Source organism: Flavobacterium johnsoniae UW101 (assembly GCF_000016645.1).
Taxonomy (GTDB): Bacteria; Bacteroidota; Bacteroidia; order Flavobacteriales; family Flavobacteriaceae; genus Flavobacterium; species Flavobacterium johnsoniae.
The window spans coordinates 5,073,631-5,188,973 of record NC_009441.1 but is presented as its reverse complement, the minus strand read 5'-3'; the positions used below and the strand labels follow the sequence as shown (position 1 = coordinate 5,188,973).

Annotated in this window: 75 protein-coding genes, 2 tRNA genes and 3 rRNA genes (1 of these 80 running past the window's edge); 51 read left to right on the top strand and 29 right to left on the bottom strand. The window is 35.2% G+C overall.

The window, feature by feature from the left end; translation table 11 throughout:
* The 5 genes from FJOH_RS22210 to FJOH_RS22190 all read right to left on the bottom strand — a co-directional run.
* On the bottom strand, positions 1–454 hold the start of the coding sequence (locus FJOH_RS22210; RefSeq protein ID WP_012026269.1) for an efflux RND transporter permease subunit. It extends 2,651 nt beyond the left edge of the window; the window shows 454 of its 3,105 coding nt (coding positions 1–454); the start codon lies at positions 452–454; its stop codon lies off the left edge, out of view.
* A 34-nt stretch (positions 455–488) separates the two neighbouring features.
* Positions 489–1,574 carry an efflux RND transporter periplasmic adaptor subunit gene (locus tag FJOH_RS22205; RefSeq protein WP_012026268.1) on the bottom strand — a complete coding sequence of 362 codons (1,086 nt, stop codon included), beginning with the start codon at positions 1,572–1,574 and terminating at the stop codon, positions 489–491.
* Between the two features lie 28 nt (positions 1,575–1,602).
* Entirely contained in the window at positions 1,603–2,841 is a 1,239-nt protein-coding gene (locus FJOH_RS22200) for a TolC family protein (protein WP_012026267.1), read from the bottom strand.
* 144 nt (positions 2,842–2,985) lie between these two features.
* Entirely contained in the window at positions 2,986–4,341 is a 1,356-nt protein-coding gene (locus FJOH_RS22195) for a sensor histidine kinase (protein ID WP_012026266.1), read from the bottom strand.
* Between the two features lie 2 nt (positions 4,342–4,343).
* Complete coding sequence (locus FJOH_RS22190) at positions 4,344–5,015, bottom strand: response regulator transcription factor (protein ID WP_012026265.1); 672 nt, start codon at positions 5,013–5,015, stop codon at positions 4,344–4,346.
* 591 nt (positions 5,016–5,606) lie between these two features.
* Here FJOH_RS22190 and FJOH_RS22185 point away from each other — a divergent pair.
* Both FJOH_RS22185 and FJOH_RS22180 read left to right on the top strand, forming a co-directional pair.
* Complete coding sequence (locus FJOH_RS22185; protein ID WP_012026264.1) at positions 5,607–6,155, top strand: type 1 glutamine amidotransferase domain-containing protein; 549 nt, start codon at positions 5,607–5,609, stop codon at positions 6,153–6,155.
* Positions 6,156–6,676: 521 nt separating this feature from the next.
* Positions 6,677–6,910 (top strand): hypothetical protein, encoded by a 234-nt coding sequence (locus FJOH_RS22180; protein WP_012026263.1) that lies wholly within the window; start codon positions 6,677–6,679, stop codon positions 6,908–6,910.
* 79 nt (positions 6,911–6,989) lie between these two features.
* Here FJOH_RS22180 and FJOH_RS22175 read toward each other — a convergent pair whose 3' ends face one another.
* The 5 genes from FJOH_RS22175 to FJOH_RS22150 form a co-directional block, all read right to left on the bottom strand.
* Complete coding sequence (locus tag FJOH_RS22175; RefSeq protein ID WP_123875779.1) at positions 6,990–7,676, bottom strand: hypothetical protein; 687 nt, start codon at positions 7,674–7,676, stop codon at positions 6,990–6,992.
* 101 nt (positions 7,677–7,777) lie between these two features.
* Entirely contained in the window at positions 7,778–8,596 is an 819-nt protein-coding gene (locus tag FJOH_RS22170) for a hypothetical protein (RefSeq protein WP_012026261.1), read from the bottom strand.
* Positions 8,597–8,921: 325 nt separating this feature from the next.
* Positions 8,922–10,007, bottom strand: coding sequence for an efflux RND transporter periplasmic adaptor subunit (locus tag FJOH_RS22160; protein ID WP_012026260.1), 1,086 nt, complete (start codon positions 10,005–10,007; stop codon positions 8,922–8,924).
* A 108-nt stretch (positions 10,008–10,115) separates the two neighbouring features.
* Entirely contained in the window at positions 10,116–13,403 is a 3,288-nt protein-coding gene (locus FJOH_RS22155; protein WP_012026259.1) for an efflux RND transporter permease subunit, read from the bottom strand.
* A gap of 12 nt (positions 13,404–13,415) precedes the next feature.
* Positions 13,416–14,801, bottom strand: a complete 1,386-nt coding sequence (locus FJOH_RS22150; protein ID WP_044048008.1) for a TolC family protein — start codon at positions 14,799–14,801, stop codon at positions 13,416–13,418.
* A gap of 162 nt (positions 14,802–14,963) precedes the next feature.
* Here FJOH_RS22150 and FJOH_RS22145 point away from each other — a divergent pair, with 162 nt between their 5' ends.
* The 3 genes from FJOH_RS22145 to FJOH_RS22135 all read left to right on the top strand — a co-directional run bounded on the left by FJOH_RS22145 (position 14,964) and on the right by FJOH_RS22135 (position 17,248).
* Positions 14,964–16,013: a sensor histidine kinase gene (locus FJOH_RS22145; RefSeq protein WP_012026257.1), complete on the top strand. Its 1,050-nt coding sequence runs from the start codon at positions 14,964–14,966 to the stop codon at positions 16,011–16,013.
* Positions 16,000–16,698 carry a LytR/AlgR family response regulator transcription factor gene (locus FJOH_RS22140; RefSeq protein WP_012026256.1) on the top strand — a complete coding sequence of 233 codons (699 nt, stop codon included), beginning with the start codon at positions 16,000–16,002 and terminating at the stop codon, positions 16,696–16,698. Before FJOH_RS22145 ends, FJOH_RS22140 begins: the two co-directional genes overlap by 14 nt.
* 91 nt (positions 16,699–16,789) lie before the next feature.
* On the top strand, positions 16,790–17,248 hold the full coding sequence (locus FJOH_RS22135; protein WP_012026255.1) for a hypothetical protein: 459 nt from the start codon (positions 16,790–16,792) through the stop codon (positions 17,246–17,248).
* 233 nt (positions 17,249–17,481) lie between these two features.
* Here the strand turns inward: FJOH_RS22135 and FJOH_RS22130 are convergent, their stop codons facing one another.
* The 10 genes from FJOH_RS22130 to FJOH_RS22080 all read right to left on the bottom strand — a co-directional run bounded on the left by FJOH_RS22130 (position 17,482) and on the right by FJOH_RS22080 (position 29,340).
* The gene (locus FJOH_RS22130; RefSeq protein ID WP_012026254.1) at positions 17,482–18,246 is read right to left on the bottom strand and encodes an SDR family oxidoreductase; all 765 of its coding nucleotides are present in this window, start codon (positions 18,244–18,246) and stop codon (positions 17,482–17,484) included.
* 293 nt (positions 18,247–18,539) lie between these two features.
* Positions 18,540–19,265 (bottom strand): SDR family oxidoreductase, encoded by a 726-nt coding sequence (locus FJOH_RS22125; protein WP_012026253.1) that lies wholly within the window; start codon positions 19,263–19,265, stop codon positions 18,540–18,542.
* 302 nt (positions 19,266–19,567) lie between these two features.
* Entirely contained in the window at positions 19,568–20,491 is a 924-nt protein-coding gene (locus FJOH_RS22120; protein WP_012026252.1) for a helix-turn-helix domain-containing protein, read from the bottom strand.
* A 123-nt stretch (positions 20,492–20,614) separates the two neighbouring features.
* Complete coding sequence (locus FJOH_RS22115) at positions 20,615–21,532, bottom strand: hypothetical protein (RefSeq protein WP_012026251.1); 918 nt, start codon at positions 21,530–21,532, stop codon at positions 20,615–20,617.
* A 180-nt stretch (positions 21,533–21,712) separates the two neighbouring features.
* On the bottom strand, positions 21,713–22,270 hold the full coding sequence (locus FJOH_RS22110; protein WP_012026250.1) for a 2'-5' RNA ligase family protein: 558 nt from the start codon (positions 22,268–22,270) through the stop codon (positions 21,713–21,715).
* 335 nt (positions 22,271–22,605) lie between these two features.
* Entirely contained in the window at positions 22,606–23,973 is a 1,368-nt protein-coding gene (locus tag FJOH_RS22105) for an alginate export family protein (protein WP_012026249.1), read from the bottom strand.
* A 6-nt stretch (positions 23,974–23,979) separates the two neighbouring features.
* A complete protein-coding gene (locus tag FJOH_RS22100) occupies positions 23,980–25,767 on the bottom strand; it encodes an amidohydrolase (RefSeq protein ID WP_012026248.1) in 1,788 nt (595 codons plus the stop codon).
* A 213-nt stretch (positions 25,768–25,980) separates the two neighbouring features.
* The gene (locus FJOH_RS22095; protein WP_012026247.1) at positions 25,981–26,670 is read right to left on the bottom strand and encodes a hydrolase; all 690 of its coding nucleotides are present in this window, start codon (positions 26,668–26,670) and stop codon (positions 25,981–25,983) included.
* A gap of 227 nt (positions 26,671–26,897) precedes the next feature.
* The gene (locus FJOH_RS22090; protein ID WP_012026246.1) at positions 26,898–27,212 is read right to left on the bottom strand and encodes a hypothetical protein; all 315 of its coding nucleotides are present in this window, start codon (positions 27,210–27,212) and stop codon (positions 26,898–26,900) included.
* Between the two features lie 1,096 nt (positions 27,213–28,308).
* Positions 28,309–29,340: a helix-turn-helix domain-containing protein gene (locus tag FJOH_RS22080; RefSeq protein WP_012026244.1), complete on the bottom strand. Its 1,032-nt coding sequence runs from the start codon at positions 29,338–29,340 to the stop codon at positions 28,309–28,311.
* A gap of 107 nt (positions 29,341–29,447) precedes the next feature.
* Between FJOH_RS22080 and FJOH_RS22075 the strand changes: the two genes are divergently transcribed.
* The 3 genes from FJOH_RS22075 to FJOH_RS22065 all read left to right on the top strand — a co-directional run bounded on the left by FJOH_RS22075 (position 29,448) and on the right by FJOH_RS22065 (position 34,624).
* A complete protein-coding gene (locus FJOH_RS22075; protein WP_012026243.1) occupies positions 29,448–31,841 on the top strand; it encodes a TonB-dependent receptor in 2,394 nt (797 codons plus the stop codon).
* 22 nt (positions 31,842–31,863) lie between these two features.
* Entirely contained in the window at positions 31,864–33,102 is a 1,239-nt protein-coding gene (locus FJOH_RS22070) for a DUF4374 domain-containing protein (RefSeq protein ID WP_012026242.1), read from the top strand.
* A 73-nt stretch (positions 33,103–33,175) separates the two neighbouring features.
* Complete coding sequence (locus FJOH_RS22065) at positions 33,176–34,624, top strand: PepSY-associated TM helix domain-containing protein (protein WP_012026241.1); 1,449 nt, start codon at positions 33,176–33,178, stop codon at positions 34,622–34,624.
* An 86-nt stretch (positions 34,625–34,710) separates the two neighbouring features.
* Here FJOH_RS22065 and FJOH_RS22060 read toward each other — a convergent pair whose 3' ends face one another.
* Positions 34,711–35,640: an alpha/beta hydrolase gene (locus FJOH_RS22060; protein ID WP_012026240.1), complete on the bottom strand. Its 930-nt coding sequence runs from the start codon at positions 35,638–35,640 to the stop codon at positions 34,711–34,713.
* A 396-nt stretch (positions 35,641–36,036) separates the two neighbouring features.
* Here FJOH_RS22060 and FJOH_RS22055 point away from each other — a divergent pair, with 396 nt between their 5' ends.
* The 8 genes from FJOH_RS22055 (at position 36,037) to FJOH_RS22020 (ending at position 45,868) form a co-directional block, all read left to right on the top strand.
* On the top strand, positions 36,037–37,506 hold the full coding sequence (locus FJOH_RS22055) for an MFS transporter (protein WP_012026239.1): 1,470 nt from the start codon (positions 36,037–36,039) through the stop codon (positions 37,504–37,506).
* Positions 37,507–37,604: 98 nt separating this feature from the next.
* Positions 37,605–38,444: a 5-dehydro-4-deoxy-D-glucuronate isomerase gene (kduI, locus tag FJOH_RS22050; RefSeq protein WP_012026238.1), complete on the top strand. Its 840-nt coding sequence runs from the start codon at positions 37,605–37,607 to the stop codon at positions 38,442–38,444.
* Between the two features lie 4 nt (positions 38,445–38,448).
* Positions 38,449–39,240, top strand: a complete 792-nt coding sequence (locus tag FJOH_RS22045) for a gluconate 5-dehydrogenase (protein WP_012026237.1) — start codon at positions 38,449–38,451, stop codon at positions 39,238–39,240.
* Positions 39,241–39,264: 24 nt separating this feature from the next.
* Positions 39,265–40,668 carry a glucuronate isomerase gene (uxaC, locus tag FJOH_RS22040; protein WP_012026236.1) on the top strand — a complete coding sequence of 468 codons (1,404 nt, stop codon included), beginning with the start codon at positions 39,265–39,267 and terminating at the stop codon, positions 40,666–40,668.
* Between the two features lie 177 nt (positions 40,669–40,845).
* Positions 40,846–41,868: a sugar kinase gene (locus FJOH_RS22035; protein WP_044048511.1), complete on the top strand. Its 1,023-nt coding sequence runs from the start codon at positions 40,846–40,848 to the stop codon at positions 41,866–41,868.
* A gap of 12 nt (positions 41,869–41,880) precedes the next feature.
* A complete protein-coding gene (locus tag FJOH_RS22030) occupies positions 41,881–42,549 on the top strand; it encodes a bifunctional 4-hydroxy-2-oxoglutarate aldolase/2-dehydro-3-deoxy-phosphogluconate aldolase (RefSeq protein WP_012026234.1) in 669 nt (222 codons plus the stop codon).
* Between the two features lie 209 nt (positions 42,550–42,758).
* On the top strand, positions 42,759–44,207 hold the full coding sequence (locus FJOH_RS22025; protein ID WP_012026233.1) for a tagaturonate reductase: 1,449 nt from the start codon (positions 42,759–42,761) through the stop codon (positions 44,205–44,207).
* Between the two features lie 38 nt (positions 44,208–44,245).
* On the top strand, positions 44,246–45,868 hold the full coding sequence (locus FJOH_RS22020) for a UxaA family hydrolase (RefSeq protein WP_012026232.1): 1,623 nt from the start codon (positions 44,246–44,248) through the stop codon (positions 45,866–45,868).
* Positions 45,869–46,108: 240 nt separating this feature from the next.
* Here the strand turns inward: FJOH_RS22020 and FJOH_RS22015 are convergent, their stop codons facing one another.
* Positions 46,109–47,137, bottom strand: coding sequence for a LacI family DNA-binding transcriptional regulator (locus FJOH_RS22015; RefSeq protein WP_012026231.1), 1,029 nt, complete (start codon positions 47,135–47,137; stop codon positions 46,109–46,111).
* Positions 47,138–47,427: 290 nt separating this feature from the next.
* Between FJOH_RS22015 and FJOH_RS22010 the strand changes: the two genes are divergently transcribed.
* From FJOH_RS22010 to FJOH_RS21925, 18 genes are all read left to right on the top strand, one after another.
* Positions 47,428–48,855: a glycoside hydrolase family 28 protein gene (locus FJOH_RS22010; protein ID WP_012026230.1), complete on the top strand. Its 1,428-nt coding sequence runs from the start codon at positions 47,428–47,430 to the stop codon at positions 48,853–48,855.
* A 45-nt stretch (positions 48,856–48,900) separates the two neighbouring features.
* Entirely contained in the window at positions 48,901–52,005 is a 3,105-nt protein-coding gene (locus FJOH_RS22005) for a SusC/RagA family TonB-linked outer membrane protein (protein ID WP_012026229.1), read from the top strand.
* 12 nt (positions 52,006–52,017) lie between these two features.
* Positions 52,018–53,691, top strand: coding sequence for a RagB/SusD family nutrient uptake outer membrane protein (locus tag FJOH_RS22000; RefSeq protein ID WP_012026228.1), 1,674 nt, complete (start codon positions 52,018–52,020; stop codon positions 53,689–53,691).
* 104 nt (positions 53,692–53,795) lie between these two features.
* Positions 53,796–54,752: an alpha/beta hydrolase gene (locus tag FJOH_RS21995; protein ID WP_012026227.1), complete on the top strand. Its 957-nt coding sequence runs from the start codon at positions 53,796–53,798 to the stop codon at positions 54,750–54,752.
* A 41-nt stretch (positions 54,753–54,793) separates the two neighbouring features.
* A complete protein-coding gene (locus FJOH_RS21990; protein WP_012026226.1) occupies positions 54,794–55,993 on the top strand; it encodes a glycoside hydrolase family 88/105 protein in 1,200 nt (399 codons plus the stop codon).
* Positions 55,994–56,005: 12 nt separating this feature from the next.
* The gene (locus tag FJOH_RS21985) at positions 56,006–57,211 is read left to right on the top strand and encodes a glycoside hydrolase family 88/105 protein (RefSeq protein WP_012026225.1); all 1,206 of its coding nucleotides are present in this window, start codon (positions 56,006–56,008) and stop codon (positions 57,209–57,211) included.
* A 22-nt stretch (positions 57,212–57,233) separates the two neighbouring features.
* On the top strand, positions 57,234–58,454 hold the full coding sequence (locus FJOH_RS21980; protein ID WP_044048002.1) for a glycoside hydrolase family 88/105 protein: 1,221 nt from the start codon (positions 57,234–57,236) through the stop codon (positions 58,452–58,454).
* A gap of 170 nt (positions 58,455–58,624) precedes the next feature.
* Positions 58,625–60,223 carry a glycoside hydrolase family 43 protein gene (locus tag FJOH_RS21975; protein WP_012026223.1) on the top strand — a complete coding sequence of 533 codons (1,599 nt, stop codon included), beginning with the start codon at positions 58,625–58,627 and terminating at the stop codon, positions 60,221–60,223.
* Positions 60,224–60,232: 9 nt separating this feature from the next.
* Positions 60,233–62,233 (top strand): pectate lyase, encoded by a 2,001-nt coding sequence (pelA, locus tag FJOH_RS21970; RefSeq protein WP_012026222.1) that lies wholly within the window; start codon positions 60,233–60,235, stop codon positions 62,231–62,233.
* Positions 62,234–62,358: 125 nt separating this feature from the next.
* On the top strand, positions 62,359–63,705 hold the full coding sequence (locus tag FJOH_RS21965) for a glycoside hydrolase family 28 protein (RefSeq protein WP_012026221.1): 1,347 nt from the start codon (positions 62,359–62,361) through the stop codon (positions 63,703–63,705).
* 100 nt (positions 63,706–63,805) lie between these two features.
* Complete coding sequence (locus FJOH_RS21960; RefSeq protein WP_012026220.1) at positions 63,806–64,462, top strand: rhamnogalacturonan acetylesterase; 657 nt, start codon at positions 63,806–63,808, stop codon at positions 64,460–64,462.
* A gap of 696 nt (positions 64,463–65,158) precedes the next feature.
* Positions 65,159–66,672: ribosomal RNA gene (locus FJOH_RS21955) — 16S ribosomal RNA — on the top strand.
* Positions 66,673–66,797: 125 nt separating this feature from the next.
* Positions 66,798–66,871, top strand: a tRNA-Ile gene (locus tag FJOH_RS21950).
* 140 nt (positions 66,872–67,011) lie between these two features.
* Positions 67,012–67,085 (top strand) — tRNA-Ala (locus FJOH_RS21945).
* 187 nt (positions 67,086–67,272) lie between these two features.
* Positions 67,273–70,156, top strand: a 23S ribosomal RNA gene (locus FJOH_RS21940).
* 152 nt (positions 70,157–70,308) lie between these two features.
* Positions 70,309–70,418: ribosomal RNA gene (gene rrf, locus FJOH_RS21935) — 5S ribosomal RNA — on the top strand.
* The 16S, 23S and 5S rRNA genes sit together here with 2 tRNA genes alongside, the layout of an rRNA operon.
* Before the next feature lie 289 nt (positions 70,419–70,707).
* Positions 70,708–71,865 carry a tetratricopeptide repeat protein gene (locus FJOH_RS21930; protein ID WP_044047999.1) on the top strand — a complete coding sequence of 386 codons (1,158 nt, stop codon included), beginning with the start codon at positions 70,708–70,710 and terminating at the stop codon, positions 71,863–71,865.
* A 99-nt stretch (positions 71,866–71,964) separates the two neighbouring features.
* Positions 71,965–73,323, top strand: a complete 1,359-nt coding sequence (locus FJOH_RS21925; protein ID WP_012026218.1) for an NAD-dependent succinate-semialdehyde dehydrogenase — start codon at positions 71,965–71,967, stop codon at positions 73,321–73,323.
* A 66-nt stretch (positions 73,324–73,389) separates the two neighbouring features.
* On the opposite strand, the gene FJOH_RS21920 is transcribed toward FJOH_RS21925, so the two are convergent.
* Positions 73,390–75,351 (bottom strand): GAF domain-containing hybrid sensor histidine kinase/response regulator, encoded by a 1,962-nt coding sequence (locus FJOH_RS21920; RefSeq protein ID WP_012026217.1) that lies wholly within the window; start codon positions 75,349–75,351, stop codon positions 73,390–73,392.
* 134 nt (positions 75,352–75,485) lie between these two features.
* Positions 75,486–78,197 (bottom strand): S8 family serine peptidase, encoded by a 2,712-nt coding sequence (locus FJOH_RS21915; RefSeq protein ID WP_012026216.1) that lies wholly within the window; start codon positions 78,195–78,197, stop codon positions 75,486–75,488.
* A 511-nt stretch (positions 78,198–78,708) separates the two neighbouring features.
* On the opposite strand from FJOH_RS21915, the gene FJOH_RS21905 reads away from it, so the two are divergent.
* From FJOH_RS21905 to FJOH_RS21885, 5 genes are all read left to right on the top strand, one after another.
* On the top strand, positions 78,709–79,539 hold the full coding sequence (locus FJOH_RS21905) for a M57 family metalloprotease (protein ID WP_012026215.1): 831 nt from the start codon (positions 78,709–78,711) through the stop codon (positions 79,537–79,539).
* A gap of 289 nt (positions 79,540–79,828) precedes the next feature.
* On the top strand, positions 79,829–81,451 hold the full coding sequence (locus FJOH_RS21900; protein WP_012026214.1) for a patatin-like phospholipase family protein: 1,623 nt from the start codon (positions 79,829–79,831) through the stop codon (positions 81,449–81,451).
* 340 nt (positions 81,452–81,791) lie between these two features.
* Positions 81,792–82,124: an ArsR/SmtB family transcription factor gene (locus FJOH_RS21895; protein WP_012026213.1), complete on the top strand. Its 333-nt coding sequence runs from the start codon at positions 81,792–81,794 to the stop codon at positions 82,122–82,124.
* A 16-nt stretch (positions 82,125–82,140) separates the two neighbouring features.
* Positions 82,141–82,614 carry a DUF6428 family protein gene (locus FJOH_RS21890; RefSeq protein ID WP_012026212.1) on the top strand — a complete coding sequence of 158 codons (474 nt, stop codon included), beginning with the start codon at positions 82,141–82,143 and terminating at the stop codon, positions 82,612–82,614.
* A 31-nt stretch (positions 82,615–82,645) separates the two neighbouring features.
* Positions 82,646–83,266, top strand: coding sequence for a hypothetical protein (locus tag FJOH_RS21885; RefSeq protein ID WP_012026211.1), 621 nt, complete (start codon positions 82,646–82,648; stop codon positions 83,264–83,266).
* 66 nt (positions 83,267–83,332) lie between these two features.
* Here FJOH_RS21885 and FJOH_RS21880 read toward each other — a convergent pair whose 3' ends face one another.
* Together FJOH_RS21880 and FJOH_RS21875 are read right to left on the bottom strand one after the other, a co-directional pair.
* Entirely contained in the window at positions 83,333–84,457 is a 1,125-nt protein-coding gene (locus FJOH_RS21880; protein WP_012026210.1) for a glycoside hydrolase family 88/105 protein, read from the bottom strand.
* Between the two features lie 17 nt (positions 84,458–84,474).
* Positions 84,475–87,270 (bottom strand): glycosyl hydrolase, encoded by a 2,796-nt coding sequence (locus FJOH_RS21875; RefSeq protein ID WP_012026209.1) that lies wholly within the window; start codon positions 87,268–87,270, stop codon positions 84,475–84,477.
* Positions 87,271–87,713: 443 nt separating this feature from the next.
* Between FJOH_RS21875 and FJOH_RS21870 the strand changes: the two genes are divergently transcribed.
* The 8 genes from FJOH_RS21870 to FJOH_RS21835 all read left to right on the top strand — a co-directional run bounded on the left by FJOH_RS21870 (position 87,714) and on the right by FJOH_RS21835 (position 98,856).
* Complete coding sequence (locus FJOH_RS21870) at positions 87,714–90,857, top strand: SusC/RagA family TonB-linked outer membrane protein (protein ID WP_012026208.1); 3,144 nt, start codon at positions 87,714–87,716, stop codon at positions 90,855–90,857.
* A 6-nt stretch (positions 90,858–90,863) separates the two neighbouring features.
* Positions 90,864–92,399, top strand: a complete 1,536-nt coding sequence (locus FJOH_RS21865) for a RagB/SusD family nutrient uptake outer membrane protein (protein WP_012026207.1) — start codon at positions 90,864–90,866, stop codon at positions 92,397–92,399.
* 158 nt (positions 92,400–92,557) lie between these two features.
* Positions 92,558–94,087, top strand: coding sequence for a sialate O-acetylesterase (locus FJOH_RS21860; RefSeq protein ID WP_044047995.1), 1,530 nt, complete (start codon positions 92,558–92,560; stop codon positions 94,085–94,087).
* 143 nt (positions 94,088–94,230) lie between these two features.
* Positions 94,231–95,301 carry a glycoside hydrolase family protein gene (locus tag FJOH_RS21855; RefSeq protein WP_044048508.1) on the top strand — a complete coding sequence of 357 codons (1,071 nt, stop codon included), beginning with the start codon at positions 94,231–94,233 and terminating at the stop codon, positions 95,299–95,301.
* Positions 95,302–95,311: 10 nt separating this feature from the next.
* Positions 95,312–95,635 (top strand): L-rhamnose mutarotase, encoded by a 324-nt coding sequence (gene rhaM, locus FJOH_RS21850; protein WP_012026204.1) that lies wholly within the window; start codon positions 95,312–95,314, stop codon positions 95,633–95,635.
* Positions 95,636–95,672: 37 nt separating this feature from the next.
* Complete coding sequence (locus tag FJOH_RS21845; RefSeq protein ID WP_012026203.1) at positions 95,673–96,962, top strand: DUF4861 domain-containing protein; 1,290 nt, start codon at positions 95,673–95,675, stop codon at positions 96,960–96,962.
* A gap of 81 nt (positions 96,963–97,043) precedes the next feature.
* Entirely contained in the window at positions 97,044–98,372 is a 1,329-nt protein-coding gene (locus FJOH_RS21840; RefSeq protein ID WP_012026202.1) for a rhamnogalacturonidase, read from the top strand.
* A 307-nt stretch (positions 98,373–98,679) separates the two neighbouring features.
* Positions 98,680–98,856, top strand: a complete 177-nt coding sequence (locus FJOH_RS21835) for a histone H1 (RefSeq protein ID WP_012026201.1) — start codon at positions 98,680–98,682, stop codon at positions 98,854–98,856.
* 179 nt (positions 98,857–99,035) lie between these two features.
* Here the strand turns inward: FJOH_RS21835 and FJOH_RS21830 are convergent, their stop codons facing one another.
* Both FJOH_RS21830 and FJOH_RS21825 read right to left on the bottom strand, forming a co-directional pair.
* Positions 99,036–100,511: a rhamnogalacturonan acetylesterase gene (locus FJOH_RS21830; RefSeq protein ID WP_012026200.1), complete on the bottom strand. Its 1,476-nt coding sequence runs from the start codon at positions 100,509–100,511 to the stop codon at positions 99,036–99,038.
* A gap of 178 nt (positions 100,512–100,689) precedes the next feature.
* Positions 100,690–103,545 (bottom strand): glycoside hydrolase family 2 protein, encoded by a 2,856-nt coding sequence (locus tag FJOH_RS21825; RefSeq protein ID WP_012026199.1) that lies wholly within the window; start codon positions 103,543–103,545, stop codon positions 100,690–100,692.
* Between the two features lie 330 nt (positions 103,546–103,875).
* On the opposite strand from FJOH_RS21825, the gene FJOH_RS21820 reads away from it, so the two are divergent.
* From FJOH_RS21820 to FJOH_RS21805, 4 genes are all read left to right on the top strand, one after another.
* Entirely contained in the window at positions 103,876–107,286 is a 3,411-nt protein-coding gene (locus FJOH_RS21820) for a DUF4450 domain-containing protein (protein WP_012026198.1), read from the top strand.
* A 216-nt stretch (positions 107,287–107,502) separates the two neighbouring features.
* Positions 107,503–109,629, top strand: a complete 2,127-nt coding sequence (locus tag FJOH_RS21815) for a hypothetical protein (protein WP_012026197.1) — start codon at positions 107,503–107,505, stop codon at positions 109,627–109,629.
* 154 nt (positions 109,630–109,783) lie between these two features.
* Positions 109,784–111,634 (top strand): rhamnogalacturonan lyase, encoded by a 1,851-nt coding sequence (locus FJOH_RS21810; protein WP_012026196.1) that lies wholly within the window; start codon positions 109,784–109,786, stop codon positions 111,632–111,634.
* Positions 111,635–111,887: 253 nt separating this feature from the next.
* Positions 111,888–114,275 (top strand): TonB-dependent receptor, encoded by a 2,388-nt coding sequence (locus tag FJOH_RS21805; RefSeq protein ID WP_012026195.1) that lies wholly within the window; start codon positions 111,888–111,890, stop codon positions 114,273–114,275.
* Between the two features lie 117 nt (positions 114,276–114,392).
* Here FJOH_RS21805 and FJOH_RS21800 read toward each other — a convergent pair whose 3' ends face one another.
* Entirely contained in the window at positions 114,393–115,148 is a 756-nt protein-coding gene (locus tag FJOH_RS21800) for a response regulator transcription factor (RefSeq protein ID WP_012026194.1), read from the bottom strand.
* Positions 115,149–115,343 lie beyond the last annotated feature (195 nt).

Genomic DNA, 115,343 nt, shown 5'->3' with positions numbered 1-115,343 from the left:
TGATAGGAAGATCACTTTTTATAACGTATCTAAAGATTTCTCCCGTTGCTCCAGACGGCGGATCGATCTCAACATCGGCACCTTCTGGAAGATCCAGTCCGTTAAGACGGTTTGAAGCATATTGCTGTGCGTAGAAATCCTCAACTCCGTCATCAAATAAAACGGTTACTACTGATAATCCAAAAAGGGAAATAGAACGTACTTCTGCCTTTTTTGGAATGGTATTCATTTGTTTGGATATCGGAAGCGTGATGAATTTTTCGACTTCTTCGGCACTTCGTCCAGGCCACTGTGTAATAATTCTGGCCCTTGTATTGGTTACATCGGGAAATGCTTCTATTGGCGTATGAATGTAACTCACAATTCCTGCAGCCAGTAAAATGGCTGTAAAAAAGAATATAATAAGCGAGTTTTTCAAGGAAAAAGCAACCAGACCTTGTACAAATTTTTTCATGTCTTGTATTGTGTTTATCCGTTTTTAAGGATGCTTAGTTTTTTAATCTTTCGTAAATCAGGAGCTGGTTTTTGGTAATTACCTTTTCGCCTTCATTTACACCTTTATCAAAATAAAGCCAGCTGTTGTTTTTTAAAACGGGGTTTATTTCTCTGGTTTCGATTGTGCAATCGTTTTTGTAGATTAAAATATAATCGCGGTTGTTGTCGAAAATAGCTGCTTTTGCAGGAATAGCTGCCAGTTCTTCACCGCCTTTGCTTTTATCGATTGTAATATCGGCTGTCATTCCCGGTTTTAATTTCATGTTTCGGTTGTCCATTACAATTCGTGCTTTTAAAACGTGTTCATCGGCATCAAAAACTTTAGACATCATATTGATTTTTCCTTTAAAAATTTCTCCAGGATAAGCAGGTGTCGTTACATCGACCTGCATGTTTTCGCTGATGTTTTTAAGATTACTGGTATAAACATTTACCAAAACCCAGATTTCTTTTAAATCAGAAATGGTGAACAATGGATCGCTTTCGTTTGTAATCTGCATTCCCGGGCTGATATTTTTATCTACAATAAAACCTTCAGTCGGCGCTTTGATCTGAAAAACAGCTCTTTCACTGCTTGCGCTGAACATTGCCAGATTGGCTCTTACGTTTTCTAAAGAAGATTTTAAAACATCCAGTTCGCTTTGTGCCTGCAATAAGTCTTTTTGAGAAGAAATTCCGTCTTCAAACATTGATTTTGTGGCTTGTAAATTGCGCTGTGCTACCGTTATCTGCGACTGCAATGATTTACTTTCAGACTGCATGCTGTTTAGTTCTGTACTTTTTATCTCTGCCAGAACTTGTCCTTTTTTTACATAATCGCCTAGTGAAAATGTAGTTTTGGTAATAATTCCTTCAACAAGGCTGTTAAACTGAACCACGTGATCGCCGTTGTAAGTAATATTTCCGGTAAGGTTAATAGATTCGCTCACGGCACGTTTCTGTACAGGTTCTATTGTAATTTTTTCTTTTAAATCTTTATCGATGCAGAATTTTTCATCCTGAGCTTTTTTTACTTCTTCTTTCTTGCCGCATCCGTAAACGAGCATTAACCCAAGTATTGGGATTATAAGTTTCTTCATTATCTTTTTGTTTTGAGAAATTGATGTTTTAATTGATTTCCTGCCCCGTGATATAGCGCAGTTCTTCGAAATTTTTATTCAGGTCTTTTTTCGAATTGAGCAATATCGATTTGTTGTCTAAATACGCATCTACAAAATCCAGATATTCGAGCATGCTGGTATTTCTCTGCAGGAAGTTTTTACGATAGCTTTCCAAAAGTTTATCAAGGTCGCCTTCAAAACTGGCATCGGCGCTTTCGTATAATTTTTTGGTGGTGATAAAATCCTGATAAGCCTGTAATACCTCAGATTGTACGCTTAATGTTTTTTCTTCAGTAAGAAGTTTACCTTGATTGATCGCAATTTTAGCAGCTTTTACATTTCCCTGATTTCGATTAAAAAACGGAAGGTCAAGGGAGAAACCAACACCCACGAAATCGTTCATTAAACTTGCTCCGCGGTCGTAACTAATGCCCAGCGTTACATCTGGTGTGCGCATGGCTCTTTCGTATTTGTATTTGTTGTCGTTGTATTCGTTTCCGAGTTTCAGGACTTTCATATCAGGACGATTTTCAATTGCTGATTCCATCAGGTTTGCCAGATTGATACCTTCGATATTTTTATTAACCGGAACAAAACCTTCGTCAGTCAGTTTGATAAAACTTGCCGCAGGAAGATTCATTAAAACTTTGAGTTCTTTCTGCAATGCATTATTTTCCTTTTGCAGATCGTTGATTTCTTTTAAATACTGTAATTCAGAAGCTTTTAAACGAACATATTCGCCTTTGCCGATATTTCCCTGTTTTACCTGATTTGCGTAAGCTTTTAGTAAAGTCTGCATCGAAGAAAGCTGTTTTTGGTAAACCGCTTCCTGCGCCTGATTGTATTGCAGATCAGTAAGGTTGTCTCTAAATTCGATTTTTAAACTGCGTAAAAAAGTCTTGAAATATTCTTTAGCGATCTCTGCATTTACTTTTTCCATCGCAATCAGTTTTTTGCGTTTTCCCGCTGTCTGAATCAGCTGCTCCAGTTCTGCATTGACTTGCTGTGTTTTTCCGTAATTTCCCCATAACGGAGGCAGTTGTTGTGCGGTAGCATTACTCCAAAGGTTGATTTCGCCGACGGTTAAAGTTGGATTCGGCCATAATTTTGCCTGAATGACTTGTGCATCGGCAATGTCGATATTTAGTTTTTCAGAAATAAGAGAAATATTCTTATCCAGAAACAAAGCCTCGGCCTGATTTCGCGAAAGAACAATTGTATCTGTAATGGCTGTAATCTGGGCCATACTTTTGAGTGATACAATTAAAAACAGAGTTATAAATAAACGTTTCAAATTAAGTAGATTTAATGAAGTGCAAAGCTATCTGCCGCGTATTAAACCGTAATTTGATGTCTGTTAGAAACCAGTAAGAGTTAGATTAGAAAACGATTAGAGTTTAGGAAAAACCAGCGTTACAGTAGTTCCAGCATCTTTTTTGGAAGCAATCGTAAACTCAATATTATTTTGTTTAAAAATGACATTTGCCAACGGAAGTCCAATGCCGCTTCCTTTTATATCGCTCACATTTTTGCCTCTGTAAAAAGTTTGTTTTATGAATTGCAGGTCTTCTTCGCTAATGCCTTTTCCCTGATCTTCGATGACAATTTTTAACTGCTGATTGTGTTCTGATAAACTGATTTTTATTGGATTTCCTGCTGAATACTTAACCGCATTTTCGATAATATTAAACAACGCAATTTTGATTTCGTTAGAATTTCCTTTTATCGAAAGCAGTTTGTCATTTAGAACTTCTAATGCAATTTGAATCTGGCCTTTTAAGTGGTAACTGGCAGATAATTGATCGTTAATGTCCCAGACCAACTCGTCGACTCTAAAAATCTCGTTGAGTTCCATATTTTCGCGAAGGCCCGAAAGCATCATTAAAGTATTCATTGTGTCTTCGATTTGATAGACATTTTCTAATACTTTTTCAGACATTTCTTTGTACTCGGCACTTGATCTGTCTTTTTGGGCAAAAACTTCAAGGTTTCCCGAAATAGCCGTTAAAGGAGTTTTAAACTCATGCGAAACATAATTGATGAAGTTTTTCTGAATGATAAAAGTATCAGAAAGACGTTTCAGCAGGTTATTATAACTTTCTATAAGTTCCTGAATATCATCTTTTGAATTTGGAGAAACAATCTGCCTGTCTAATGAAGTAGCCTGGATTTCGTTTACCTGATTGATAATATTTTTAATAGGAGCATAAGCGAGATTAGAAAGTACCCGGCTGACAATATAAATACTGATTAAACCTGAAACTAAAACCAAAATCATAATAATCAAAAGTCGATCGGTCATGGTTTTAAAATCGGTATCATTTTTTTTAACGAAAACCACAAAATCTCCCTGATTGTCATGATAATAACTCCCAAAGTAAAAGTGATGCTTGGACTTGAAACTTAATTTTCTGTTTTTTCGAACGTAATCCAGCTTTAACTGATTGATATTGTTATCTAAAGTTTTGTCGCCATACACAATTTGATTTTTCTCATCATAAACACGCGTGATAATTTCGAGTGAATTTTCTCGGAATTGCTGGCCAATTATTAAATGCTGGTTTTCTGGTAATTCATCTTTTTCGAGATAAAAAATTCCCGTAAGTAAACAGGTTTTCTGCAATTCGTTGTAAACAATTTTTTCTGAATAACTGTAGAAAGAAAAATAGGTAATAAGCGAAGCAATGACAAACACAACACTGAAAGTCAGAGAAGAAATTAAGGTAAAACGATCACGAATTTTCATACTTATTCTTTTAACATATAACCAATTCCTTTTATGGTGTGAATGAACTTATGATTGTGTTCGATTTTGTTTCTTAAATACGAAATATACACATCGACAACATTGGTGTTATTGTCGTAGTTAATTCCCCAGACAGCGGTTAAAATCTGAGTTCTCGACATTACTTTGTTTCTGTTTTCTAGTAAATATAAAAGCAGTTTGTATTCTCTTGGCGAAAGATCAATTAGTTTGTCATTTTCTGTTACTTTATGCTCGTCTGGATTAATGGTTAAAGTACCGCAGGTATATAAAGTTTCAGGTTCATTATAATTGAATTTTGTTCTTCGCGTAAGCGCGTTGACTCTCGAAATGAGTTCTTTAAAATGAAAAGGTTTTACAAGATAATCATCGGCGCCAGAATCTAAGGCTGTGACTTTATCATCAGTATTACTCAATGCACTGAGGATTAAAATAGGAGTATGAATCTTTTTAAAACGCATTAATTTCACAAGCTGAATACCGTCGATTCCCGGAAGCATGATATCCATCAAAATAATATCCCAGGTATTTTCTTGTACAAGGTCGCGCGCCATCTCTCCAGTTTCGGCCAGATGCACGGTAAAGTTGTTTTCTTCTAAACCTTTTATAATAAATTCGCTGATGCGTTTATCATCTTCAATGAGTAAAACATTCATAGATGCTATGTTAAGTGTTGCTGTTTAGATAAAAGCTGATATGCTTAAATCCAATAATCTGATAAAGTGCTTTTGAAAAGATTATCAAAAATAACATTTATTTTTTGAACCCTATAGGAACAAATAAGTGATTGAAGATTTTTAAGGTATTTTTAAAGTAAGTTGTCATTTCGACTGAAGGGAGAAATCTTCGCAAGCAGCTCTACAAAGATTGGCAATGAATAGATTTGATAAGAATTCTGGAGGAATGAAATATTTATAGATTCATAAAACATACCGTACCAAAAGCTCCATCGTAGCGATATATTGTTGACAATATTTCACCCCGCTGGGGCTCTTTTTGAATAGAATGAATTGTTCTATAAATATTTTGTCCCTCTGGGACTTTTTCTTAAACTTTATTGCTATAAAATAATAATCGCAATTGACCACAATCTTATATAATTTCAGTTTAATTTTTAATAAAAATTTGATTTTCAATTAATTAACTTTTATTAAAGAAAGCTTTAACAGGAACTGTTTCTGCTGGCTGTTTGAAATAACTAATTTTAACTTAAATCAAAATTAATAACGTTTTAAACATTTAAAATCATGAAAAAGAATATAGCAATATTAGCCACAAACGGTTTTGAAGAATCAGAATTAGCATCACCTAAAGCCTATCTTGAAGAGCAAGGCTGGAATGCAGATATCGTCAGTTTGAAATCTGGAACTATCAAATCTTGGAAAGACGGAAATTGGAGCAAAGAATATAATGTTGATGTCGTATTAGATCAGGCAAATGAAGCAGATTACGATGCTTTGGTTCTGCCGGGAGGAGTTATAAACCCTGATTTATTGAGAAGAGAAGAAACTGCAGTAAATTTTGTACGTTCTTTTTTTGAAAGTAAAAAACCTGTAGCCGCTATTTGTCACGGACCTCAAATTCTGGTAGATGCCGATGTTTTAGAAGGTCGAAAAGTAACTTCGTTCTTTTCTGTTAAAAACGATTTGAAAAATGCCGGAGCACAATGGGAAGATTCAGAAGTTGTCGTAGACAATGGATTAGTGACCAGCCGAAACCCAAATGATTTACCCGCTTTTAATAAAAAAATGGTGGAAGAAATTAAAGAGGGAATACACGAACGCCAGAGAGTCTAAAAAAGAATTTTCTATTTAGATTTGTCAAATTATAAAAATGCAGGATCATATTTTGGTTCTGCATTTTTTTGTGGTTTTTAAATCTGCTAATAAAGTTCCGGAGGAATGAAATATTTATAGATTCAAATAACGCACCGACCAAAAGCTCCAGCGGAGCGGCATATTGTAGATAAGATTTCACCCCGCTGGGGTTCTTTTAAAATGGGGAAATTATTTTCTATAAATATTTTGTCCCGCTGGGACTTTCTCAAGACAATTGATATAATTTTAAAAATGATTATTTCTAATAACGATTTTATACATTTGGTATATTGGAAAGTTGATAAATATAGAAACATTATTGAAAGAAAAATCTTTCTTTTTTAAAAAGTTTTCTTACATTTGAAGTTCTTAAATCTTCACATTAAGACAATATAAAATTTGCCCTCGTGCTATGTAGTAAAGCTCCGAAAGGACTTTGACGCCGTGAAGAAGCGTAAGACTACTAAGGTATGAGGGTTTTTTCTTAAATTCTTCACTTTATGAAAACAAACACCCTTTCCAAAGAAGCCGAAACAAGGCTGATTGATTTTTTTAACCATATTATAGATCCCGAAGATATGGCTAAAATTTTAAGACAAGTAAACTGCATTTTAGCGCTCGCCGTAATGCGACAACACGACACCCTGCAAATAGGACTATCAAATTTTGAAGACAATTATTATTGGCTCAATGAATTGGCGGAGATTTTGAATCCTTATTTAAGTGAGGAGTAGGGATTTACTAAAGTAAAAACCTCGATTTTATGATCGAGGTTTTTTGTAATTATTTTTATGAATTAGTAAAAAATAGTAATTATATTTCATCTAATTCCTGCCTCATCAAAGCAATTAGCTCATCGTTATATTTTTTAACAAGCGCCCCGCATTCTTCTAGCTTAATCTGATTTTCTTGCATTTTTTGTTGATCATTATGAAGCATAAGTGTTGGTAAATCATTCATAGTCTTATTACTTTGTTCTATTGTCTTCTCAAAAGCAAGATTTAACATATCTAATTTCTTAATAACTTTATCACTTGCAGTCATCCTAATTGTATTGGTTTGTTGTTTAATTTTCATAAGGTCTTGACTGCCTTCAAAAGTAAATTTTTGAATTTCTGTGCTAAATGTTGTAATTGCTTTTGTCTGAGCTTCTTGATCTGGCGCATTTAAATAATTTGTCGAAAATTCTCCTATTAAAGGTGTTAATCTTTCATTGACTTTAATGGAATTATCTTTAGTAAATTGATCTAAAAGTTGAAAAAATGAAACATATTGATCTCTCTTGCTCTCATATTTATATTTTCTTTTCGCGATATCTAATTGATGTTCTTTTTTAAGTTCTTCTAATTTTTTGCTGTATTTTGATTTTATTTTTTCTGTTTGATCAATTAATCTTTTATTCTCAGATTTTAAAGCATCAATTTTTGCTTTTTCTTGAATGTAAGTTTTTATGTACAAAGATAATAAAGTAATAATAACTCCGACTAAATATATTTCCATTGTTTTAATTAATATTAGGTGAGATATCTGTGTTAAGTTTTTGATAATCATTTTGATAGGTGAGGTTTTTAATTGAAATATTTTAAATTAATAAGATATTTCTAACCAATTTTCGTATTTAATTCATTCATTGTATAATGAACAAAATTTTGCCCTAGACTAGTAAGAACATATTGTTCTTGATCATCAAAAGCAGATTTTAAAGTTCCTGATGATGGAGCCTTTGTTCTCTTTTGCTTTACAAAATTTCCGTAATAATCAGTTGGTCTATATTGACGAATTACTCCTCCTGTACTTAAATCTCTAATTAACATTTTAAATAAATCTGCTTCCATGGAATCTTCTCTGACATAAGTTCCATTTAATTCTTGCCATATTTCACCTCTGGTAGCACTTTGGTTCTGGTAAATTACCTTTATAACTGAAAAATGAATTTCATGATAAAGATTTAACCAATCTAAGAAAAGTCTAATTATGTCATCGTCAACAATTTTTTGCCCTCCTGCATTTGTAATTAACTTTCTTATTAATTCTCGTTTTTCAAAGGTATCGGCATTGTCCCAAGTTCTAAATGATTTACGTACAATTTGTAAATATTCTTCACTTTCAAGTCTTTCGTTAATATCTTCTGAAAATTCGTTTAGTTTTTTTACAACTTCAAACAACGTTTCACCAAGTAATCTCATTTTATTTTGATGCTCTTCAAGCCATTTTTCATAAAGAATATTGTTTTTGGATTGATCATCAAAATGTAAATCTGTCAAGATGCTTAAAAATCCACCAACCCATGGAATACCACCTAAAGCTGCGCTGAAAAATTTTGAAAAAATTTTATCTCGTTCACTTCCTGGTTTTGGTTTTAATTCTCTTTTAATTTTTTCTTCAATTGAAGTGTCGGTAATTTTTAGTTCGTTTTTCATTTCTTAATACTTGAAAATTTGACTTTAAATTTACATATAACTTCAATTAAAATAATTTAAATTTATTAACATAAAAATATTTATTTGACCTACAAGTAAAGTATTTTTTCTTCTCAGAAGAGAATAAAAAGGTGGTTCAGATACAATTTTTCTGAAATTAAGAAGAATCAGAAAAATGATTCGAAACTCACTTTGTTTTATTAAAAATAAAAAAAAGGACAGTCCCTCCAATTAAAGAGGAACTGCCCTTTAGGCAAATTAAATTTGCACTCCTAAGAATGCGTACAGTAATTGGTAATCTACTAAAAAGAAGACTAAACGCAGGTTATTCGTTTATGACATCGCCTTCCTTAGTTTCTTCGCTGGCAATTTTTACCAGTTTATCGTTTGGAGTCAAATCGCCGAAAATTTCAATTTTATCTTCGATTTCTCTTCCTTTTTTAATGTCAACTCTTGTCGCTTTGTGGTTTACTACTTTCACTACATATAAACCTTCTGCAGAATTCACTACTGCAGTTTTTGGCACTACATAAGTGCTGTCTTTCGCGTTAAGCGGTAAAAGAACTTCGGCAACCATTCCAGGTAATAAATTTCCTTTTGTGTTGTGAACGTCCATTTCGACTCTTTCAGAACGTAATTTTAAATCTAAAGCACCAGACATTCTGGTAATTTTAGCTGTAAAAGTTTCTGGTAGCGATTTTACATTAAAACTCATTTCGTCACCTGGGTGCAAATATCCTGTGTACAATTCTGGAACAGAAACCGCCAAACGTAATTTGCTTTGCTCCTGAATCGTTAATAAAGGCAAATCAGATCCTTTTCCTGCCGGGCCTACAAATGTTCCTAAATTGACATTTCTAGCTGCTACAACACCGTCAAAAGGAGCACGAATTTCTAAGTAGCCTCTCATAATCGAGATTTCTTTGTGTGCTGCAATTGCTGCCTGATATTGTGCGTAATCAGAATTCTTTTTTCCGCTTGCCATTTCTAAATCGTTTTTAGAAATCGTTCCTTCAACCTTGCTTGTTTCATACAAACGGTTGTAAGTACTTTTGCTGGTTGCGTAAATCGCTTCCATAGATTTTAGTCTAGATTCGGCTGCAGCCAATTGCGAACTGATTTCTGGTGCTTCTAAAACAATTAAAAGCTGTCCTTTTTTTACTTTCGTACCAATATCAACTTTTAAGGTTTTTACGAAACTGCTCACTTTTGCATACAAATCAACTTGTTGAAAACCGGTTAATTCAGCTGGCAAACGCAATTCTGTTGTTAGTTTTTCTTTCGATAAAAGGAAAGTTTCAACTTTTGGTTCGATTTCTGCTTTCGCAGTTTCTTCTTTTTTCTTTTCACAGCTTAGTACAACTAAAGCTGTAAATAGTATCGCTGTAGATTTTATAATGTTATTTTTCATTTTTTGGTTTTATATATGTTTTATAAGTATTCAGAAAGTATAAAAGTTTATAGAAGTATTTCGCGACGATCGTAACTTTCGACTTTTGACTTTCGACTTTCAACTTTATTACTTTCCAACTTTCGACTTACTTATTGATGAAATATAATGGATGCTTTCTTCGTCTTCAGGATCTAAAGAAACAGATTGTGTCGATGTTTTTTCTTGTGCCCACGCAAATATCTGCGGAAGGATTAATAATACGGCAAAAGTAGAAAATAATAATCCGCCAATAACCGCTCTTCCTAACGGAGAAACCTGATCGCCTCCTTCGCCGTGACCAATTGCCATCGGCAGCATTCCCGCAATCATCGCAACAGATGTCATGATAATTGGACGAAGACGCAACGCAGCCGCTTCACGCGCAGATTGTAAGGCATTTCCGTTTATTTTTCGAAGCTGTTCGGCATTCGTGACCAAAAGTACGGCGTTTGCAATAGAAACCCCAACCGACATGATGATTCCCATGTAAGACTGTAAATTTAATGTAGAACCTGTAATAGTAAGCATTAATAATGCTCCTAAAACTACCGCAGGAACTGTTGTTAAGATTACTAACGAAACTTTGAAAGACTGGAAATTAGCGGCCAACATTAAGAAGATTACGAAAACGGCAACCAATAATCCTGTTTGTAAACTGCTTAATGTTTCGGTCAATACAGTACTTAGTCCAATTGGTGTAATAAATAAACCACGCGGCAATTCTCCTAATGAACTAATTGTTTTGCTTACATCTTTTGATGCCGTACCTAAATCGGTTTGGTAGATGTTTGCTGTAACGGTAATGTATGGCATGGCCCCTAAATTGTCATTTTCACCACTTACAAATCCCGGTGTAATTTTGGCAACGTCACTTAAAACAGGACGAAGCGAATTTTTCAATACCGGAATTTCTCCAATATCGGTTTTGCTTTTCATTTTATTTAATGGCACCTGAACCTGAACAGAATATGATAATCCTGCTTTTTCGTCTACCCAGTTATTTTTTTCGGTATAACGAGAAGATGAGGTCGAAGCCACAAGTGAACGCGAAATGTCATTCATATCAACTCCTAATTCGGCAGCACGAGTTCTGTCAATATCAATATTCATTGCTGGATAATGTATTGGCTGACCAATTTGTACGTCTCTGAAATAAGAAATCGCTTTTAGTTTGTCTACAATTTGAGTAGCGTATAATTCGTTTCTTTTTTTGTCTTTTCCGGCAACTCGAATCTCAATTGGAGTAGGAGAACCCTGACTTAAAACTTTATCTGTCAATTCGATTGGCTCAAAAGAAAGCTTAGTATCCGGCAGTACTTTTTTAAGTCTTGCTCTAAACTCATCTTTAAAGTCGTCCATATCTTCGTGATAGTCTTTCAAACTCACTTGGAAAACCGCTTCGTGAGAACCTGCCATAAAAAGATAAATTGGGTTGATCGAGAATAGAGAAGGGTGCTGACCGACATAAACAGAAGAAATTCCGATATGATCTTTGCCCACCATTTTTTCCAGTTCTTTTAAAACAATTCTGGCTTGTTCTTCGGTTCTCTCTAAACGTGTTCCATCAACTGCGCGCATTCTCAGCTGAAATTGGCTTGAATTGGTTCTCGGGAAAACGTCTTTTCCAATTAAACTAATAAATATTACAGCAAGAATTATTGAACCTGTTAAATAAACAATTGTTGTAATTTTTTTATGAACAAACAAACGATCTAAAGTTCGCATGAAACGAATTTTGAAACGTTCGAAAACACTTATCTTTCCGTTGTTATTTGTATCTTCTCTTTCTACATAACCCTTTTTCTGAGTGATTAGATTTTGTTCAGATTCTGGAGTTATACCGCTGTCATTAAATTCGGCTTCGTCATCAGTAATTTCTGGTCCATGTGCATGTTTTTCATGTCCTTTCATCATCCAGTTTGCCATTACAGGTACAAAAGTTTGAGATAATAAGAATGAAATAACCATTGAGAATCCAATTGCTAAAGCCAGAGGAAGGAACAATGCTCCCGGAATACCAACCATTGTAAATGCTGGTGCAAATACGGCTAGAATACAAAGTAAGATCAATAATTTTGGTAGAGCAATTTCCTGACAGGCATCCCAAATAGCGAGTGCTTTTGGTTTTCCCATGTCGAGATGCTGGTGAATATTTTCGATCGTTACCGTACTTTCATCCACCAAAATACCAATTGCAAGAGCTAATCCTGATAATGACATTAAGTTGATCGTCTGCCCAAATAATTTCAGGAATAAAACCCCGGAAATAATCGAAATTGGAATCGTCATAATTACGATTAAAGCTGCACGACGGTCACCAAGGAATAATAAAACCATTAATCCGGTTAAAACCGCACCAATAATTCCCTCAGTAATCAAACTTTTTACGGAGTTGATTACATAAACTGACTGGTCAAATTCGTATGATAATTTTACGTCTTCCGGAAGTGTGCTTTGAATTTTAGGCAATTCTGATTTTAATTTCTGAACTACATCCCAAGTCGAAGCATCTCCCGCTTTTGCAATACTAATGTAAACCGAACGTTTTCCGTTTACCAAAGCATAACCTGCTGTAATGTCGGCACCGTCTTTTACAGACGCAACATCGCCTAATTTTAAGTTTTGAACACCGCCTTTAAATAAAGGAATCTGCTCAAAATCTTTAATTTCTTTAATCGTATTGTTAGTTGGCGTAATATAGTTTTTGTCGCCCATACGCACGTTTCCAGAAGGAGCCGTTTGGTTATTCAAACGAATCGCTTCTACGATTTGGTCTGGCGTCATATTATGAGAACGAAGTAAATCCGGGTCAACGTTTACCTCAATTGTTCTTGGACTTCCTCCAAAAGGAGCCGGAGATAATAAACCAGGAATCGAAGTAAATGAAGCACGAACATAAACGTTGGCTAAATCCTGTAATTCGTTGTTTGAACGTATTTTACTGCTCAAAACCAATTGACCAATTGGCAGAGAAGAGGCATCAAAACGAATGATAAACGGAGGCTGCGTTCCCGGAGGGAAAACCGCCTGGATTCTGTTTGAAAGCGCACTTAACTCGGCAGCAGCCTGAGCCATGTTCGTTCCTTCATAATAGGTTAATTTCATAATCATTAACCCCTGAATGTTTTTGGTTTCTACAGATTTGATACCGTTCGAGAAAGGTAAAACGTTTACGTAGTTTTTGGCAAAATAGGCCTCCATCTGGTCTGGTGTGTAACCTCCAAACGGGTGCGCGATATAGATAACCGGCAAATTCATTTTTGGTAAAATATCTACCTTAATGTCTTTGATGGCACCAATTCCGAAGAAAAATAGACCCGCAACCAATACTAAAATGGAAATGGGTTTGCGGAGTGCAAAACGTATTAAATTCATTAGGATTTATAATTAAAATTCATTTATAAATAAGTCAAAATTTCCTGTTGCAGCGACTTTTAATAAGTACGACTGCCACACGTTATTATTGACAATATCTCGATCGATTTCAGCACGATTTAAAACATACATTGTTTGTGTTAAATCGGTTAGATCAGTTAAACCGTTTTTGTATAAAGTCGATTTTTGTATGTAAGCTCTTTTAGCTGCTTCAACCTGAATCGGTGCTTCGGCATAATTTTCCAAAGTAATTTTGATTTTATCTTCGGCAAAATTCAACTGCGATTTTAATTCTCTGTCTGCCTGATTGTATTCTTCCTGCATGGCCTGAGAAACAAATTTCTGAGCGCTTACTTGTTTGCTGGATCTAAAAGGCGTAGTTAAATTCCAGGTAATTCCAACTCCAATTAAGTAGTTAGTACGATCCGGATTTACACCATCCCAGTAATTTCTTGTAAAAGCGTTTTGATTGGTTGCATACGAAGAATCAAATCCCGAAGCTCTGGTTTGTAAAACCCCAAAAGCACTCATTGTAGGATAGTAGAATCTTTTATACAATTTAACCTGCTGGTTGCTGTAATCGATTTTCGTTTTATAGAATTGTAATAATGGGTGAAGACTGTCTCCTGCGGTTTCTTTGGTAACTAATTCTTTTGGAATCTGTGTTACAAAAAGAGTATCAGCGACAAAATCCTGAGGTGCAACTCCCATTAAATCGACTAATTTGTTGTTTTGTTCCTTAACGAAATTTTTGGCAAGGTTTAAAGCAATTTTAGCTTTAGAAACTTCTGCAGTTGCCAAAGTCGAATCGACTCCTGCCAATAATCCGTTTTTAACTCTCGCAGCAGCGGTCTTTTTAAAAACTTCTGCGCAGTCTAAGTTCTTTTGCTGTGAAATCAGTAATCTTTGGCTTGCTAACAGATTTAAATAGGCAGCCGAAATTTTGATTTCCTGCTGAAATTTTTCCTGTTGTAAATCTTTTTCTTTAGCCAGAACATCAATTTTAGATAAATTGATTTTTTCCTGTGTTTTTCCAAAAGTGAAAAAATCCCAGTTCATGTTGACTAAATAAAGTGCGCCAAAAGCCGAATTCCAGTTTTGTTCCGGAAGTGGTAACCCGGAAGAAGCAACTCCGAGACCTCCAAAACCATACAATGGCCCGTTTTGTCCGTTTACAGTTCCGTAATCCTGCTGTGCCGATAAGTTAAGATTCGGCAGGTAATCACGGCGAGACTGTTTTAAAGTCTCCTTTGATGCATTGGTGTAATTGTTTTTTGCTTTGATAGAACCGTAATTCTCAAGCCCGGTTTTTATTGCTTCTTTTAAAGACAGGGTTTGACAATAACTGGCTGAGGCAAAAATCAAGAAAAATAAAATGGTAATTTTTTTGAAGTACATAAACTCAAGTGTGAAATTATAGAACAAATTTATTTGTCTTGTGCTGATAAAAGTCATGATAAGTGATGTGCTGCACTAATAAATGACCAATTCAATTGGTCATTTATTGGAAAAAATAATTAAATATTTGTCCGTACTTTGTACTCTATTTAAGTTTTAAAAATGAGCAGAAAATTTGATAACATACTGGATAATAAGTGGTGGCAGGAGATTGCCGTCGTCGCGTTTTCCTTTACCATATACACATTAAAAAACGACTGGATGTTATTTAGTTCTTTAACTTCCGTTTTAATGGGCATTTTTTTCTACTTCATTCTTTACATGCACGCCCAGTTTAATCGTTTTTTTCTTCTTCCCATTTTATTTAAAACCCGCCGTCCGGCAACTTATATTTTCTTAACCATTTTTGGAGTTCTTGTTTTCTCGATTGTTTTGTATGAGATCACCATGCTCGATATGTTCAGCAATTGTCATTTGTATCAAAATTCGCATCAGCGAAGTTATATGTATCAATTGGCGAGCGTTTTAGGAACTTTGGTTTGTATTTTAAGCCCTATTATTGTTTTTAAATTCTACAGAATTCACAGAAAACGTACTGAAGAAGCTTTGCTTTTCAACCAAATGCAGCTGAATTCTTTGAAAGGACAGTTGAATCCGCATTTTTTATTTAATACCTTTAATACGCTTTACGGAATTAGTTTAGAATTTCCGGACAGAACACCGGATTTAATCATGAAGGTTTCGCAGCTAATGCGTTATCAGCTGGAAAGCAACAGCAAACAATGCGTATCTTTAGAAGATGAATTAGAATTCATTAACAGTTACGTTCAGCTTGAAAAAGAGCGTGTCGGCTATCGATGCGATATAACTTTTGATTATAAAGTAGACAATCAAAATGCTTATAAAATTTCGCCGATGCTTTTAATTGCTTTTATTGAAAATGCTTTTAAACACGGAACCTGCGCTATAGAAAAGTGTTTTGTTCAAATTTTTATTACGGTTCAGGAAGGACAGCTTCATCTTCATGTTGTAAATTCAATTCCAAAGAAAACCGATGCTGTGGTTTCAACTAAAATTGGTTTAAAAAATACAATCGAAAGATTGAATTTAATTTTTGGAAAGAATTATAATCTGGATATTCAGGATAATAAAAATACTTATATTGTTGATTTGAAACTGCAATTGAAAAGATTTGCTAATGAGAGATCCTAAAAAATGCATAATTGTAGATGATGAGCCTGCTGCGCATTATGTTTTAGCTAATTATATAAAACAAAATCCAAAGTTAGAGTTGGTTTTTCAGGGCTATAACGGCATTGAAGCAATGGATTATCTTAGAGAAAATAAAGTCGATTTGATGTTTCTGGATATTAATATGCCTGAGATTTCTGGAATGGAATTGTTAAAAATTATTCCCAATCATCCTAAAACAATCCTAACAACGGCTTATTCTGAATTTGCCCTTGAAAGTTATGATTACGGTGTAATTGATTATTTATTAAAACCAATTTATTTTCCGAGGTTTCTAAAAGCTATTGATCGTTTCTTTTCGACGGAAACTACAAAAGCGAAAGAAGAAGAAATTGCCATAAATACGGTTAATGTAAAAGTTGACGGTTATTTTATCGAAATAGAATTAGACCAGCTTTTGTTTGCACAGAGTTTTGGAAATTATGTGAAACTGCATACTACAAAACGCACTTATCTGGCATCTATAACCACAACTGAGTTAGAAAAATGCCTTCCGGAGAAGAATTTTATGCGTATTCATAAATCTTATATAGTGGCTCTGGATAAAATTGAAGCGACTGAAAAAGATTTTGTTGTTATTAAAAATGAAAAACTGCCTATTGGAATAACCTATAAAAGGGAATTAACCGACAGGTTAAAAAAGTAATATTATTTTTAATAAAAAATATTTGAAATTTATTTTAAAAGTAATACTTTTAGTATAAGGTTTTCGATTTTTCAATTTAAATATTCAGGTCATGAAAAACGTATTCTTACTTATAGTTTTATTATGGAGCGGGTTTATTATCGGACAAAATAATGTTGTAACACCGCCAGAAAAAGTGAGGTTTACATTTGAAAAAGAATATCCTAATAAAGTTCCCGTATGGTCTGTAAGATATGTTGGAGATGACGACGACGAAATTAGGTACGAAGCCAAATTTAATACCGATAAAAATACTAAAGCTCTTGCGGTTTATGACAATTTAGGAGTTTTAAAAGCATACGAATTACAAATTCCGTTAAGTCAGCTTCCTGTTAAAGCACAGACTTATTTGAAGAAAAATTATGCAGCCAAAGCGATAAAAGAAGTTTCGGTTGTAGTAGATGATAAAAATCAAACCACTTATGAAGTAGGAGTAGAAAAAGATTCAAAATTCTATGATGTTGTTTTTGATAAAAACGGCGGATTTGATGTCTCAATTCAAAAAGACTAAATAAAGAATACTTACTAATTCAATTATATTTGAAACGGCAAACCCGATAAGTTTTTTAAAGCTTATCGGGTTTTGTTTTTTTAAGAGTTATGAATTATGAATTATGAATTATGAATTATGAATTATGTTGATGAACTATAAACAATTAACCATTAACCATTAGCAATAAAACATCAACTATCAACCATCAACAATAAACCATCAACCATTAACCATTAACCATAAACCATTCATTAAAGCATCATTCCCCCAGAAGCTTCGATTCTTTGTGCGTTTATCCAGCGAGCCTCTTCGGTACATAAAAAGGCAACAACACCGCCAATATCATCTGGTAAACCAACTCTTCCAAGAGCAGTTACTGAAGCAATCTGCTGGTTCATCTGCTCATTGTCGCGAACCACTCCGCCTCCAAAATCTGTTTCGATAGCGCCTGGAGCCACGACATTAACTCTGATTTTTCTTGCTCCAAGTTCTTTTGCCTGATATTTAGTTAAAGTTTCAATGGCACCTTTCATAGAAGCATAAGCAGCATAACCCGGAAATGAGAATCTGGCTAAACCTGTAGAAATATTTACGATTCCGCCGCCATCATTCATTACGTTTAAACCTTTTTGAGTTAAGAAGAACGGACCTTTAAACTGAATGTTAGTTAATTGATCAAATTCAGCTTCAGTTGTTCCAATGAAAGAATTGTGAATTCCAATTCCGGCATTGTTGATTAAAAAGTCAAATTTGTCTGTTTTAAAAGTGTTTTTTAAAGTTGATTCTACTTCTTTGTAGAAAGCATCAAAAGTATTTGATTCAGCAACATTTAATTGAAGTGCAGCCGCTTTTTGACCTAAACTTTCGATTTCTTTTACTACTAAATCAGCTTCTTCTTTTTTGCTGTTGTACGTAATAATTACGTCGATTCCTTTCTTTGCAATCGCAATTGCCATATTTTTTCCTAAACCTCTGCTTCCTCCTGTAACCAGAGCTGTTTTTGTATTTACTGCCATATTTATTTAATTATGAATTGTGAGTTGTTAATTGTGAATTATTTGTTGTTGTTTTTCTGTCAGTCTGAGCGAAGTCGAAGACCTTTATGATATGATTATTTTTAAACACATAGAAACATAGATTTTATTTTGATTTGAAAAGATTGTAAAAAGAAACTAGTTTCTAACACATAACAATGTGAGATTTAGATAAATTAAGTTTCTTTTTAGCTGCATTTCTATGTTTGTTTTAATAAATGAAATGCCTTTTATGCGTTTACAATAGCTATGTTTCTATGTGTTTAAAATTAATTTCAGTTATCGTGTAATGCGTTAAATGACGCTTTTAATTCTGGAACGCTTGCATTTAATCTCGTTTCGCTGGTTCCAAAAGTAAGTTCTTGTCTTCCTTCTTTCAACTGTTCAAAAATTGATTCTATAAAACTGCTTACGCTTGGATGTGCGTCGTGAAGACCAATTCCACCCAAATCTGTGTTTAATGCCGGCGGAATAATTTCGATTACTTCGATGTTTTTTTCTTTTAATAAATGACGAAGTGAAAGTGTAAACGATCTAAAAAACGCTTTTGTAGCCGAATAAACCGGAACTTTTGCAAATGGTGAAAATGCCAATCCAGAAGTTACATTCATTACCGTTTTTAGAGATTGTAACTGAATAAATAGTGAAGTTAAATGCAGTGGAGCTTCAATGTTGGTAGTCAGCTCATTTTTCATGTTTGCATAAAAATCAGTATCCGTAATCGACATCCAGTTTTGAATTCCGGCATTGTTGATTAATACGTTTAAATCAGGATGATTAGCTGCAATCCATTCATAAAGTGCGGTGCGGTCTTCTTCTTTAGAAAGGTCGCATACTTTTGTAATTACTGAAGGGAATTTTGCTTTAACGTCATTTAAAACTGATTCTCTTCTGCCGCAAATAATCACGGTATTGTTTTCCTGAATAAATCGTTCGGTAAGTCCAAGTCCGATACCGCTTGCACCTCCCGTAATTAAAATTTTGTTGTTTGATAAATTCATCTTTTCGATCTTTTAATTTGATTAGACAAAGGTAGGAGCGAAGCAGACTTGGGGAATTGTAAATATCAAACCGATGTTTGCGAAATTCAAATCACAAGTGATAAATCCCAATTTTTAGAAGTTTCAAATTCCAAGCTTCAGGCTTAACCGCAAAGAACGCTAGGGATTACGCAAGGTTCGCAAAGTTTTTTATGTAAAGCTTTGCGAACTTTATGTTTATATAACATAAAGCTTAGAAAAAACCTTGCGCTCTTTGCGGTTAAAACACACAAAGAATATCAACTTGAAACTTGCAACAAAATTTAAGCTCTAAAAGCAATCGGCGTGTAAGAAGTTTGTTTTTTAAAGAAGTTTGAAAAATGTGCTAATTCTTCAAAACCAAGCGAATAGGCGATTTCAGAAATATTCCAGTCTGTCTGCTTTAAAAGTATTTTTGCTTCGTTTGTTAATCTGGTACTGATTAATTCGGTTGTGGTTTTTCCAGTGTTTTCTTTTAAAACTTTATTTAAATGATTGACGTGAACCGATAATCGTTCTGCAAAATCCTTCGCAGTTCTTAGTTCTAAACGTTGATTTGGCGATTCTATAGGAAATTGTCTTTCTAATAATTCGGCAAATAAAGACGAAACTCTTGCTGCCGAATTGTGTTTAGAATAAAGTGCTGTTATAGGCTGCAATTTTTGTCCGAAATGAATTAATTCAGCGACATAATTTCGGATTAAATCGTATTTATAAATATAATCAGAATTGATTTCTTTTTGTATCTTTTTGAAAATCAAAGCAACTTCTTCGACTTCTTCATCTGATAACTGAAAAATAGGATAACCGTCTGAAGCAAAAATTGGAAGTTCGTCTAAATCAATACCGCTTTTACTTTTAGATAAAAACTCGCTTGTAAATACACAAAACTGTCCGCCCTGATTGGTATCCTGCGGTAAATAATTGTAGGGAATTTTTGGAGTTGCAAATAACAATCCCTGTTTTTCAATGTCGATTATTTTATCAGCATATTCGGCTCTGTTTTTCCCTCTAATCAAACTTATTTTGTAATAAGCTCTTCTGTCATAAGGCATTCCAGGCTTTCCTTTCATACGTTCCAGAAGTTCTTTAATATCAAAAACATTAAAATGGCCAATCTCTTTTTGAATGTCGTTTGGTAATAGGGAAGTGGGCTCTACTGTTGAACCTTCGGTAATATCCTGGTAAAATGAATCTAAAGATTTCATAATTCGTGAATTGTAAAATTCAAATATACGGAAAAATATGCTTCGTGAGTTTAACTGCGAATAGCGCAAAGATTTTACGCAAGGTTCGCAAAGTTTTTTGGATTGGCTTAGAATGTTTGCTATTTACCATTCACGCCATTCTTCTGTTAGATCAAAATTGGCTTCAAATTCAAGTCCAGTGTTCCTTATAATATCATTGATAAATTGGCAAAGTTCTTCTCTTTCCATTGTTTCAATGAAATAATCATATTTAGGATTAATTTTATTAATTGCAAGGACTAGTTTTTTTATTGAATTAAAGATAGAGGAAGCCTTTTTTTCTTTTGTAAGTTTTATTAATGTATTTATATAATCTTTTAATAAAGTTTCAATTAGACCGATTTTCTCTTTGGTAAATTCTTTATCTCCATTTTTTCTTCTCTTTTCCCATTCAATAGTTGGTAATTTGTACAAGAAACTTAAAATTAAATCTGCATTATCAGGATTAATATTTTTACTTTGCTGATTTAGAAATTTTTTAAGCCTTATTTTTTCTTTTTCTTGTAGTGTTAATTTTTTAATTCTAATCCAAATGAGTATTTCCAAATCTTTATCAAAGGCCGTTAAAATTCGATAGTCATCAAATTCTGTCCAATAATATTTACCATAAGAAGAAACGCCTTTTTTATTTGGTTTTTTACCAATCTTATTTACCACTGTTTTATAATCATCACCTTGTATTAAGCCAAAAGGGAATTTAATAATAGATGGTATTTTATTGTTAGTATAGTCGTTTTCAAGACTTATCTCGGTCAAGAAAAGGCTTTTGTCAGGATTTTTAATAATTTCAGCAGGTTCTCCATATCCATATTTAAATCTTTTATAGCCTTCAAAAGTCATATAAATTCCAGATTTTTCATTTGCTGACTTACTTTCAAAAATATCACCTAAATAATCCAATTCTATCTTTGGATTAGCGGGTAAGTTATATTGACGTATAAATGAAAGTATTTCTTTTGATTTAAGAGATTTTCCTAATAAGGGAATAATTAAATTTTCCATGCTTAATTAATTTTAATCAGCAAAAATATTAAAAAGTAAGTAAAAACCTTCTTTTTTAAATATTGAATTGTGAAAAATGATTATTCAAAAGATTATAGACTTGGTACTCCAATGGTTAAAGTTATTGGCTATGTTCAATATGGTTTGCTAACCTTGCGTAAATCTTTGCGCTCTTTGCGGTTAAAAAAGTCTTCCCTGAACAAACTCAGGTTCTGGATTACTTCCAAATTTAAAAGAATCAATTACAAAAAACTGTTTTACTAGGGGATCAAATTCTCTTAAAACAATTTCATTGCACTCAAATTGAAGGTCAATTGTGGTAAAAAGTTCAGAAGCAATTTTAAGGTTTTCAGGAGTTAATTTTCGTCCAATTGACAGATGTGGATTATCACTTTTATGCTTTAAAGGTTTTAAAGTTTCGTGAGTCTTTTTCATGATGGGTACAAGATTATTTTTTGAATCGTCATTTACACCAATAAAAAAAGCACCGGCTTTTGGAAAGGAATCAAAATGATCTAAATTTACTTGAAAAGGTGTAAAAGTATCTGAAATTTTGGCAAGCTTTTGTTTGATGGAATCAAGCTTTGATTCATCAATTGTAAATTCACAAATCGTAATATGTGCTTCAGAATTACAGCTGTTGTACCATTTAATTTTGCTTCTTAAAAAGTCTTTCAATTTTTTAACAGGCTCAACCAATGTTTTAGAATAAAATACAACCGAATATGTTTTCTCCATTTTTAGGATTTTGAATTACACAAATTTAAAATTTAAATTGTGCTTTCAGCGCCGCATAAAAATATTCTTGATTTATGGACGGATTAAAATCCATCCCTACAAGATGTGCCGAACCTACGGTTCTTTATTAAAATTTAAATTGTGCCGTCAACGCCGCATAAAAATAATCTTTTCCTAATTGGACGGATTTTAATCCGTCCCTAAAAGATGTACCGAACCTACGGTTCTTTATTAAAATTTAAATTGTGCCGTCAATGCTGCATAAAAATAATCTTTTCCTAATTGGACGGATTAAAATCCATCCCTACAAGATGTACCGAACCTACGGTTCTTTATTAAAATTTAAATTGTGCCGTCAATGCTGCATAAAAATAATCTTTTCCTGAACCGACTTCTTTTAAAAATGAACCTGCATTAAACCAGCCAGTTTCTAATGTAAAACCTAAATGATTATTCATATCGTAGTTTACATTTGATATTAACTGTGAACCTATAAAACGTTCCGTTGTATCTTTTCCTGAATATAAAAGCTGCATGTTTGGTGCGTATATACCATCACTTATGGTTTGTCTCCAGAAAATATCATAATCAATTCCGAGTCCCCATTTTTCAGATAAACTAAAATTAATTGAAGGATGAACGTCAACTAAATTTGATGGACCTATAAGGGCAACTAATCCAAAATAAGCGCCTCTTGGATATAACGGATTGAAAGTTTGTAAATAGCCATCGCCAGAATTTTTATCTCCTGAAATGATTTCTGTTTTTAATCCAATTTCCGGAGTGTATTTTATGTTTTCGAAAGTATAACAAGCAAAAGAAGAAATGGTCCAGGCTGAAATTGTCCTTTGATTGATGTTCCCGAACTGGTAAACACCTTCAAAATCGTATTTCCAGTTTCCTTTGTTTTTCCAGATTCGTGTTCCAATCGATTGTCTGTTTTCTGCACCAACGGCATCATCAAAAACAGCTCGGCTTTTCCATAAACCCAAATAATATAAATCGATGTTTTGAATAAACGGCACTTTATGAATTACCGTATAACTTCCCCAAAATTTGGCATTTTCATTAAAACTATCATTAAAAGTTCCTTGTTTATTGGCAATAGGATGTGTAAAAAAAGCATCTGACTGCCAATTGTTTTTTTTATAAAATAGTTTCAATCCGTCAAAAGCAAGCCGGCTGTTTGGACCTTCTCGTACAGCAACCAAACGCTGGGAACCGTATGACATTTCTTGTCTTCCGAAACGCAGGGTTAACTGTTCATTTTCTTTTCGGATAAAATCTATATCCAAAAAAGCCTGATGTATATCTAACTGATTTTCATCAACCGGACTTGGATCTGTTTTGCCGTTTGCTAAACTGCTTTGCAATTGAAAAAATGTTCTAAAAACGCCCAGTTGAACATTTGCATGAAGCAGATAACGAGAAAGTAAATACCCATCATCGTCAGATTCGTCTCCCCATTTATTGTTAACGGTGTAAGTATACTGCAGTCTTGCTTCTCCGCCAATTGAAGCATAATATTTATCGTTTTTTCCTAACGGAATATATTTGATTTTCTCGTATGGAGTTTTCGTCGAATCAGCTTTTAGATAAGTGAAATCATCCTCATATCGCAGCTTTTGGAAAACTGGTTTTTGTTGTGCGTTTGCATAAAAAAAGATTCCCAAAAGCAACAATAAGAAGAATGTGTTTTTCATTTTGAATTAATTTTTTTGATAACCTCCAAAGTAATTTACCGGACTCCAGTCTGGAATTGCTTTTGGTTTTTCGTTTACAAAAGTTCTAAAGTCATTATCAGCATAAACTGCTTTACCGTTTACAACTGTAAGTTTTGATTCGATGTTTAAGATATTTTCTTCAGAAGTAGTAAAATAATCATCAGAAAGGATTGAGAAATCAGCTAGTTTATCTGCAGTCAGCATTCCTCTGTCTTTTTCAATATTGATTAATTGTGCGCTTCCGTAAGTGAACAATTTTAAAGCTGTTGTTCGGTCTACAATATTCTCGTCGTTCATGTATTTTAAACCTCCTAAAGTTTTTCCGGTTGTAAGCCAGTATAAACCAACCCACGGATTGTAACTTGCTACACGGGTTCCGTCTGTTCCCATTCCTACTTTAATTCCTAATTCGAACATTTTCTTTAGCGGAACTGTGTTTGCAGCAGCTGTTTTTCCATATCTTTTAATGAAACTTTCACCTTGATACGCCATTCTGTGCTGAATTGCAATACCGCCGTTTAAAGCTTTAATACGTTTTAAATTTTCTGTAGAAACTGTTTCGGCGTGATCAAAGAACCATAAAAGTCCGTTTAAAGGTGTTTCTTTATTAATGTCTTCAATTACATTTAAAAATCTTGTAATGCTTTCGTTATAAGTTGCGTGAATTCTAAACGGCCATCTGTTTTTTACTAATAAGGATAAAACTTCTTTTAACTGACCTTCCATCGCTGGGCTTAATTCTGGTCTTGGTTTGTCGAAGTTTTCAAAATCTCCGGCACTCATAACTAAATTTTCTCCTGCACCCTGAACGTGATATTCTACTTTATCTGAATGATGATCGTCGTCACAGCCTTCGCCAATTTCGACTGTCTGCATCCATTTTGTGTAATCATTTAATTCTGTTCCTGCTTTTTGAGCAAACAAATAATAAGGCATTCTGATCGTTAAATCGCTGTCTTTGCACAAACCGTTTGTTACGCCGTAATCGTCTGGAAAGTTTTGGAATCCGCCTCCTGCATCCATAATAGCGGTTACGCCAAGACGGTTCATTTCGGTCATAAATTGTTTGGTCGAATTGAATTTTTCTTCTTGCGTCAATTCTGGAAGTTTGGCAAGGGTAGAGTATAAAATAAAAGCATTTGGTTCTGCAGCTAACAATCCGGTTGGATTTCCGTTTGAATCTTTTTCAATCAATCCCGCATTTGGATTTGGTGTATTGGCATCAATTTTCAAAGTTTCTAAACCTGCTTTGTTCAAATAGGCGTGTCCATATAAATGAAGAATAAAAGCTGGAACATCGCCAGTTGCTTCGTTGATTTCGGCTAAGGTAGGAAGTCTTTTTTCTTCAAACTGATAAGCATTCCATCCGCCTACCACACGAACCCATTGTCCTTTTGGAGTTCTTTGTGCTTGTTCTTTCAGCATGGCCAAAGCTCTTTTTAAGGAACGAACGCCGTCCCAGCGTAATTCGGTATTGTAAAATCTTCCTCCACGGATGATGTGCATATGAGAATCGAATATTCCGGGAATAATGGTTTTCCCTTTAGCATCGATTAGGGTTGTTTTTTTGTCTTTTAATTTTAAGATTTCGCTGTTTTTCCCTGTTTTTAGGATTCTTCCATCGGCGACAGCCATGGCTTCAACGATTGTATTTTTATTGTCTAAAGTATGAATTACAGCATGATGAACGATTAGAGTTGCTTTTTTGCTTTGCCCGAAAATAGGAAGGGAGATAATTAAAAGGAAAGCTGCTATTTTAAAAGAGAGTTTCATGGTTGTGGTATTTTAATTGGTTTTGGAGAAAAAAAAGACTGTGCGGTTACACAGCCTTTCTTTGTTTTTCTGGAAATATTTTGGCCCGCGGATTTTACTGATTTGCTTTGCAAAGACGCGGATTTGCGCAGGTTTTTATTTATGAATTTTAAAATCCGTTCTTATCCGTTTTTTCGCGATAGCGAATCCGTTTCATCTGTGTTCCATCTAAAATTAGTGTTTCAACATTTCGTGAGCGTATTGAACACCTACACCATAAGCGCCGCCGTATTTTTTAACTAAATCAGTCACAGGAACATAAGTTTCCTGACGAGCCCAGTCACGTTGTAATTCTAATAAATACTGTAATGAAGTAATTGGGTGCGCACCAGCCTGAACCATACGGGTTACAGCCATTTCGTGAGCTTCTTTAGAAATGTCGCCGCTTGCATCTGTAATTACATAAACATCATATCCTTCGTTGATTGCTGATAAAGCTGGCCCTACGATACAAACACTTGTCCATAAACCGCCAAGAACGATTTTCTTTTTACCTTTTGCAACTATAGCTTTGTGAGCCGGAATGTCTTCCCAGGTATTCATTGAAGTACGGTCGATATAGTTTGATGTTTTTTGTGGATAGAATTCTTCAATTTCTTTAAAAACGGGTCCGCTGAACGATTTTTCGGCTACTGTTGTTACAATAGTTGGAACTTTGAATATTTTTGATGCGCCTGCTACTAAAGCAGTGTTGTTTCTAAGCTGATCGATTGGAATGTTGTTTACTGCAAAGGCCATCTGGCTTTCGTAATCGATTAAAACTAAAGTATGGTTGGTTGGATCTAACTGCGCCGGACTTGGTTTTTGAGCGAATCCGATAAAAGTTACTAAAGATAAAACTGCTGTAAGGATTAATTTTTTCATGATAATTTGATTTTGTTGTTAAATAAAGGTTTTAAAATATTTTGTATTTGATTTTCAGTGTTTTGCATTCAAAATAAATGCCTTGTTTTTAATGTCTTGTTTTTAAAAGGTTTTTCAGAAAAGGCAATAGTGATCCTGACGATATATCGTCGATTTAGCGACGAATATTCGTTAATAGATTATTCTTTAAGCTTTTAATGAATTTTTAAAAGAGAAAAATGCGGCGCCTAGATTTTTCCTTTTAGATGTAAACGGTGGAGAATTTCTGATTTTAATAATCCGCTTCCGCCTCCAAAATGTTCAATTACTTCTACGTCTGGCTGTTGTTTTAAGCAAAATAAAGTAAACTCTTTTTCGACATGGTCTTCGATTCCGGAGCTCAATAGAACAACGTCGATTTTGTGATTCTGAAAATAGTCCTGAGCTTCTGTTTCGCTGCTAAATGCGACTGCGTTCCAGTCTTCATAAGCATTTACAAGGCGAAGTAAAATGGCCAGGATCGCTTCGTTTTTTCCGAGTAATAAGAATTCAAGTGTTTTCATTTTTTCTTTAGTTTCTAAGATTCTATCCCAAGCTTCGTGACTGAGGTTCTAAGTTTTTTTTACTTTGAAATTTCAGTTTCGCAGAACTTGTCATTTATATTGCAAATTTATTAGTTCCAATTTTAACTCAACTTAATCTAGAATAAGAAAGATTTTTTTTAAGATTCTAAGTTTTTTCTTTTTTCGATTTCAGTTTTTGATAGAACTTGTAATTTATATTGCAAATTTATTGGTTCCAATTTCAATTCAGCTTAATCTAGAATAAGAAAGATTTTTTTTAAGATTCTAAGGTACTAAGATTCTAAGTTTTTTCTTTTTTCGATTTCGGTTTTTGACAGAACTTGTAATTTATATTGCAAATTTATTGGTTCCAGTTTCAACTCAGCTTAATCTAGAATAAGAAAGATTTTTTTAAGATTCGAAGGTACTAAGACACTAAGTTTTCTTTTTTCGATTTCAGTTTTTGACAGAACTTGTAATTTATATTGCAAATTTATTGGTTCCAGTTTCAACTCAGCTTAATCTAGAATAAGAAAGATTTTTTTTAAGATTCTAAGGTACTAAGACACTAAGATTCTAAGTTTTTTCTTTTTTTGATTTCAGTTTTTGACAGAACTTGTAATTTATACTGCAAATTTATTGGTTCCAATTTCAACTCAGCTTAATCTAGAACAAGAAAGATTTTTTGGGGTCTATTTTCTGTGTTTTGATAATTTTAAATGTATTTTATTAATCTAAAAAATTCGTTATAAATTGTAAAAGTATGAGGTTTAAAGTTTTAGATTGCTTGTGTTTTAGGAGGTTCAAAATTTTTAGAAAAAATCTTTGCTGAATGCGGAAAGCCGTAATGATTTTTCAAAAACTGAGCATAGATTTGCTGCGTAGAAATCAAAGAACAGCGTTTTACCTTTTTTGCTGCGCTTTTATGGTTTTTGCGGTTAAAAATGTTTTTGGAGAGACGATTTTTAATTTTAAAATTTGACATATTCATTTGATCGTGGGTAACTTGTAGAAAATTGTTATACAAATACTGTCTAATTTTTTTAGGGTTTTAGATTTGGCTGATTATTCAGCCTTAATCTAAAATCCTTTTTTATTAACTAAATATCAGAATTCCGGTAATCCAAAAATAAATATAGTCCCAATTGCTTTTAAATTTTTGAGGAGAGGAGCCGTAGAAACTTTTAAATGCAGCCGAGAAATGAGAAATATCTTTGTAACCGCATTTATAGGCTACTTCACTTACTGTTGAGGCTTTATCCTTAAATAATTCTTTAGCATATTCCATTCGTAGTTTAATAATAAAACTTTTAACGGTTGTTCCAAAACAGGCTTTAAAACCTTTCTTTAATTTAAATTCATTCAGCGAAATCATTCTCGAAAGTTCAGTTAGATTTGGAGCGTGAACATAATCTTTTTCCAGAATTAGTTTTGCTTCCAGAAGTTTAGAGTAATCCTCATCGTCAATTTTGTTTTTTTGTCCGGGTTGTGTAATAATGGCTTCGAGCTGATGTATTAAAAGTTCTCTGATTTTGGTTTCGAGAAACATTTTTTTCAGAGCACCTTTTCGGTTGCAGTTTCTAATTTCAGAAATTATCCATTGTATTGAAGGAGTAAATGGAATGTATTTATTTGTGAGATAGCTTGATTTTTTTAAATGAATGTTTTTAGAAAATTTTTCATGAACTTTCCAATCCTCATTGATTATGTTATAATAAAATTCTTTGGAAAAAATTATAGCTAAATAATTGACTTTTTCAAATGCGGGTATAGTATAAGTAGCTTTAAATTTTGTGGTGTAAAAAATATTGTGCGTACTTTCTTTAATGCGCTTGTCTGACTCAGGCAGTTCGATATTGGTTTCGATGTTGCCGGAGTTTACAAAATCCATTACAACACATTCTTCGTTAATCTCAAAAACATCAGTCTGCGACTTAGAGAGACATATTTGAGTATCAATAAGAACCATTCCGTCGGTAGATAATATGTGACTTTTTATTTCATCTGTTTCTTCCTTTTTTATGTCGATAATTTCCTCTGTAAGAATACTTTTTGGATCGTAATGGTCTTTAATTTCAATATTAATAATTGGTTTTTCATGGGCTGATAGTTGCGATTTGATCTTCAAAATATAATCCGTTTTTACAAAATAATAATCCGTTTTTCCCTAACTTTTTTGAAGCTGTTAAGAGTACTTTTGCGTCAAAGTTATTTATAATTAGTCTAATTAAAGATATGTCAACGCCAAAAATTTTATTTTTTATTTTATTTTTCTTCTTTTCGTTCTTGTCATTTTCCCAGCAAAATAAGGGGCTTACAGTGACCGGACAAGTCGTTGAAAAATCTGGGCAAACAGTTCCATTCGCAACAATAGTAATAGAAAAAACTGACTTAAGTATGATTTCCGACGAAAACGGAAAGTTTATTTTCAAAAATGTTAAACCGGGAAGGTATACTATAAAAGTTTCTGCAATTGGTTTTTCGGGCTTTAAAAAAAGTATAGAAGTTTCAGGAACTGGTATAAATATTCCAGTTCAATTAGACAATGAATTGCAGGAATTAGAAAATGTATCTGTACTAGGACGTTCGGCAGTTGAAAAGATCAATAAACAAGCTTATAACGTAACAGCCGTCGATGCAAAAAAACTGCATAATTCTACTTTAGATCTGGCACATGCCTTAGATAGGGTTTCAGGAGTACGTTTTCGCGAGGCTGGAGGTGTAGGATCCCGATCAGAATTATCTATTAATGGGTTTTCTGGGAACCAAATTAAAATTTTTATTGATGGTGTGCCGATGGATAATTTCGGCTCATCTTTTCAAATCAATAATATTCCAATTAACCTGGCAGATCGTGTAGAGGTTTATAAAGGTGTTGTGCCTATTTGGCTGGGTGGAGATGCTTTAGGAGGAGCTGTTAATATTGTAACGAACAGCAAACCTCGAACATATCTGGATGCTTCTTATTCCTTTGGTTCATTCAACACGTTTAAAACTGCTGTAAACGCGGGCTATACTTCAAAAAGTGGTTTTACGACAGAGATTAATGCATTTCAAAATTATTCGGATAATAATTATTGGGTAAATGTTGAAACTAATGATTTGGAAACTGGTAAATATTATCCAGAAACACGAGTAAGAAGATTTCATGATAATTACCATAATGAAACTGTAATTTTTAATATTGGAATTACGGGTAAAAAATATGCCGATAAATTAATGGTTGGTTTTACTGCCGGACAAAATAAGGCTGATATTCAAACCGGAGCCAGAATGGTAGCAGTTTTTGGTGAAAGGTATAGACGCGGGAATACTTTGATGCCTACTTTAAAATACCAGGTAAAAGATTTGTTTACAAAAGGGTTGAATGTAGATGTAACGGGAAATTTTAATTTTGGTTATGAACAAACTGTAGATACTGTAAATAGAAGATACAATTGGTTTGGGCAATATACAACAAATGCTGGTCCAGGTGGAGAAGCCGGCAGATCTCTGTACAAATTTAAAAACAACAATGGAATAGCGACTTTCAATGCGACTTATGCTTTAGGAGAACGTCATTCTTTATTATTAAACAATACATTTAACACATTTGACCGTAAAGGAAGTGATGAACTTTATCCTGAGTCCATAACGTATCAGCAGCCTGAAAAGCTGCAAAAGAATATTTTGGCATTGGGCTATAAATTTGACTACAATCAAAAATGGAGTACCTCATTATTTTTAAAGAATTATGATTTAAAAACTACTCTCACCAGAAGTTATAATCCTTCTGGAAACTGGGGAGATGTTGCCTATATGGAGTTAAATGATAAATCATCTTCTTTAGGTTATGGAGGAGCAAGCAGCTATTATTTAAAGCAAAATTTGCAGCTAAAAGCTTCTTATGAAAAAACCTATAGATTGCCTACATCGAATGAAATATTTGGTGATCCCAATGATAATTTACAGGGTAATAATAATTTAAAACCAGAATCGAGTAACAATATTAATTTGGGTTTAAGTTATCAAACCAGTTTTAATGATATTAATGCCTTAACATTTGATGTAAATGGTATATATCGTAATGCGGCTGATTTTATTCGTACTGAATTTAACAATAATCAGAACAAAACTGTAACTGTTAATCAGGGAAGTGTAAGAACAAAAGGTATTGATGGAGAGATTCGATACTCTTACAAAAAGCGTTTTACATCTGGTATTAATATGACTTATCAGGATATACGCAATATGACCAAATATGAGCCAGAGCAAAATTTTGTTTCCTATTACTATAAGGACAGAGTGCCCAATATTCCTTATTTATTTGGTAATCTGGATGGAACAGTTTTTTTCAACGATGTATTTAAAAAAGGAAATAATTTATCTGCAGGCTATAATCTTCTTTATGTACATGCTTATTATTTGTACTGGCCAAGCAGAGGAGGCTCAAATGGTAAACACGATATTCCAGTACAGTTTAAGCATGATTTAAACTTGGTTTACACAATGGCCGACGGAAAATACAATATCGCCTTAGAGTGTCAAAACTTATTGGATAATGAACTTGTAGATAATTTTTCACTTCAAAAACCTAGTCGTGCTTTTTATCTAAAATTTAGATACTTCTTTAACAAGTCGAATAAATAATTTAATATAAACTTTAATACTTATGAAAACAATTAGCAAATTACCTTTACTATTAGCTGCGTTTGCTTTCACTTTTACTTCATGTGAGAGTAACGACGAAAAAAATGAAGGAAGTAGTGGAGAAACTGGAAAATCAAAATATATAGTTACTGTTTCTACAGGAGCAACTGGAGTAGCAGATTATTTATTAACTGCTGACGACATTACAAAAGGATCAATTACCACAGCAGGAAATGGATTAGAACAAGACGGTACTTATCGTTACTATTTATCAACGCAAAATAAATTTTTTAGTTTCCTATACGGTCAGGGAAATCCGGGAGCTGTTACTACTTATGGCTTAACTGCAAATGGAAATTTAACTAAGACTTCAAATTTCCAGGCGGAAACAGTACAAGTTTTTGCACCCGTTAACAAAGATATTTTAATGGTAAAAGTTCCTAGAAGCGGCGCTTCAATTTCTTATATGTATAAAGTTGATGCAGAACAGTCGATACTTACAGGAACCGTATCACAAGATACCAGACTTTTAATTGGAAATAAAAATCCAGATTTAGCAGAAAGAGCTCATTTTACCTGGGCAACTCAGGTGGGAGATAAAGTATTTATGCCTTATATGAAAATTAATGGTATTGCTCCGGATACTTTTGGGACAAGACATGCAGATAGTACTTGGGTAGCTGTATATAGTTATCCAGACCTAAAATTAGAAAAAGTAATTAAAGATGACCGTACAAGTTACTTAGGAGCTTATTTTACTAATGGATTGTTTCAGGATGAAAAAGGAGATGCTTACGGATTTTCTGGAGCTATTGGAACAGCTAATGGTGTAGTTAGTTCTACAAAACCTTCGGCTGTTGTTAGAATAAATAAAGGTACTACAGAATTTGACAAATCTTACTTCTTTAATGTTCAGGAAAAATCAGGAGGGTATAAAATCTCTTCAACAAGTTATATTTCAAATGGTAAGTTCTTATTATTAATGTACGGAACTCCTGGGACTAATTCTGGAGCTGTTAGGTTAGCTGTTGCTGATGTATATAACCAAACTTTTAAATGGGTTACTGGCATGCCGGCTTTATTAACAAGTGCTACTACTCGTTACAATATTGCAACAGAAGATGGAAACTCAGCTGTTCTTGGTGTAAATACACCTGATGGAAACTGGATTTATACTATCAATGGTACCTCTGCAGCAGCTACACAAGGTATGAAAGTTGAAGGCGGTCAGATTACTGCAATTCAGAAATTAAAATATTAATTATTTTTTTAAAACCGTGAGTCTTTTGGCGGGGACTTGCGGTTTTATTTATTCTATTTATCTATCAAAAAATATGTTTTCTTCTTCAAAACCAAAACCTAATACTAAGAAAAAAAGTAAAAAATCGCTTTTTAAGCGTGTTATGGCCTGGCTTCATTTGTGGCTTGGTCTGGCATCTGGAATTATTGTAGTTATTGTCAGCCTTACAGGATGTATTTATGTTTTTGAAAATGAAATAAAAGATTTTATCGAAGACTGGCGTTTTGTAGAGCCTCAGGAAAAAGCATTTTTACTTCCCTCACAGTTGGTAACTATAGCCGATAAAAAGATGAAGGACAAGCATGCTGCAAGTGTTACTTTTGGCGAAAAAGACGATGCTGCCATTGTAGGTTATTTTGTTGAAAAAAAAGAAGATAACGAAAAAGGCAGAGGAGAAAAGGGAGAACATAAAAAAGGTGAAAGAAAAGGCAGAAAAAATGATATCGCCGAAAATAAAGGAGAAAAAGGAGAGGTAAAATCCCAAGGGAAGCCTTCTGAAAAAGCTAAAGAGAAAAAGGGAGAAAAGCCTAAAAAAGGCCGACGACAAGGAACTTTTATCAGCGTTTATATGAATCCGTATACAGGAGAAATATTAAACGTAAAAACTTTTTCTAGAGGAGATTCACCGGATTTTTTCAGATGGATATTAAACGGCCATCGTGCTTTATGGCTTCCGTATGATATTGGAAGACCAATTGTAGGTGTTGCAGTTTTAATTTTCGTTGTGCTTTTAATCTCAGGAATAGTGCTTTGGTGGCCAACCAAATGGATCAAATCAATTATCGATAAGAGTTTTAAAATTAAGTGGGATGCCAGTTTTAAACGTGTTAATTATGACTTTCATAATGTACTGGGTTTTTACAGCTGTATCTTTCTTTTCTTTATTGCCGTTACTGGTTTGGTTTGGAGCTTTGGGTGGTGGAGTAAATCATTATACTGGGTTACTTCTGGAGGAAAACCACTGACTGAAAACCGTGAATCTCCAAAATCTGATACAACTAATATTAAAGCTTTTGATATTACTACTGCCGATAAAGTTTTACTTAAAATGCAAAAAGAAAATCCGCAGGCATCTGGAATTTTGATATCAATTCCGTCAAAACCGGCAGATCCTATTGGAGCTTTTGTTTACAAACAAAAAAATACATTCTATAATATGGACCGTTATAGTTTTGATCAGCAGAGTTTAAAAGAAATCTCGATTAAAACTCCTTTTTCAGGAAAATATATAGATGCTAATATTCCGGATAAAATCCGCAGAATGAACTATGATATTCATGTGGGAAGTGTACTGGGACTTACAGGAAAATTTATCGCTTTTTTTGCCAGTTTGATTTCCGCAACACTGCCTATTACCGGATTTATTATCTGGTGGGGAAAACAGAAATTTGGCAAAAAGAAGCCTGCAGCAAAACCAAAAGTGGCTGCAAAAGCAGTTCCGGTTGCCAAGAAAAATATTGCAGAACAAGAAGTGACTGCTTAGGAAAAATTAAAATTGGTTTTTAATTTCTTTTTTTGTTTTTTTTAAATAAAAAGGCAAAACGTATTACGTTTTGCCTTTTCTGTTTTTTAATTATAACCATTTGCTTTAAGCCATTCTTCACAGTCTCTAGTCCAGAATTTGCTTGTATCTTTTACGCCTAATCCAAAACCATGGCCTCCTTTTTCATATAAATGTAACTCCGCTGTAACACCATTTTTTTTGAGTGCTAAATAATAATTTATACTATTTTCCGGTATCACAACAGTATCATCTGTAGCGTGAATTAAAAAAGCAGGCGGGGTCTGCGCTGTAACTTTCTTTTCGTTTGAAAATGAATTAATTAAATCCTGAGACGGATTATTTCCTAATAAATTAGTCTGAGAACCTTTATGCGTTGTTTCGTTCTCCATTGAAATCACCGGATATATTAAAAGAGAAAAATCAGGACGCGCACTTACTTTATATGCAGACTCATAAACTTTATCATCATAATGTGTTGAAGCAGTAGATGCTAAATGTCCGCCGGCAGAAAAACCTAATATTCCAATTTTATTAGGATCAATATTCCATTTTCCTGCATTTTGCCTTACATAACGCACAGCTTCTTGTGCATCCTGTAACGGCCCAACATTTTTATTCTTCATAATTAAATCACTCGGAAGTCTATACTTAAGCACAAAAGCCGGAATTCCCAAGCTGTTAAACCATTGCGCGACTTTTGTTCCCTCTTTATCAATGGCTAAATGCTGGTAACCTCCGCCCGGCAGAATAATTACAGCAGTTTGATTTGGCTTTGTTACAGCAGGAAAAAATGCAGTTAAAGTAGGTATTGTAACTAAACTGGTACTTTGTACTTTTCCATCTGTGATGACTTCTTTTTCTTTATAGTCGGCTGATTTGATTTCATCAGGTATTTTATTCCAAAGCGGGATAACCTGATTTTGAGCACTTGAATGTAATACAATTCCTGAAAAAAGCAGGACAGTGAGTAAATAAAGGGTTTTTGTGTTTTTCAATTTTAAGTTTAATTAGTTGTTTTACAATGATTTATTGCTTGTTTGCAGCTTTTGTTTTAAAAGTGACAATATAGGATAAAACTCTTTCAAAACTATCTTGTTTTAGGACAATTTTACCCCTAAAAACGGATAAAATTCACCTGTTGACTTTTAACATATATATTGTTTAATGTGTAATTTTGAGTTCTTTTTTTTATGCAATATATTAAATTACATAGTTAAAATAATTTTATATACAATTTATTTGGAATATAAAGATTAAAAACTATATTTGTGCAATCGATTACATTATTACGGTTTTATAAAATTAAAATATTGATTTTAATGTGTTTAAATTATGCGTAGTGTGTATAAGATTTTTCCAAAAAAAATATCTAACTATAATAACCCGTTACCATGAGTCAAACCGATGCTGTTACAGTAAATCAAACCGTTAAGTCCGCAGGAAGATATCGTTGGAGTATATGTGCTCTGCTTTTTTTTGCAACCACTATTAATTATCTCGACAGACAAGTTTTGTCTTTAACTTGGAGTGATTTTATTGCACCGGAATTTCATTGGACAAATAACGATTATGGAAATATCACGGCTTTATTTTCTATTTTTTATGCCGTTTCTTTATTATTCGCAGGAAGATTTATAGACTGGATGGATACTAAAAAAGGATTTCTGTGGGCAATTGGAATTTGGTCTATAGGAGCTTGTTTACATGCATTTTGCGGTATCGCTACTTCTGGAATTATTACAGGAAACTGGCTGGTAGGATTTCATGGATCAAAAGAAATTATAAGTACAATAAACGACACGGGACTTGTAATTAATGTAAGTGTAGCTTTGTTTATTTTTGCTCGTTTTGTTTTGGCAGTAGGAGAAGCTGGAAACTTTCCTGCAGCAATTAAAACTACAGCAGAATATTTTCCTAAAAAAGACAGAGCATTTTCTACAAGTATATTTAACGCTGGTGCCACAGTTGGTGCATTGGCAGCTCCAATTACAATTCCGTTTATTGCTAAATCATTTGGATGGGAAATGTCTTTCATCATTATTGGAGCATTAGGTTTTATATGGATGGGATTCTGGGTTTTCATGTACGATAAACCAGAAAGACACCCAAGAGTAAGTCCTGAAGAATTAGCTTATATTCAGCAGGATGATATTGCAGACAGCAAATTAGAAGGTTATGTTCCGGAAACAACTTCAAAAGTTTCATTTGTAGACTGTTTTAAATACAAACAAACCTGGGCTTTTGCTTTTGGTAAATTTATGACAGATGGTGTTTGGTGGTTTTTCTTATTCTGGACTCCGGCTTATTTAAGCTCAGTTTACGGAATGGATTCTACAGAAGCAGCTTTACCATTATTTGTTTTATACATGATTACATTATTATCAATTATTGGCGGCTGGCTTCCAACTTATTTTGTAGAAAAGAAAGGAATGAACCCATACGAAGGAAGAATGCGAGCGATGTTAATTTTTGCTTTCTTCCCATTGCTGGCCTTAATTGCACAACCGTTAGGATATATCAGTTACTGGGTTCCGGTAATCATCATCGGAATTGCAGGAGCGGCACACCAGTCTTGGTCGGCAAATATTTTTACAACAGTAGGAGATATGTTCCCTAAAAAAGCTATTGCAACAATTACAGGAATTGGTGGTTTAGCAGGAGGAGTAGGATCTACTTTAATCAATAAAGGCTCTGGAGTTTTGTTTGATTATGCTAAAGAAACTGAAATGGTTTTTATGGGATTCAAAGGAATAGAGGCAGGATATTTTATCATTTTCTCTATTTGTGCTGTATGTTATTTAACAGGATGGATTGTAATGAAATCTTTAGTTCCTAGATACAGTCCGATCACAAATTTGTAATGGATAATTTTTCTAAATAGAATAATTTTTTCATTTGAATTATGGTTTTTCAATATAAAAAATTAATTTTGTGCAATCGATTACATTAAACAAAAATTATGACAAAATATAGTTCAAGATACGCGTCAAGTCCAGAAGCTGTAAAAAAATATGATACACAACAATTGAGAGAAGAATTCTTAATTGATGATTTAATGCAGGAAGATGAAGTTGTATTAGTTTATTCTCATTACGACAGATATATTGCAGGATCTGCAGTACCAGTAAAAGGAGATTTAGTTTTAGAAACTATTGATCCCTTAAAAGCACCATATTTTTTAGAAAGAAGAGAGCTTGGAATTATTAATGTAGGAGGAAGCGGTTCTGTGGTTGTTGAAGGAACCACTTATGAATTAGGATTTAAAGATGCTTTATACATTGGAGCTGGAAATAAAGAGGTGGTTTTTAAAAGTGATGACAAAAACAATCCTGCTAAGTTCTATTTAAACTCTGCACCAGCACACACAACTTATCCAACTAAGAAAGTAAGTTTAGCTGAAGCGAATAAATTACAATTGGGTACAATGGAAACGGCAAATCACCGTACCGTTAACCAAATGATTATTGGAAGTGTTGTTACTACCTGTCAATTACAAATGGGAATGACAGAATTAAAACCAGGAAGCGTTTGGAACACTATGCCGGCTCACGTTCACGACCGTAGAATGGAAGTTTATTTCTATTTAGATATTCCGCAAGATCAGGCAGTTTGCCACTTCATGGGGCAACCGCAAGAAACGAGACATATCTGGATGAACAATCATCAGGCCGTAATTTCGCCGCCTTGGTCAATTCACTCAGGTTCAGGAACCAGCAACTATACTTTTATCTGGGGAATGGCTGGTGAAAACTTAGATTACGGAGATATGGACGTTTGTAAAATCACTGATTTAAGATAAGAAAATGACAAACTTATTTGACATAAAAGGAAAAGTTGCCCTTATTACAGGAAGTACGCACGGACTGGGAATGGCAATGGCAAAAGGACTTGGACAAGCCGGAGCAACAATTGTTGTAAACGGAAATTCATCTCAGGAAAAAATTGATAATGCTGTAAAAGAACTTCAAAGTGAAGGGATTAATGCAGTGGGTTATAAATTTAATGTAACTGAAGAACAGGAAGTAAAAGATGCTGTTGCTAAAATTCAGGCAGAAGTTGGACCAATCGATATCCTGATTAACAATGCAGGAATCATTAAAAGAATTCCGCTTCTGGATATGGAAGTTTCAGATTTCAGAGAAGTGGTTGATATTGATTTAGTAAGTCCATTTATCGTTTCTAAGCATGTTGCAAAAGGAATGATTGAAAGACGTCAGGGAAAAATAATCAACATTTGCTCTATGATGAGCGAATTAGGAAGAAATACGGTTTCTGCTTACGCTGCTGCAAAAGGCGGTTTAAAAATGCTGACGAAAAACATGGCAACAGAATGGGCAAAATATAACGTTCAGATCAACGGAATCGGGCCAGGTTATTTTGCAACAGAGCAGACAAAACCAATTAGAGTTGACGGGCATCCGTTTAATGATTTTATCATAAGCAGAACTCCTGCTGCAAAATGGGGAGATCCAAGTGATTTAGCCGGAGCAGCAATATTTTTATCTTCCAAAGCGAGTGATTTTGTAAACGGGCATATTTTATATGTTGACGGTGGAATCCTGGCTACAATTGGAAAACCTTCAAACGAAGAATAATTCTCAAATTATATTTAAAAAGACATGAGCGCAAATACATTCATACACGACAATTTTTTATTAGAAAATAAATACGCTGAAGAGTTATATCATAATTACTCTAAAAATCAGCCGATTATTGATTACCATAATCACTTAAATCCGCAGTTTATTGCAGAGGACAAGATTTTTGATAACATTACGAATGTATGGATTAACGGCGATCATTACAAATGGCGTGCAATGCGTACGTTAGGAATCGATGAGCAGTTTGTAACAGGAAACGGTTCTGATAAAGATAAATTCTTAAACTGGGCAAAAACGGTTCCGTACACAATGCGTAATCCTTTGTACCACTGGACACATTTAGAATTAGCTCGTTATTTTGATATTTATGATCTGTTGAATGAAAAATCAGCTGAGAAAATTTATACAGAAACGACAGAGAAAATAAATTCTCAGGCTTACAGCACGCAAAACCTTCTTAAAAAAGTAAACGCTGAATTGGTTTGTACTACAGAAGATCCAATTGACAGTTTAGAATTTCACAAAAAATTCGCTAACAATTCGACTGGAATTAAAATGAGTACGGCTTTCAGACCTGATAAAGCCATCTTAATTGCTAATGATGGTTATAATGCATATCTGGACACATTAGGGGATGTGTCCGGAGTTGCAATTAACACTTTTGCTGATTTACAAGCAGCATTAAGAAACAGAATTGAATTCTTTAATGCAAACGGATGTAAATTAAGTGATCACGGTTTAGACCAAATTTATTTTGAAGATTTTACAGAATCTGAAATCAGTTCAATCTTCAAAAAGAAAAGAGAAAACAGAATTATAACGCCAGAAGAAGCTTTAAAATTCCAGAGTGCTGTTTTGATATTCTTATCAGAAACGTATCATGAGTTTGGATGGGTGCAGCAATTTCACTTAGGTGCATTGCGTAACAATAATGCGCGTATGCACAGAATTTTAGGCCCAGATACAGGATGGGATTCTATTGGAGATTATCCGCAGGCACAAAAACTATCTAGTTTTTTAAATGCTTTAGACAGTAAAGATAAATTGACAAAAACAATTATCTACAACTTAAATCCAGCCGATAACGAAGTTATGGCTACGATGATTGGAAACTTCAACGACGGAAGCGTTCGCGGAAAAGTACAATTTGGTTCTGGATGGTGGTTTTTAGATCAAAAAGACGGAATGACAAAGCAGTTAAATGCACTTTCTAATATGGGATTAATCAGCTGTTTTGTTGGAATGCTTACAGATTCAAGAAGTTTCTTATCATTCCCAAGACACGAATATTTCAGACGTATTTTATGTAATCTCCTTGGAGACGAAATCAAACGCGGAGAACTTCCAAATGATATGGAATGGATTGGAAAATTAGTTGCTGACATTTCATACAACAACGCAAAAGAGTATTTCAAATTCTAATTTTTTTAACCATTAAGATAGTAAGAAAATTAAGTTTTTGATTTAATAAATAGTTACTTAAATAATAAAGATAATTAAGCGTGTGGGCTTAATAAACTTAACCTTTAATAGCAAATAGAATATAAAGTAAAGCTTAATTTTCTTAATGCCTTAATGGTAAAATATAAAAAAGATAGTATGAGTAGAGTAGTTGCATTTGGAGAAATCATGCTGCGTTTATCGACAGAAAGACATTTACGTTTTTCGCAGTCAACAGCATTTGGTGCTACGTATGGAGGCGGAGAATTTAATGTATGCGTTTCTCTTGCAAATTATGGTGTAAATGCTGAATTTGTTACAAGATTGCCTCAAAATGAGATTGGTTTATCGGCATTGAAAGAAATACGAAAAATGAATGTCGAATCTAAAAACATTGTTTATGGAGGAGAGCGTTTAGGAATCTATTTTCTGGAGACCGGAGCCGGAACACGCGGCAGTAATGTAGTGTATGATCGCGCGCACAGTGCGATGGCATCTATTGAAAAAGGGCAGGTAGACTGGGAGAAAGTTTTAGCAGGTGCTGAATGGTTCCATTGGAGCGGTATTACGCCGGCTATTTCTCAAACTGCTGCAGAAGCTTGTTTAGAAGCTATTAAAGTGGCTCATAAACTGGGAATTAAAATTTCCTGCGATTTAAATTACAGATCAAAATTATGGCAGTACGGCAAAGCGCCAAGCGAAGTTATGCCGGAAATGCTGCAATACAGCAATGTTATTTTAGGAGACATTGATACAGCTTATTTCATGTTAGGAATTCCGAAAGTAAATCCGAATTATCAGGACGAAAAATCGCTTCCGGTTTTATATGAAAAATTGTTTCAGTTAATCCCGAATTTAAAAGTAGCGGCAACGACACTTCGTTATTCTGTAAGTGCTTCACACCAAAGAATCGGCGGTGTTTTGTTTGACGGAAAAGCAATTTATCAGGCAGCTGTAAAAGAGGTAACTCCTGTTGTGGACAGAGTAGGAAGCGGTGACGCTTTTATGGGAGGATTAATTTATGGACTGTTAGAATATCAAAATAATAACCAGAGAGCTTTAGATTTTGCTGTTGCGGCTTGTTGTTTAAAACATACAATTGCAGGCGACTATAATCTGGTTACTTTAAAAGAAGTTGAAAATATGATTGATGGTGATGGTTCTGCATTAGTATCAAGATAATTAATTAAAAAAATGGCAAAATATTCAAGAATAGAGGTTGCGCAGACAATGAAAGATAACGGAATGGTGCCGTTGTTTTTTCATTCTGATATTGAATTAAGTAAAAAAGTTTTAAAAGCTTGTTATGACGGTGGTTCCCGATTAATGGAATTTACCAGCAGAGGTGATTTTGCACATGAAGTTTTTGGAGCTTTAAATAAATACGCTTTAGCAGAACTTCCGGGAATGATCTTAGGAGTTGGTTCTGTTACAGATGCAGCTTCGGCGTCATTATACATGAGTTTAGGAGCTAATTTTATTGTAACTCCAGTATTTAGAGAAGACATTGCAATTGCCTGCAACCGCCGAAAAGTATTATGGTCTCCTGGATGTGGTACGCTTAGCGAAATTGCAAGAGCGGAAGAATTAGGCTGTGAAATTGTAAAATTATTTCCGGCAGATACTTACGGACCAGAATTTATAAAAGCCATAAAAGGACCATGCCCGTGGACAAACATTATGCCTACAGGCGGTGTTTACCCAACTGTTGAAAGTTTGAGTTCATGGCTTAACGCAGGGGCAACCTGTGTTGGTTTAGGTTCACAATTAATTTCAAAAGATATATTAGACAAAAAAGACTTTGACGGTTTAACAGCTAAAGTAAGTCAGGTTCTTGACATCATAAAAAATATAAGAAAATAAATAAGGAGTAATCATGCCAACCCTTATTTATATGCGTTTTTTTTAGATTTTAGAGATTGTAATTGAGCATTACGCTTGCAAAATAATTCCTGTCACTCCTCACAGCAGGTTTTATTTTAAAATCAGGTGTAATGTTTCATTTACAATGTTTTAAAGGAACGAATAAGGTTTAAGTGATTATTTATAACACTTTTAAAGAGAGAATTAAAATGGAAAAAATTAACAGATCAAATTCAGAGTTTTCAAACAGGCTTCCAATTAAAATTGTACAATTTGGAGAAGGTAATTTCTTAAGAGCTTTTGTTGAGTATGCTATTCAGAAATTAAACCAAAAAGCAGATTTTAATGCTGGTATTGCAGTTGTACAGCCTATTGATAAAGGGCTTGTGAATATGATCAATGCACAGGACGGATTGTACACTTTATTCATGAAAGGTGTAAAAAAAGGCGAAGAAATTCAGGAAAAAGAATTGATTACCAATATTGTAAAAGCAGTAGACCCTTATGCTTCTTTTCAGGAGTATTTATCTTTAGCTAAAGAAGAAGAACTGGCTTTTATTATTTCGAATACTACTGAAGCGGGTATTGAATATATTGCTTCAGATCTTCCAACGATGACGCCTCCTGTATCTTTTCCTGCAAAATTAACAGTGCTTTTAAACGAAAGATTCAAGCATTTTAATGGAGCAGCAGATAAAGGATTAACAATCATTCCTTGCGAGTTAATTAATTATAATGCAGATACTTTAAAAGAAATTGTTTTTAAATACAGTGCAGACTGGAAATTAGGAGCAGAATTTGAATCTTGGTTAACAAACAGCTGTTCTTGGCATAACACATTGGTAGACAGAATCGTTCCAGGTTATCCAAAAGACCAGATTGAAGAATATAATGCACAGCTTTCATATAAAGATGATTTAATTGTAAGTGCAGAAACTTTCTTTTTATGGGTAATTGAAGGTGATGATAAACTGAAAGCAAAACTTCCGTTTGACAAAACAGATTTAGATGTAAAAATTATTTCTGATATGCAGCCGTACAGAACCCGTAAAGTTAGAATCCTTAACGGAGCGCACACAGCAATGGTGCCATTCTCTTTACTATACGGAAATGAAACTGTAAAAGAAACAGTTGATAATGAATTTACTGGTGGTTTTATCAATAAAGCATTGTTTGAAGAAATCAACGAAACTTTAAACATGGATAAAGCAGAATTGGCTGGTTTCTCTGAAGAAATTTTAGACCGTTTCAGAAATCCATTTGTGAAGCACTTATTATCATCAATCGCTTTAAATTCAATCTCTAAGTTTAAAGTTCGTGTATTACCAAGTTTAACAGGATATGTAGATATTCACGGTAAACTTCCAGTTCATTTAACATTTGCTTTTGCAGCTTTAATTCGTTTCTACAAAGGAACTTGGAACGGACAAAGTTTACCGGTAAATGATAGTGAAGATATTGTAACTTTCTTTGATGGTTTGTGGAAATCAGATGATTATGAGAAAATTGCAAGACTTACTTTGCAGAACAAAAATTTCTGGGATGAAGATTTAACTGAAATATCAGGATTAACAAGAGCAATTACAATTGCTTTAGAAGAAATTGATGCTAATGGTATTGAAGCTGGTTTCGCTAAGTTTCAGGAAAGAATCAAATAAAAAAAAGATAAAAAAAACAAAAAGAACAAGGGTTAATTATGGCAGCGCAGAAAAAATTGATAAAAGTTCACCCAACCGACAATGTAGCGGTTGCTTTGGTGGATCTTACAGCAGGCGAAGTAATTGATTTCGAAGGAGAATCAGTTACAGTTGAGTCTGATGTAAAAATGAAACATAAGATTGCAATGGTTCCTTTTAATGTAGGGGACAGAATCATTATGTACGGAGTTTTAGTAGGTAAAGCAAGTGCAAGAATCGAAAGAGGAGGATTGCTTTCTACTGCAAATGTAAAACACGAAAGCGATAAAGTTACTGGTAAAACAGAAACTATTGGCTGGAATGCTCCAAATATTGATAAATGGAAAGACAGAACGTGGCAGGGTTATCACAGAGAAGACGGACAAGTTGGAACTGAAAATGTTTGGTTATTCTTCCCGTTAGTATTTTGTGAAAACAGAAACATCGAAATCTTAAAAGATATTTTTGAGAAAGAATTGATGAAACCAAAAGAAAACGATTATCAGTTATTGTTACGTTCTTTGGTAAAATCAGAAACAGGAGGAGCAGGAAATCAGGAAGCTTCAAATGATGCGAATTTATTCAACAATATTCAGGTAAAATTCATTACACACCAAGGCGGTTGCGGCGGAATTCGTCAGGATTCTCATAGTCTGGCTAAATTATTAGCTGGTTATGTAAACAATCCAAACGTTGCCGGAGCGACAGTTTTGAGTTTAGGATGCCAGAATCTTCAAATTTCGATTTTTAAAGATGCTTTAGACGCGATCAATCCAAACAGTAAAAAACCTGTTTTAATCTATGATCAGCAGTCAATTGGAACTATCGAAACGATGTTAAGCAGTGTTGTAAAAGATACTTTTGAAGCGATTAAAAAAGCAAACGAAATTAAGAGAGAACCAGCTCCATTATCTAAATTAAGAATTGGTTTAGAGTGCGGTGGATCTGACGGATTCTCTGGAATTTCTGCAAACCCTACTTTAGGAGTAACTTCAGATTTATTGGCTGCTTTAGGCGGTACTACAATTCTTTCTGAGTTTCCTGAATTATGTGGTGTTGAGCAGGAATTAGTAAACCGTTGTGTTGAAGACGAGAGCGGAAAACGTTTCTTAGACTTAATGCAGTGGTATGAAAAAACTGTTGTTGATGCTGGTTCAGGATTTGATATGAATCCTTCTCCGGGTAATATTAAAGATGGTTTAATTACAGATGCAATGAAATCTGCAGGTGCAGCTAAAAAAGGTGGAACTTCACCTATTACCGGAGTATTCGATTACGGTGAATATATCACTAAGCCAGGTTTAACTTTGCTTTGTACGCCAGGAAATGATGTTGAGTGTACAACTGCAATGGTAGGTTCTGGTGCTAATATGGTATTGTTTACAACAGGTTTAGGAACACCAACAGGAAACCCAATTGCTCCGGTTGTAAAAATTTCATCAAACACTCAATTAGCAAACAAAATGTCAGATATTATCGATATTGACACTGGAGGTATTATTACTGGTGAAAAATCAATCGATGAAATGGCAGATGAAATGTTAGAGTTTATTATTGATGTTGCCAGCGGAACAATTAAAACCAAAGCGGCACTTTTAAATCAAAACGACTTTATTCCTTGGAAAAGAGGAGTTTCGCTTTAGGTTTTTAGGTACGAAGGTACAGGGATACAAAGCAGCAAAAGTTTATGTAGAGACGCACAGCAGTGCGTCTTTTTTTATGAATACGGTTTACGTAAGATAGCTCCAGAGGAGCTGAATATTTATAGCAGAAGAATAGAGCCATCATGATATAAGCTCCATAGGAGTGATTTAGTATTGTTTATGGCAAAAAAATAAGCTCATCGTTAAATGAGCTTATAATTTATTAAGGTAAAATATATTTTAAAAGTTTGTTCTCGAAGATGATTTACGAATGTGTAATTCAGGTGCTAAAACCACCTTTTTTTCTATTTTAATAGTATCAGTTTTATCGACTTGTTCTAAGAAAACACGTGCAGCCATTTTTCCCATTTCAAGCGGTGACTGATCTACAGATGTAATTGATAATTCCATGAATTTGGTAAAAGGTTCGTTACTAAAACCAGCCACACAAAACTCATTCGGAATGCTAATATTTCTCTCTTTTAATTCCTGAATTGCTCCTAAAGCAGCAAAGTCACTCGACGAGAATATAGCATCAGGCGGTGTTTCTAATTGCAGCAGTTTATCGACTGCTTCTTTTCCAGCGTCAACCATACTTTTTACTGGTATAACATATTCTTCTTTAAATTCAATTCCGTGATCTAAAAGAGCTTGTTTGTAGCCTAAAAACCTGTTTTTAAAGATTTCCAGGGACTGATCTCCAGAAAAATGGGCAATATAACGGCATCCTTCGTTAATTAAATGTTTAGTGGTTAAATAACCGCCTCTAAAATCGTTAATAGTTACAGAGCTCACGCCGTCAATATGTTTGCTCCTGTCAAAAAAGATCAGAGGTACATTCTTTTGTAACACATTGTTAAAAGCATCATCATTTTCGCTGGTTACATCGGTAACCGACATCAGAATGCCGTCAACCTGAGCATCAATTAAAGTATATAGATTTTCATTTTCTCTCTGTTTGCTTTCATGAGTCTGACAGATAATTACCTGATAACCGTGAGGCTGTAATTCTTCTTCAATACCACGAATAACAGAAGCAAAAAAGTTGCTGTCAATACGTGGTACAATCACTCCAATATTATTACTTCGGCCGCTTTTTAATGCTAAAGCAAGTTTGTTTTGCTTGTAGTTCATTGAGGCAGCAGTTTTAATAACCAACTCACGAGTGCTTTCTTTTATTTTCGGGTTGTTATTCAACGCTCTGGAAACAGTAGCTGCAGTGATATTTAGTTTTTCGGCAATATCATAAATGGTTACTTTTTCGCTCATTAAAAAGGGGTTTACAAGTTAAATTCTACGACAAAAATACATTTTTTTTATATAATCTGTTGTTTAATGTTATCGATTACCATAACGAATTACTACAACGTTTTATATTCTACAATGATAATAAATTATAATAATTTTTGCATTAAATGTAATTATAATTCTTAATAAAAATTAAAAATACAATTTATTTCTAAATAAATTTGGTTCGTTGAAACATATTTTCTATTTTCGTGTAATCGATTACATAATTATTGATCTTTTCACCTCGTTAAACTAGAAATTCCACACAAATGATTACAAATAAGGTTATAGCGCTCAAATCAGTTGTTTTTTTAAGTATAACAGTCATTTTGACTATATCATGCTCAAAAAAAATTACTCCTGAAGCTGAAACTGATCCGTGGAAAACTATGGAATTAACCATAAAAAACCTCCCAAAAACAAATTTTCAGGATAAAACCTATAATATTAACGATTTTGGAGCTGTTGCAGACGGCAAAACTTTGAACACTGCGGCATTTGAAAAAGCTATTCAGACTTGTACTGAAAATGGGGGTGGAAAAGTTTTGGTTCCAAACGGAAAATACTTAACCGGAGCCATCCATTTAGAAAACAATGTAAACCTTCATTTAGAAGATAAAGCTGAAATTTTGTTCAGTTTAAATCCAAAAGATTATCCAATCGTTCATACTTCATGGGAAGGAACTGAATTAATGAATTATTCACCGCTTATTTATGCTAAAAACAAAACCAATGTTGCCATAACAGGAAAAGGAATTTTAAATGGTCAGGCTGATAGTACAAATTGGTGGATCTGGTCTGGAGCAAAAATGTACGGCTGGAAAAAAGGAATTCCGTCTCAAAACGACCCGACAAATCGTGAAGTTTTGGTTGATATGGCAGAAAAAGACATTCCGGTTGAGCAGAGAATTTTTGGAGAAGGAAGATACCTGCGCCCAAATTTTATTGAGTTTTTTGAATGTAATACGGTTTTGGTAAAAGATATTACGGTTATCAATTCTCCTTTTTGGATTTTACATCCAATAAAAACCAACAATATGATTATTGACGGTGTTACGGTAAACAGCCACGGACCAAATAATGACGGCTGTGACCCTGAGTATTCACAAAACATTGTAATTAAAAACTGCACATTCAATACCGGTGACGACTGTATTGCCATTAAAGCCGGACGTGATGCAGATGGAAGAAGAGTAGCTATTCCGAGTAAAAATATAATAGTACAAAATTGTAAAATGATCGACGGACACGGAGGTGTTGTTATTGGAAGTGAAATATCTGCCGGAGTAAACAATGTGTTTGTAGAAAATTGTGTAATGGACAGTCCAAATCTGGATCGTGCCATAAGAATTAAAACTAATTCAAGACGAGGCGGTATTATTGAAAATGTATTTGTTAGAAACCTTGAAGTAGGAACAGTTAAAGAATGTGTATTAAAACTGAATATGTTTTATAACGTTTACGGGTCACAAACCGGAAACTTTATACCAGTAATAAGAAACATCAATCTTGAAAATGTAAACGTAAAAAATGGCGGAAAATACAGTATTTGGGCCGAAGGTTACAAAGAATCTCCTGTAGAAAATATTACGCTGAAAAACGTAAAAATCCAAAAAGTAGACTCGATCTATTTATTAAAGAATGTAAAAAATATCAATTTTATAAATACCTACATCAATGAAAAAAAAGTAGAATAAACTAAATACTAATGACTATTAACCAAAAAACCACTTAACAAAATTATGAACATTCAAAAATCATTAAAGAAAAAAATAAAATACAATCTTGTATTTTTATTTTTCCTGAATTTTCTGGTGAGCCATACAGTGAGCGCTCAATCTACCACAATAGAAGGTAAAATTACTGATGCTGCCGGACTATCACTGCCGGGTGTAAATATCCAGGAAAAAGGTACTAAAAATGGAACTTCGACAGATTTTGAAGGAAGTTTTAAAATAAATGTAACCAGTAACAAAGCTGTTTTAATTATCAGCTATTTAGGCTTTCAAACGCAGGAAGTAAGCGTTGCCGGAAAAACTAAAGTAAACGTAAGCCTTGCAGAACAATCCAATTCATTAAACGAAGTAGTGGTTGTAGGATACGGTTCTGTAAAGAAAACAGACCTCACAGGATCTGTAAGTACAATTAGTGCTGCAACAATTACAGAAAGAAATACTACAAGCGCACTTGAGGCAATTCAGGGAAGCACGCCTGGGGTTCAGATTTCATCTTCATCAGGACGTTCTGGTGACGGATTTAAAGTTGTAATTAGAGGAAATAACTCATTAGTAGGATCATCTCCTTTATATGTAGTGGATGGTGTTCCTGTTGATAATATCGACTTTTTGAATCCACAGGATATTTCCAGAATGGACGTTTTAAAAGATGCTTCATCTGCTGCAATTTATGGTTCTCGTGGTGCCAGCGGTGTTATTATTGTAACTACAAAAAGCGGTGCTAATGTAAAACCGGGAATCAATGTAACTTTTGATTCTTCTTACGGTACAAAAACAGCGGCAAGAATGCCAAAAATGATGAATGGAGAAGAATGGTGGAAATTCCATCAGGTAGCCTATATGAGTGCTACGCCAGCAACACAAACTCCGGCTCAATTAGCTGCTTTAGCAGGAAATCAAAGTCCGCTATTAGTTTCAAGAGCGAATAGTGGTTACAATTTTGACTGGGCAGATGCGGTACTTAAGCCAGGTATGACACAAAATAATTACTTAAATGTTACAGGACGTTCAGATTCTGGTTTAAGTTATAACTTAGGATTTGGTATTCAAAGCGATGAAGGACTTATCGATAACGATTCAACAGATAAATATTCTTTTAAATTAGGATTAAATCATAAAATAAACGACAAATTTACTACCGGAGCAAATATTACAATTGCTCGTCTGGATACAGAATTAGGTTCAGATCTGGCTATGCAGGATGCCTTCAGACTTAGCCCGCTTATGTCGCCATGGGCAGTTGATGCACAAGGAAATGAGCAGGTGGGAACGTTGTTCTTTTTACCTGGTAAACTAACATATCCTGATGGTTCTTGGGCAATTAACAAAACATCAACGGTAAACCCGTTAATGGAAATTGCAAATTCTTCTCAAACAGAAAAAACTTGGCAGACAGTTGGAAACGTTTTCTTCCAATATCAGCCTTTAAAATGGCTTTCGTTTAAAACAACATTTGCCGGAGGAATTGAAAATACAGAAACAAGCGCATCATATAAAGCACAAACTAATGCCGGAGTAACATTAAACGGAAAAAATTCTGCTTCAATTAAAAACTTCAACAATTTTAATTATACATGGGATAATCAAATTGATTTGAAACATACATTTAATGAAGTGCATGATTTCAGCGTTTTATTACTACAGAGTTTGTATTCAAATACAGATAAAACATCTTATATGTATTCTAACAATCAGCCTTTTGATGTTGGTTCAAATAATATGGGATCTGGAGTGCAGACTAGTTATAATATCAATTCAGGATATCAAAAAAATACATTAAGCTCTTATGCGGTTCGTGTAAATTACAGCTTTAGAGACAAATATCTATTAACAGCTTCTACAAGATGGGATGGTTCTTCTGTTTTATCTGAAGGCAATAAATGGCAGAGTTTCCCTTCTGTAGCTTTAGGATGGAAAATCAGCAAAGAATCTTTCCTTGCCAGCAGTTCAGTAATTTCAGATTTAAAACTTCGTGCGAGTTTAGGATATACAGGAAATGATAACGTAGCACCTTATACTTCTCAGGCATTATTAAATCAACAGACTTTTTATGCTAACGGAGCTAATGTAGTTTCGGGATGGCAGACTGAGAATTTAGCGAATCAGGCTTTAACTTGGGAAAAAACAAGAGAGCTTAACTTTGGTCTTGATTTCGGATTCTTAAGAAATAGAATTTCTGGTAGTGTTGACGTTTACGACAGATTATCAGATAAGTTAATTTACAAACAAGAATTACCTCTTGAAACAGGATACAAAAATACATTTGCTAATGTGGGTTCTGTAAGCAACAAAGGGGTCGAAGTTTTGTTAACAACAAAAAATATCAAAAGCGAAAAAGTAAACTGGGAAACTACATTTACTTTTACTAAAAACGTAAACAAATTAGAGTCAATTTACAACCAGGATCAGGTAAGTGACATTGGTAATAAATTAATTTTAGGATCTCCTTTAAATCCTAACTACAACTATGTTTATGATGGTGTATGGCAGGAAAGCCAGGCAGCAGAAGCAGCAACTTATAACATGCTTCCGGGGCAGGCAAAACCAAAAGACCTTAATGGTGATGGTAAATTTAATACAGATGACAGAACGGTAATTGGTAACCCAAATCCGGAATGGCAGGGAAGTTTGTATTCTAAACTGACTGTTGGAAATTTTGATTTCAATTTCTCAGTTCTTACCAGCCAAGGGCAGACAGTATTAAGTACTTTTCACCAAAACTTTGCAGATGTAAGTGACAGAGGACGCCAAAAATTAGCTATGGATTATTTTATTCCAACAAATGGAGCAGGAATCGAAGCTAATGCCAACAATACAAATCCAAGACCAGGACCTGTAGCAACAGGAGCAGGAGCTTACTGGACTTCATTATTTGCTTACTACAGAGACGTTTCTTACGTGAAAATTAAAAATATATCTTTAGGATACACACTGGATTCTGAATTATTGAAAAAACTAAAAATCAATAATTTAAGAATATATGTAAATGTGTTAGACCCATTTGTGTTTACAAATTTTGATGGATACGATCCGGAATGGGCAGCTTCATCTTTTGGAGTAAATCGTCCGGCATCAATAACAACGCAATTGGGAGTAAGTGTTAAATTTTAATAAAGATATCAAATGAAAAAAATAATAATAATGTTAGGAATGATTGTTACAAGCTTAAGTTCTTGCAGCAATTATATAGAGGAGGAAAGTTTATCAAATGTTCCTGCCGATGCAACCTATAAAACCGCATCTGGATTTCAGTTATTAATCAATACAAACTATGCCTGGCTTAAAAGCATTTATGGAGGAAATCCGTGGTTGTTTGAATCAGGAACAGATATGTATGCAGAAGGAAGAACTCCGGAACCAGCAGGTTTGAGCCAGTACGCGCTTTTAATTCCTACTTCAGATAACGTGGCAGATTTATACCGTCCTTGTTATCAGTTAATTCAATCAGTAAATAAAGCAGTTTATTATTCATCTGTAACAGAGCAGACAGCGAATTTAAATACATTATTGGGTGAAGCCCGTTTTTTAAGAGCACAGGCTTACTTTTTATTAGTGCAGACGTATGGCGGAGTTCCAATTGTTAACGAACATGTTACAACTCCAGTATTATCTTTTACAAGAAATTCTGCAGAAGAAGTTTATACACAAATAATATCTGATTTAGATTTTGCTTTGGCAAATGTTGGAACTACTGCTTATAGTACAACCGGAAGAGTAAACAAAAGAGCGGTTAATGATTTATTAGCAAAAGTATACCTTACCAGAGGATATGAATCTTATGGTAAAGCCGATGATTTTTCAAAAGCAGCAGCTTATGCCGATGCAGCAATTGGAGGACAGACTCTTGCAATTGCATTCGATCAGTTGTTTAAACCAGGAAATGATTTAAATGCTGAAACGATTTTTTCTGTTCAATATGATAAAGCTTCAACAAGTACAGATCCAACGAAATTAGGAAACAACCAATTTTATTATTTTAGTTCGTATTTAGGAGGTGCAGAAACTGGAGCTCCGTTAAGAAGTTATAATTTATGTCCTACAGATTATGCTTTAGGTTTATATGAAAAAGGTGATGCAAGATGGAACGCTACTTTTATGACAGAAATTGTAGAAGGTCCTGAAACAACAAATGGTGTAACAAAAACAATTTTATACTATCCTTATTACAGAAGTTCAAATCCTGCTTCATTAAAAGTTAGACATTTTTACGAGCCAAAATGGTTTACACCAGCAGATAAAACGGCTTGGATGACAGCAAATGCATCGAGATTATCGGCTACGTTTGTTTATCACCCATGGGGAGAGTATTCTGCAGCACATACATTAATTAAAAACTTAGACTGTTATACTATTCCGGTTAAGAAATTTGATGATCCGGATCCTACTACACCTTCTAGCACAGGTCCAGTTAGTACGAGAGATATTATTGTTTCGAGATTAGGAGAAACGTATTTAATTGCTGCCGAAGCCTATTTAAAAGCAGGTGTGCCTTCAACAGGTTTAGATCGTTTAAACGAAGTAAGAAGAAGAGCAGGAGTTGCTAATGCAACAATCGGTCAATTCAACATCGATTATATTTTAGATGAAAGAGGAAGAGAATTATTAGGAGAATATAAAAGATGGTTTGATTTGAAACGCACCGGAACTTTAGTAGCAAGAGCTTCTGCATATAATTATAAAATTAAAGCAGCAAATTTTGTTGGTGTAGACGGTCAGCTTAAAATTTTAAGACCAATCCCTCAGTCGGCATTGGATTTAAACCAAAATAAAGATTTTCCTCAAAATCCTGGTTATTAGTAATTTGTTAGTTTTTTGAGAACATTTGTTTTTTTGAAGAAGTTAAAAAGGAGTTTGGCCAAAGTGCCGGACTCCTTTCTTAACTAAAAAGTAAATTGATTTTAATGCGAAAAATTGTATTCATTTTGTTATGCTTTTCCTGTGCAGTAAATGCGCAGCATACTTACAGTGTCGACACGTCGTACACCGTAAAAAGCACTTATAATAAATTGATAAAGAAATACCCGGAAATAACAATACCGGAAATTGCCAAAAATGAAAATGTAAACCAGATTAGCGATGTGGTTTATTTTACATCAAAAGACAGAATACTGCATTTGGATGCTTTTGTAAATAATAAGCAAAAACAAAATCTGGCAGTTATCATGATTCATGGCGGCGGATGGCGTTCAGGAAATAAAAATCAGATGAATCTTTTGGCACAGGAAATTGCTTCAAAAGGCTATTCTTGTTTTACAATAGAATATAGGTTGTCGCTCGAAGCAAAATATCCATACGGAGTATATGATGTAAAAAATGCGATTCGTTTTATAAAAGATAATGCAAAGAAATTCAAAGTAGATCCAGACAAAATTGCGGTTTTAGGCTGTTCTTCGGGAGGTCAGATGGCAGCTTTGATTGGCACAACAAATGGAATTTCGGCTTTTGATGATCCGTTAAATAAAAGTAAATCATCATCAAAAGTAAATGCTATTATTAATGTAGACGGCGTATTAGCGTTCAGGCATCCCGAATCATCAGAAGGAGAAATGGCATCGTTTTGGCTTGGAGGTTCTTATGAAGAAAAAGAAGAAAACTGGAAGAATGCATCGGCTTTAAGCCACGCTGATAAAAATACACCTCCAATATTGTTTATAAACAGCAGTATTCCGAGGTTTCATGCAGGAAGAGACGACATGATAAAAATTCTGGATCAATATAAAATTTACAGTGAGGTTCATACAATCGAAAATTCGCCTCACTCATTTTGGTTTTTTCAACCCTGGTTTGACCAGACTATTGATTTTACAACCCATTTTTTAAACAAGATATTTAAATTGCAACACACAAGTCACTATTAATCAAAAAATCCTTTTAATCTGTGGCAAAACAAAATATAAGAATGAACTATAAAAAAACAGTCTTTGCATTTTTCCTGTTGTACAGCATTTTTACTGTAGGTCAGAACAATGAAAATCAAAGTAGAATTGCAGTTTCGGCAAAAGCAAAATGGTCAGAAAAAACAGCTGTAACAATACTGAACAAATATCCAAAAGCCTGGCAGATCGATGGAACTGAGAAACCAAAATGGGATTATAAAATGAGCTTGACTTTGTCTGCTTTTGAAAAATTGTATTTAAAAACGAAAGACAAAAAGTATCTCAATTACATAAAAGAATATGCAGATGAACTAATTGATGCCAATGGAAATATTGCCAAATATGATATTAAAGAATACAATATCGATTATGTAAATCCGGGAAAATTGTTGTTTAATTTATATGATGTAACCAAAGACAATCGCTATTTAACGGTTATCAAACAATTAAAAACGCAGATTGAAAGCCAGCCCAGAACAGCAAGCGGCGGATTCTGGCACAAGCAGATTTATCCTAATCAAATGTGGATTGATGGTTTGTATATGGCAGAACCTTTTTATGCGCAGTATACTGTTAAGTATGAAAATGGTAAAAGTTTAGATGATATTGCAAAACAGTTTGAATTGGTTCATACTTATATAGTAGATAGAAAAACAGGACTGCCTTATCAGGCTTGGGATGAAAGTAAAGAAATTGGATGGGCTGATAAAGAAACAGGAACTTCACCAACAATATGGAGCAGAGGAATTGGCTGGTATATGATGGCCTTGGTTGAAACGCTGGATTATTATCCTAAAAATCATCCAAAACAAAAAGAATTGGTAAGTTATTTGAATGAAATAGCAAAAAACGCAGTTCAGGCACAAAGTCCGTCAGGATTATGGTATCAGGTTGCTGATAAACCGGAATTGCAGGGAAATTATTTAGAATCGTCTGGTTCAGGAATGATTATTTATGTCTTGGCAAAAGGAGCAGATAAAGGATATTTAAACGTTTCGTATAAAAAAACAGCGCAAAAATCTTTTGATGCATTTGTAAAAGAATTTGTCAAAACAAATGAAAATAATGAAATTACAATTTCAAATGTTTCATCTAACGTAGGCTTAGGCGGAAAACCATTCCGCGATGGCACAAACGAATATTATGCTAAAAGCAAAACAAAAGACAACAGTTCGCCGGCATTAGCAGCATTTTTGCTGAGTGCAGTAGAATTAAACAAGTAAAATTGATTTAAGATGATAAAGAAAAGCCATTTTAGTTTTGCCCAAATCATGCTTATAAGTATGATGCTGTTTTCATTGAATGCACTTTTGGCACAATCCTCAAATACCATTTCAAAAGATTTAAAATGGTCAGAGCGAATGGCACTTTCTGTTATCAAACGTGCTCCGCAGGCCTGGCAGGTCGACAATAACGAAAAACCAAAATGGGATTATAAATTAGGTCTTTTGATGACTTCTTTTGAAAAACTGTATCAAAAAACAAATAATCCTGTTTATGCAGATTACATCAAAGCATACGGAGAAACAGTAATTAATCCTTTGGGAGAAATTATGAATTACAAACTTGAAGATTATAATATCGATTATGTAAATCCGGGTAAGTTTTTGTTTGATCTTTATAAAAGAACAAACGACAATCGTTATTTAACAGCATTACAGACTTTAAGAAAGCAATTAGAAACCCATCCAAGAACAAATTCAGGAGGATTTTGGCATAAAAAAATATACCCGTATCAAATGTGGCTTGACGGTTTGTATATGGGAACGCCTTTCTATGCACGCTACACAGTAGAATTTGATAATGGAAAAGATTTAGATGATGTTGCTAAACAATTCGAACAAATACATCTGCATACGCTCGATAAAAATACCGGACTGCTTTTTCATGCCTGGGATGAAAGCAAACAGATGCCGTGGGCGAATAAAGAAACGGGAGTTTCACCCAATTTCTGGTCACGTTCTATTGGCTGGTATATGATGGCTTTGGTTGATGTTTTGGATTACATGCCAAAAGAACATCCAAAAAGAAAAGAACTCATTCAGTATCTAAATGATATTTCAAAAGCTGTGGCAAAATATCAGGACAAATCAGGATTGTGGTATCAGGTTACAGATGCGGGAAATAAAGAAGGAAATTACCTTGAAGCTTCGGGATCTGAAATGTTTGTTTACGCTTTCGCGAAAGGAGTAAACAAAGGATATTTACCGGCAAAGTATAAAAAATTAGCTAAAAAAGGTTTTAATGGCATAACTGAAAAACTAATAAAAGTTGATGCAGACGGTGAAATTCATATTACACAGGTTTGTGCCAGTGCAGGTTTAGGAGGAAATCCATACCGAGACGGTTCTTTTGAATATTATATTAAGGAAAAAATAAAAATAGACAACTCACACGGATTAGGGCCTTTTATTCTGGCCGCATTAGAAGTAGAAAAATAGTAGAATTTAAATATATTTTGAAATGAAAAATAGTAGGAAACACAGTTTTATGTCGGTTTTATTAGTTTGCGTAATGGCTTTAACAGGCTGTAAAGTAACTTCACAAGAAACGGCAAAAAAAGAAATCGTTATTTCGAAAGACATGAAATGGTCAGATAAAATGGCTTTAACTTTAATGAAACGTCATCCAGAAAGCTATATGCTTGATGATGCCAAAAAGCCAAAATGGGATTATGTTCATGCCTTGGTCCTGCATTCAATTGAAGAATTAAACAAGAAAAATCCAGATCCGCGTTACAAAGCTTACATAAGAGGTTATGTAGATGAATTAGTGCAGGAAGACGGAACAATTAAAACCTACGAACTAGACAAATACAATATAGATTTAGTGGTTCCGGGACGTCTGCTTTTTGCTATTTATGCGGAAACTAAACAGGATAAATATTTAAAAGCAATGCAGCTGGTTCGCCAGCAGTTAACAGAACAGCCTCGTACTGCGAGCGGCGGTTTCTGGCACAAACAAATCTATCCAAACCAAATGTGGTTAGACGGTTTGTATATGGGAGAACCATTCTATGCAGAATATACTGCGGCATTTGAAAACGGAAAAAGTTTTGATGATATCGCAAAACAATTTGAATTAATTCAGTTGCATGCAACAGATCCAAAAACAGGATTATTATACCACGGATGGGATGAAAGCAAAGCAATGCCGTGGGCAAATAAAGAAACAGGAAATTCTCCAAATTTCTGGTCTAGAGCTTTAGGATGGTATGTAATGGCATTAGTAGATGTTTTAGATTATTTCCCAAAAGATCACCCAAAAAGACCAGAGCTGATAAAATACTTAAACAACGCATCTGCAGCTTTGGCAAAATATCAGGATAAATCTGGATTGTGGTATCAGGTTACAGACAAAGGAGGAGAAAAAGGAAATTACTTAGAAGCTTCAGGATCTGCTATGTTTGCGTATGCTTTTGCAAAAGGAGCAAACAAAGGATATTTACCATCAAAATATAAAAAACTGGCTAATAAAGCGTTTGACGGATTAACAACAGTTTTAATTAAAAAAGTAGACGAAGATGGCGGGATTACTTTAACAAACTGCTGTCAGGTTGCAGGTTTAGGAGGAACTCCATATCGTGATGGTTCTTATGAATATTATGTAAACGAAAGAAAAAAAGATAACGACCCTAAAGCAACTGGTCCTTTTATTTTGGCAGCTTTAGAATTGAATAGATAGTTTATAATTGTTAATTATGAATTATTAATTCTGGATTGTGAGCTTTCATTGTCTTCCTGAGCAAAGTCGAAGGATGGCAGAGTAAGTTCTCAAACTAATTCCAGACGTCTTAATTACACAAACCCGACAGGTTTTAGGACTGTCGGGTTAAATAAAATAATAGTTTAAAAATGAAAAATATAAAAATCGTTATTCTTCTCCTTTCCGTTTTTTCTTTTCAAAAAAATACGGCACAAGCCTGGACACCGGATAATGGAGACGGAACTTACACAAATCCTATTATTCATGCCGATTATTCAGATCCAGATGTTGTAAGGGTTGGAGATGATTTTTATATGACAGCATCTTCTTTTAACTGTATTCCCGGACTGCCGATCCTGCATTCTAAAGATTTGGTAAATTGGAAAATTCTAAGTTATGCACTGCCAAAACAGCCTCCGTTTGATACTTATGATAAAGTACAGCACGGAAATGGCGTTTGGGCACCTTGCATAACCTATCATAACAATGAATTTTATATCTATTATCCAGATCCTGATTTTGGTATTTACATGATAAAATCAAAAAAGGCCGAAGGTCCATGGTCAGAACCTCTTTTAGTAAAAGCAGGAAAAGGACTTATAGATCCGAGTCCGCTTTGGGATGATGACGGAAAAGCCTATTTAGTACATGCATTTGCAGGAAGCCGTGCACAGATTAAAAGTTTAATTGTAGTATGCAGTATGAATGCCGAAGGAACAATTGCGAATAACGATGAAGTTATGGTAATTGACGGACATGACGGCGAAGGCACAATCGAAGGCCCGAAATTCTACAAAAGAAACAATTACTATTATATTTTTGCTCCGGCAGGAGGAGTGCCTACAGGCTGGCAGACGATTTTAAGATCGAAGAATGTTTTTGGTCCTTATGAAAAGAAAAAAGTTTTAGAACAGGGATCAACCAAAATAAACGGCCCGCACCAAGGAGCTTGGGTACAGACACAAACTGGAGAAGACTGGTTTATTCACTTTCAGGATAAAGGCGCTTACGGACGAATTGTGCATTTACAACCTATGAAATGGGAAAAAGACTGGCCGGTTATGGGACAGGATTTTGACAAAAATGGAATAGGTGAACCAGTTACAACTTATAAAAAACCAAATGTTGGCAAAAAATATCCAATTGAAAATCCGGCTGCATCAGATGAATTTAATGAGCCAAAATTAGGATTGCAATGGCAGTGGCAGGCAAATTCTCAAATAAACTGGGGTTTCCCTACAAGTATGGGCTATTTGAATTTGTTTTGCATGACAACTATTAAAGACAGCAGACGAATTTTTGAAGCTCCAAATTTATTATTGCAGAAATTCCCTGCTGAAGAATTTTCGGCGACAGCCAAATTAACTTTTAATACAAGGCTCAACGGAGAATCGACGGGACTAATTATAATGGGATTGGATTATAGTTATTTGTGTTTTAAAAACGATAACGGTAAATTATATCTAAATCAAAAAACGGGAACTTTTAATAAAACGGTTTCAGAAACCGAAACAAAACCGGTTTTGATTTCCAGCAATACAATTTATTTGAAAGTGAAAGTTAAAAAAGGCGGCATCTGCAGTTTCTTTTACAGCTTAGACAATAAAAACTATCAGCCTATTGGAAATGATTTTACTTCAACCGAAGGAAAATGGATTGGTGCTAAAATGGGACTTTTTGCTTTAAGCGAAAAAGTAACAAACGATTCTGGAAATGTGGCCGTTGATTGGTTTAGGGTAACGAAATAAAATTTTAAAATGATTCAGTTAAAAAAAATCATATTACTTTTTAGTATTGCTTTGAGTTTTAGCATCCAGGCACAGAATACATATAAAAACTGGTCGGATATAATTCGTAAAAGTGATGCATCATGGTTTGGCAGTGATGAAGCTAAAAAGATTGCCGAAAATGTACTGCTTTATCAAAGAGATATTGGCGGATGGCCAAAAAACATTCAAATGCAGAATGAACTGACTCCTGCGCAAAAAAAGGATCTGCTTGAAATTAAAAAGACCACAAAGGAAACCACAACAGACAACGGAGCAACGACTCAGGAAATGCTCTTTATGTCTAAAATGTATGCTCAGGTAAAAGACGAGCGATATAAAGAATCATTTTTAAAAGGATTAAATTATTTGCTCGAAGCACAATATGCAAATGGAGGCTGGCCTCAGTTTTATCCATTAAAAAAAGGATATTATACACACATTACTTATAATGATGATTCGATGATCAATATAATGAATGTGATAAAAGCTGTTGCAGACGAAACTGATTATTACAGTATAAAACCTTCAAAAGATATTGTAGAAAAGAGTAAAAAAGCTTTTGACAAAGGAATTGACTGTATTTTAAAAACACAATACAAGCAAAATGGTATTTTAACAGCGTGGTGTGCGCAGCATGATGAAGTTACTTTTGCCCCGGCAAATGCAAGAGCTTTTGAACTGGCGTCCTTAAGCGGTTACGAATCAACAAAAATTGTTTTGCTGTTAATGGCTGTCGAAAAACCTTCACGAGAAATAGTCATCGCTGTAAAAAGTGCTGTTGAATGGTTCGAAAAAACTAAAATTACCAATTTAGAAGAAAAAAGAGTTTTAAACGATGCAGGAAAAGTTGTAGACAAAAAAATGATTCCTGCTGTAAATGCGGGACCAATTTGGGCTCGGTTTATGGATTTAGAAACTAACGAACCTTTTTTCTGTGATCGTGACGGCATTAAAAAGAAGTCAATAGATCAAATTGGCGCCGAAAGACGAAACGGTTATTCATGGTATACAGACGCGCCAAAAGAAGTCTTAAAGAAATTTCCAGACTGGGCAGTTAAAAATGGTACAAAAGTTTCAGCTTCTGAAAAGAAAAATGTCAGTCTAATTACAGTTGCTCAGGATGGATCAGGAGATTTTACTAAAATACAAGATGCAGTGTATGCCTGTCCGGCATTTCCTTATGAGAAAGTCACAATTTATGTGAAAAACGGAGTTTACAATGAAAAAGTCCGAATTCCGGAATGGAATAATAATGTGATTTTAAAAGGCGAAAGCAAAGAGAATACTATCATTACTTTTGATGATAATTTTTCAAAAATCAATTTAGGACGAAACAGTACTTTTTATACATCAACGCTTTTAGTAGAAGGAGATGATTTTTCAGCATCTAACTTAACTCTCAAAAATGCTTCAGGCGATAAAGGACAAGCAATAGCCTTATCTGTTACCGGAACTCGCGCTAAAATTTCCAACTGTACTATTTTAGGAAATCAGGATACCTTATACTTATCAGGAAAAAATGCAAAGCAGTACTTTAAAGACTGCTATATAGAAGGTACAACCGATTTTATCTTTGGAGGTGCTACAGCCTTATTTGAAAATTGTATCATTCACAGTATTAAAAGTTCGTATGTTACAGCAGCTTCAACTCCTGAAGGAGTAGATTTCGGTTTTGTTTTTAAGAACTGTAAACTAACCGCTGAAACTGCAGCAAATGCAGTCTATCTAGGACGACCATGGCGCATTTATGCTAAAACAGCTTTTATAAACTGCGAATTAGGTAAACAAATTAAACCTGAAGGCTGGGAAAACTGGTCAAAACCAGATGCAGAGAAAAATACCTTTTATGCCGAATATAATAACAGCGGAGAAGGATTTCAGCCAAAGAAAAGAGTAACATGGTCACATCAGCTTACCAAAAAGGAAGCCGATAAATATTCAATAGAAAATATCTTAAAAGATACAGTGGCAAATTGGTATTCTAATTAAGGTGCTTAGGTTCTAATATGCTAAGTTACTAAGTATCTGAATTAGACTTAAAAACTTAATATCTTAGAACATCTGTACCTAAAACCTTAGAACCTTAGCATCTCAGAACCTTAGAACCTAAAAAAATGAAATATTTACTTCTATTATTAATTTCCTATGTTTCATTTGCTCAGCAAAATAATTTTCCAAGAGCAAAAGCCGATTCAATAATAAGCAGAATTCAGCCTCCTGTATTTTCTGCTTATCAGGTTAATGTTTTAAAATTAGGAGCAAAAGGAGATTCTATTACAAATAACAAAGCTGTTTTTGATAAAGCAATGGCTTTATGTAAAAAGAAAGGCGGAGGAACTATTATAGTACCAAAAGGAATTTATAAAATAAATGGCCCTATCCATTTTGTAAGCAATGTAAATCTGAAAATTGAAAAAGGAGCCAAGATAAAATTCAGCGACAACCCTCAGGATTATCCTTTAGTATTGACAAGCTGGGAAGGTACAATGCTTTATAATTACAGTCCGTTGATTTATGCAGTTGATTGTACCAATATCGCTATAACAGGAGTAGGAATAATTGACGGCGAGGGAGGAAAAATATGGAAAAGTTTCAAAGCTAAAGAAGGAGCAGGTAAAAACCTGAGCAGGGAAATGAATCATAATAATGTTCCTGTAAGCGACAGAAAGTTTGGAGAAGGTTACTTTTTGCGTCCGCAGATGATCCAGTTTTTAAATTGCAAAAATATATTAGTAGAAAATGTTAGAATTGAAAACTCGCCATTTTGGTGTCTGCACCTTTTAAAATCACAAAACATAACGGTTCGAGGCATCAGTTATAAATCATTAAACTATAATAATGACGGAATTGATCCTGAATATGCAAAAGATGTTTTAATCGAAAATGTGACTTTTGACAATGGCGACGACAATGTGGCTATAAAAGCCGGACGAGATCATGAAGGAAGAGCTAATACTGCATCGCCAAGCGAGAATATCGTAATTAGGAACTGTAACTTTAAAGGACTGCACGGAGTTGTCATTGGCAGTGAAATGTCAGCAGGAGTACAAAATGTGTTTGTTGAAAACTGTAAAACCGCCGGCTATTTAAAAAGAGGAATTTATTTAAAGACCAATGCAGACAGAGGAGGTTACATCAAAAATGTGTTTGTTCAAAATTTACAATTAGATGAAGTCGAAGATTGTCTTTATATAACAGCCAATTATCATGGAGAAGGTGAAGGTTATCAGTCTGATATTTCAAATATCCATTTTTCAAATATTACATGTAATAGAGCATCAGAATCAGGAATTGTCATTCAGGGATTCTCCGATAAAAAAATCAGAAGCATATCCTTAAATAATATAGATATAAAAGAAGCAAAAAATGCCTTGTCAAATGAAAATGCAGAAAATGTAATAATGACTGATGTTTTTATAGGTAAAAGAGCAACTGTGCCAACGGCGGTTTCAAAACATTAAATAAAAAGAATAAAATGAAAAAATCATCTGCTTAATATTATTAATCTCCACAACCTGTTTCGCACAAAAAACAACCTTATATACTATAGGTGACTCCACAATGGCCAATAAGAAAGATCCGGATCGAAATCCAGAACACGGATGGGCTCAAGTATTGCAGTCTTTCTTTAATGATGATATTATAGTAGTAAACAAAGCCGTAAATGGCAGAAGTACCAAAAGCTTTATAAATGAAAAGCGCTGGGACTCTATTTATAAAAAACTGAAAAAAGGAGATTACGTATTTATAGAATTTGGGCATAACGATGAAAAAATAGAAGACTCAACCCGTTATACCAATCCACATACTACATATAGGTATAATTTGATTCGTTTTGTAAAAGAAAGTCGTGAAAAAGGAGCCATTCCGGTTTTGCTTACATCTATTGCCAGACGTAATTTTAATGAAAAAGGAGTTTTAGTTCCTACTCATGGCGATTATCCGCTTGAAACACGTTTAACTGCACAAGAATATAAAGTACCTTTTATAGATTTAGAATACTATACAGAATTGTTAGAACAATCTTATGGTCCGGAAAAATCAAAAAAACTGCATCTTCATTTTAAAGCAGCAGAGAATCCATATTATGATAAAGACAAAGCAGATGATACACATCTTTCTTTAGAAGGGGCAAAAGCAATAGCACAAATTGTAATCAATAGGATTAAAGCGGAAGAAGATCCGTCTCTTTCAAGGCTTAAAAAGGGAATCAAATAGTATCAAACGCTATTACTACTTAAATGTAAAGAGGATTAATACTTCTCGATGCCGATCTATTATATAATATAGACTATAATTAAAGAGAATATATAGATGAAAAATCAATATCATTTGTGGTACTATAAATGGAAAATAGCAGGAATGAAATAATTTCTTACAGCTATTCAAAAAAGTTAAAGATGTAAATCAGCTGTTATGAGTGAGTTAAGAAAAAGTTTTAAAAAAGATTGAAATTATATAAAGAAAAGACTTGTAAATGTAAATAAAGGTGGTACTTTTGCACCCGCAACAGCGAAAAACGTTCACAGAAATACTGACAGGAATAAGAATTAAAAGAGAAGAAATTTTCAAAAAAAAAGATTCGAAAAAGCTTGTGAGATTTGAAAATGCTTTTTACATTTGCACCCCGCAAAACACGGAAGTTCATTGAAAGATTGGAAGAAAAAATAGAAAAAAAGAAACGAAAAAAAAAGTTTCAAATTTTTTTAAATTTTTCTTGCGAGAAACAAAAAGAAGTTTTAGTTTTGCACCCGCTTTGAGAGACAAGCGGAATACAAAGAAATTACGTTCGTAGACATATTGAATTGACAGCCGTTTTAACAGAGATGTTAGAACAAAAGAAATAAGAGTAATAGAATCGAAAGATTCGGAAAGAAACCGATAGATATTCATCGAGATATAATATTAAAATATACGATGAAGAGTTTGATCCTGGCTCAGGATGAACGCTAGCGGCAGGCTTAACACATGCAAGTCGAGGGGTAGAAGTCTTCGGGCTTTGAGACCGGCGCACGGGTGCGTAACGCGTATGCAATCTGCCTTTCACAGAGGGATAGCCCAGAGAAATTTGGATTAATACCTCATAGTATTATAGAGTGGCATCACTTTGTAATTAAAGTCACAACGGTGAAAGATGAGCATGCGTCCCATTAGCTAGTTGGTAAGGTAACGGCTTACCAAGGCCACGATGGGTAGGGGTCCTGAGAGGGAGATCCCCCACACTGGTACTGAGACACGGACCAGACTCCTACGGGAGGCAGCAGTGAGGAATATTGGTCAATGGACGCAAGTCTGAACCAGCCATGCCGCGTGCAGGATGACGGTCCTATGGATTGTAAACTGCTTTTGTACGAGAAGAAACACTCCTATGTATAGGAGCTTGACGGTATCGTAAGAATAAGGATCGGCTAACTCCGTGCCAGCAGCCGCGGTAATACGGAGGATCCAAGCGTTATCCGGAATCATTGGGTTTAAAGGGTCCGTAGGCGGTTTAGTAAGTCAGTGGTGAAAGCCCATCGCTCAACGGTGGAACGGCCATTGATACTGCTGAACTTGAATTACTGGGAAGTAACTAGAATATGTAGTGTAGCGGTGAAATGCTTAGATATTACATGGAATACCAATTGCGAAGGCAGGTTACTACCAGTTTATTGACGCTGATGGACGAAAGCGTGGGGAGCGAACAGGATTAGATACCCTGGTAGTCCACGCCGTAAACGATGGATACTAGCTGTTGGGCGCAAGTTCAGTGGCTAAGCGAAAGTGATAAGTATCCCACCTGGGGAGTACGAACGCAAGTTTGAAACTCAAAGGAATTGACGGGGGCCCGCACAAGCGGTGGAGCATGTGGTTTAATTCGATGATACGCGAGGAACCTTACCAAGGCTTAAATGCAGACTGACCGATTTGGAAACAGATCTTTCGCAAGACAGTTTACAAGGTGCTGCATGGTTGTCGTCAGCTCGTGCCGTGAGGTGTCAGGTTAAGTCCTATAACGAGCGCAACCCCTGTTGTTAGTTGCCAGCGAGTAGTGTCGGGAACTCTAACAAGACTGCCAGTGCAAACTGTGAGGAAGGTGGGGATGACGTCAAATCATCACGGCCCTTACGCCTTGGGCTACACACGTGCTACAATGGCCGGTACAGAGAGCAGCCACTGGGTGACCAGGAGCGAATCTATAAAGCCGGTCACAGTTCGGATCGGAGTCTGCAACTCGACTCCGTGAAGCTGGAATCGCTAGTAATCGGATATCAGCCATGATCCGGTGAATACGTTCCCGGGCCTTGTACACACCGCCCGTCAAGCCATGGAAGCTGGGGGTGCCTGAAGTCGGTGACCGCAAGGAGCTGCCTAGGGTAAAACTGGTAACTAGGGCTAAGTCGTAACAAGGTAGCCGTACCGGAAGGTGCGGCTGGAACACCTCCTTTCTAGAGCCTGAGTGTTAGCAGTAATGCACGCTTAGGAAAAATGATGAAATTTAAAGGTTTTGAATTTTAGATTGTATTACTCTTGCTGTTAATTTAAAAAAAATGATAAAAATTAAGTAAAACAGAGTCTCGTAGCTCAGCTGGTTAGAGTACTACACTGATAATGTAGGGGTCGGCAGTTCGAGTCTGCCCGGGACTACTTTTTAAGAATTGACAATTAATACTTGTTAATTGATAATTAAAAAGACTGAAAAGCTTAAAAAGAAGGAAATTCTAGAGTTGAAAGATTACGAATTACAAATAATTCCTAATTCATAATTCACAATTCATAATTAGATTGGGGGATTAGCTCAGCTGGCTAGAGCGCCTGCCTTGCACGCAGGAGGTCAACGGTTCGACTCCGTTATTCTCCACGATTTTAGTCATAAAGATTAAAGTCATAAAGTCCAAAGTGATTCACTTGACGACTTTTGACTTTTGACTAGATAAAGTTCATTGACATATTGAGATAAGAAAATAATAAGAAAGTAGAAAGCGTTTTTTACAATTTTATTGTAAAAAACAAAAAAAACGGTCTTGTTTTAAGTAACAAGATTGGTACAATAAGCAAAATAAGGGCGTATGGGGAATGCCTAGGCTCTCAGAGGCGATGAAGGACGTGATAAGCTGCGAAAAGCTGCGGGGACTGGCACACACAGATTGATCCGCAGATATCCGAATGGGGCAACCCGCTATATTGAAGATATAGCACACCGATAGGTGGGCAAACCCGCTGAACTGAAACATCTAAGTAGGCGGAGGAGAAGAAAACAAAAGTGATTCCGTAAGTAGTGGCGAGCGAACGCGGATTAGCCCAAACCAGTGCTGTTACGGCAGTGCTGGGGTTGTAGGACCACGACATTTTATGCATGCAGAACCGGAAGTTACTGGAAAGTGACGCCAAAGAGGGTGATAGCCCCGTATGGGTAATAAATGTAATAGATAGTGGTATCCTGAGTAGGGCGGGGCACGTGAAACCCTGTCTGAATTCGGCGGGACCATCCGCTAAGGCTAAATACTCCTGAGAGACCGATAGTGAACCAGTACCGTGAGGGAAAGGTGAAAAGAACCGTGAATAACGGAGTGAAATAGATCCTGAAACCATACGCTTACAAGCGGTCGGAGCCCTTTCGTGGGGTGACGGCGTGCCTTTTGCATAATGAGCCTACGAGTTAACGCTGCTGGCAAGGATAAGTACTTCAGGTATGGATCCGCAGCGAAAGCGAGTCTGAATAGGGCGCTTTAGTCAGTAGTGTTAGACGCGAAACCGTGTGATCTACCCATGGGCAGGTTGAAGCTGTGGTAACACACAGTGGAGGACCGAACCGGTTGACGTTGAAAAGTCTTCGGATGACCTGTGGGTAGGGGTGAAAGGCCAATCAAACTCGGAAATAGCTCGTACTCCCCGAAATGCATTTAGGTGCAGCGTTAGTTATAAAGTTATACAGAGGTAGAGCTACTGATTGGATGCGGGGGCTTCACCGCCTACCAATTCCTGACAAACTCCGAATGCTGTATAATGTTCACTAACAGTGAGGGCTTGGGTGCTAAGGTCCAAGTCCGAGAGGGAAAGAACCCAGACCATCAGCTAAGGTCCCCAAATATATGCTAAGTTGAAAGAACGAGGTTTGTCTGCCCAGACAGCTAGGATGTTGGCTTGGAAGCAGCCATTCATTTAAAGAGTGCGTAACAGCTCACTAGTCGAGCGGACGAGCATGGATAATAATCGGGCATAAGCATATTACCGAAGCTATGGATTTGCAAGTAATTGCAAGTGGTAGGGGAGCATTCTAACAGGGTTGAAGGTTTTTCGTAAGGAGGGCTGGACTGGTTAGAAAAGAAAATGTAGGCATAAGTAACGATAATGCGGGCGAGAAACCCGCACACCAAAAAACTAAGGTTTCCACAGCTATGCTAATCAGCTGTGGGTTAGTCTGGTCCTAAGGCGAACCCGAAAGGGACAGTCGATGGCTAACGGGTTAATATTCCCGTACTACTAATTACTGTGATGGGGTGACGGAGTGATGAAAGCGCCGCGAACTGACGGAATAGTTCGTTGAAGTACCTAGCTATAGGTCCTGTAGTAAAATGCGCAGGAACTGGTGAAATACGATAGTACTCGGAGTCTTCGGACAAAGAGATAGTGCGCCTAAGGGCTTCCAAGAAAAACCTCTAAACTTCAGGTAATTAGTACCAGTACCGTAAACCGACACAGGTAGTTGAGGAGAGAATCCTAAGGTGCTCGAGAGATTCATGGCTAAGGAATTAGGCAAAATAGACCTGTAACTTCGGGAGAAAGGTCGCCCTGAGCAATCAGGGCCGCAGTGAAGAGGTCCAGGCGACTGTTTATCAAAAACACAGGGCTCTGCAAAATCGTAAGATGAAGTATAGGGCCTGACACCTGCCCGGTGCTGGAAGGTTAAGAGGAGATGTTATCTTCGGAGAAGCATTGAATTGAAGCCCCAGTAAACGGCGGCCGTAACTATAACGGTCCTAAGGTAGCGAAATTCCTTGTCGGGTAAGTTCCGACCTGCACGAATGGTGTAACGATCTGGACACTGTCTCAGCCATGAGCTCGGTGAAATTGTAGTAACGGTGAAGATGCCGTTTACCCGCAGTGGGACGAAAAGACCCTGTGCACCTTTACTATAGCTTAGTATTGACCTTGGATAAATGATGTGTAGGATAGGTTGGAGACTATGAAGCGGCGTCGCCAGGCGTTGTGGAGTCATTGTTGAAATACAACCCTTTGTTTATCTGAGGCCTAACCCCGCTATGCGGGGGACAGTGCTTGGTGGGTAGTTTGACTGGGGTGGTCGCCTCCAAAAGAGTAACGGAGGCTTCTAAAGGTTCCCTCAGTACGCTTGGTAACCGTGCGTAGAGTGCAATGGCATAAGGGAGCTTGACTGAGAGACATACAGGTCGATCAGGTACGAAAGTAGAGCATAGTGATCCGGTGGTTCCGCATGGAAGGGCCATCGCTCAAAGGATAAAAGGTACGCCGGGGATAACAGGCTGATCTCCCCCAAGAGCTCATATCGACGGGGGGGTTTGGCACCTCGATGTCGGCTCGTCACATCCTGGGGCTGGAGAAGGTCCCAAGGGTTGGGCTGTTCGCCCATTAAAGTGGCACGCGAGCTGGGTTCAGAACGTCGTGAGACAGTTCGGTCTCTATCTACTGCGGGCGTTAGAAATTTGAGTGGATCTGATTCTAGTACGAGAGGACCGAATTGGACTAACCTCTAGTGTATCTGTTGTCCCGCCAGGGGCACCGCAGAGTAGCTACGTTGGGAAGGGATAAGCGCTGAAAGCATATAAGCGCGAAACCCACCACAAGATGAGATTTCTTTTAAGGATCGTGGAAGATGACCACGTTGATAGGCTATAGATGTAAAGGCAGTAATGTCATAGTCGAGTAGTACTAATAATCCGTAAGCTTATGTACACCCTTTTCCCGGGCCGAAAGGCCCGGGAGGAAACTTTCTAAAACAAAAACTTACTTTTCTTTATCTCAGTATGTTAAAATATTGTTTAATTGATAATTAACAATTTATAATTGATAATTAATAATTAAAAGCTGCTAGCAGCGAATGACCTTAAGGTGGTTATTGCGGCGGGGCTCACCTCTTCCCATCCCGAACAGAGAAGTTAAGCCCGCTTGCGCAGATGGTACTGCAGTTTTGTGGGAGAGTATGTCGTCGCCTTTCTTTTAAGAATCCTCATCATTTATTTGATGAGGATTTTTTGCTTTTGTAAAGTTTGGATTTTCTTTTTATTTCTTCTGATTTTGTGGTTTATAATCTATTAAACCGTTTTAAAATTTCTATTTATTCATTTGTTTTTAGTCTGATAATAAATCTGTTTCCAATTTTATATTTGAGAAATACATTTTTTTGAAGAGATGTCAGAATATGCAACTGAAATTGGGTTAAAACATTCTTTTGAAGAAGAATCTGCTTGTAGGTATTATTTTTTCTCGATAAATCTATGCAGTATATGAAAACTCCTTCTTCAGAATCTGCTGGTGTTTTAAACGCAATTGGCAACTGTTATTTTAGAAACAAAGATTTAGCAAATGCCATGCATTATTTAAATAAATCTGAAGCAATGGCTTTAAAAGTTGGCGACAGTGCAAGATATGCAAAAATTTTAGGTGATAAAGCACTCATTTACGAAGAAAAAGGAAATCTAAAAGATGCCGTACATTTATTAAAACAAGATATTTTTTACTCTCAAAAATTTAAAATTGATAAGAATGAGATGTATGCTTCTATATTATTGGCTAAAATTCTTTTAAAACTAAAAGATACCGATAAGGTTGAAGAAATATTAGACAGGGCCGGAAATATTGCGAGTTCAAAATCTTACTACAGAAGTTCTTTAAAAGAAGTAATTGAATTAAAACTTAGTATTTTAAATGGTAGAAATCCAGAAAAAGAGCTTTTGTTAAGACGTCAGCTTAAACAAATTGATGAATATCTTCTTAGTACAAACGGCAATACCGTATTGCAAAGATCGCATTGGCTTATTCAGAAGAAGAAATATGAAAATGATACTAATAAAATCCGGCTGGAATTAGAGCAGGGAGAAAGAATGAAAAAGATTTATATTCTAATTTTAATCTTAACCATTTCATTAAGTATTGTTTTGTACCATTCTTTAAATAAAAAATTAAAAGCAAAAAGAATAAAACTTGAAAATGACAGGCTGCTTTTTGAACAAAAGCTTAACGATGCCAGTTCAGATATAGATGCGTATACAGAATATCTTGAAAATAAAAATAAACAGATTTCTATTTTAGAAAATGAGCTTGAAGTAATTAAAACTACAACTTCCAGACATTTAAATGACGAGAAAAGGAAACTTCAGGAAATGTTAAGCACTCATTTAATGACAGATGAAAATTGGAATGCATTTAAACGAGAGTTTATAAACCAGCATACCGATTTTTATAATGCGATAATGGAAAATTTTCCTGAACTAAAAGAATCCAATCTTAAAATAATAATGCTTCAAAAATTAGATTTTAATAATTATGAAATGTCTAATCTATTGGGTGTTACAATCGATGCTGTCAAAAAAAGCAAACAGCGGTTAAAGAAAAAATTAGGGGATAAGTACGATCTGTTGTTTGAAATTATAGATTATAAATAGCCTGCTGTTCATTGCAAATCTTATTTTAATGCACATAGTTTACGAGAAAAATCGTAACTTTTGTTTTTAAAAAGATTCTTGATTTTAAATATTTATTTTATGATAACATCCATAAATCCCTATACATCTGAGAAAGTTTTCGAAATAAGAGAATTTAATGACGATGAAATTCAAAAAGCACTGGATAAAGCAGACGAACAGTACAAATCATGGAAAGAAACATCTTTTGCCGAGAGAGCAGCCTTGATGAAATCTCTTGGAGATGAACTGAGAAAAAATGTAGAAAATTATGCAGCGGTGATTACCTTAGAAATGGGTAAACCAATTTCTGAATCTGCTGCAGAAATTGAAAAATGTGCCAAGCTGTGTGATTATTATGCTGAAAATGCAGAAAAACATCTTGCAGATAAAGAAATTGAAACCGAAGCTTACAGAAGTTATGTTAAGTATGAGCCAATTGGTGTTGTACTGGCAATTATGCCGTGGAATTATCCATTCTGGCAGGTTTTTCGTTTTGCGGTGCCGGGATTAATGGCAGGTAATACGGCAGTTCTAAAACATGCCAGTAATGTGATGAACAGTGCCCAGAATATTGAAGATATCTTTAAAAAGTCCGGATTTCCACAGGGATGTTTTACAAACCTGCCTGTTTCAAGCGCAGTAGTAGAGAAAATTATCAAAAATCCTATAGTGAAGGCCGTTACCCTGACTGGAAGTGAAAAAGCAGGCAGATCTGTGGCTGCCGCTGCGGGAAGCGAAATCAAGAAAACAGTATTAGAACTGGGAGGAAGCAATGCCTTGATCGTATTTGCAGACTGCAACATGAATGAAACAGTAAAAAGCTGCGTTTTATCACGGTTCCAAAATGCGGGACAAAGCTGTATTGCCGGTAAACGACTTTTGGTAGAAGCTGGTATTGTCAATGAATTTACAGCAGCTTTTATAGAACAGGTAAAACAGCTTAAACAGGGAGATCCTATGGATAAGCAGACTTCGATCGCCACTATGGCAAGAGTTGATCTTGCAGAAGAACTGGAAGGACAATTAAAAAAATCTGTTGAAATGGGAGCCAAAATACTTTTGGGAGGTAAAAGAGAGAATGCCTCTTTTGAACCGACAGTTTTAGATAACGTAACGCCCGATATGCCTTTATTTCAAGAAGAAACATTTGGTCCGGTTATCGGAATTACTACTTTTGATACTGATCAACAGGCAGTTGATCTTGCCAATGAAAGCTCTTTTGGGTTAGGATTATCTCTTTACACAGAAGACCTTGACAGGGCTTATAAGCTCATTCCAAAATTTGATGACGGGGCAGTATTTGTAAACGAGATTGTTAAAAGCGATCAAAGACTTCCGTTTGGAGGAACAAAAAACTCAGGATATGGACGTGAACTATCAGTTGATGGGATACAGGAATTTGTAAACAAAAAAACGGTTTATATTAAAAAATATTGATTCATTGTTGCTCAGGCGGTATATGCAGGTTTTAGGAAACAGACCAGAAATTCAGTAAAAAAATAATTACAGTTCTTTTATAATTTCCTCAATATTGCAGTGCAGGATATCAAGATTGTCAGCAGTTTCGGCAGTGAATTCTTTTTTGCGGGCCTGATCTTCGATAGAGGTGAGGGTCTGGCTTAAGTTCTCCAGCAGGAAAAGATGCAGCCATACCTGAAGCTGTTCTGCGGTTTGCAGTACAGATCTGAAATCTTTACGATAAACAGCCTGCTGTAATTCTTTTAGTTCTACAGGAGCCTTCTGGATAAACTGGGAGGTAACTTCTTTTTTCCACCCAGGTTTTATACGGTCAGTTTTTTCAATTGCAGATAAATCTGCTTTAGAAGGAATCAAAGGGCGGCGATCCTTTTTCAAAGCTTGCTTAATGGCTTCAAGAAGTTCATGCTGTTTAAAGGGTTTTGGCACATAACCGTCCATTCCGGCATTCAGACAACGATGATGCTCGTCAGCAAGAGAATGGGCTGTCATGGCTATAATAGGAATTTCATTTTTGAGCTCACTGCGAATGTAATGCGTAGTTTGATAACCGTCTCTTGCAGGCATCTGAAGATCCATTAATACCAGATCATATTGGTTTTCTGAAAGAAGTTTTATACCCTGATCTCCATTTTCTGCAATATCAATCTCAAATCCAAACCCTTCAATAACGTTTTGTGCCAGTTTCTGATTTAAGCGGTTGTCTTCAAGAAGCAATATTTTAAGCCTGCCCAGATCATTTACCGGAAGCAGTTTAGGATTTTCTTTTACATTGGCTGGTTTTTTATACGTCGTTGTGAAAAAAAATTCCGATCCTGCGCCTTCACGGCTTTTAACTTGTATTTTTGAATCGTGCAGTTTTACCAGCTCTTTAACAATACTCAATCCCAGACCAGTGCCTCCAAATTTTCTTGTAGTGTCTTCCTGACCCTGTGTAAATCGTTCAAATATAGATTCAAGATGCTCCTTCGGAATACCTATTCCGGTATCTTTAACAGAAAACCGAATGGTATAAGAATCCTCTGTTTCTCCTTTATTTTTCACGGAAATGGTCACTTCACCTTCATTTGTAAATTTAAGAGCATTTCCTGCCAGATTTACCATTATCTGATTCAGTCTTCCCTGATCGCCTGTAATAACATCAGGAAGTTCGGCATCCAAAAACAAGTTAAATTCAACACCGTCAGCAGTTTTTACTTTTAGAAGATCGTAGACATGGCGGAGTGATTTTTTTAAATTAAAGGGCTGTTTTTCCAGAGAAAGTCCTCCGGATTCAATTTTAGATAAATCCAGTATATCATTCACTATGAGTAAAAGATTTTCCCCGGCTGTCTGAACATCCTGTATAAAAGCCTGCTGTTGTTTATCGAGCGGTGTTCCGGACAAAAGTTCAGTAAAACCGATAATAGCATTTAGAGGTGTCCTGATTTCATGGCTCATATTAGCCAAAAAAGATTCTTTTGCCAGTACAGCACTTTCGGCAATTTTTTTTTGTCTGAGAAGTTCGTTGTTTTTTATCCCAAGTTCAAGTGTTGTAATAACATGGCGTGCTACGATATGAAGCGCCCTTTTTTGATTTTCATTGAGTGAGCGCGGCTCGTGATCTGCAGCACATAAAACCCCGACTGCGTGACCATCTGGCGTAATAAGCGGCATTCCGGCATAAAACCGTATTTTTAAACCTCCTTTTACATCAGGATCATCTTTAAAACGTTCGTTGAGCAGTGTGTCTTGAATTTCTACCAGAGAAGAATCCATGATAGTGTAACGGCTGAAAGTAATTTCACGCGGCACTATGGAAAAGCCAAGACCAATTTCAGATTTGAACCACTGGCGGTTTTCGTCAATAAAAGCAATGTAGGCAATTGGTACACCACAGATATAGGATACCAGGGAAGTTGCATCATCAAATGCATATCCCGGAAGAGCTTCCAGCATATTACTGTAACGCTTTAGAATATCCAGGCGTTCAGATTCATTATAAGGCATGGACAAAGGGATTTCTCATGACAGATAAATTAAGTCTTAAATTTACGAATATTCTATTTTTAACAGTTATATATTTATGCGGTATTTCTTATATAATTCACAGATAAACAATATATAAAAATTTCTCAAAGTGCTTAAAAAATAGCAATTTTTCCTGTCTGCACTTTACCTGAACCCGTAATTATTTTGTAGATATAAATTCCTGAGGCAGTATTTAAAGTAATGCTATTAGTTAAGGAAATGAGAGGTGAAGTAATCGTATTTTGTCCGCTGATAGTGTAGAGATAGAAAACAGCATTTTGTTCTTTTGGGGCTTCGATAAATAATTCTTCATTTTTGCCTATAAGCGTAGGATGGATAAAAAAGAAATCACTATCTCTATAATCAGCATCAAGAATTGAGGAGCTTATTACATTGTTATTTTCTAAAATTAAATTTATCTTATATTGATTTCTGCCCTTAGCAGGTTCAGTATCTAAAAAATAAAATGTTTTGGAATTGACATCACTTATTGTACTGATAATACTCTGAACATTATTAATTATTTTGACCAGCTCAATTCTTTTGATATTGTACAAGCTGAAAAGACCGGCATCAATCTTTACTTTATCTTCCTGATAAATTTCGGCAGAAGCCAGTTCAAAATAACAATTTGAATTTTGGGCATATTGTAGTGCTGACTCGCTTTTAATTCCTTCACTGTTGTCAAACACAGGAGTTACAGTATAAATATTTCCATCTGTATAAGTATAATCTGCGGCTGTTATTTGTTCTTTAAATTCAAAACCATCTCCTTGAAGCTGATAAATATTAAAAGAAGCAATACCGGCGGGCTTGTCCCAATTAATTTCAGTTGTGCCGTCACAAACTAAGCTGGTACGGATATTTAAATCATAAGAAATAATAAAATCATCCGATATATAAGCAGTATCATTGATAGTCATTTTTAATTTTGCTTTTGAAAATCTTTTTTCAGAAGGCGTATAGGTTAATTGTTCGGAATCCAGATTGATGCCGTCTGCAATAATTTCCCAGTTCTGTCCATTATCATAACTAATAGATAATTTTCCTGAGCTGCCCGAAAAAGAAGAATCCCATTTAAAGGGTGAAATCGTTTTACCATCATAAGGGAAATTATCATTAGCAGCGGGATAATTCCACTGAAATTGATTTTCCAGTTCATATTCATAAGCAATGCTGTATATCTGGGAAGTATTTGAAATATATGAACCCGTGATATTGATCGTACAGGATCCCGATACGGGATTTTCAATAGTAACCTGTTCAATATTGTTAAGTTTGTCTTTTCCTCTCTGTGCTTGCTGCTCAGGAATATTAGGATTAAGAACCCAAGGCAGAAAAACAGAGTTGTCAGCCGTAATAACTTCAAGGTCTAAATCATTTACCAAACTTATATTACTGTTAATTGCAGCCGGCAGATCATTCCAGACTAAGGTGATTTTTAAGTTTTTTGCATTTTCAGGAACATTAATCGTATGTGCGTTAGTTTGGGCAGAGGTCAGACTGTCGGATATAATTCTGTTCTCGCTGATGGTTTTCAGGCATTTATCAGCATTGATATTGCCATAACCATAAGTAAAATCAGGACCTGTACTGCCTAAATCTTTGGCGCTGTTAATCAAAATTGCTTTTGTTGCGGCATTAGAGAGAGTCTTGTTGTGTATGTTTTTATAATGTTGTTTCATCAGAGTTATAATTCCTGTAGCCAATGCGGTTGAATTTGAAGTTCCCTGAGTACTGAACGCGACCAGTTCTGGTTTTATCCGGCCGTCATACGCGGGACCTTTTGAAGAAAAAGGCATAATTACTTCGTTTTGGTCAACACAGCCCATAACAATACTATTTTTAGACTGCTTAAAATTACCAGTAATAGATTTATAACCTTCAAGACCAGTATTTCCAGATGAGAAACAATGCGTTAAATCTGTATTTAAAAATAATTGATCGTCATAAGCACTAGCGAGCGAGCCGTAAAAATTCTCAATTATTGTCCCGTAGGAATGATTTGAAGTCGTGGCTCCTTGTAAAGTCTCAATTTCATCAGGATAAATATTCATAAAATCAGATGAGACGAGTCTGGCTTTTTGAGCGACACCTTTTCCTAATACAGAACTATTTCCTAAACCGCACACTATAGTAGCCATGGCCGTTGCATGGTTCGATACCACAGCAGATTGTGTTGTAGAAGCAATATGCTTGTTCAAAATATCGACATCATTAACATCAAAAAAATCATCTTTAATTACTGCGGTTTGATCTTCACCTCTTAAAAGAGGAAAATCAGTATGGGCTTTATTGATATAATTAATACTAAAATTTTGATCGGTTATTTTAGATTCGGTTTTCGCTAAAAGCGATTCCTGCGAAATAGAAGAGACACTGCTCAGGGCAGCAACCTGATCCATAATTTTTTTAGAATCACTTTTTATCAATACAAGATGATCATTAAGTATTTTAATGTCTGTAATGTCGAGTGATTTCAGGTCGTAAATTAAATTTTGAAGAGAATCAGCAGCTATTATATACGGTTTGTCTTCGTTGTGATTTGAAAAATTAGAAGGCAGTTTCCATAAATTATTAACCGGGAGCATCTTTTGTAAAGACTTGCCAGATCTGGACTTTTGGTTTTCAACAATACAAAAAGTACTGTCAAGTTTTTTTACAATTTTATAATGGTTGAGGTATGCATTCTCTAAAGACGTAAAATAATATTTTTCAAATTTTATATCATTTTCCTTTTTCATGTATTGTTTCCATTTATCAGAGCTTTGCGAGAGACTGATTGTGGTGATCATAAAAATGAAAAAAGTAATTGTGGTCTTCATTTACTGTAGATGTTAAGGTGTCTGCAGATTTTAGTACCTCTTAATTATGATCAAGCAAGGGATAATTATTTTTGTTTGAAATATGCTGCAGATAAATCAAAGTTATTAAAATATTTGTACAAATTTTATTATTTTTTTCTTATCTGACCTTTCAAATTTATTGAAATACGATTTTCTTAGAAGGGTGTAATTAGATTTTTGAATAGGATTAATGACTGCAAAATGTGTTTTTAGCCTCCCACAGAACACAAACAAAAATTTTAAAAATCCTTTTGTGTTTAATGCATTGATTTACATTATTCTAGTAAATAAAAGGGCTGACACCATTATTAAGACAATTAAGGTTAAATATCTGATTTGTAATATTATAACAAAAAGTGTTAATTTTGTTATATTTCATTTTTATAAGTATTTTAAGATTAAAATATATATAAATTTGATAATAAATATTACAATATTTTGTAAAAGAACCCCTGTCTATCAATTTATTTAACAAACTAAAGAAATTATTATGAAAAAAATTAAATCAATCCTGATTCTGTCATTTACAGCATTAGTACTATTGTCTTGTAACAAAGAAGATGAGACTGTATCATCTGGTCAAGAGTCTTTAAAAGTAACACCAGAGGTGTTGGAAAAACTTAAATCACTTTCTTTGAACACCTCAGATGTGCAGGTGATCCAAAATACTAGTTTAGAAGGTGCTGTTGAAGACGCGTTCCTTGTAGAAGGGGATATTATCATCACGCAGGCACAATTAAACAAAATGGATCTTCACGGAGGTATTACAACAGAACAATACCGTACTACTAATTTAGTATCTGCTCCAAGAACGATCAAAGTTGTTGGTTTATCAGGAACTGGTACAACAGCCCTGACTACCAATATGCGTAACGGACTGCAGGCTGCTATAAACAGATACAATAATTTAGGATTATCTATAAACTTTACTTTGACTTTTAGTTCAAGTACTTCAGGCGCAAACATTGTAGTGCGGAGACAAACCGGATCTGCCGGCGGAGTAGCTGGTTTCCCTTCAGGAGGAAATCCATATAATTCAGTTACCTTATATTCAGGATTAGATTCTTATTCAACAAATGTAAACGCACACGTTGCGGCACATGAAATAGGACATTGTATTGGTCTGCGTCATACAGACTGGTTCAGCCGTCAAAGCTGCGGGCAGAATTCAAATGAAGGAACTGCTGGTGTAGGAGCAATTCTTATTCCGGGAACACCTTCTGGATATGATGCTACTTCTTACATGAGAGCGTGTTTCGGTTCAAACGAAACCGGTGCTTTCAATGCTAATGATATTACAGCATTGAACTATTTATATTAAAAACTAAACTATAGGGGTATCTTGCAAAATAGAAGAGGCTGTTTCATAATTTATGAAACAGCCTTTTTTATTGGATATATTTTGACTCGTTTATCCAGTTTTTTAATAGAAAAAATTAGGTATAAATACGTTGTGGTGTATTTAGCTAAAAATAATATATTTGAATTGTAAGTTGTTGTAAATCAATAATTACTGAGTAGTTGTAAATGTTAGTTAGAAATAAATAATCTGGAGGATCAGTCCAGTGAAAAAATTCCAGAAATTCAAATACTAAAAATTAATCTAAGCTATGAAAACAGATCTAGAATTAATTAAAAAAGATATCGGAGCAGAAAAACTGGGAACAAATCTGTTATCAGTTTCAGAACGGCTGGATAAACTGTCAGATAAAAGATTTTCAGATGTAATTTCTAAAGACGAAAATGGACGTATCCTGCAATGGATCAATTTTGTACAAGAAGGAGGCGGAACACTCGGTATTTCATTAGTGGGTTACGCTTTTGTGCTAGAATATGTCGGCATACGGTTTCTTAGAATTGCAGGAACCAGCGCAGGAGCCATTAATACCTTATTTCTTGCTGCAATGGGCAGTAAAGATGAACCTAAATCAGCGGAGTTATATGATATGATGATGGATGATAAGCGGTTCTCTCTCAAAAGTTTTGTTGATGCCAAATTGGGAATTGTAAAAAAAATAATTTTTTCTTTCACCAGCGGTTCGAATTTTTTGAAAAATTTAGCTTGGTTTTATGGAATTATCGCGCTGCTCGCTTTAATTATTCTGCCGATTTTTATGGCGATTGGATTTTCTCTAAAAATTGCATATTTCGTTTTTTTAGCGGTTTTTTTGTTTATCACCGTAAGAGTAATAATGTTGTTATATAGATTTCACAAATACAATTACGGCATTAATCCCGGTAAAAGTTTTGAGGAATTTTTAAAGAAGGAATTAGAAATTTTCGGAATCAAAAATCTAAAAGATTTAAAATCAAAATCAGAAGGTGATTTTATACTAAATGATAAAATTTTCATGAGTACAAAAGGTGCCAGAGTGGAGTCACTCGATAATCTTTCCAGTCTTAAAAATACGGTATCAGATAAAAAATGGTATTCGGACATCTACGATGAGGTGCTTAAAAAAACAGATCATAATAAGTCTTTTGAACCTAATGATTCAAATTTTAATCAAAACCCGCCTAATTTGTATCTTATAAGGGAAGAAGACTCTCAGGATTACAATGCTTTAACCAATAAAGAGAAAGCACATCAGAAAGAAAGCATTGATAAAATTGGTTTTGACTATTCTTTTGTGACAACAGATATTGCCAATCAATGCAAAATTGTACTGCCTAAAGACGAAAAACTGTACAAGTTTGATCCTGAGGGCAGCCCCGCTGTATTTGTAAGAGCTTCTATGGCAATACCTGTGTTTTTTGAACCGAAAAAAATTGCCGTAAATAATACCAGTGACTGGCTGAAAACAAAAGGATTTATTAATCTCTCTACCGAAAGTATTTTTATTGACGGAGGTTCACTTTCTAATTTCCCTATTAATTTATTTCATAACAGTCATATAACAGAGGCCAGGGTGCCTATTTTTGGAGCGCGCATACAAGATGAGAAGCCTGTTGAAAATAAAAAGCTGCGCCTTACCTTTGCAAGTTACGCTTTCAGTATTCTCAATACACTGCGAAATAACGAAGATTCATCATTTTTGGCAATTAATCCGTTTTATAAAAAATTCAGCATTGCCGAAATAAACACGTATGATACAAAAATAAGCTGGCTGAATTTTGCACTGACTAAAAATGAAAAAAGAAAATTATTCTTAGCAGGTGTAGAAGCAGCATTAGTTTTTTTGGAGCAGTTTAACTGGGAAGTGTATAAAGAGGAACGAAAAAAAACATTGTAACCCTGTATTTTCCAATGCTGTTGGTCTGCCATAAATTTAAAAACAAATATTCTGCATTATTGAATTTTAATTATGGCTTAAATTGTAATTAAAATACCGTTTAGAGGTTGTTGAAAAAATACAGTATTTTGAAATTTGCAGCTGTAAACATCGGGCTGGTTGTGAAATTCTCGGCTAAGATTTTTTACATTTTTACGTATATCCTTTAAAAGAGAAAGTTTTTAACTTTCTCTTTTTTTGTTTACAGGGCTGACAAACGAACCCCTCTTTTAAAAAATATAGAACAATTTCTTTATTCTTTCAATTCTATATCGTAATATTGCAATATAAAAATATAACAATGGGAGCAACAAAAACAGATCACTTTACAGAAAGCCAAAATGAACTGGCAGTTTTGGCCAAAGCTTTAGGGCATCCTGCCCGTATTGCTATAATGGAATATTTATTAAAAGCAGATGCCTGCATTTGCGGTGATATTGTAAATGAGCTTCCGCTTTCACAGCCTACAGTATCCCAGCATCTTAAAGAATTGAAAAATGCCGGACTTATTAAAGGCAGTATTGAAGGAAATTCTATTTGTTATTGTATTAACGAACCGGGTTTAGAAAAAATAAAAAGCTTTTTTGAGCATATTTCGGCTCATCTGGCTAAGAAAAGAAACGAATGTTGTTAACTAAAAAGAAAGTGTTATGAAACTATCAGAAATTAAAGAGATACTAAAAACTGTCGAAACAGTAAATTTTGAACTGCCAAACGGAAATTTTGTTCCAGAATATTTTCATGTAACCGAAGTAGGTTTAATTACCAAAAACTTTATTGACTGCGGTGGTACGGTAAGAAAAGAAACAATGGTAAATTTTCAGCTTTGGAATGCCAACGATTATGAACACAGACTGAAACCGCAAAAACTGATTCACATTATCGAACTTTCTCAAAATGTTTTAGGCATTGAAGATCATGAAATAGAAGTTGAATATCAGGATACTACTATAGGTAAATACGATTTAGATTTTAACGGTAAAAATTTCATTTTATTAAACAAGCAGACGGCTTGTCTGGCTCAGGAACAATGCGGTATTCCTTCTGAGAAACCCAAAATAAAATTGACACAGCTTCATACAGATAATTCAAATTCATGTACTCCGGGCGGTGGATGCTGTTAATTTTTTTAATAAACAATTACAACCATAAAATATGTTATTTCCAGAAATAGAAAAAACAGTTCAGTCTTTTGATTTTAATAAGATTTCAGACGATCGTAAAGCTGTATTACAGCCTTTAATAGAATATATTCAAGATAAAGTAAATAACCAGGAACAGATTAACCTTAACTTTATTTGTACACATAATTCCAGAAGAAGTCATTTATCGCAGATATGGGCGCAGGCGGGGGATAATAAAGGAGTGTTTTTAAAGATGTCTAAAAGAAAATTTAAAAGCGATTTTGAATTTTCTGAAGATTCATTTTTGTTAGATAACGATAATGAGTCCAGCGATTTTGATCGTTCAATATTTGTTGTATATGATAAAGCTGAATTACTCGATTTTTTAAGATTAGAAAGAAAAGGAACAAATGTTATGCTTTTTTTGTTTGATAAACAATTATTTAGCAGTTTGTCTTTTTTTAAAGAAATAGAAAATTTGGTTTTAATAGACGGCTCAAAAAGCAGGACAGAAATTTTTAAAGATTTAGCCTTGTATTTTAAAAGTAAATCTGAATTTATTCCAAAAATATCAGGTATAAAGTTTTTGAAGCCTTATGCAGATCAAGTGCAGTCTGATACTCTTCAAAAAGCTTTGTTTTTTATGATGTAGGATATTTTGTTGTTAGTGTTTTGATAAAAAAAGGCGGTCCATATTATATGTCCGCCTTTTTTGTTGTTATTTTAATTTATAAATTTCTGATCCGGCCAATAAAAAACAGCCTAAACCATAATCTTCAAAATCAGGAATTTTGTCGTAAGACAAAGGTTGTCCGTCTTTTGGTTCTTTTCCAGTCGACTGCAGGTAACCTAAAAAACCGTTTGTGTGCAGACTTTCGGTTGTAATAGCATTCCATGCTTTTTGAATAACAGGTAAATAGGTTTCTTTTTTCAAAATCCCGCTGTTTATTCCGTACGCCATTCCATAAATAAATAAAGCGGTTCCGGATGTTTCTTTTTCACCAAAATTTGATGGATCGTGTAAGCTTACATTCCAAAAACCATCAACTCTTTGAATAGAAACCAGTGCTCCAGCCATAGCTTTTAAATCTTTTACATATTGTTCCCTGTGCGGTGCATTTTCAGGAATAATAGTTAAAACTTTTGCCAGAGCGGCAATAACCCATCCGTTACCACGGCTCCAATAACAGTTTTTGCCGTTAGGTTCTTTATACGGGGGATCAAAATCCGCATCACGCCACCATAAGCCTTCTTTAGGATTGTATAAACCATTATCGCCGTGTTTGTTTCGTGAAAACATATACATGTCGTACATTTTTTCGAAATAACGATTGTTTTTCTCTAACACTCCCATTTTGGCAAAAACAGGCATTCCCATTTGTATGGCATCAATCCATGACCAGTCATTTAGCTGAGGCGTGTTGAGAAGCATGTTTATATTTGCCTTTGTGTTTTTAAGTTTTTTAGCATCAGGTTCTAAATTGTACAAATCAATATAGGTCTGAGCTGCACAGTAATTATCAGCATTTCGGGTTACGTTGCCGCCGTTAAATCCCCATTTGTGAAATTCAGCCCAAGCATAAGCATAATCATAATATGCTTCTTTTGGTAAAATTTCATGCAGTGCCATTAATCCTTCATAATAAACCCCGCGCGTCCAGATATTACTAGGACGTTCTTTATTGGTAATAATTGTTTTTCCTGTGTCGGGCCATTTTTGCATAAAATAATCATTGGCAAGCATCATTTGCTTTAAAACCAATTTTTTATCAAATGGTTCTTGTGCAGAAAGACTCGAAGTGTAAAAAATGGAGACGGCTAAAAGTGAAATTAATTTTTTCATTTGTGGTTATTTGGCAGTTAGTTTTCTTGTTTTAGAGCGGTCAGGGTTACAGGACCTAAAAGTCCGGACGGCATTGGAATCCATTTTGTTGCATCAAACTTTTTATAATCTTTGTCGACCATATTTATTTCGTGAAAAATTTTCCATTCCTGACCTTTTAATTCCATATCACGTATTCGGTTTGCAGGAAGATTGGTTACCTGAATTTTTAAAACATTTTTTCCGGGTTTCAATTTTTGAATGTTCAGTTTATACGGAACTGACCATGCAGTACCAATAAATTCATCATTCAGCCAGACTTTAGCACTTTCGCGTACATCGCCAAGATTAAGACTCCAATTTTCTATTTTAGGATTTGGATTCTCAAATTGAAGCGTATAAGCTGCTGATCCCGAAAAAGCTTCAGCATCCGGACTTAATTTTGTCCATGATTCTAAATTTGAAACTACAGCATCAGCAGGTAATTTAGGACCGCCTTTGTCAAACGATAATTTCCAGTTTCCTTTTAATGCAATGGGTTCAGAAGCGCTTTCAAAATAGTTCCATTTTTTTTGTGAAGCCGTATTTTCAGTCTTTAAAAAATAGGATTGTCCCGGCTCAATTTTGATTTTTACATAAGTGATTTTATCTTTTTTATTGACAATGGCATTTCCAGATTCGTGTGTGAGCGGATCAAGAAGTATTATTTCTTTATTCTCAACTTGAAGCGGAATAAAATCGTCTATTGTTTTAGCAGTATGATTGACCAGATAATAGATTTTTTCGCCGTTAATATCTCTTCTGATGGATTTTAAACCGGTATTTACTAAACTTTCAGGTAGAATTTTGGCATCTTCTAAACTTGTAAAAATATTTGAAACGGCTTGTATTTTATTTTCAGCTAAAAGATTTTTTAAGTTCTGTTCTTGCTTTTTATAATCTTTAAATCCCGGAACCGATTCTGGAAGTCCTTCAAATAGGATACAGGCTCCTGCTTTTTTTAATTCGATAAGTTTTTGCAGGGTTTCAACAGGCATTTTTTTGCAGGACGGAATTACCAATGATTTAAAATTTCCTCCAGGCAGTACAATGTTTCCATTGACAACTTTGGCTTCGGCAATGAAATTATCAGATATAAAATCAACACTGTAGCCTTTTTTCATGAGATTTTTTGTGGTATCGTAAAAAGAAGTTCCATAAAGCCAGTCAGATAAAGAATGTATTTTGAACTGATAAAACAAAGTGCCTTTTTCATATTTATCCCAGGCATCAAAAATAGGCCAGTAAAGCAGGATTTCGTTATCTGGTTTTCCCTGCTGTAACAGCGACTGACAGTTTGAAATATAAGAGAACAAAGCCGGCGCATCTTCCCAAATGGTATTATTAGAATTGAAATTTACTGAAGCATAAAACTGCCATCCCGGCCATACAGCACGGTCTGGCGAATAAGTAGATCCATGCAGAAAAATATGATTAACACCATTGAGCATTAAATCTTCGGCTTCGGGTTTGCACTGAGACAAAGCAGTTTTGAAATGTTCTCGAAGCCATGTAAAAGTCTCGGATGAAACCAGATTTTTTCCTGAGATATGCGCGGCCGAAGAAGAAAATTTCAGCATTACAGGATCAGCATCTCCTTCGCGTATATCTTCTTTATCACGTCTGAAACCCGGAATATCAAAAGGCATCGAACCAAAAGTTTCGCATTCCGGAATATCGGCAGAAGCATATAAATCGATTAAATTTCCGGGAGAACCGTGTGCCTGAAGTTTGGTTTTGAAATTTTTAGAATGTGCCCAGTTCGTCCAAAATTTGTCAAATTTATTCAATAACAAATCAGAAATGGTTTGGCGATAATCACTTCTTATTCGGTTTCCAATTTCATTATCAGTTTCATTCAGCAGAACAGGAAGTTGTTTTTTTAAATCGTAACCGCGTAATTTTTGAAATTCTTCAAAGAAATTCGGTGTAAAATCAGTTCCGTAGACTTCAAAACTGTCATTAAAAACAGCTCTTATTTTTCCTTCTCTGCCTTTCAAAGCCTCATTAAAAGGAATGACATAAGCTTTTAAAGCTTCTTCAGAATAATGATCTAAAGTATAGCCTTTTCCGCCCGGAGCGGCTCTTTTTACCTGTTGTCCGGTTTTACCGCTAAAAACAGCATAAATTGTATAATCAGCCTTTTTTGCTTTCCAGTTTAATTTATTTGGTTCGAGTTTGTTAGGAAGTTTAATGTTTGAGCCTTCGAGTCCTTTGTCTTTTACATTAACCTTTTTGTTTTGAAGCTCATTGGTCAGGTTAACAAACGAACCATCGTTTCCGTATGCCACAACATATAAAAGTGATGCCGGTGTTTTTTCTTTACTGCTGTCTACAGTAATATCTCGATCAAAAGTTTCGTTTTTCTTAACTGTATATTTTTCTACAATTAGTTTGGTTGCGGCATGAGGCAGAGTTACGTGCGATCCTCCGTACGGCCATCCGGTACCTAAAACCATATCAACCTGCATCTTTAAGCTGTCAGAAACGTGAATTGTATAGTCAAGCATTTCCATCCACTTTGGAGATAAATAATCAATAAAATTGTTCTCTTCTCCTTTAACACCATAGATTGGCGTAATTTCGACACCGCCAATTCCGGCTTTATGAAAATCAATCAGACTTCTTTTTAAGTTAGGTTTATCCACCGCACTTCCCATCCACCACCAGCGTGCCCACGGTTGATTTATGTTACTGGATTCCGGCCAGGGCGAAACTAATTTTTCCTGAGAAAAGGCATGAAAAAAACTAAAAAGCAGCATTGTATAAAAGAAGGTTTTTAAGGATAGTTTCATTATATAATTTTTGGTTTTTGACTGGTTAAAAAATAAATCTTTTCTTATTTTTTTGTATTGAATACGACTATAGAAATTTTGTCTCAATAAAGTAAAAGTATTATCAGTGTATCGAAAAGCTATCCTGTAGCGTCCTGTTTTTGAAAAATATTTCAAAAAATAAAATCATCAGATAATTCTATATATAAATTAGTATTTGATATTTTTTTATGGAAATAAATATGAAATTTAAAAAAATAATTTACTAAAATTTTTAAAAATATATTTTTCAAATTCGCAATGAATTAGCAGTTGTAAATCAAGCAGTTGTGCGTGTTTTCTGTTAAAGTAAACTTAAATAATTTTATAAGATATTGAAATCTAACAGGATACTACAGGATACTGCGAAAAGTGCTTCTAAATAAATTTGGTTTGAACTAATTAACTAACCAAATTGAACTTTTATGAAAAACAAGCTTAATCTTTTGCTGATTATGGCCCTGTTTGTACTAGCGTACTCATCAGGCTATGCGCAAGAAAAAACGGTGACAGGAACCGTTACCGATCCAGCCAAATTATCAATACCTGGGGTTAACGTAATTGTCAAGGGAACCAACAGGTCGACCAGTACAGATTTTGACGGAAAATATACAATTTCGGCCGCTCCGGGAGAAACATTAGTTTTTTCGTTTGTGGGATTTGTAAAGCAGGAAATAAAAATTGGCGCTGCACCGAGTTACAATATTTCAATGGAAGCCGAAAGTGCCAACCTGAGTGAAGTTGTAGTAATTGGTTACGGTACTCAAAAGAAAAAACTTACCTCTGGAGCAATTTCAGGAATTAAGACCGAATCTTTTACGGAACGTCCGATTTCGAGAATCGATCAGGGATTAATTGGTCAGGTAGCCGGAGTTCGTGTAAAGCAGACTACAGGTTTACCGGGACAGCCTTTTAGTATCGAAATCAGGGGAGCAGGTTCTATTACGGCAGGAAACGAGCCTTTGTACGTAATTGATGGATTTCCAATTTATACTGAAGGATCAAACAGTAACGGAGGATTTTCAAACGGAAGTCCGCTTGACAATATGAACCCGAATGATGTGGCTTCGATTGAAGTTTTAAAAGATGCTTCGGCAGCAGCTATTTACGGTTCAAGAGCTTCAAATGGAGTAGTAATTATTACAACAAAAAAAGGGAAAAAAGGAAAACCGAAATTTACTTTTAATACCTACGGAGGGGTTAACAAAGAAGTTAACCGAGTAGACATGCTTACCGCGGAAGGATGGATTAGCCGTGCTAAGACGATGATCGATTCACAATGGGTAGGATCTGGAATTGCAGGAGCATCTGCCAGCCAGACTACGGCAGAAAGAATTGCAGCTTATAACGCTGTAAACCCAACAGCTCCGCTTACTACAGCCAATTCGAGATATTACACCTATCTGCATGATGACAGATGGGATATGCCGGGTCATCCTGGATTAGATTACATCGACTGGCAGGATAAAGTATTCCGTACGGGAGAATTCAGCAACTATCAATTAACCGCTTCGGGAGCTACAGACGCAGTAAATTATTATGTTTCTGCCAACTATCAAAAAAATACTGGATATATTGTGGGGACAGATTATTCTCTTTTCTCGGCAAGAGCTAATATAGATATTAAGCTTTCTGAAAACTTTAAAATGGGAATCAATTTAGCGCCTTCGTATTCAATTAAAAACGATCCGGGTGTTGAAGGAAAAGATAATACACTTTTTAAAGCGCTTACGGCAACTCCGGTTTTTGAAAGTGCAGCAAATGCAGCAGGAGAAAAATATACAACACGTTATGCCTGGGGTTCCAGCACAACCAATATGCTGAATGCTCTGGCAAGAACAGGAAGAAACTCTATGTACAGAAACCTGATTTCTGGATATGCCAGTTATCAGTTTGCTAAAAGTTTTACGCTGAAAAGCACCATCAACTTTGATAATTCAGACAACGTAAATGAAAGTTATACGCCAAACGATGTAATCGCAAGTATCAGAGGAGCTTATAATACTTACAGAAGACAGAATATCGTAAATGAAAATACACTGACTTATGATAAAACTTTTGGAAATCATAGTTTTAACCTGCTTTTAGGAGAGTCTTTTAATGCGTATGAAATTACAAAATCGACTATGTCTTCGGGAGCGCTTTACAACAGTTCAAGTATCGAAACTCTGCCTGCCGGATCTATTGGTTCTACAACTGCAGAAAAAAATACATTGTTATCTTATTTTTCTCGTATCCAGTACAATTTCAAAGAAAAATATATTTTGGCAGCGAGTATTAGACGTGACGGTTCTTCTAAATTTGGAACAGACAGAAGATGGGGAACTTTTTCTTCTCTTTCTTTAGGATGGAGAGTAAAACAAGAAGCATTTTTACAAAATGTTGACTGGTTAACTGAACTTAAATTAAGAGCCAGCACTGGTATAAACGGAAGTAACAATATTGGAAGTTATGCGCAGTATGCTACTCTTGGAACTTACAATTACTCAATTGGCGGTGCAGTAGCCATTGGTCAGGGAGCCGCTTCTATACCAAACCCTTCATTGCACTGGGAAGAATCAAAAAGTATAGATTTTGGTCTTGATTTCGGAATCATCAAAAACAGACTTACTGGAACTTTTGAGCTATATAGAAAAAACAACAGCGAACTGCTTTTAAGAGTTCCGGTTCCGGGAGATTCTGGTTTTCAAACATATTTAACCAACATTGGAGAGGTACAAAATCAGGGATGGGAATTTGAGTTAAACTCTTTAAACGTGAAAACGCAAAGTTTTGAATGGAGAACTTCTGCCAACATCAGCCATAACGAAAACAAAGTTTTGGCATTAGGTCCTAATCAGTCAAAAATTGAAATCAGTAATGCTTATGACGGAGGTGTTCCGTTTGTGAAACTGGAAGTAGGAAAACCAATGTACACCATCTTTGGTTTACAGCAGAATGGTGTAATCACCCAGGCAGATATTGATGCAGGAGGTACAACGATTGGAGGAAATAAACTGGTTCTTGGAGATCCTAGATATGTAGATCAGAATGGAGATAAAAAAATCAATTCAGAAGACCGTGTTGATTTAGGAAACCCAACGCCAAAATATACTTGGGGAATTACCAACAATTTTAAATACAAAGATTTTGATTTGAGTGTTTTGGTACAAGGACAAAACGGAGGAACAGTTTACGGATTAACCGGTCGTGCAATTGACCGTACCGGAATGGGATCTGTAGAAAATTCTCTAAATGTTGATCCGGCAGTGAGAGGAAACTGGAGAACCTCTTTTGGTTATCAGGCAAACTCAGACTGGTTGTATAAATCTGATTATGTAAGTGTTAGAAGCATTTCAATTGGATATAATTTAAGACAGGCTCTTAAAGGAATTTCAAGAATTGATAACGCAAGATTATATGTAACGGGCGAAAACTGGTTCTACTGGAACAAATACAAAGTAGGTTTCAACCCAGAAGCCGTAAATACTTCAGCAAGTTCAAACAGCGATTTTTCGGTGCCGGTAGATTACGGAGGAGCACCTTTAGCAAAATCTTTAGTGATCGGGCTTAACATTAATTTTAATTAAAAGAAAATGAAAAAATATATCTTCATAGCGGCAGGTGCTTTACTATTATTTGCACAGTCATCTTGTACAGACGAGCTGACACAGCTGCCTTTGTCTCAGGGAACAATTGAGAATTTTTATGCAACTCCCGGCGATTTTGTTCAGGCGAGAAATGCAACCTATTCAATAGCTTTTCACGGAACAAGCGTATATGGTTATGCAAACCGATTAATGAATTTAAGCGAAACCAGATCAGATAATTTGATGGCCACTACACAAGCATCAAGAGACTGGGAAGGAATTAACAGTTTTTATACTTCTATTAGTTCTAACACTTACGTGAAAGAAGCGTATTTAACGAATTACAATGCCATTTACAAAGCCAATCAGTTATTAGAAAAAATAGCCGAAAAAGGAGATGCCATTTTTACAAATCCGGCAGATAAAACGGCAATGGCAGCAGAAGCACGTTTTCTTAGAGCATTTTGTTATTTTGATTTAGTAAGATGGTTTGGCCGAGTGCCGTTAATAGACAGAACTGTAACAGCTCAGGAAGCATCAAAAATACCAAGAAGTGCTGTTGCCGATATTTATAAATTAATTATCTCAGATTTAGAACTGGCTATTCCGGATCTTGCTCCGTCTTATGATACTGCCAATTTTGGACGTGTTACTAAATATGGTGCAAAAGCTATTTTAGGTTTGGTTTACATGACACGTTCAAGCCCGACTTACGGAATTGACGGTGCAATGCTGGGTTTAAACGAATGGGACAAAGCCTATAAAGAATTAAATGATATTAAATTAAGCGGTTTATATGCCTTTGGAACAGATTACGATCCGATTTTTAAAACCGAAGGAAATGCGAATAAAGAAAATGTATTGGTAATTCCGTACACACAAAATATTTCAACTCCGGTAGGAGGTAACTTTATGGTAGAATTAGGATATGAACCTTATTTTGCTTCTGTAAATTTATCAGCACAAGGAGCTTTAGAAGCAAGACCAATCTCAAACGGATTCATGAATATGTTTACCGCAGCAGATAAAAGAAAAATTTTCGGAATCGCGACAAGTTATACCGTAGCTTCAGGAACATACAAAGGCAGTTATACACTTCCGGTTTTCAAAAAGTACATTGATGCAGCAAGATATGGAAACGGTCGTGAAGACTGGGGAGTTGATTTTATGATTACACGTTACACAGATGTATTAATGCTTATGGCCGAATGTACGCTGCATGGCGGAGGAGGTTCTCAGGCAGAAGTTGACGATATTGTAAACAAAGTAAGAACCAGAGCCGGACTTACTGCAAATGCTTCAAATATTACACTTGACCAATTATTTGACGAAAGAAGAAAAGAATTCTTTGCAGAAGGAACAAGATGGTTTGATTTAATAAGATCTGGAAAAGCAGTAACCATTATGAACGCCTGGAAAGCGGCTGAAGATACCGAAAACAAAATCAGAACTATTGATAATAATTCATTGTTATATCCAATTCCGTTATCAGAAATCTTAGCGGTTCCTGGACTTTACGATCAAAATCTTGGTTACGATTAATAAATTTTGCCCCACTTTTATTTTTTGTTTTTTTTTGAAAGAAGCTGTCTTTTCTGACAGCTTTTTTTTCATTTTTGTATTACACAAAACAGGAAAGCACAGGATGCATAACTGGTGTAACTATTTTAAATTTAAAATGTACTTAAAAATCAATGCCAATGATTAACTCAAAAAAATTACTGTTTCTTTTTTTAGTTTTAAGTGTAAAATTCTCTGTAACAGCACAAGTAAAACTGCCCGCTTTAGTTGGCGATAATATGGTTTTACAGCAGAATGCCAAAGTTAATTTATGGGGATGGGCCTCTCCAAACGAAAAAATCACTCTTAATTTAGGATGGGCAAATAATCCTGTTGAGGTAACAGCCGATGCAGAAGGAAACTGGAAAACAGCCGTTACTACACCAAACGGAAGCGACAAAGCCTTTGATATTACAATTAATGCTTCTAATAAAATTGTCCTCAAAAATATTCTGATAGGTGAAGTCTGGCTTTGTTCCGGACAATCAAATATGTTTTTCCCTGTTGGAAGAGAAGAAGGAACCTGGAAAACCGGAGTTAAAAATTACGAAGAAGAAGTAAAAAACGCTTCATTCCCCAATATCAGATTATTCACTGTAGCGCTTAATGCTTCACAAAAACCGCTTGAAGATGTTACAGGAAACTGGAAAATATGTTCGCCGGAAAACATCAAAACATTTTCGGCTGTTGCCTATTTTTTCGGAAGAGATTTGTATCAAAAACTTAATGTGCCAATTGGGTTAATTTCGACTTCTTGGGGAGGAACAAAAGCCGAAGCGTGGACAGCTCAGAATATTTTAGAAGACGAAACCGCGTTTTTGCCTATTCTTCAGGAAGATGCTAAAAACGAAAAAATACATCAGGAAAAACTCGAAGCCTATTATCTGGCTTTAACCAATGAAAGAATTGCAAGTGCTGCCAACGCTCCAAAAGGACAGTTGAAAAAGCCTAAAAAAGAACCCAACAAAACTTCGTATGTTTTATACAATGCCATGTTACACCCCATTGTAAATTACACCATAAAAGGTGCAATCTGGTATCAGGGCGAAAGCAACTCCGGAAAAGCGTATTTGTACAGAAGTTTGTTTCCGGCAATGGTAAAAAGCTGGAGAGACGAATGGAAGCAGGGCGATTTCCCATTTTACTATGTGCAGATTACACCGCATAAAGGACAAAATGCCGAAATACGCGAAGCACAGTTAATGTCATTAAAAACAATTCCAAACAGCGGTATGGTTGTAACAACCGATGTTGGCGACGCGCAAAACATTCACCCAATCGATAAACAGACAGTAGGTTACAGACTCGCCTTAATTACAAGAGCAAAAACCTATGGCGAAAACAAACTCGTTTATTCAGGACCGATTTTTAGTCACATGAAAATAAAGAAACAAAAAGCACAATTGTTTTTTGATTATGCCGATTCTGGATTAAAGAAAACAGGTGATGTTTTAAAAGAATTTGAAATTGCCGGAGAAGATCAGGTTTTTTATCCCGCAGATGCTAAAATTGACGGAAAAACTGTTGTCGTTTCTTCTTCAAAAGTAAAAGAACCGGCAGCTGTTCGTTTTGCATGGAAAGCCGTTCCTGAACCTAATTTATTCAATAATGACAATTTACCGGCTTCTCCTTTTAGAACAGACGACTGGGTAATAGTTGAAAAGAAGTAAAGCTTATTTTTTAAACACATAGAAACATAGTTTGCAGAAGCTTCGGAGCTATGTGTAAAAACTAGTTTTTAAAGAGCTTTTTTAGAGAATTAAAAATCTATGTTTCTATGTGTTTAAAACAAAAAACCAAAATCAAAGATCAAATGAATAGAAGACAATTTATAATAGGAAATTCTTTGGCTGTTATGGGATTATGTCTTCCATTTTCGGCGAAAGCCCTTACTATTTTAGACGATCCCAGACTTTCAGATTTTGAGAAAAAACTCCGTCCAGTTGGGAGAGCTTTAGAATTTGAAGAGTATTATGTTTGGTGCAACAGCCCGATTGAAGGTCCGGACGGAAAAATTCACGTCTTTTTTTCGAGATGGAAAAAATCAAAAAGCATGAGCGGCTGGATAAACGGTTCAGAAATTGCCCATGCTGTTGCCGACAAACCAGAAGGCCCTTATGAATATGTCAGCACTATTTTAGCGCCAAGAGGCGAAGGTTTTTGGGATGCCACAACCTGTCATAATCCGAGTATTCATTTTGTAGACGGAAAATATGCACTTTTTTTCATGGGAAATTCCAATGGAAAAATGGATACCAAACGCATCGGCTTAGCTGTTTCTGATTCACTTTACGGCCCGTGGGAACGACCAGATCAACCATTGCTGCTTCCGGGAGAAACTGGTTCCTGGGACGATCTGCTGACGACAAATCCTTCTTTTTTAAAACATCCAAACGGAGAATACTGGCTTTATTATAAATCATTGGATACAGAAAATTATGTGCATCCAAAATTTCCCGTAAAAGGAAACCGGAAATACGGACTGGCAGTTTCTAAATCACTCAAAGGACCTTATATAAAATCGCCACAAAATCCTGTAATTGATTTTTCAAAACTCGGTGATAATAAACAATGCGAAGATGCTTTTGTATGGTACGAAAACAAGAAATTTAAAATGCTGGCAAGAGATATGGGAGTTTTTGGAATGGATTACGGACTTTATATGGATTCTGATGACGGAATTCACTGGAATGACCCGCAGATTTCCTATCAGCCCTTAGATAAATATATCAAACAGCCTGATGCACCAAAACATTTAAACCGCTACGGACGTGCCGAACGCCCGCAGTTACTGTTTCAAAACGGAAAAGCGACGTATATGTTCACCGCTTCACAAGGCGGAAAATACGAAACTGCTTCGGCCTTTATTTTTAAAATAATTTAAAAGTGAAAAAATGGAAAACGCAATTAGAAATGCTTTTACTATGAAAGTAAAATCAGGTTTTGAAACCGAATATAAAATCAGACACGATCAAATCTGGCCTGAACTCACGGCACTGCTTTCAGAAAGCGGGATTTGTGATTATTCTATTTTTCTGGATGAAGAAACCGGAATTCTTTTTGGTGTTCAAAAATTAAGCTCAGGTTTTGACCGTTCACAGCTTTCCAGTCATCCGCTTATGCGAAAATGGTGGAATCACATGTCAGATATAATGGAAACAAATCCAGATAATTCACCCAAAACAAACTCCCTAAAAGAGGTTTTTCATTTAGATTAAATGATTAAATTGTTTTTCAATAAAAAAGTAATAAATAATGAAAGGTACAATCAAACTTTACGTCCCAATTGCATTTTCAATGTTGGTTTTTGCAAACGTTAATGCGCAGAAAAAAACGGGAAATACAATTGTCTTAAAAAACACTTCCAGCTTAGAGCTGTCTCAAAAAGCAGTTGCTATAAAAAGAAAACAGCTTTCTTTACAAAATGATTCAGGAAAATATCCAATTTTAATTTATAAAAACGATACAATTCCGGCTCAGGTAAATGATTTAGACGGCGATGGAAAATGGGACGAATTGTTTCTGGTAACTGATTTTGCTCCAAAAGAAGAAAAGAAAGCCGTTTTGAGCTGGTCAGATACTGATCCGAAATTCACGATAAGAACAAGTGCCAGATTTGGGAAAAGAGAAGGGAAAAATCTGCCGGTTCATCCAGATACTCAAGAAGTTTTATTAGCAAATCAGGTTCTTAAAAAACTTGGTTACCAAAAATACCAAACCGACGGACCAACTTGGGAAAATGATAAAGTAGGTTTCAGACATTATCTGGACGGAAGAAACTGTAAAGACGTTTTTGGTAAAAAAACACCCGGAATTACACCAGAAGATGTAGGGATAAACAGCAAAGGAGAAGTTGAAGACAATTATCACGTAATGCTCGACTGGGGCAGGGACATTTTTCCGGTAGGAAGCTCATCAGGATTAGGAGGTTTTGCTTTATTAACGAGCGACAATAAATTACACCGGTTAGGAATTCTTGCCAACGATACTGTAAATAATATTGAGAAAACGACTTTTAAAATTGTAAGCGAAGGCCCTGAAAATTCAGTTTTAAATTATAAATACGAAAATTGGGAAGCCTCAGGAAATAAATACCAGGCTGAAGAAACCGCTTCAATCTGGCCGGGAATGTACGGTTATAAAAATACCGTTTCTGTAAACGGTTTAAAAGACAATGATACCGTTTTAATTACCCTTTCTAACATTAACAACCAAAATCCGCTGCAGGTAATCGACTCAGGAGATTTTGTATGTCTTATTCAGCATGATAAATTAACCTACGAACGCCAATGGATTTTAGGAACAGCGATATTATTTCCAAAAGATCTTTATAAAGGATATATAGAAGCACCGAAAAAAGGACAGCTGACCGATTCGTATTTAATAAAAACTTCTGCTAAAAATAACCAGCAGATAAGTTATTACCCAATAGCCGGCTGGGAATTAAGCGCAGACAAAGGTTTTAAAGATTCGGCTTATTTTACCAGTTATGTAACAACTCTTGCCAAACAATTATCTGCAAAAGTAAAAGTTGAGGTAAAATAATGAGATAACACCAATGTAAAACCTTGTCAAAGTTTCAAACTTAGGCAAGGTTTAATAACCACAAAACTAACAACTAACCCAATGAAAACCATCTTAAAAATCATATTCTGTGTTATTGCCTTTGCTCAAACGGCAATTTCGCAGAATTACACTAATGACACATTTCCTGACGGAAGCCCAATCTCCAATTGGTTTAAAGACTATTCTAAAATTCAGCTGAAAGATTTAGGAAAAAAATACACCATAACAGATTTTGGAGTAAGTAAAGACAGTACTAAAATCCAGACCACTGCCATACAAAAAGTAATCGATAAAGCTTCTGCAAATGGAGGAGGAGTAATCGTAATTCCTAAAGGTGTTTTTTTAAGCGGTGCCTTATTTTTTAAACCCAAAACAGCTTTGTATGTATCAGAAGGAGGCGTTTTAAAAGGATCAGATAATATTGCCGATTTCCCTATTATGCCATCAAGAATGGAAGGGCAGAACCTGGATTATTTTCCTGCGCTTGTAAATGCCTATAACGTTGATAATTTCTCAATTTCAGGAAAAGGAACAATAAACGGAAACGGAAAAAAATATTGGGAAGCCTTTTGGGAACGACGCAAAGAAAACCCAAAATGCACCAATCTAGAAGTTTCAAGACCAAGATTAGTTTTTGTGTGGAATTCCAACAACGTACAGTTTCAGGATGTAAAACTGATCAATTCCGGTTTCTGGACCAATCACTTTTACAAATGCAATAATGTGAAACTGCTTGATTTGTATATTTTTTCGCCGCACATCGAAATTAAAGCACCAAGTACAGATGCTATAGATATTGATATTTGCAATAACTTTTTGGTAAAAGGCTGTTATATGTCCGTTAACGACGATGCTATTGCCTTAAAAGGAGGAAAAGGCCCTTATGCCGATCAGGATAAAAACAACGGTCCTAACTCGAATATTATTATAGAAGACTGCAATTTCGGATTCTGTCATTCAGCCTTAACAAACGGAAGTGAATCGATTCATAACCGAAATGTAATTATGAGAAACTGCAAGATAGACGGAGCTTCGAGAATGTTATGGCTTAAAATGCGTCCTGATACACCGCAGCGATACGAATACATACGAGTAGAAGATATAAAAGGGCAGGCCAAAACAGGTTTGGCGATTTTTGCATGGAAACAGTTTTTTGATTTAAAAGGCCGTCCTGATATTCCGTTATCTTACGGAGATAATGTAACGTTGAAAAATATCAACTTAAAATGTGAAACATTTTACGGAGTAGAGAACGATCCAAATGTTCGTTTAACCAATTTTACATTTGAAAATTTAAATATCGAAACTGTAAAAACGAATATTGATAAAAGCGTAATAAAAGGAGTTGAATTTAAGAATGTCTATGTAAATAAGCAGTTAATCGAGTAATTTTTCCGCACATTCTCAATTCGGTATACAGGATTTTAAGCCAAAATCTTATGTTTTTTAACACTTTTAAAAGTTTAGTAAAAAATATTTTATGCCTCAATGTAAAGCCTTCAGTAATGGTTGTGATCTTAATTTTGTTAGTAAATGTCTGATTAATAGTTTATTGTAAAAGGAAAATTTTCAAAAATTTGAAGCGTAAACTTTTAGTTAAATTTAGACTTAAAAAACAATGATAATTTTAACAGCAAATATGTTGTAACTCTCAGGCAAGTTTCTATTTTTGCGCCTTAATTTAATAATTATAAGCATGAAAGATCTATTAGTAAAAATCAACGCCGAAATTGAAACATTCAAAGCAGAAGCTGAATCTTTAACTGAAAAAGGTATCAAAGCTGCAGGACCAAGAGCACGTAAAGCTACTTTAGAAATCGAAAAACTTTTGAAAGAGTTCAGAAAAGTTTCTATCGAAGAATCAAAAAAATAATACAACTAAACCTCGTCCCTCGACGAGGTTTTTTTATGGGTTTAAGTGGAATTAGAATTTTGTTTTAATTTCCATTACTTAACCGCAAAGCACACCAGTTTTTTTCAGATATAGTTAAATAACGCAAAGTTCATAATTAATAATTGACAATTTATAATTAATAATTAACAATTCATAATTCACAATTCATAATTCTTCTTAATACATTCCGCTGCAGTTAAAGCATTCAAATCAGCACCTTCAATACCTGTATGCGTATGATCTTTCGGGAAAAATACTTTTACCTTTTCTTTTCCCAAAGCCTCATATTTTTGAGCCACAGCCTCGCTTAAGTCAATATAAAACACGTTTTCTTTCTCAGCAATTTCTTTAGACCATTTAATATAAGTATCCGTTCTGCGCTCTACTTTATCGTTTGGCCATTCGTTTCTTGGCGTTAAGCTCAAAACAATCGGAATCGCACCTTTTGCTTTAGCTTCGCGAATAAACTTCGTCATGTACCAGCCAAAAGTATGAACGATTTCTTTTGAACCATCAGGACGAATCACTTCCTGCGTTTCATCGCCAATTCCTTTTAAAGAACCTCTGAATTTTTCCTTGTCAACAGCGCCGGCATCATTATGCCCAAACTGAATCAAAACTAAATTTCCCGGCTGTAACTGATTTTTGACTTCATCCCAAAGCCCTTCATAATCAAATGTTCTGCTGCTTCGGCCGCCCTTTGCTTTATTTATTACTTCAATTCGGGTAGTGTCGCAATATTTAGGAAACACAACGCCCCAGCCCACAGCATCCGGATTTCCATTATCGGCCATAGTAGAATCGCCAATTAAAAAGACTTTATTTTTAACTGGCAGCACAATTTTTGAATTTTTCAGGACATAATTTTTTAATGAATTTTTACTGTTTTTCAATTCCTCAATAATTATAGAAGCAGACAAAACTGCACCTTTTGAAGAAGTATGCGTATGGTCTTTTTTATAAAAATAAGTTCCGGTTACTTTTTCTTCTCCTGATTTTTCCATTTCAAGCGCCATTTTCTCATTCAAATTGATGAACGTAACTTTCTCTTTTTCGGCAATTTGTTTCGCCCATAAACCGTATGAAGTATCATTGCGGGGCACTTTTCCATCTTTCCAGTCATTTCTCGGAATTGGCGAACACACAATCGGGATTGCGCCTTTTGATTTTGCTTCGCGAATTACTTTCTGGATATACCAGCCGTAACTGTGTACGATTTCGTGTTTTTTCGTGAGAATATTATCAATTTCCTGAGTTTCGTTTCCAATCCCTTTTATAGTGCCGCGTGCACGCAGACTGTCATTTATAGGTCCGTCATCATTATGCCCAAACTGAATTAAAACATAATCACCTTTTTTTAGTTTATTTAAAACGGCATTCCACAAACCTTTATCCTGAAAAGTTCTGCTACTGGTACCGCCCAAAGCATGATTTTCTACATTAATTTTGGTTGTATCCAAAAACTGTCCAATAAAATCTCCCCAGCCCCAAAGTCCGCCAGCGCCGTTGCCTTTTCCGTTTTTTACAGTAGAATCACCAATCATAAAAAGAGTGGGTTTGTTGTCTTGTTTTGGTGTAAAATTGAAGAATAATACAGCCAGAAATAAAAAGAAAAGTAGTTTAAGTGATTTCATATTTTTTGAATTATGAATTGTGAGTTGTGAATTGTGAGTTGTGAATTGTGGAATGATTTTATTTAACCGCAAGGTTCGCAAAGTTTTTTTTAACTATTGTTGAAATAGCGCAAAGCACGCAAGGCTTTGCGAACCTTGCGGTTAAATGATATTGTGTTTTTTCAGCCTAAAGCAAAATTTAGTTTCTAAAATCAAACCACAAATCCATTTTTATTCCATCGTCGCCTTTTTTAATTCGGATGTTTGTGGGCTGGCTTTGCGGACCTTGCTGTTCCAAAGGTTTAAAATCTCTCATAGCCGGAATTTCATACATAAACGAAATATCGCCTTCGGGAAAATCAGGCTGGGGAGAGCTTCCAGGAAAACCATTTTTAGGTAAATCAGGTGTAAACAATCTCAAAAATAAATTATCAGATTCGCTGAAAACCTTAAACGATGAGGTTCCGGCTTTTAAACTGGCACCCAATAAATTCGCGTGATACCCTTTAAACTCAGGATAGATCAGGTTTTCAAAACTTTCTCCCGTAATCGTATTGTTGTATTCCTTCTCCCAAAATCCGTATGTGGTTCCTTTAATTCTGTTTTTCCAAACTCTGTACGGACCTCTTCCAAACCATTTAATTCCTGTAACTTCTTGCTCAGGAAAACGAAACGTAATACCAAAAGAATTGATTTTATCCTCAAAAAAAGCACCGTCAAAACCTTCGCCTCCAGAAGCATTTTTTAAAGCCAATAACTCCATTTTAAACCTTCCGTCAGCTTCCATAATCCATTTTATAGAAGATAATCCGCCTGAATAATTTACAATACAAACCGCTTTTTCAGCTTCCTGAGAAATCTGAATGTCTTTTAATTTGGCTTTCATACCAATAGGGCGAGGACCATTCGTAAGCGGAATCACAGCCGTTTTATTGCTTATTTTTTGAATTTCTCCTGTCACAGTATTTAGAATTACCGTAACATCATTTCCTTTTAAAGTAATTTCAGAATCGGTTTTAGTTACCGAAGCTTTTGCTTTTGTATTTTGAACCGCCAGAAATTTAGAAACATAAAAAGCAGCTTTATGAATAGGCCAGGTCCAGGTATAAATTTCTTTATTAAATTGGTCAAAAGCCGTAATCGATAAAATATCGCCTTCAAAGAAATTTTGTGGTACATCAAATTTTATTTTTCGGGTTTCTCCCGGATCAATACTCGGAATTTCGATTTTTCCACGGCTTATTTCCTGAGCTTTTTTATTAGAATACAAAACATCATTTTCAGATTTTAAAACTCTAAATTCCATTTTGCAGGAATTTAAATTGCTGAACAAATAATCATTGGTAATCAAAAAAGAACCATCAAAAGAATCTGTAATTTGTTTGGGCTGAAACTGAATTGGTGCCCAAATTTCTTTAACCGAAAAATAACTGCCTTCTTTTTCACGATGAGGTCCCAGAATTCCGTCGGCTGCCAAAGAACCTTTAGAGTCAAACTTTTGTTCGCCTTTCCAGTCCGAGCGTTTTACTGCTTCGTCGAGCATTGCCCACATAAAACCTCCGGCAAAAAGCGGACTTTCTTTATATCGATTCCAGAAATCTTGCAGCGCCGCGCCGTGCCCGTTATCATACGTTCCGTGCATAAATTCAGTTGGAAAAAACACGTTTTCACCCGAATTGAAACGATGCATTCCCGTTAAATAAGTAGGATAATGATGTGTGTCCCAGCCATTAAAATCAGCCCACGGATGAATGACAATCCTTTTTTGCGGATCATTTTCGGCAAAAACTTTGTCAACTTCATTATTCCACCCGCCTTCATTTCCGTTGTCCCAAATAATAACCGATGGATGATTGACATCGCGTGCGACCATTTCTTTAACCAGTTTAGTTCCGATTTCGGTATCATACGAATTCTGCCAGCCCGCCAATTCGTTTAAAACAAAAAGACCGAGCGAATCACAGACTTGCAGAAAATGATCGTCAGGCGGATAATGCCCGCGAACGGCATTCATATTCATATCTTTAATTAATTGAACGTCCAACTCGCTGATACGTTTACTCGTGCTTCGTCCGCCTTCCGGCCAAAAAGAATGACGATTAATACCTTTCATAATAATTTTGGTGCCATTTACATAAATGCCGTCTTTCTTTTTAAACTCTAAAGTTCTAAAACCAACTTTCGTATCATATTCATGAAGTACAGCTCCATTTTGTTTTAAAACCAGTTTTAAATTGTACAAATTAGGCGTTTCTGGATTCCACGGTTTGATGTTTTCCCATTTCGCAGTTATTGTTTCTTTTGTATTTTTCGCTTTAAGCGGAAAAGTAAAAGCAGGGAAATTTTCTCCATTTTTACCTGAAAGTGAAACCTCTAAAAGCGTATTTTTTGGAACTTGCTGCAGATTTAAATCAACCGTAATTGATCCGTCCATTTTTGGATTTACCGCAATATTTTCGATATGTGCTTTTGGAGAAACTTCGAGCCAAACCGGACGATAAATACCGCCGAAAAGCCACCAGTCTGCTCTTCTTTCGGCATTATTTACTGATTTATTAGTTGAATGTTTCCAAACATGAACCTCTAAAATATTTTTAGAACCAAATTTTAAAAGTGAAGAAATATCATATTTAAACTCGTAAAAACCTCCCTGATGTATGGGTCCAGCAGTTTTTCCGTTGATTTTTACTTCTGTATCCGTCATCGCTCCGCCAAAAGCAATTAGAATAGTTTTGTTTTTATAATCTAGTGGTATTTCAAAATCATATTTATATAAACCTTCTTCCTTGCTGGGCTCTTTCTGGTTTAATTCTTTGTACCAGCGTCCATACGTATATTCGCCAAAACCTTCCAGTTCCCATTGCGAAGGCACATTTATTTTAGACCATACTTTACTATTGTTTCCACCTGTACAATAAAAATCCCACTGAACAGGATGTTCAAAATCTTTTCCCGAAAGGTAAATTTTATCTGTTTTCTGCGCTTTTATATTCGGAATAATAAAAAAAAAATGTAAGAGAAAAAATAAAGTTCTGATTGGTTTTTTTGAAAGCATAGAGTGGAGTCGGACTTTAAAACAGGTTAGTATTTCGTGGTTTAAAAACTTCTTTTCTGCATTTATTTTTCTTTAAAATTCAGGCTCAAAAAGAAATTGTATTTTCAAATCTACTTGATCCATTTTTATATTGTATCCTGTACTATGATGTTAAAAAATATTAGATAATTCTAAAAATTAATACATTTTTTAAATTTCTAAAATCAGGTAGGTACAGGATACTATCCCACAAAAAAACAAAGAAATTGCATCTGTATTATTGAATTAATAAAATAATCAGGGATTAATTTTATTATTCAAATTTTAATAATTGTCAATTTTTTGAATTTTATGGGAATTAAAAAACGAACTATTTGCACTTTAGCGGGCTTATTTCTGACTTCAACTCTGATTGTTTTTGGTCAGGAAAAAACACCGATTCGTAAAATGCATTACGCACCCGAAGGAAATAGTTTTGTTTTAAAAAATGGAACCCGAAAATTCAACCGTGCTCTTTATGGTTCGAATACGGGATTTAGAGTTGAAACCGGAGATTTACCGGAATTTGCCATGTATATGCCCGGAATGGGAGGCAATTTTAAACTAGGATTGTCAAACGGAAAAGAAAGTAAATGGATTACCGAAGCGGCAAAAATTGATACACGCTATGTTTTGGGAACGATGCAATATACCATTGAAGATCCTATTTTAGAAGGAAGTAAATTGTTTATTGATGTTGTGGCATTAAAAGAAAGCGAAGGTTTTATTGTAAAAGTGTATGGTCAAAAAATATCTAAAAACATCAATTTAATCTGGGCTTTTGGCGGAGCAATAGGTAAAAAGTTCAGTCGTGACGGTGATATTGGCGCAGATCCGGAATCGGTTTTTTATTTACAGCCCAATTACTGCCTCAATAATAAATATACGCTCAAAAAAGAATCCTTCCTTTTAGATTATGGTTCTGAAAGCAACAAACAAAAAACAGGAAATAATAAAAGTCTGAGCGGTTTTTTTCCCAATTCAGAAATTCGTTTAGCAGATGCCAATATTCAGAATAAACCTTTAGAACTTTTTAAATCTAAGGCTGAAACACTGCCTTTAATAAGCGGAAAAATAAATTCAGTTTCAGAAAAAGCCAATTACTGGCTGTTTGTTCCTGAGATTTCAAAAGTCAATTACACACAAAAAACGATTGCCCAACTTTATGAAAAATCAGTTACGGCAACACATCTTTTAGCCAATAGAATAAAAGTGAAAACGCCTGATGTATATATTAACACGCTGGGTTCTGCACTTGCGATTGCTTCTGACGGAATTTGGGAAAGTCCGGCGTATCTTCACGGAGCTATTGCGTGGCGTATGTATTTAAATGCATGGCGGGGCGCTTATACGGCAGATCCATTGGGCTGGCACGACAGAGCCAAAACGCATTTTAAAAGTTACAGCAATTCGCAGGTAACTTCGCCGGAAAGCGGTCCTGTTGTTTTTGATGAAGAAAAAAATCTTGCTCGACAAAAAGAAGAAATAGGAACATCCATGTTCAGCAGCGGTTACATCAGCCGAAGTCCGAATAAGAACAATGTGGCGCATCATTATGATATGAATCTGGTTTTTTTCGATCAGATGTTCCGCCATTTTAAATGGACGGGAGATACGGCTTTCTTAAAAGAAATGTGGCCGACGATTGAACGACATTTAAAATGGGAAAAACGAAATTTTGATCCGGATAATGACGGACTTTATGATGCTTATGCTTCGATCTGGGCAAGTGATGCTTTGCAATACAGCGGCAGCGGCGTAATTCATTCTTCGGCTTATAATTATTATGCGAATAAAATGGCGGCAGAACTGGCAAAAAAATTAAACATCGATGCCGCACCTTTTGAAAAAGAAGCAGACAAAATTTTAAAAGCCGCAAACAACCAGCTTTGGATTCCGAAAAAAGGCATTTTTGCTGAATACAAAGATGCTTTAGGAAATAGAATACTGCACGATACGCCGGGAGTATGGAGTATTTATCATACTATCGATTCAGAATTATCAAATCCTTTTGAGAGTTATCAAATGTTGGATTATGTAAATAATCAGATTCCACATATCCCAATTAATGCAGAAGGATTAGAAAAAAAAGACTTGTACGTTATCAGCACCACCAATTGGCAGCCTTATACGTGGTCGACCAATAATGTGGCTTTAGCAGAACAATTGCATACTTCGCTTGCTTTCTGGCAGGGCGGACAATCTGAAAAAGCCTATACAATGTGGGAAAGCGCTTTGATCGAAAGTATGTATTTGGGCGCTTCGCCGGGCGGTTTCGAACAGCTTTTGTTTCAGGATGCGATGCGAGGCGAATTGTACCGCGATTTTGCTGACCCAATTGGTATGGCTTCACGAACTTTAGTCGAAGGACTTTTCGGGATTCAGCCCTATGCTTTAAATGAAATTTTAATTATAAAACCCGGTTTTCCAGAAAAATGGAATCAGGCTTCACTAGAAATTCCAGATGTTTCAATTGATTTTAAAAGAGAAAATAAAAAAGATACCTATATAATAAAGAATCAGTTTTCAGCTAAAATGAATTTGAAATTGGTTTTAAATGCCAATTTTGAAGCTGTTGAAAGTATTTTGGTAAACGGAAAATCAGTATTATGGAAAGCCGTTTCAGAGAACATCGGAAAACCAAAAATAAGTATTGAGGTTCCGTATAGTTCCAATTATAATATTCAGATTACTTGGAAAGGAGATTCTTTAGAAGAAATCGTATCAAAAGAAAATTATGCTTTTAATGAAGCTTTAGAAATCAATACCTCAAAAGCCAAAATCATTTCTGTTTATGATCCGCAGCAGGTTTTGAGTGGTGTTTCAAAAACAGATGATTCGCTTAAAACGAAAGTGAATTCAGCAGGCAGTAAAGTCTTTTTTATAGAAGTAAAACAAGGAGAATTCTCTTGGTGGCAGCCAATTCATTTCAATGCAAAAGCAGAAAAACAATTAAATGAAACGGTTACAGATTGGAATAAACCTTTGGATAAATCCGCACGGTTAGAGACGATTTCTCTTGCTCCGTTTTTTAATGCAAAAGTTACTGATATTTTTAATTACGAATATTTGTCGCCAAGACCTAATACGGTAACCTTACAATTACCAAAACAAGGCATTGGAAACTGGTGTTATCCCAATGTTTCGGTCCAGATTGATGATAAAGGGCTGCGTGAAAAAGCAAAAAAAACAGGGAAAATTTCAACTCCAAACGGGATTTTATTTCAAACGCCTTCTGATGAAAATCAGAAAAATATAATCTTCACCTCTATGTGGGATAATTTTCCGGGAAGCATCACTATTCCGTTAAACGGAAAAGCTTCTCACGCTTATTTTATGCTGGCCGGAACTACAAACCCTATGCAGAGCCGTATTGTAAACGGAGAAATAAAAATAGAATATACTGATGGAACTTCTGAAATTCTGCCCTTAAGAAATCCGGAAAACTGGTGGCCGATTGAACAGGATTATTTTACAGACGGGCTTGCCTTTACAACCGATGCTCCAAAACCGCCGAGGGTTTATTTTAAAACAGGAGAAATTTCGAGAGATTTTAAAGATTTTAAAACCATAAAAGGATTTAGTAATTACGGAGTTGATGGTGGAGCAGGAACGATTTTAGAACTGCCTTTGGATAAAAATAAAACATTAAAAAACCTGACTCTGAAAACTATTGCAAATGATGTTGTGATTGGTTTGATGAGTGTGACTTTAATTAGATAATTGTAGGTAAAGGGGCAAAGGGACAAAGGGGCAAAGTAACAAAGTAGCAAAGAGACAAAGGGGCAAAGTAACAAAGGGACAAGCTTTGTGTGGATAAGGCTTTGCGAACTTTGCGATTTATAAACCATTGTTAAGTAAAAAACTTGCGTGCTTTGCGGTTAAAAAAACATTTCAAGAAACCTGAAACTTTAAAAACTATCAAAACAAAATAACCACATGAAAAACTATCCACTCATAACCGTATTCTTATTTTCGGTTTCGCTTTTTGCACAGAAAATCGACCGAAAGACTTTGGTAACAAGGCACAATGTTCAACTTTCGGCTATTGATACTCTGGCTTCTTTAACGGTAGGGAATGGCGCTTTTGCTTTTACGGTTGATGCAACCGGACTGCAGACTTTTCCGAAAGAATATCAAAACGGGATTCCACTTGGAACACAGTCGGAATGGGGCTGGGACAGTTATAAAAACACGAATAATTATAAGTTTTCTGAAACCTTAAGAGATTACAAACAATATGGCAGAGAGATTTCATACACGGTTCAGATAAAAGAACCCAAACGAAAAGTAGAAGCAGTAAACTGGTTCAGACAGAATCCGCATTTATTGCAGCTTGGAAATTTAGGTTTTGAGATTACAAAGAAAGACGGAAGTCCGGCAAAACCTTCGGATATAAAAGCGATTTCGCAAAAGCTAAATGTCTGGACAGGAGAAATCGAAAGTTATTTTGAAATTGAAGGAACTCCGGTAACCGTTTTAACTGCTTCACATCAGGAAAAAGACGAGATAGGCGTAAAAGTAAAATCGGATTTATTACAGCAGAAACGTTTAAAAATAAGTCTTCGAATTCCGTTTCCAACCGGAGACTGGGCCGATATGGGAACAAAATGGGAAGGCAAACAGGATTATAAAAGCACTCTGACTGAAAAATCAAAAACAGAAGCGGTTGTAACTCACGTTATGGATAGTATTTCATACAACGTTCATTTTAACTGGAAAGGAAACGCACAGATTAAGCAAACATCAGATCATTATTTTGTTGTTGAAGCTTCGAACACCAATACATTAGAATTGAGTGCTCTTTTTGCTTTGGCAGAAAAAAAATCGGTTAAAAATTCTTCTTTTGCAGACATTCAAAACAGCAGTATAAAAGGCTGGAAAAAATTCTGGAACAGCGGTGCAGCAGTTGATTTTTCGGGAAGTACAGATCCTCGCGCAAATGAACTGGAACGCAGAATTATTTTATCACAATATCTTACGAAATTACAGTGTACGGGAAAAGTACCGCCTCAGGAAACGGGTTTGACGTACAACAGCTGGTACGGAAAACCGCATTTAGAAATGCACTGGTGGCACGGCGTTCATTTTGCGCTTTGGAACCGTCCTGAATTATTAGAAAAAAGCCTTCCGTGGTATCAAAAGGTTTTTGATAAAGCTAAAAATATTGCCAAAAGACAAGGTTTTGAAGGTGCAAGATGGCAGAAAATGGTTGATGCAGACGGAAACGAAAGTCCATCGTCTGTAGGTTCATTTTTAATTTGGCAGCAGCCGCATTTTATCACGTATGCGGAATTAATGTACAGAGCAAAACCAACAAATTCAACCTTAAATTTATACAGCGAACGTGTTTTTGCAACAGCCGATTTTATGGCTTCGTTTGCCTATTATGATTCTAAAACAGATCGTTATGTTTTAGGCCCGGGCGTAATTCCGGCTCAGGAGCGTTTTAAAGCAATGGAAACTTTTAATCCAACGTATGAATTGGCATATTGGAACTGGGCTTTGAAAACAGCAATCGAATGGAAGAAAAAACTAAACCAAAAAGTACCCGAAAAATGGGAAACGGTTTTGGCTAAATTGTCAAAACTTCCGGTTGCAGATAATGTGTATCTGGCAACAGAAAGCGCGACAGATTCCTATACGAATCCTGAATTTAAAACAGATCATCCATCGGTTTTAGGAACGTTTGGAATGCTTCCTGAAACGTCTCTTTTGGATAAAAAAATCATGAAAAATACTTTTGATCTGGTTTGGAAAACGTGGTCGTGGGATAAAACCTGGGGCTGGGATTTCCCAATGACAGCGATGTCGGCAGCACGATTGAATATGCCAGACAAAGCAGTTGATGCTCTTTTTATGAAGGTAACGACAAATACGTATTTAAAAAACGGACATAATTATCAGGCAGAACGATTAACGCTTTATCTTCCGGGTAACGGCGGAATTCTGACGGCAGTTGCCATGATGTGCGCCGGCTGGGACGGATCTGAAGGTGAAAATCCGGGCTTTCCAAAAGATGGAACATGGAAAGTTAAAAGCGAAGGGTTTAAGAAGATGTTTTAGTTTTTTTAAGGTTTTAAGTTTCTAAGGTGCTGAGGGACTAAGTTTTTTTGGGGTCGTAAAGCTTTTATTTAAAAAAAATCTTTGCGTCTTCGCGACTTTGCGAGATTAATAAAAATCTGTGTGAAACAACTAACCACAATTCGATATCAATTCTATGAAAAAATATATTCTCTTTTTATTGCTTTTTGTGAGTTTGAAAGCTTTGAGCCAAAGACAAATGGAAAACTTAGACCGCGGTATCATCGCCATAAAAGACAAAGGACAGTTTTTTATCAGCTGGCGGGTTTTAGGAACCGATCCTGATGATCTTGCTTTTAATCTGTATCGAAAAAGCGGTACTCAAAAAGCAGTTTTATTAAATGAAAACCCTATTACCGGAGCGACTAATTTTATTGATGCCAAAGCCAATGCCAAAGAAGAAAATACCTGGTTTGTAAAAACGGTTTTAAAAGGAAAAGAAGCTGCAGCTTCAGGAAGTTTTACAATTCCGGCGAATGCCTCAGATAAACAATATTTATCTATTAAATTAAAAGAAATTGAAGGCTATATGGCAAATGATGTTTCTGTTGGCGATTTAAACGGAGACGGAAAATATGAATTAATAGTTCACATGACCGGAAAAGGACATGATAATTCTCAAACCGGAATTACAGATCCGCCTATATTTCAGGCGTATACTTTAGACGGAACGTTTTTATGGCAGATTAATCTTGGGAAAAACATTCGCGAAGGCGCACATTATACGCAGTTTATGGTGTATGATTTAGACGGTGACGGTTTTGCTGAACTGGTCTGTAAAACTGCCGACGGAACAACGGACAGTGAAGGAAATGTGGTTGGAGACGCTTCAAAAGACTGGGTTGACCGTGATCCTGATTCTAAAACGTATGGCAAGATTTTAAAAGGCCCGGAATATCTTTCGGTTTTTGACGGAAGAACAGGAAAATTGATTATTACTGTAGATTATATTCCGCAGCGAGGCGATTTAGCAGGCTGGGGCGGAAGAGGAGGAAGCGGAGGAAACGATACAAAAGGAAACCGAATGGATCGTTTTCTTGCCTGTATTGCGTATCTCGACGGCGTTCATCCAAGTGTTGTAATGTGCCGTGGTTATTATGGCAGAACAGTTTTGGCAGCCTGGGATTTTAAAAATAAAAAACTGACTTCAAAATGGGTTTTCGACAGTAAAGATGCTGAAAATCCCTATTCGGGAATGGGAAATCATAATTTGACGGTTACCGATGTTGACAATGATGGAAAAGATGAAATAATCTATGGATCGATGTGTGTTGACGACAACGGACAAGGTTTGTACACAACGGGTTTCAGGCACGGAGACGCGATTCATGTTTCTGATCTTGATCTGGATATTCCGGGTCTGGAAGTTTTTGGCATTCATGAAATCGAAAATGGTACAACGGGACCTGGTGTCACTCTATTTTCGGCCAAAGACGGAAAAGTATTGTTTACAGGTTCTCTTAATGAAGATGTAGGCCGGGGCGTTGCAGATAATATTGATGCGACCCGAAAAGGTGCGCAGTGCTGGTGGTCTGGCTCGCCTTATCTGCATGATATGAAAGGAAATAACATTGGTAAAGCACCAAGTTCGACTAATTTTTTAATTTATTGGGACGGCGATACTTCTAGAGAACTTTTAAATTCTAACTATATTGACAAATACAATTCAGGAAGATTGTTTACAGCAGAAGGAGCAGTTTCTAATAACGGAACTAAATCGACTCCGGCACTTTCGGCAGATATTCTGGGAGATTGGCGGGAAGAATTAATTTTAAGATCGGAAGATAATAAAGAACTTAGGATTTATTCTACGATAATTCCAACAAATGTAAAACAGTATACTTTAATGCACGATCCTCAATATCGATTAAGTGTTGCCTGGCAGAATGTTGGTTATAACCAGCCGCCACACACCAGTTTTTATATGGGAGCAGCTATGGATCCGGCTCCAAAGCCTAATATAGTTTTAGTGCCGTCAAAAAAATAACTGTAAATAGTACCTTTTTAGGAAAAAATACTTCTTTAGAGATGCCAGAAAGCTGTTTTTGGCATCTCTTTTTATTATGCTCACATAGTAAAATCTGTAAAAAAAATGTGAATTTTATTTTTTTGGAATTAAAAAACTGTTAAATCTGATGTAAACTTAATGAAATGCATTATTATCTGGAATAAATAAAAATAATTTGGTATAGTTTAACACAACCTATAAATTTGCCTTATTCAAAATAAATCTAAATAAAATGAAAGTAAAAATATTACTTCCGTTGTTAAGCTTTTGCTTAATGCTGCTTACAAGTGTAACTTCGTTCGCACAAACGGCTACCATTAAAGGTATGATTTCATTATCGACTAATGAAGCTGCAGATAATGTTTCAGTAACTCTAAAAGGAACACGTGTTGGAACTACAACTGATGCGCAGGGAAATTACGAAATAAAAAATGTTAAGCCTGGAACTTATACTATAAGAGTTTCGGCAGTAGGATTTTCATCAAAAGAAAAAAGCATTACCGTTAGTTCAGCTAATGAAATTGTAGAAAATTTTACATTAATTACTACATCAGAAAACCTTACTGAAGTATTTGTAAAAGGAAATGCAAACAAATACACAAAATCAGAAAGTGAGTACGTATCAAGAATGCAGGTTAAAAACCTTGAAAACTCACAAGTTTACAACGTAGTTACTAAAGAGTTAATGAAAGACCAATTGGTAACGAACCAAGACGAAGCGTTGAAAAACGTTCCGGGTTTATACCAATTATGGGGAGCTACTAACCGTGCAGGTGATGGAGGTTCTTGGTATTCATTACGTGGATTTACAACTCAAAGTTTAGTAAGAAATGGTATTGCAGGAAAAGTAAACAGTAATTCTGATGCTGCAAACCTTGAAAGAATTGAGGTTATCAAAGGACCTTCTGCTACATTATTTGGAAACGTACTTTCTTCTTACGGAGGTTTAATTAACCGTGTAACTAAAAAACCGTATGAAACTTTTGGAGGAGAGATTGCTTATCAGGCAGGAAGCTACGGATTTAACCGTGTTTCTGCTGACATCAATACACCATTAAACGATGACAATACAGCATTATTTAGATTAAACACTTCTTATAACAATACGAATACTTTTCAGGATTATGGATCTTCAAGAAGTTTCTTTGTGGCGCCATCATTCTCTTATAAAGTAAACGATAAATTGACTTTATCTCTTGATGCAGAAATTGGTGACCAAAATAACTCTGGAATGCCATTAATTTATCTTCCTTTTGATGTATCTGTTGCTGCCTTAGGGTTTAACAATGCAAAGGATCTTAATATGAACTTTAAAAGATCATTTTGGGGAGACGAATTCATAACCAATACAAAAACATTCAACGTTTTTGCTCAGGCAAATTATAAAATTTCTGATGAATGGACTTCTCAGTCTGTATTCAGCAGTACTTCTAACAGAGCTTCTGGGCTGCAGACTTGGTTCTATCTTTACCCAAATGAAGAAATATCTAGAAATGCATGGAATGCTAACGGAAAAGACAATGCAATTGAATTCCAGCAAAACTTTAATGGTGATTTCTTACTTTTCGGAAAAATGAGAAACCGTTTCTTAATTGGTGGTGATTTATTCCACTCTACAAACAGATTAGGATACAGACTTTTACCAAATGGTGAATTTGATAAGATAGGATATACAGGAACTACGGCAGCTTATAATAACTTTAATCCAACAACTGTAAATGCTGAATTGGTAAATGGATTTGATTATAAAACAAACAGCGCGCTTTCAACCTATAGTGCTTATGTTGCAGATGCTATTAACATTACAGAAAGTTTAATTGTTTCTGCAGCGGTACGTTTTGATCATTATGATAACCAAGGAACTACAGATGATACTACAGGTCAAAAAGCAGGTGATTTTTCACAAAATGCATTTTCTCCAAAATTTGGTGTAGTGTATCAAGTAATAAAAGATCAGGTTTCTGTTTTTGGTAACTACCAAAATAGTTTTACAAATATTGGATACATCAATGCAAATGTTGGAGGTGCTCTTCAAATGCAAAAATTTGATCCGGAAAGAGCAAACCAGTTTGAAGGAGGTATTAAAGTAAATGCTTTCCAAAACAAAGTAAGCGCTACGCTTAGCTACTACGATATTAAAGTAAAAGATATTGTAACTGCAGATCCAAGTTTACCAAACGCAAGTGTACAAAACGGAACTCAATACAGTAAAGGTTTTGAATTAGAAGTTACAGCAAACCCAATTCCAGGATTAAACCTTCTTGTAGGTTACTCAAACAACGATTCTAAATTAAACGGATTAAGACCTGTAACTGCAGGACCAGAAAACTTAATCAACTACTGGATCAGCTATAATTTACAAAATGCTACATTCAAAGGTTTAGGTTTAGGATTTGGAGGTAACTACGGAGACGCTACGTATATCTACAACAACGGAACTGAAACTTTCGAACTTCCATCTTACGCTGTAATCAATGCTGCTTTGTACTACGATCAGCCTAAATACAGAGTTTCATTAAAAGTAAACAACCTTACAGACGAATTGTACTTTAATGGTTATACAACAATCAACGTTCAGGCACCTCGTACTTTTATGGGAAGCGTAACGTATAAATTCTAATAGGATTTAAGATTAAGAAATAAAAAAAGCCCGAACAAATCAATGTTCGGGTTTTTTTATTATAAAAGGTCAGTACTTAAAACCTTAGCAGCTTAGCATCTCAGCACCTTAAAAAAACTATATCCATTTCAGCTTTACAGCAAGTGTACAAGCTTCTGCCGTATTGTTTACTTTCATTTTTTCGAGAATATTCTGCCTGTGCCGGCTGACGGTATTTTTACTTATGAATAGAAGAGAAGCAATTTCTTTACTCTGTTTGCCTTTTTGAAGCATTTTTAGAATCTCCTTTTCTCTTGAAGAAAGAAAAGAAAAATTTCCGGCTTCATTTTGCTGCATAACGTTTCCGTTTGCTGTATTTATAATTTTCCCTTCGTAATGAAAAGCCTGCGAAAAATCGAAATTGTAAAGACATAAAGCCAGTTCGATATCTTCATGTTCATTCGAGAAATAAAACATCTTGTGCAGTAAAGATTTATTGGTCGTATTGTCTTTGAATCTTAATCTGCTTATCACGCAAAAATCCCTTCTTTCATGAATTGGAACTGTTTTAATGAACTGAAAAAACTGAAGCTCTAAAAGATATTTTTGCAGAACATCTTCATTATTCAATTTATCAAAAAGTTCTTCTTCCCAAATGCTTTCTAATTCCTGCATTTGATTTTTTTTGAAAATGTTTAGTTCATCTGCAATTTTTCCAGAATACACATAACTTTTATTATGATACAGATCGCTCAGAACAGCAATTCCGTTTTCTAATTCGGCAAAATTTTGTGCAGTTTTCTGGCAGATTTTTAATTGCGTGATAGTTTTTAAATCGGCAGAATTATTCTGATGCAGTAACTTTTTATTCAGATCATTTTTTATGTTTTTCATCAAAAATGGTTATTTATAAGTATTGTCTTAAGGTTGTATGGAAAATATATTTGTATGATTTTTTGGATTGAAATATAATAATTAAAATGGGATTTAAATTGATTTTAAGATTCTTAGTTTTTTTATTTGACTTATTATCAAGCTGTTTTATGTAAATTGCTGTTTGAAAAGTTTTATAAAGAAATTATAAGGTTA

Coding starts and splice junctions, on each gene's coding strand:
- FJOH_RS22205 (WP_012026268.1), bottom strand. CDS start 1,574: ATGAAGAAACTTATAATCCCAATACTTGGGTTAATGCTCGTTTACGGA.
- FJOH_RS22200 (WP_012026267.1), bottom strand. CDS start 2,841: ATGGCCCAGATTACAGCCATTACAGATACAATTGTTCTTTCGCGAAAT.
- FJOH_RS22195 (WP_012026266.1), bottom strand. CDS start 4,341: ATGAAAATTCGTGATCGTTTTACCTTAATTTCTTCTCTGACTTTCAGT.
- FJOH_RS22190 (WP_012026265.1), bottom strand. CDS start 5,015: ATGAATGTTTTACTCATTGAAGATGATAAACGCATCAGCGAATTTATT.
- FJOH_RS22185 (WP_012026264.1), top strand. CDS start 5,607: ATGAAAAAGAATATAGCAATATTAGCCACAAACGGTTTTGAAGAATCA.
- FJOH_RS22180 (WP_012026263.1), top strand. CDS start 6,677: ATGAAAACAAACACCCTTTCCAAAGAAGCCGAAACAAGGCTGATTGAT.
- FJOH_RS22175 (WP_123875779.1), bottom strand. CDS start 7,676: ATGGAAATATATTTAGTCGGAGTTATTATTACTTTATTATCTTTGTAC.
- FJOH_RS22170 (WP_012026261.1), bottom strand. CDS start 8,596: ATGAAAAACGAACTAAAAATTACCGACACTTCAATTGAAGAAAAAATT.
- FJOH_RS22160 (WP_012026260.1), bottom strand. CDS start 10,007: ATGAAAAATAACATTATAAAATCTACAGCGATACTATTTACAGCTTTA.
- FJOH_RS22155 (WP_012026259.1), bottom strand. CDS start 13,403: ATGAATTTAATACGTTTTGCACTCCGCAAACCCATTTCCATTTTAGTA.
- FJOH_RS22150 (WP_044048008.1), bottom strand. CDS start 14,801: ATGTACTTCAAAAAAATTACCATTTTATTTTTCTTGATTTTTGCCTCA.
- FJOH_RS22145 (WP_012026257.1), top strand. CDS start 14,964: ATGAGCAGAAAATTTGATAACATACTGGATAATAAGTGGTGGCAGGAG.
- FJOH_RS22140 (WP_012026256.1), top strand. CDS start 16,000: ATGAGAGATCCTAAAAAATGCATAATTGTAGATGATGAGCCTGCTGCG.
- FJOH_RS22135 (WP_012026255.1), top strand. CDS start 16,790: ATGAAAAACGTATTCTTACTTATAGTTTTATTATGGAGCGGGTTTATT.
- FJOH_RS22130 (WP_012026254.1), bottom strand. CDS start 18,246: ATGGCAGTAAATACAAAAACAGCTCTGGTTACAGGAGGAAGCAGAGGT.
- FJOH_RS22125 (WP_012026253.1), bottom strand. CDS start 19,265: ATGAATTTATCAAACAACAAAATTTTAATTACGGGAGGTGCAAGCGGT.
- FJOH_RS22120 (WP_012026252.1), bottom strand. CDS start 20,491: ATGAAATCTTTAGATTCATTTTACCAGGATATTACCGAAGGTTCAACA.
- FJOH_RS22115 (WP_012026251.1), bottom strand. CDS start 21,532: ATGGAAAATTTAATTATTCCCTTATTAGGAAAATCTCTTAAATCAAAA.
- FJOH_RS22110 (WP_012026250.1), bottom strand. CDS start 22,270: ATGGAGAAAACATATTCGGTTGTATTTTATTCTAAAACATTGGTTGAG.
- FJOH_RS22105 (WP_012026249.1), bottom strand. CDS start 23,973: ATGAAAAACACATTCTTCTTATTGTTGCTTTTGGGAATCTTTTTTTAT.
- FJOH_RS22100 (WP_012026248.1), bottom strand. CDS start 25,767: ATGAAACTCTCTTTTAAAATAGCAGCTTTCCTTTTAATTATCTCCCTT.
- FJOH_RS22095 (WP_012026247.1), bottom strand. CDS start 26,670: ATGAAAAAATTAATCCTTACAGCAGTTTTATCTTTAGTAACTTTTATC.
- FJOH_RS22090 (WP_012026246.1), bottom strand. CDS start 27,212: ATGAAAACACTTGAATTCTTATTACTCGGAAAAAACGAAGCGATCCTG.
- FJOH_RS22075 (WP_012026243.1), top strand. CDS start 29,448: ATGTCAACGCCAAAAATTTTATTTTTTATTTTATTTTTCTTCTTTTCG.
- FJOH_RS22070 (WP_012026242.1), top strand. CDS start 31,864: ATGAAAACAATTAGCAAATTACCTTTACTATTAGCTGCGTTTGCTTTC.
- FJOH_RS22065 (WP_012026241.1), top strand. CDS start 33,176: ATGTTTTCTTCTTCAAAACCAAAACCTAATACTAAGAAAAAAAGTAAA.
- FJOH_RS22055 (WP_012026239.1), top strand. CDS start 36,037: ATGAGTCAAACCGATGCTGTTACAGTAAATCAAACCGTTAAGTCCGCA.
- kduI (WP_012026238.1), top strand. CDS start 37,605: ATGACAAAATATAGTTCAAGATACGCGTCAAGTCCAGAAGCTGTAAAA.
- FJOH_RS22045 (WP_012026237.1), top strand. CDS start 38,449: ATGACAAACTTATTTGACATAAAAGGAAAAGTTGCCCTTATTACAGGA.
- uxaC (WP_012026236.1), top strand. CDS start 39,265: ATGAGCGCAAATACATTCATACACGACAATTTTTTATTAGAAAATAAA.
- FJOH_RS22035 (WP_044048511.1), top strand. CDS start 40,846: ATGAGTAGAGTAGTTGCATTTGGAGAAATCATGCTGCGTTTATCGACA.
- FJOH_RS22030 (WP_012026234.1), top strand. CDS start 41,881: ATGGCAAAATATTCAAGAATAGAGGTTGCGCAGACAATGAAAGATAAC.
- FJOH_RS22025 (WP_012026233.1), top strand. CDS start 42,759: ATGGAAAAAATTAACAGATCAAATTCAGAGTTTTCAAACAGGCTTCCA.
- FJOH_RS22020 (WP_012026232.1), top strand. CDS start 44,246: ATGGCAGCGCAGAAAAAATTGATAAAAGTTCACCCAACCGACAATGTA.
- FJOH_RS22015 (WP_012026231.1), bottom strand. CDS start 47,137: ATGAGCGAAAAAGTAACCATTTATGATATTGCCGAAAAACTAAATATC.
- FJOH_RS22010 (WP_012026230.1), top strand. CDS start 47,428: ATGATTACAAATAAGGTTATAGCGCTCAAATCAGTTGTTTTTTTAAGT.
- FJOH_RS22005 (WP_012026229.1), top strand. CDS start 48,901: ATGAACATTCAAAAATCATTAAAGAAAAAAATAAAATACAATCTTGTA.
- FJOH_RS22000 (WP_012026228.1), top strand. CDS start 52,018: ATGAAAAAAATAATAATAATGTTAGGAATGATTGTTACAAGCTTAAGT.
- FJOH_RS21995 (WP_012026227.1), top strand. CDS start 53,796: ATGCGAAAAATTGTATTCATTTTGTTATGCTTTTCCTGTGCAGTAAAT.
- FJOH_RS21990 (WP_012026226.1), top strand. CDS start 54,794: ATGAACTATAAAAAAACAGTCTTTGCATTTTTCCTGTTGTACAGCATT.
- FJOH_RS21985 (WP_012026225.1), top strand. CDS start 56,006: ATGATAAAGAAAAGCCATTTTAGTTTTGCCCAAATCATGCTTATAAGT.
- FJOH_RS21980 (WP_044048002.1), top strand. CDS start 57,234: ATGAAAAATAGTAGGAAACACAGTTTTATGTCGGTTTTATTAGTTTGC.
- FJOH_RS21975 (WP_012026223.1), top strand. CDS start 58,625: ATGAAAAATATAAAAATCGTTATTCTTCTCCTTTCCGTTTTTTCTTTT.
- pelA (WP_012026222.1), top strand. CDS start 60,233: ATGATTCAGTTAAAAAAAATCATATTACTTTTTAGTATTGCTTTGAGT.
- FJOH_RS21965 (WP_012026221.1), top strand. CDS start 62,359: ATGAAATATTTACTTCTATTATTAATTTCCTATGTTTCATTTGCTCAG.
- FJOH_RS21960 (WP_012026220.1), top strand. CDS start 63,806: ATGGCCAATAAGAAAGATCCGGATCGAAATCCAGAACACGGATGGGCT.
- FJOH_RS21930 (WP_044047999.1), top strand. CDS start 70,708: ATGAAAACTCCTTCTTCAGAATCTGCTGGTGTTTTAAACGCAATTGGC.
- FJOH_RS21925 (WP_012026218.1), top strand. CDS start 71,965: ATGATAACATCCATAAATCCCTATACATCTGAGAAAGTTTTCGAAATA.
- FJOH_RS21920 (WP_012026217.1), bottom strand. CDS start 75,351: ATGCCTTATAATGAATCTGAACGCCTGGATATTCTAAAGCGTTACAGT.
- FJOH_RS21915 (WP_012026216.1), bottom strand. CDS start 78,197: ATGAAGACCACAATTACTTTTTTCATTTTTATGATCACCACAATCAGT.
- FJOH_RS21905 (WP_012026215.1), top strand. CDS start 78,709: ATGAAAAAAATTAAATCAATCCTGATTCTGTCATTTACAGCATTAGTA.
- FJOH_RS21900 (WP_012026214.1), top strand. CDS start 79,829: ATGAAAACAGATCTAGAATTAATTAAAAAAGATATCGGAGCAGAAAAA.
- FJOH_RS21895 (WP_012026213.1), top strand. CDS start 81,792: ATGGGAGCAACAAAAACAGATCACTTTACAGAAAGCCAAAATGAACTG.
- FJOH_RS21890 (WP_012026212.1), top strand. CDS start 82,141: ATGAAACTATCAGAAATTAAAGAGATACTAAAAACTGTCGAAACAGTA.
- FJOH_RS21885 (WP_012026211.1), top strand. CDS start 82,646: ATGTTATTTCCAGAAATAGAAAAAACAGTTCAGTCTTTTGATTTTAAT.
- FJOH_RS21880 (WP_012026210.1), bottom strand. CDS start 84,457: ATGAAAAAATTAATTTCACTTTTAGCCGTCTCCATTTTTTACACTTCG.
- FJOH_RS21875 (WP_012026209.1), bottom strand. CDS start 87,270: ATGAAACTATCCTTAAAAACCTTCTTTTATACAATGCTGCTTTTTAGT.
- FJOH_RS21870 (WP_012026208.1), top strand. CDS start 87,714: ATGAAAAACAAGCTTAATCTTTTGCTGATTATGGCCCTGTTTGTACTA.
- FJOH_RS21865 (WP_012026207.1), top strand. CDS start 90,864: ATGAAAAAATATATCTTCATAGCGGCAGGTGCTTTACTATTATTTGCA.
- FJOH_RS21860 (WP_044047995.1), top strand. CDS start 92,558: ATGATTAACTCAAAAAAATTACTGTTTCTTTTTTTAGTTTTAAGTGTA.
- FJOH_RS21855 (WP_044048508.1), top strand. CDS start 94,231: ATGAATAGAAGACAATTTATAATAGGAAATTCTTTGGCTGTTATGGGA.
- rhaM (WP_012026204.1), top strand. CDS start 95,312: ATGGAAAACGCAATTAGAAATGCTTTTACTATGAAAGTAAAATCAGGT.
- FJOH_RS21845 (WP_012026203.1), top strand. CDS start 95,673: ATGAAAGGTACAATCAAACTTTACGTCCCAATTGCATTTTCAATGTTG.
- FJOH_RS21840 (WP_012026202.1), top strand. CDS start 97,044: ATGAAAACCATCTTAAAAATCATATTCTGTGTTATTGCCTTTGCTCAA.
- FJOH_RS21835 (WP_012026201.1), top strand. CDS start 98,680: ATGAAAGATCTATTAGTAAAAATCAACGCCGAAATTGAAACATTCAAA.
- FJOH_RS21830 (WP_012026200.1), bottom strand. CDS start 100,511: ATGAAATCACTTAAACTACTTTTCTTTTTATTTCTGGCTGTATTATTC.
- FJOH_RS21825 (WP_012026199.1), bottom strand. CDS start 103,545: ATGCTTTCAAAAAAACCAATCAGAACTTTATTTTTTCTCTTACATTTT.
- FJOH_RS21820 (WP_012026198.1), top strand. CDS start 103,876: ATGGGAATTAAAAAACGAACTATTTGCACTTTAGCGGGCTTATTTCTG.
- FJOH_RS21815 (WP_012026197.1), top strand. CDS start 107,503: ATGAAAAACTATCCACTCATAACCGTATTCTTATTTTCGGTTTCGCTT.
- FJOH_RS21810 (WP_012026196.1), top strand. CDS start 109,784: ATGAAAAAATATATTCTCTTTTTATTGCTTTTTGTGAGTTTGAAAGCT.
- FJOH_RS21805 (WP_012026195.1), top strand. CDS start 111,888: ATGAAAGTAAAAATATTACTTCCGTTGTTAAGCTTTTGCTTAATGCTG.
- FJOH_RS21800 (WP_012026194.1), bottom strand. CDS start 115,148: ATGAAAAACATAAAAAATGATCTGAATAAAAAGTTACTGCATCAGAAT.